The sequence below is a fragment of the Winogradskyella sp. genome (assembly GCF_028289625.1).
Taxonomy (GTDB): Bacteria; Bacteroidota; Bacteroidia; order Flavobacteriales; family Flavobacteriaceae; genus Winogradskyella.
In genome coordinates this window covers 1-105,687 of sequence record NZ_JANQOM010000045.1, presented here as the reverse complement: position 1 = coordinate 105,687, position 105,687 = coordinate 1, and the positions used below count along the sequence as shown (strand labels likewise).

At 35.0% G+C, this 105,687-nt stretch carries 92 protein-coding genes; 42 read left to right on the top strand and 50 right to left on the bottom strand.

What is annotated here, in order from left to right; all coding sequences use genetic code 11:
• The 9 genes from Q0992_RS09860 to Q0992_RS09820 form a co-directional block, all read left to right on the top strand.
• The coding region (locus Q0992_RS09860) for a beta-L-arabinofuranosidase domain-containing protein (protein WP_299523209.1) at nt 1-1,602 on the top strand (1,602 nt) is incomplete at its 5' end.
• 3 nt (nt 1,603-1,605) lie between these two features.
• Entirely contained in the window at nt 1,606-3,261 is a 1,656-nt protein-coding gene (locus Q0992_RS09855) for an alpha-amylase family glycosyl hydrolase (RefSeq protein WP_299523206.1), read from the top strand.
• 79 nt (nt 3,262-3,340) lie between these two features.
• Complete coding sequence (locus Q0992_RS09850) at nt 3,341-5,275, top strand: alpha-amylase family glycosyl hydrolase (RefSeq protein ID WP_299523203.1); 1,935 nt, start codon at nt 3,341-3,343, stop codon at nt 5,273-5,275.
• A 29-nt stretch (nt 5,276-5,304) separates the two neighbouring features.
• Complete coding sequence (locus Q0992_RS09845) at nt 5,305-6,096, top strand: LytTR family DNA-binding domain-containing protein (protein ID WP_299523200.1); 792 nt, start codon at nt 5,305-5,307, stop codon at nt 6,094-6,096.
• Nucleotides 6,097-6,114: 18 nt separating this feature from the next.
• Nucleotides 6,115-7,794: a glycoside hydrolase family 43 protein gene (locus tag Q0992_RS09840; protein WP_299523197.1), complete on the top strand. Its 1,680-nt coding sequence runs from the start codon at nt 6,115-6,117 to the stop codon at nt 7,792-7,794.
• Between the two features lie 34 nt (nt 7,795-7,828).
• Complete coding sequence (locus Q0992_RS09835; protein WP_299523194.1) at nt 7,829-9,205, top strand: sulfatase-like hydrolase/transferase; 1,377 nt, start codon at nt 7,829-7,831, stop codon at nt 9,203-9,205.
• Between the two features lie 7 nt (nt 9,206-9,212).
• Nucleotides 9,213-11,414, top strand: coding sequence for a GH92 family glycosyl hydrolase (locus Q0992_RS09830; protein WP_299523191.1), 2,202 nt, complete (start codon nt 9,213-9,215; stop codon nt 11,412-11,414).
• Between the two features lie 16 nt (nt 11,415-11,430).
• The gene (locus Q0992_RS09825; RefSeq protein WP_299523188.1) at nt 11,431-13,056 is read left to right on the top strand and encodes a sulfatase; all 1,626 of its coding nucleotides are present in this window, start codon (nt 11,431-11,433) and stop codon (nt 13,054-13,056) included.
• Between the two features lie 70 nt (nt 13,057-13,126).
• Nucleotides 13,127-14,086 (top strand): IS1595 family transposase, encoded by a 960-nt coding sequence (locus tag Q0992_RS09820; RefSeq protein ID WP_299523185.1) that lies wholly within the window; start codon nt 13,127-13,129, stop codon nt 14,084-14,086.
• A 319-nt stretch (nt 14,087-14,405) separates the two neighbouring features.
• Here the strand turns inward: Q0992_RS09820 and Q0992_RS09815 are convergent, their stop codons facing one another.
• The gene (locus tag Q0992_RS09815; RefSeq protein ID WP_299523182.1) at nt 14,406-14,885 is read right to left on the bottom strand and encodes a hypothetical protein; all 480 of its coding nucleotides are present in this window, start codon (nt 14,883-14,885) and stop codon (nt 14,406-14,408) included.
• Between the two features lie 160 nt (nt 14,886-15,045).
• Here Q0992_RS09815 and trxB point away from each other — a divergent pair, with 160 nt between their 5' ends.
• Nucleotides 15,046-16,029: a thioredoxin-disulfide reductase gene (gene trxB / locus Q0992_RS09810; protein WP_299523179.1), complete on the top strand. Its 984-nt coding sequence runs from the start codon at nt 15,046-15,048 to the stop codon at nt 16,027-16,029.
• A 61-nt stretch (nt 16,030-16,090) separates the two neighbouring features.
• On the opposite strand, the gene Q0992_RS09805 is transcribed toward trxB, so the two are convergent.
• The 7 genes from Q0992_RS09805 to Q0992_RS09775 form a co-directional block, all read right to left on the bottom strand.
• Nucleotides 16,091-16,921: a DUF2807 domain-containing protein gene (locus Q0992_RS09805; protein WP_299523176.1), complete on the bottom strand. Its 831-nt coding sequence runs from the start codon at nt 16,919-16,921 to the stop codon at nt 16,091-16,093.
• Between the two features lie 171 nt (nt 16,922-17,092).
• Nucleotides 17,093-17,950 carry a hypothetical protein gene (locus Q0992_RS09800; RefSeq protein WP_299523173.1) on the bottom strand — a complete coding sequence of 286 codons (858 nt, stop codon included), beginning with the start codon at nt 17,948-17,950 and terminating at the stop codon, nt 17,093-17,095.
• A gap of 22 nt (nt 17,951-17,972) precedes the next feature.
• The gene (locus tag Q0992_RS09795; protein WP_299523170.1) at nt 17,973-18,695 is read right to left on the bottom strand and encodes a head GIN domain-containing protein; all 723 of its coding nucleotides are present in this window, start codon (nt 18,693-18,695) and stop codon (nt 17,973-17,975) included.
• A 26-nt stretch (nt 18,696-18,721) separates the two neighbouring features.
• Nucleotides 18,722-19,522 (bottom strand): DUF3471 domain-containing protein, encoded by an 801-nt coding sequence (locus Q0992_RS09790; protein ID WP_299523168.1) that lies wholly within the window; start codon nt 19,520-19,522, stop codon nt 18,722-18,724.
• Between the two features lie 83 nt (nt 19,523-19,605).
• A complete protein-coding gene (locus Q0992_RS09785) occupies nt 19,606-21,390 on the bottom strand; it encodes a PspC domain-containing protein (protein ID WP_299523165.1) in 1,785 nt (594 codons plus the stop codon).
• Entirely contained in the window at nt 21,387-21,728 is a 342-nt protein-coding gene (locus tag Q0992_RS09780) for a PadR family transcriptional regulator (protein WP_299523162.1), read from the bottom strand. The genes Q0992_RS09785 and Q0992_RS09780 overlap by 4 nt, the downstream gene beginning before the upstream one ends.
• A gap of 182 nt (nt 21,729-21,910) precedes the next feature.
• The gene (locus Q0992_RS09775; protein ID WP_299523159.1) at nt 21,911-22,357 is read right to left on the bottom strand and encodes a DUF4870 domain-containing protein; all 447 of its coding nucleotides are present in this window, start codon (nt 22,355-22,357) and stop codon (nt 21,911-21,913) included.
• A gap of 146 nt (nt 22,358-22,503) precedes the next feature.
• Between Q0992_RS09775 and Q0992_RS09770 the strand changes: the two genes are divergently transcribed.
• The 3 genes from Q0992_RS09770 to Q0992_RS09760 all read left to right on the top strand — a co-directional run bounded on the left by Q0992_RS09770 (nt 22,504) and on the right by Q0992_RS09760 (nt 24,346).
• Nucleotides 22,504-22,959, top strand: a complete 456-nt coding sequence (locus Q0992_RS09770; protein ID WP_299523156.1) for a DUF4442 domain-containing protein — start codon at nt 22,504-22,506, stop codon at nt 22,957-22,959.
• Between the two features lie 145 nt (nt 22,960-23,104).
• On the top strand, nt 23,105-23,932 hold the full coding sequence (locus tag Q0992_RS09765; RefSeq protein WP_299523153.1) for a TIGR00266 family protein: 828 nt from the start codon (nt 23,105-23,107) through the stop codon (nt 23,930-23,932).
• Between the two features lie 216 nt (nt 23,933-24,148).
• Nucleotides 24,149-24,346, top strand: coding sequence for a hypothetical protein (locus tag Q0992_RS09760; RefSeq protein ID WP_299523150.1), 198 nt, complete (start codon nt 24,149-24,151; stop codon nt 24,344-24,346).
• 27 nt (nt 24,347-24,373) lie between these two features.
• Here Q0992_RS09760 and Q0992_RS09755 read toward each other — a convergent pair whose 3' ends face one another.
• Nucleotides 24,374-25,312 carry a LysR substrate-binding domain-containing protein gene (locus tag Q0992_RS09755; RefSeq protein WP_299523147.1) on the bottom strand — a complete coding sequence of 313 codons (939 nt, stop codon included), beginning with the start codon at nt 25,310-25,312 and terminating at the stop codon, nt 24,374-24,376.
• 156 nt (nt 25,313-25,468) lie between these two features.
• Entirely contained in the window at nt 25,469-26,815 is a 1,347-nt protein-coding gene (locus tag Q0992_RS09750) for a hypothetical protein (protein ID WP_299523144.1), read from the bottom strand.
• 136 nt (nt 26,816-26,951) lie between these two features.
• On the opposite strand from Q0992_RS09750, the gene Q0992_RS09745 reads away from it, so the two are divergent.
• Genes Q0992_RS09745 through Q0992_RS09735 form a run of 3 tightly spaced genes read left to right on the top strand, consistent with a single transcriptional unit; the run spans nt 26,952 to nt 30,747 of the window.
• Nucleotides 26,952-27,464, top strand: coding sequence for an RNA polymerase sigma factor (locus Q0992_RS09745; protein WP_299523141.1), 513 nt, complete (start codon nt 26,952-26,954; stop codon nt 27,462-27,464).
• A gap of 56 nt (nt 27,465-27,520) precedes the next feature.
• Entirely contained in the window at nt 27,521-28,447 is a 927-nt protein-coding gene (locus Q0992_RS09740) for a FecR family protein (RefSeq protein WP_299523138.1), read from the top strand.
• Nucleotides 28,444-30,747 carry a TonB-dependent receptor gene (locus Q0992_RS09735; RefSeq protein ID WP_299523136.1) on the top strand — a complete coding sequence of 768 codons (2,304 nt, stop codon included), beginning with the start codon at nt 28,444-28,446 and terminating at the stop codon, nt 30,745-30,747. Before Q0992_RS09740 ends, Q0992_RS09735 begins: the two co-directional genes overlap by 4 nt.
• Nucleotides 30,748-30,814: 67 nt before the next feature.
• Here the strand turns inward: Q0992_RS09735 and Q0992_RS09730 are convergent, their stop codons facing one another.
• Complete coding sequence (locus Q0992_RS09730) at nt 30,815-31,231, bottom strand: DUF2141 domain-containing protein (protein WP_299523133.1); 417 nt, start codon at nt 31,229-31,231, stop codon at nt 30,815-30,817.
• Nucleotides 31,232-31,470: 239 nt separating this feature from the next.
• Between Q0992_RS09730 and Q0992_RS09725 the strand changes: the two genes are divergently transcribed.
• Entirely contained in the window at nt 31,471-33,126 is a 1,656-nt protein-coding gene (locus Q0992_RS09725; RefSeq protein ID WP_299523130.1) for a hypothetical protein, read from the top strand.
• Nucleotides 33,127-33,206: 80 nt separating this feature from the next.
• Here Q0992_RS09725 and Q0992_RS09720 read toward each other — a convergent pair whose 3' ends face one another.
• Genes Q0992_RS09720 through Q0992_RS09695 form a run of 6 tightly spaced genes read right to left on the bottom strand, consistent with a single transcriptional unit; the run spans nt 33,207 to nt 39,442 of the window.
• Nucleotides 33,207-34,484 (bottom strand): DUF58 domain-containing protein, encoded by a 1,278-nt coding sequence (locus Q0992_RS09720; protein WP_299523215.1) that lies wholly within the window; start codon nt 34,482-34,484, stop codon nt 33,207-33,209.
• Nucleotides 34,485-34,537: 53 nt separating this feature from the next.
• Nucleotides 34,538-35,599 (bottom strand): MoxR family ATPase, encoded by a 1,062-nt coding sequence (locus Q0992_RS09715; RefSeq protein WP_299523127.1) that lies wholly within the window; start codon nt 35,597-35,599, stop codon nt 34,538-34,540.
• Nucleotides 35,599-36,804: a DUF4350 domain-containing protein gene (locus Q0992_RS09710; protein WP_299523124.1), complete on the bottom strand. Its 1,206-nt coding sequence runs from the start codon at nt 36,802-36,804 to the stop codon at nt 35,599-35,601. The genes Q0992_RS09715 and Q0992_RS09710 overlap by 1 nt, the downstream gene beginning before the upstream one ends.
• A complete protein-coding gene (locus tag Q0992_RS09705) occupies nt 36,797-37,525 on the bottom strand; it encodes a hypothetical protein (RefSeq protein ID WP_299523121.1) in 729 nt (242 codons plus the stop codon). The genes Q0992_RS09710 and Q0992_RS09705 overlap by 8 nt, the downstream gene beginning before the upstream one ends.
• Nucleotides 37,518-38,438: a hypothetical protein gene (locus tag Q0992_RS09700; protein WP_299523120.1), complete on the bottom strand. Its 921-nt coding sequence runs from the start codon at nt 38,436-38,438 to the stop codon at nt 37,518-37,520. The genes Q0992_RS09705 and Q0992_RS09700 overlap by 8 nt, the downstream gene beginning before the upstream one ends.
• The gene (locus Q0992_RS09695; protein WP_299523118.1) at nt 38,435-39,442 is read right to left on the bottom strand and encodes a stage II sporulation protein M; all 1,008 of its coding nucleotides are present in this window, start codon (nt 39,440-39,442) and stop codon (nt 38,435-38,437) included. The genes Q0992_RS09700 and Q0992_RS09695 overlap by 4 nt, the downstream gene beginning before the upstream one ends.
• A gap of 34 nt (nt 39,443-39,476) precedes the next feature.
• Here Q0992_RS09695 and Q0992_RS09690 point away from each other — a divergent pair, with 34 nt between their 5' ends.
• Complete coding sequence (locus tag Q0992_RS09690; RefSeq protein WP_299523116.1) at nt 39,477-40,202, top strand: RDD family protein; 726 nt, start codon at nt 39,477-39,479, stop codon at nt 40,200-40,202.
• 250 nt (nt 40,203-40,452) lie between these two features.
• Nucleotides 40,453-41,064 carry a trimeric intracellular cation channel family protein gene (locus tag Q0992_RS09685; RefSeq protein ID WP_299523212.1) on the top strand — a complete coding sequence of 204 codons (612 nt, stop codon included), beginning with the start codon at nt 40,453-40,455 and terminating at the stop codon, nt 41,062-41,064.
• A gap of 1 nt (nt 41,065) precedes the next feature.
• On the opposite strand, the gene Q0992_RS09680 is transcribed toward Q0992_RS09685, so the two are convergent.
• From Q0992_RS09680 to Q0992_RS09660, 5 genes are all read right to left on the bottom strand, one after another.
• Nucleotides 41,066-41,485 (bottom strand): hypothetical protein, encoded by a 420-nt coding sequence (locus tag Q0992_RS09680; protein ID WP_299523114.1) that lies wholly within the window; start codon nt 41,483-41,485, stop codon nt 41,066-41,068.
• A 27-nt stretch (nt 41,486-41,512) separates the two neighbouring features.
• Nucleotides 41,513-43,657 carry a M3 family metallopeptidase gene (locus Q0992_RS09675; RefSeq protein ID WP_299523111.1) on the bottom strand — a complete coding sequence of 715 codons (2,145 nt, stop codon included), beginning with the start codon at nt 43,655-43,657 and terminating at the stop codon, nt 41,513-41,515.
• A gap of 62 nt (nt 43,658-43,719) precedes the next feature.
• Nucleotides 43,720-44,421 (bottom strand): peptidylprolyl isomerase, encoded by a 702-nt coding sequence (locus tag Q0992_RS09670; RefSeq protein WP_299523108.1) that lies wholly within the window; start codon nt 44,419-44,421, stop codon nt 43,720-43,722.
• Between the two features lie 64 nt (nt 44,422-44,485).
• Nucleotides 44,486-46,207, bottom strand: a complete 1,722-nt coding sequence (locus tag Q0992_RS09665) for a 3-coathanger stack domain-containing protein (protein ID WP_299523105.1) — start codon at nt 46,205-46,207, stop codon at nt 44,486-44,488.
• Nucleotides 46,208-46,214: 7 nt separating this feature from the next.
• Nucleotides 46,215-47,219, bottom strand: coding sequence for a hypothetical protein (locus tag Q0992_RS09660; protein ID WP_299523102.1), 1,005 nt, complete (start codon nt 47,217-47,219; stop codon nt 46,215-46,217).
• Between the two features lie 209 nt (nt 47,220-47,428).
• Between Q0992_RS09660 and Q0992_RS09655 the strand changes: the two genes are divergently transcribed.
• Both Q0992_RS09655 and Q0992_RS09650 read left to right on the top strand, forming a co-directional pair.
• A complete protein-coding gene (locus tag Q0992_RS09655) occupies nt 47,429-48,070 on the top strand; it encodes a CoA pyrophosphatase (protein WP_299523099.1) in 642 nt (213 codons plus the stop codon).
• A gap of 48 nt (nt 48,071-48,118) precedes the next feature.
• Nucleotides 48,119-48,928, top strand: a complete 810-nt coding sequence (locus Q0992_RS09650; RefSeq protein WP_299523096.1) for a 1-acyl-sn-glycerol-3-phosphate acyltransferase — start codon at nt 48,119-48,121, stop codon at nt 48,926-48,928.
• On the opposite strand, the gene Q0992_RS09645 is transcribed toward Q0992_RS09650, so the two are convergent.
• Nucleotides 48,925-49,557: a hypothetical protein gene (locus tag Q0992_RS09645; RefSeq protein ID WP_299523093.1), complete on the bottom strand. Its 633-nt coding sequence runs from the start codon at nt 49,555-49,557 to the stop codon at nt 48,925-48,927. The genes Q0992_RS09650 and Q0992_RS09645 overlap by 4 nt on opposite strands.
• Nucleotides 49,558-49,561: 4 nt before the next feature.
• Nucleotides 49,562-50,056 (bottom strand): RNA polymerase sigma factor, encoded by a 495-nt coding sequence (locus tag Q0992_RS09640; protein WP_299523090.1) that lies wholly within the window; start codon nt 50,054-50,056, stop codon nt 49,562-49,564.
• 126 nt (nt 50,057-50,182) lie between these two features.
• Here Q0992_RS09640 and Q0992_RS09635 point away from each other — a divergent pair, with 126 nt between their 5' ends.
• Entirely contained in the window at nt 50,183-51,454 is a 1,272-nt protein-coding gene (locus Q0992_RS09635; RefSeq protein WP_299523087.1) for an NAD(P)/FAD-dependent oxidoreductase, read from the top strand.
• A 3-nt stretch (nt 51,455-51,457) separates the two neighbouring features.
• On the opposite strand, the gene Q0992_RS09630 is transcribed toward Q0992_RS09635, so the two are convergent.
• Entirely contained in the window at nt 51,458-52,132 is a 675-nt protein-coding gene (locus tag Q0992_RS09630; RefSeq protein WP_299523085.1) for a lysoplasmalogenase, read from the bottom strand.
• 137 nt (nt 52,133-52,269) lie between these two features.
• Here Q0992_RS09630 and Q0992_RS09625 point away from each other — a divergent pair, with 137 nt between their 5' ends.
• Both Q0992_RS09625 and Q0992_RS09620 read left to right on the top strand, forming a co-directional pair.
• Entirely contained in the window at nt 52,270-54,420 is a 2,151-nt protein-coding gene (locus Q0992_RS09625) for a TonB-dependent receptor (protein WP_299523081.1), read from the top strand.
• A 91-nt stretch (nt 54,421-54,511) separates the two neighbouring features.
• Nucleotides 54,512-55,237, top strand: a complete 726-nt coding sequence (locus Q0992_RS09620) for an energy transducer TonB (protein WP_299523078.1) — start codon at nt 54,512-54,514, stop codon at nt 55,235-55,237.
• Between the two features lie 51 nt (nt 55,238-55,288).
• Here Q0992_RS09620 and Q0992_RS09615 read toward each other — a convergent pair whose 3' ends face one another.
• On the bottom strand, nt 55,289-55,834 hold the full coding sequence (locus tag Q0992_RS09615; protein ID WP_299523076.1) for a GNAT family N-acetyltransferase: 546 nt from the start codon (nt 55,832-55,834) through the stop codon (nt 55,289-55,291).
• Nucleotides 55,831-56,385 carry a thioredoxin family protein gene (locus Q0992_RS09610; protein ID WP_299523073.1) on the bottom strand — a complete coding sequence of 185 codons (555 nt, stop codon included), beginning with the start codon at nt 56,383-56,385 and terminating at the stop codon, nt 55,831-55,833. The genes Q0992_RS09615 and Q0992_RS09610 overlap by 4 nt, the downstream gene beginning before the upstream one ends.
• Nucleotides 56,386-56,416: 31 nt before the next feature.
• Here Q0992_RS09610 and Q0992_RS09605 point away from each other — a divergent pair, with 31 nt between their 5' ends.
• Nucleotides 56,417-56,752 carry a tRNA-binding protein gene (locus Q0992_RS09605; RefSeq protein ID WP_299523070.1) on the top strand — a complete coding sequence of 112 codons (336 nt, stop codon included), beginning with the start codon at nt 56,417-56,419 and terminating at the stop codon, nt 56,750-56,752.
• 107 nt (nt 56,753-56,859) lie between these two features.
• On the opposite strand, the gene Q0992_RS09600 is transcribed toward Q0992_RS09605, so the two are convergent.
• From Q0992_RS09600 to Q0992_RS09590, 3 genes are all read right to left on the bottom strand, one after another.
• Nucleotides 56,860-59,370, bottom strand: coding sequence for a M14 family zinc carboxypeptidase (locus Q0992_RS09600; RefSeq protein WP_299523066.1), 2,511 nt, complete (start codon nt 59,368-59,370; stop codon nt 56,860-56,862).
• A gap of 87 nt (nt 59,371-59,457) precedes the next feature.
• Nucleotides 59,458-59,847, bottom strand: a complete 390-nt coding sequence (locus Q0992_RS09595) for a PUR family DNA/RNA-binding protein (protein ID WP_299523063.1) — start codon at nt 59,845-59,847, stop codon at nt 59,458-59,460.
• A 60-nt stretch (nt 59,848-59,907) separates the two neighbouring features.
• Nucleotides 59,908-61,665, bottom strand: coding sequence for an ABC transporter ATP-binding protein (locus Q0992_RS09590; RefSeq protein ID WP_299523060.1), 1,758 nt, complete (start codon nt 61,663-61,665; stop codon nt 59,908-59,910).
• Between the two features lie 133 nt (nt 61,666-61,798).
• Between Q0992_RS09590 and Q0992_RS09585 the strand changes: the two genes are divergently transcribed.
• From Q0992_RS09585 to yajC, 4 genes are all read left to right on the top strand, one after another.
• The gene (locus Q0992_RS09585) at nt 61,799-62,902 is read left to right on the top strand and encodes a Glu/Leu/Phe/Val dehydrogenase dimerization domain-containing protein (RefSeq protein WP_299523057.1); all 1,104 of its coding nucleotides are present in this window, start codon (nt 61,799-61,801) and stop codon (nt 62,900-62,902) included.
• A gap of 124 nt (nt 62,903-63,026) precedes the next feature.
• A complete protein-coding gene (nusB, locus tag Q0992_RS09580) occupies nt 63,027-63,938 on the top strand; it encodes a transcription antitermination factor NusB (RefSeq protein WP_299523053.1) in 912 nt (303 codons plus the stop codon).
• 124 nt (nt 63,939-64,062) lie between these two features.
• A complete protein-coding gene (locus Q0992_RS09575; RefSeq protein ID WP_299523050.1) occupies nt 64,063-64,578 on the top strand; it encodes a DUF1573 domain-containing protein in 516 nt (171 codons plus the stop codon).
• A 27-nt stretch (nt 64,579-64,605) separates the two neighbouring features.
• Nucleotides 64,606-64,899, top strand: coding sequence for a preprotein translocase subunit YajC (gene yajC / locus Q0992_RS09570; protein WP_299523047.1), 294 nt, complete (start codon nt 64,606-64,608; stop codon nt 64,897-64,899).
• 59 nt (nt 64,900-64,958) lie between these two features.
• Here yajC and Q0992_RS09565 read toward each other — a convergent pair whose 3' ends face one another.
• The 5 genes from Q0992_RS09565 to Q0992_RS09545 form a co-directional block, all read right to left on the bottom strand.
• A complete protein-coding gene (locus Q0992_RS09565; protein ID WP_299523044.1) occupies nt 64,959-65,558 on the bottom strand; it encodes a DUF1801 domain-containing protein in 600 nt (199 codons plus the stop codon).
• 97 nt (nt 65,559-65,655) lie between these two features.
• Nucleotides 65,656-66,198 carry an SRPBCC family protein gene (locus Q0992_RS09560; protein ID WP_299523042.1) on the bottom strand — a complete coding sequence of 181 codons (543 nt, stop codon included), beginning with the start codon at nt 66,196-66,198 and terminating at the stop codon, nt 65,656-65,658.
• 125 nt (nt 66,199-66,323) lie between these two features.
• Nucleotides 66,324-67,556 (bottom strand): peptidase T, encoded by a 1,233-nt coding sequence (gene pepT, locus Q0992_RS09555; protein ID WP_299523039.1) that lies wholly within the window; start codon nt 67,554-67,556, stop codon nt 66,324-66,326.
• 204 nt (nt 67,557-67,760) lie between these two features.
• Nucleotides 67,761-68,717 carry an ROK family protein gene (locus Q0992_RS09550; protein ID WP_299523036.1) on the bottom strand — a complete coding sequence of 319 codons (957 nt, stop codon included), beginning with the start codon at nt 68,715-68,717 and terminating at the stop codon, nt 67,761-67,763.
• Between the two features lie 11 nt (nt 68,718-68,728).
• Nucleotides 68,729-68,938, bottom strand: coding sequence for a hypothetical protein (locus Q0992_RS09545; protein WP_299523033.1), 210 nt, complete (start codon nt 68,936-68,938; stop codon nt 68,729-68,731).
• A 116-nt stretch (nt 68,939-69,054) separates the two neighbouring features.
• Here Q0992_RS09545 and Q0992_RS09540 point away from each other — a divergent pair, with 116 nt between their 5' ends.
• From Q0992_RS09540 to Q0992_RS09525, 4 genes are read left to right on the top strand one after another with little or no spacing between them, the layout of a single operon-like run.
• The gene (locus Q0992_RS09540; RefSeq protein WP_299523030.1) at nt 69,055-71,394 is read left to right on the top strand and encodes a TolC family protein; all 2,340 of its coding nucleotides are present in this window, start codon (nt 69,055-69,057) and stop codon (nt 71,392-71,394) included.
• Nucleotides 71,395-71,414: 20 nt separating this feature from the next.
• Complete coding sequence (locus Q0992_RS09535) at nt 71,415-72,503, top strand: efflux RND transporter periplasmic adaptor subunit (RefSeq protein WP_299523027.1); 1,089 nt, start codon at nt 71,415-71,417, stop codon at nt 72,501-72,503.
• 6 nt (nt 72,504-72,509) lie between these two features.
• Nucleotides 72,510-75,623, top strand: a complete 3,114-nt coding sequence (locus Q0992_RS09530; RefSeq protein WP_299523024.1) for an efflux RND transporter permease subunit — start codon at nt 72,510-72,512, stop codon at nt 75,621-75,623.
• A gap of 9 nt (nt 75,624-75,632) precedes the next feature.
• The gene (locus tag Q0992_RS09525; protein WP_299523021.1) at nt 75,633-76,304 is read left to right on the top strand and encodes an ion channel; all 672 of its coding nucleotides are present in this window, start codon (nt 75,633-75,635) and stop codon (nt 76,302-76,304) included.
• A gap of 37 nt (nt 76,305-76,341) precedes the next feature.
• On the opposite strand, the gene Q0992_RS09520 is transcribed toward Q0992_RS09525, so the two are convergent.
• Nucleotides 76,342-77,172, bottom strand: a complete 831-nt coding sequence (locus tag Q0992_RS09520; protein ID WP_299523018.1) for a universal stress protein — start codon at nt 77,170-77,172, stop codon at nt 76,342-76,344.
• 148 nt (nt 77,173-77,320) lie between these two features.
• Here Q0992_RS09520 and Q0992_RS09515 point away from each other — a divergent pair, with 148 nt between their 5' ends.
• Complete coding sequence (locus Q0992_RS09515) at nt 77,321-78,361, top strand: quinone-dependent dihydroorotate dehydrogenase (protein ID WP_299523015.1); 1,041 nt, start codon at nt 77,321-77,323, stop codon at nt 78,359-78,361.
• Between the two features lie 51 nt (nt 78,362-78,412).
• Here the strand turns inward: Q0992_RS09515 and Q0992_RS09510 are convergent, their stop codons facing one another.
• Nucleotides 78,413-79,345 (bottom strand): spondin domain-containing protein, encoded by a 933-nt coding sequence (locus tag Q0992_RS09510; protein WP_299523012.1) that lies wholly within the window; start codon nt 79,343-79,345, stop codon nt 78,413-78,415.
• A gap of 86 nt (nt 79,346-79,431) precedes the next feature.
• On the opposite strand from Q0992_RS09510, the gene Q0992_RS09505 reads away from it, so the two are divergent.
• Nucleotides 79,432-80,049, top strand: a complete 618-nt coding sequence (locus Q0992_RS09505; RefSeq protein ID WP_299523010.1) for a LysE family translocator — start codon at nt 79,432-79,434, stop codon at nt 80,047-80,049.
• A gap of 70 nt (nt 80,050-80,119) precedes the next feature.
• Nucleotides 80,120-80,983, top strand: a complete 864-nt coding sequence (locus Q0992_RS09500) for a hydroxymethylglutaryl-CoA lyase (protein ID WP_299523007.1) — start codon at nt 80,120-80,122, stop codon at nt 80,981-80,983.
• Nucleotides 80,984-81,036: 53 nt separating this feature from the next.
• On the opposite strand, the gene Q0992_RS09495 is transcribed toward Q0992_RS09500, so the two are convergent.
• Nucleotides 81,037-81,666, bottom strand: a complete 630-nt coding sequence (locus Q0992_RS09495; protein WP_299523004.1) for an HmuY family protein — start codon at nt 81,664-81,666, stop codon at nt 81,037-81,039.
• Nucleotides 81,667-81,685: 19 nt separating this feature from the next.
• Nucleotides 81,686-83,863, bottom strand: a complete 2,178-nt coding sequence (locus tag Q0992_RS09490; RefSeq protein WP_299523002.1) for a TonB-dependent receptor — start codon at nt 83,861-83,863, stop codon at nt 81,686-81,688.
• Between the two features lie 92 nt (nt 83,864-83,955).
• Here Q0992_RS09490 and Q0992_RS09485 point away from each other — a divergent pair, with 92 nt between their 5' ends.
• The 5 genes from Q0992_RS09485 (at nt 83,956) to guaB (ending at nt 90,661) form a co-directional block, all read left to right on the top strand.
• Nucleotides 83,956-84,867 (top strand): DUF6607 family protein, encoded by a 912-nt coding sequence (locus Q0992_RS09485; RefSeq protein ID WP_299522999.1) that lies wholly within the window; start codon nt 83,956-83,958, stop codon nt 84,865-84,867.
• On the top strand, nt 84,867-86,366 hold the full coding sequence (locus tag Q0992_RS09480; RefSeq protein ID WP_299522996.1) for an ankyrin repeat domain-containing protein: 1,500 nt from the start codon (nt 84,867-84,869) through the stop codon (nt 86,364-86,366). Before Q0992_RS09485 ends, Q0992_RS09480 begins: the two co-directional genes overlap by 1 nt.
• Nucleotide 86,367: 1 nt before the next feature.
• Complete coding sequence (locus tag Q0992_RS09475; protein ID WP_299522993.1) at nt 86,368-86,859, top strand: DUF2271 domain-containing protein; 492 nt, start codon at nt 86,368-86,370, stop codon at nt 86,857-86,859.
• A gap of 13 nt (nt 86,860-86,872) precedes the next feature.
• A complete protein-coding gene (locus Q0992_RS09470; protein WP_299522990.1) occupies nt 86,873-89,071 on the top strand; it encodes a PepSY domain-containing protein in 2,199 nt (732 codons plus the stop codon).
• A 120-nt stretch (nt 89,072-89,191) separates the two neighbouring features.
• Complete coding sequence (gene guaB / locus Q0992_RS09465; RefSeq protein ID WP_299522987.1) at nt 89,192-90,661, top strand: IMP dehydrogenase; 1,470 nt, start codon at nt 89,192-89,194, stop codon at nt 90,659-90,661.
• 66 nt (nt 90,662-90,727) lie between these two features.
• On the opposite strand, the gene Q0992_RS09460 is transcribed toward guaB, so the two are convergent.
• From Q0992_RS09460 to Q0992_RS09410, 11 genes are all read right to left on the bottom strand, one after another.
• Nucleotides 90,728-91,303 carry a YceI family protein gene (locus Q0992_RS09460; protein WP_299522984.1) on the bottom strand — a complete coding sequence of 192 codons (576 nt, stop codon included), beginning with the start codon at nt 91,301-91,303 and terminating at the stop codon, nt 90,728-90,730.
• A gap of 26 nt (nt 91,304-91,329) precedes the next feature.
• Complete coding sequence (locus Q0992_RS09455) at nt 91,330-91,683, bottom strand: nuclear transport factor 2 family protein (protein WP_299522981.1); 354 nt, start codon at nt 91,681-91,683, stop codon at nt 91,330-91,332.
• Nucleotides 91,684-91,782: 99 nt separating this feature from the next.
• The gene (locus Q0992_RS09450; RefSeq protein WP_299522978.1) at nt 91,783-92,364 is read right to left on the bottom strand and encodes a Crp/Fnr family transcriptional regulator; all 582 of its coding nucleotides are present in this window, start codon (nt 92,362-92,364) and stop codon (nt 91,783-91,785) included.
• Nucleotides 92,365-92,567: 203 nt separating this feature from the next.
• The gene (locus Q0992_RS09445) at nt 92,568-93,281 is read right to left on the bottom strand and encodes a hypothetical protein (RefSeq protein ID WP_299522975.1); all 714 of its coding nucleotides are present in this window, start codon (nt 93,279-93,281) and stop codon (nt 92,568-92,570) included.
• 186 nt (nt 93,282-93,467) lie between these two features.
• Complete coding sequence (locus Q0992_RS09440) at nt 93,468-95,612, bottom strand: S46 family peptidase (protein WP_299522972.1); 2,145 nt, start codon at nt 95,610-95,612, stop codon at nt 93,468-93,470.
• Between the two features lie 52 nt (nt 95,613-95,664).
• Nucleotides 95,665-98,508 (bottom strand): prolyl oligopeptidase family serine peptidase, encoded by a 2,844-nt coding sequence (locus tag Q0992_RS09435; RefSeq protein ID WP_299522969.1) that lies wholly within the window; start codon nt 98,506-98,508, stop codon nt 95,665-95,667.
• Between the two features lie 45 nt (nt 98,509-98,553).
• Nucleotides 98,554-100,812 carry a CocE/NonD family hydrolase gene (locus tag Q0992_RS09430; protein ID WP_299522966.1) on the bottom strand — a complete coding sequence of 753 codons (2,259 nt, stop codon included), beginning with the start codon at nt 100,810-100,812 and terminating at the stop codon, nt 98,554-98,556.
• 49 nt (nt 100,813-100,861) lie between these two features.
• Nucleotides 100,862-102,082: a GTP-binding protein gene (locus Q0992_RS09425; protein ID WP_299522963.1), complete on the bottom strand. Its 1,221-nt coding sequence runs from the start codon at nt 102,080-102,082 to the stop codon at nt 100,862-100,864.
• 236 nt (nt 102,083-102,318) lie between these two features.
• The gene (locus tag Q0992_RS09420; protein WP_299522960.1) at nt 102,319-103,524 is read right to left on the bottom strand and encodes a GTP-binding protein; all 1,206 of its coding nucleotides are present in this window, start codon (nt 103,522-103,524) and stop codon (nt 102,319-102,321) included.
• 98 nt (nt 103,525-103,622) lie between these two features.
• A complete protein-coding gene (locus tag Q0992_RS09415; RefSeq protein ID WP_299522956.1) occupies nt 103,623-104,432 on the bottom strand; it encodes a hypothetical protein in 810 nt (269 codons plus the stop codon).
• A 150-nt stretch (nt 104,433-104,582) separates the two neighbouring features.
• Nucleotides 104,583-105,071 (bottom strand): YdeI/OmpD-associated family protein, encoded by a 489-nt coding sequence (locus Q0992_RS09410; protein ID WP_299522953.1) that lies wholly within the window; start codon nt 105,069-105,071, stop codon nt 104,583-104,585.
• Nucleotides 105,072-105,157: 86 nt separating this feature from the next.
• Here Q0992_RS09410 and Q0992_RS09405 point away from each other — a divergent pair.
• A partial coding sequence (locus Q0992_RS09405) for a radical SAM protein (protein ID WP_299522950.1) occupies nt 105,158-105,687 on the top strand: 530 nt, incomplete at its 3' end.

The following is a 105,687-nucleotide window of genomic DNA, read 5'->3' as shown; positions in this document are numbered from 1 at the left end:
AATAAAGAAGCTATTGCACAATCGCACGACATTATAAAAAATCTGTTGGCTTCACAGGATGATGATGGTTACATTGGCATATACAAACCTAATTTGCGCTATCAACATGAGGGGTCAAATGGAGAGCTCTGGGCACAAACGACGGCCTTTAGGACCATGCTAGCCTATTATGAATTCACTAAAGATAAAACGGTTCTAGAAGCCGTTGAAAAGGGCATGAAAGTCACCATGAATAGCTATGGTGAAAGTTCAAAAAATCCTTTCTATTTAAAAAATGCTTTTGGCGGTGTAACGCATGGTTTAATGTTGACTGATGTTTGTGAAACTTTGCATCGCATTACAAAAAACCAAACCTATCAAGATTATGCAACCTATTTATATAAAGCGTTTTCAACGTATTCCATAAACCGTTCGTTTAACGATTTGCGCTATCCGTATTTAAAAGAAAAGGATTCTTTATTTGAAGGTCATGGCGTGCATACCTATGAGCATATCCGTACAATGGTAAATGCGTATTACAATACAGGATATCCGGAATTGAAAGAAGCATATGATAATATGTTGGCAAAATTGGAGCCTTGCATTTTACCGAGTGGGGCAGGTCATGGTAACGAATGGATTTTAAAAATGAAAGCCCACCCAACCAATACGAGCAGTGAATACTGTACCATGCTCGAATTACGCAACTCATATGGAAGCTTAATACAAAAAACAGGCGATATAGAATTTGCCGATGCAGCAGAAAAATTAACCTATAATGCCATGATGGGTTTTAGAAATAAACAAGGTACTGCTATTACTTACGGTAAAGCAGACAATTGTTTTGTGTTAGATGGGCATCACCATGAAAATGGAGAAGCCAAGGCAGATCCACGTTATAAATATTCACCAACACATTCTGAACCCGCAGTCTGTTGTGTGCCAAATTATACGAGAAACTTCACCTATTTTCTTGAACAAATGTGGATGAAAAAAGATGATGGCATAGCTGTCACCATGTTTGGACCATCGGAATTGACAACAGATGTTGACGGCGCAGACATCTCAATAGAACAAATCACTAACTACCCAATGTCTGATGAAGTAGTATTTAGATTAAAAATGAAAGAGCCGAAGACATTTAATCTCTACATCCGAAAGCCAAATTGGTCTGATGCGCTAATAAGCGAAATGGATTTAGGTGATTTGAAAGATGGATTTTACAATATTTCTAAGGAATGGAAAAATGGTGACGAATTTACCATCACATTTAAAAATGACATTAAACAATACAAGGCTTTAAATGATGAATCCTATTTGCAGCGAGGTCCAGTGGTTTATGCCTTTGATATTTCACATATGGAGAAGGTTATAAAGACCTATCCCAAAGAAAATTATAATGATTATTACTGTTTCCCTACCAGTGAAGATTTTAAAGATTTAAAACTTACAACCGATTCAAAATTTAACTTAGAGGCGGCTTCAAATACAGGTTCTTTTTACGAGTCCCGGTGGGATTTAGAAGGGAGTTTATATAATTCTACTAATAATAAAAATCAAAACGTGACTCTAATTCCCATGGGAAAAACAGTACTAAGACGCGTTACATTTCCAAAAGAATAAACCATGAGGCATTTCACGACACTTTTACTTTTAATTATAGTTTTTGCATTAAGTTCTTGCAAAGAAGTACAAACAGGGCAAACAAACGTGGCAACTGAACATCATGCGCCTATAAATTGGAATAACGAAGTCATTTACCATGTGATGCAACGCAGCTTTTATGATAGTAATGGCGATAGGCATGGCGATTTAAATGGGTTTGTTAAAAAGTTAGACTACTTAAAAGAACTTGGAGTTACTACAATTTTGTTTACGCCATTGTACGAATCTGATTTTTATCACAATTACTTTCCGACCAATTACAAAAACATAGATGCGGAATACGGTACCAAAACCGATTATATCAATTTTGTAAAAGCCGTACATAAAAAAGGGTTGAAATTTTTGATGGATATGGAAACCCAATATGCGCAAAGTGGCAATATCTGGTTTGATGATTCATATAAAAACCCTGAATCCCAATATTCGGATTTTATCTACTATTCAGATAGTTTAAATCAATATCCAGAGCAAATTTTTATGCCTTCTAAATCACCGTTACATGATTTTACAGCTTGGCCTGGTGACAAGCATCATATTGTATTTCTCGATTTAAATAATGAAAACGTAAAACAATGGATGACAGATTTCTATTTGTATTGGGTAGACCCAAACAAGGACGGTAATTTTGATGATGGCGTGGATGGTTTCAGAATAGACCACATCATGGATGATTTAGATTATAAAGGACTTTTCACCAATATGTACCAAGATTTTTGGAAACCGATTTTTAATCAATGTAAATCTGTAAATGCTAATATTTTTGTTTTGGGCGAACAATCCAATTGGAACGAATATGGAGAAAAAATGGTCAATGCCAGTGGTGCGGATGCCGCATTTAGTTTTCCACTTCGTTTTGCTATTGCTGGTGAAGAAGGTACGCATGACATGTACATAGACCCAACATCAAACGGTGTGAAAATGGATCCAAATCGTATTCATAAAGTCGTTAGAGAAAGTATGTCAAAATTTACGGATAGTACATTTACAATTAATTTTTTGGAAAACCATGATACGGCACGTTGGGCCTCGGTGGTCAATAATAATGAAGGCCAAAAACGAGTGGCCGCCGCATTGAATATTTTATTGCCAGGCGTACCATCTATTTATTATGGACAAGAACTTGGATTAACAGGGCAAACAAGTGAATGGGGAAGTGATGCCAATCATATTCCGGTCCGAGAAGCATTTCCATGGAATGCCGATCAAACTTATTCCGGCAATGCACTTTGGTATAAAGATACAGGCGAATGGTGGTACCAGTCGTTTTGGAATACCGAGGCAATCACCATGCTAAATTTAGAAACCCAAAAGAAAGATAAGCATTCGCTTTGGCATCATTATAAAAGCCTGATTTCAATCCGAACAAAAAACAAGACCTTTCAGCAAGGCACTTATGAACCACTTTTTACAAATCAGGCTAATATTATAGCTTTTAAGCGAGAATTAAATAACCAAATTAGCTGTGTCATTATTAACACTTCTGAAGATTCGATAAAACTTACTAATGAAGATAAGTACCAATTGGGTGAGGCTATTTATAATCAAAATGCCGATATTAATTCTGATGAAATTGTTTTAAATGGTTATGGGATGCTAATTACTAATAGTGTTTTATAAATTGTTTAGGTTGTTGTTTGTATAAAATAGCTTGAAGATTAAATAATGCATTATAAATTACAGCATAAACAATCTCAAAATGAAACCGCACGTATTTGTATTTTTTTTGCTACTAATAATTACATCTTGTAAAGATGAAGAAGCAAAACCAGAACTCTCATTAACAACAAATGACAAAACTGAATTTTCTAATCCGCCAGAATGGTCAAAAAATGTCATTTGGTACGAAATTGCAGTTGAGCGATTTCGGAATGGCGACACCACAAATGATCCTACTGCTGAAGATATTCGTGGTACGTTTCCTGGGGAGATTCCTGAATCTTGGGCAGTTACACCATGGACACAAGACTGGTATAAAGAAGATCCCTTTTTTTCAGAATTAGATGGGCGAAAAGATTTCTACGGAAACCCAACACATAAGTTTGTAGATAAGGTGCAAATGCGTCGCTATGGAGGCGATTTACAAGGTGTGCTTGATAAAGTTGATTATATAGATTCACTAGGAGTCACGGCCATTTATTTTAGACCTTTAAATGATTCACCATCACTTCATAAATACGATGCACGAAACTGGAGACACATTGATGTCAATTTTGGTCCCAGTCCAGATGGTGATAAAAAAATCATGGCTTCTGAAATTCCAGATGACCCAAGTACTTGGAAAATGACTTCGGCAGACGAACTCTTTATAAAAGTTATTAAAGCATTTCATGATAGAGGTATTAAAGTGATTTTAGATTACTCGTGGAATCATACTGGAAACACATTTTGGGCATGGAACGATGTATTAAAAAATCAGGAAAACTCTAAATTCAAAGACTGGTATTGGGTTGAACATTTTGACGATCCCAAAACAGAAGAAAATGAGTTTAAATATCACGGATGGGTTGGCGTACATACACTTCCAGAAATTAGAGAAACGCAGAAGCAAGATGCTTCGGTAAGTCTTACGTCTTTTGAAGGTAATGTTTATGATGCATCTGCTAAACAGCATATTTTTAATGTCGCTAGTCGTTGGTTAGATCCCAATCAAGATGGCGATGTGTCCGATGGTGTTGATGGTTATCGTTTAGATGTAGCTGCCGAGACACCACTTGGGTTTTGGAGGGATTTTAGAAAACATGTTCGCGGTATTAATCCCGAAGCGTATTTATTAGGTGAAATTTGGTGGGAGCAGTGGCCAGATAAACTGTTAGATCCAGAACCTTTTCTGAAAGGTGATATCTTCGATGCAGTAATGAATTACAGATGGTATAGAGCAACACGTCATTATCTTAATGAATCACCAAATAAAATTTCTGTAAATCAATATATAGACAGTCTAAATTTCTTTAGGGGCAATTTAAGGGAAGGCAATAATTACGCAATGATGAACTATACAGGTGGTTTTGATACACCAAGAGTTTTAACCTCATTATTCAATAAAAACAAGTACAAGTATTACTGTAAGGTTCACGAAAACCCTAATTATAAGATCCATAAACCTGATGCGAGTACCTATAAAACCTTGAAGTTGCTATTGGTGCAACAATACACTTACATTGGTTCTCCACATATATATGCAGGAGACGAAATGGGTATGTGGGGAGCTGATGACCCATCTTGTCGTAAACCTCTGATTTGGCCAGATTATGCTTTTGAAGACGAAGTGACTCACCCAATGGGGAAAGATAGGCCAACTGATAAGGTCATATTTAACAATGACGTTTTTAAATACCATCAAAAACTCATTAACATTAGAAAGAATAACCCTGTTTTAGTTCATGGTAAAATCGATTTTTTGACTGTAAGTGATTCTAAAAATGTTTTGGCATATTCAAGGTTCGATGAAAAGGACGAAGTTATCACGATTGTAAATTCATCTGATAAAGCTGTTGATGTAAATGTCGAAACTAAGTTCTTAAGTGAATACAATAATACTTTGCATCCAACAGAAACAGAAATAGTTAAAACCGATAATAAATTGAGTTTGAATATTAAACCCAAAAGTGCAGTGGTACTGACGTCTAATTAATATAAGGCATAAATTGTTTACATTTAATAATGAATTTTGGTCTTTTATCAAATAAAGTACTTCGAATACATATCGCCTATTGGATTGTCTTTATATTATTTTTCACAATAGTTTGGGGCACATACGATCATAATTATTATAGAAATTTCATGGTGCAATTATGGAGTCTTCCTGCAAGATTAGTATTGGTATATGGCACAATATGTTTCTTACTTCCTAAATTCTTTTTAAAAAAAAGATATATCAAGTTCATTGTGTTGTTTGGTTTGCTTCTTTTTTTATCTGCGGTACTACAACGCATTGTAATGTTATTTATAGTTGAAGGCCGCCATTTACCATATCGAAGTCAACATTATTTCAAAGTAACGGAATTCATGAATACCTTACTTGATGTTAACTTGGCGCTCATCCTTCCATTAGCTTATACATTGTATAAGTTTTGGAATAACTCACAGAAAAAGGCCCAGCAGCTTGAAGAAGAGAATCAAAAACTTATTAAGGATAGTAATGAAGCCTTCATCTATTTAAAAAAGGGGAAAGCATTGCAAAAAGTATTTTTAAAGGATGTTATCTTTATAGAAAGTCTTAAAAACTACGTCAGAGTAAAAACTGTCGATAAAGATATTACAAGTTATAGCAGTATTTCTGCAATGGAAGAACTTTTGCCAGAAGAAAAATTTTTAAGAGTTCACAGGTCTTTTATTGTGTCAATAGTACACATAACGTCATTTTCGCCAACACAAATTAATTTAGAAAGTGTTGTGATACCTATCGGCAGAAAATATAAAGAGAGCGTAAAAATTAAGCTAGGATATTATTAAAGATTAAGAAGTATAAAAATGAAAAAAACACTATTACTTTTTGTAGTTCTACAATTAAATGTTTTTAGTCAAAACACCGAACAAGAGACATTCATAAATCCAATAATTCCAGGAGGTTATCCCGACCCATCAATTTGTAAGGTTGGAGACACCTTTTATATTGTTAATTCTACGTTTGAGTATTTCCCGGGCTTACCTATCCATAAGAGTAAAGACCTAATTAATTGGGAGCTTATTGGTTATGGATTGCATAGAAAGAATCAATGTGACGCGCAGGTAAATCTTATGGATGTTAATTCTGACGGAGGTATTCATGCGCCTACAATAAGATATAATAAAGGTACATTTTATATTATTACAACAAACGTTTATTATCATGAAGATACTAACACAACAGATTTTGTAAATTTTATTATCACCGCTAAAAGCCCTGAAGGCCCTTGGTCAGAACCTCACGTTTTGGAAGGTGCACCAGGAATAGATCCCGATATTTTCTTTGATGATGATGGAAAAGTATGGTATGTTGGGACACATACTCCTGAAAATCCAAATTATGATGGAGAAGGCGAAATCTGGTTGCAAGAAATAGATATTAATAATTGGAAGCTAATAGGTGAACGTCATTATTTGTGGAGAGGCGCATGTGGTGGAGTATGGGTTGAAGGACCTCATATGTATAAGCGTGATAATCGGTATTATTTAATGGTTGCTGAAGGAGGTACTAGTTTTAATCATGCAGTTATGATTGCTGTTAGCGATAAAATTACAGGACCTTATATTTCCAATGCGCGTAATCCAATACTATCGACCAGACAACTTTCTTATGACAACTGGGTGCACAGTACAGGTCATGCGGACTTAATTGAGCTTGATGATGGGAGATGGTATATAGTTGCATTAGGTATTCGGGGAGATCAAGACAGAGGTTCTAATATGGGGCGCGAAACACATTTGCTTCCTGTGCAATGGGAAAGAGAACCATTCTGGTGGAAAGAGGTTAAATACGAATGGCCAGTTGTAGCTCCTAAAACAGGTAGAGTAGAACGGAAAACGGCAGTGCCATTTGAAGGCACATTTCAAAAAAGGAACTTATCATTTAGTGATAATTTTGACGATTCAGAGTTGAATCTTGAGTGGAACTTTAGGCGAGTTCCCTTAGATAACGTGTTTTCCCTTGAAGAACGAAAAGGCTTTTTGAGGTTATTCTCTAAACCGAATGTCATAAAAGAGCGCGGAAGAGCCAGTTTAATGGGCTTTAGACAAACTGAAAGTGATTTTGAGTATAATGCTAAAATGAGTTTTAATCCAAAGACTAATAATTCTGAAGCGGGAATTAGTTTGATTCAAAAAGATGATAACTATTTTACTCTCACTGTTATTAAAGAAGATAAAGTCAATTATATTCAGTTGAAATTAGCAGAACCTCAGAAATACCCTGAGATTATAGCTAAGGAAACCCTTCCGGATTTTAAGGGAGACATTACATTTAAAGTTACTTCTGAGCCTCAAGGCTATTCATTTTATTTCGCTATGAATGGTTCAGAATTTAAGCTGCTTGAGAAAACGAAGGCCAATCATATTCTAAGTAAAAAATATACAGGTGCATATTTAGGGTTTTACGCGTCAAGCAACGGATCAAAAACTAAAGACTATGCAGATTTTGATTGGGTAAACTATAAGGCATTTGAAAGACACTAATGAAAGATTTAAAAAACCCATAAAAGCAATAGTTATGAAAAAAATAATACTATTTGTCTTTTTGACATTTGTTTTAGCTTCTTGTAAAAATGAAAGCGAAAAAGGGTCAAAAGAGAAACCAGGTTTAGAAACAGAAAATATTTCATCTGAAAACCCCAATATCATTCTATTGGTAGGTGATGACCAAGGTTATCCCTATTTCGGATTTATGGGTGCCGATTACGTGCAAACTCCAAATATGGATAAACTGGCAGAAAGCGGAACGCTATTTACTAATGGCTACGTACCACAAAACCACTGTAGACCATCATTACAAACGTTGATGACGGGAACCTTACCAATCAATTATGAACAAGATGTAGAAGAACTCATAAAAGAAAAACAAATACCTGAAGATTCTATAGTTGGATTCAAGCACCATGCTATGCGGCATTTCACCACACTTCCGCGAATACTTGCTAAAAAAGGCTACAAAAGTTTTCAAGGTGGCAAATGGTGGGAATTCAACTATCAAAATGGAGGTTTTGATGCTGGTATGACCAAAGGCTGGAAAAAAGGTGATAAGAAAAACGACGATTGGTTTTTACAGTTTATGGGTGGCGATGGACGTCAGCTCGCTCGTGCTACAATGCAACCCGTTTACGATTTTGTAGAAGCGAATCCAAATAACCCATTGTTTATTTGGTTTGCACCAGAATTGCCACATTATCCGTTTGATGCGCCAGACAAATATTATAACATTTATAAGGACAAAGATATGACCGAATCGGCGAAACGTTACTATGCTAACTGCACTTGGTTTGATGATGGCGTTGGCGAACTGGTACGTTACCTAAAAGAAAAAAATATGTTTGATAATACCATGTTTGTTTATGTCAACGATAACGGCTGGGAACAAGCACCAAATCAAGAGTTTCGTCACGATTCTTTGCGTTGGCATAATGGTGGGGATAAAGGTAAATTATCGGTTTATGACCAATCCTTTAGAACACCAATCATATTTTCTTGGAAAGATAAAGTAGATGCCAATCAAACATCGAAAGCGTTGATGCATAGTGCTGATATTCCAGCTACTATTCTCGATTATCTTAACATCGAAATTCCTGAAGACTACTTCGGGAAATCCTATAAAACTTTAATAGAAGACCCATCCAAGACCGATAGAGCTATTATTATTGGTAAAGCCACGCAAATGCGTTCTGAAGACGATATGATGGGTATGAAAATCGAAGCCTACTGGGCACGAACTAATGATTGGTTTTTTAAGTGGAATTTGACTTTAGATACCATAGCCCTTTTTGATATGAAAACTGATGCTAATAACGACCATAATTTAGCTGAAGATAATCCAGATCTTATTGAAGATTTCAAAACTAAAATAGAAGCTTGGAAACAAGAAAGAACTAAATAAAAGTCTTATGAGATTTAGATTATTCGCTATTCTTTTATTGCTACTTTCTTCTTGCAAGAAAGAACAATCCAATCAAGAGAATACAATTACAGAACCAACCAGTAACAGAGAGTTTGTCAATCCCTTTATCGGTACGGACGGAACTGGACATACATTTCCCGGACCATCTATGCCTTTTGGTATGGTACAACCAGGACCTGACAATAAAGATTACGGATGGAGCCATACCAGCGGTTATCAGTACAAGGATACGTTGTTACTAGGATTTTCGCAAACCCGTTTTAGTGGTACAGGAATAAATGAAATGGGTGATGTGCTTCTTTTACCCTATTCAAAAGCAAAGAAAAACCTCAAAAACACCTATTTTAAAAATACTGAAAAAGCAGAAGTAGGTTATTACGCATTAACCAAAAAAGATGATGTAAAAGTTGAGTTAACCTGTTCGGAACGTGTGGCGATTCATAAATATACATTCCCATCAAAAGAAGCTAATGTATTTATAAATCTTCAGCATGGCTTACGCTTCGTTTTTGATGAGAACAGTCAAAAAGGATTGGTTTTAGATAGTGATGTTGTTATTGAAAATGACAGTACGATTTCGGGCTATGCATCCACGGAAAACTGGGTGAAACGAAAATATTTTTATACCATTCAGTTTAGCGAACCATTTTCAAAAATTGAAGAGTTGCCCAAAGCTAAAAATGATAAAGCACCAAAATACGACGCCCTTTTTATGTTAAAAGAGGATAGGGTTTTAAAAGTAAAAATCGCCTTATCGTCCGTTTCAGTTGATGGCTCCAAACTCAATTTACAAACCGAAATCCCGCACTGGGATTTTGACAAGGTCAAAACTGAAAATCAAAATGCATGGGACGATTATCTCAACCGAATCAGTATTACAGCATCAAAAAAGCAAAAAGAAATCTTTTATACCTCATTATACCATTTGTTTTTGCAGCCGTCTAACATAGCTGATGTCGACGGGAAGTATCGTGGAGCAGATGACCAAATCGCAACAGCACCCAACAACGAATATTACTCAACCTTGTCTATTTGGGATGTGTATCGCGCTGCTTTTCCTTTATTACAAATTTTAGCACCAGAAAAAATTGATGGCATGATTAACACCATGTTGTTGCATCATGCTGCTGCTGGTTTTTTACCTATTTGGACGGCTTGGGGCCAAGATAATTACTGTATGATTGGCAATCATGCCATCCCAATGATATTATCAGCTTACAACAATGGATTTAGAGGTTTTGATGTCCATGACGCATTGCAGGCTATGGTAGAAACCTCCACGGAAAGTCATATAAATTCTGATTGGAAATTGTATAATAAATATGGATATTATCCATTTGATAAGCTCGATAATGAATCCGTTTCACGAACACTAGAAAGTGGTTTTGACGATTATGCAGTGGCACAGATGGCAAAAAAACTGGGGGATTCATCAGTATATTCTACCTTTAGTAAACGCGCCAATTATTATAAGAATCTGTTTGACCCAGAAACAAAACTCTTCAGAGGAAAAGATACCAAGGGTGATTTTAGAACACCGTTTGATCCATTGACAGCGACATCACCACTTAACAATCCAGGTGATTACACAGAAGCTAACGCTTGGCAATACTTTTGGACATCAGCCCAATACGATGTTGATGGGATGATAGAACTGCTTGGCGGAACAACCGAATTTACAAACCACCTTAATACTTTTTTTACAACTGAAGCGCTCAACCCAAATAAGTTTTTGGGGCAAGAAGCTATGATTGGGCAATATGCGCATGGTAACGAACCCAGTCATCATATTTTGTATTTATATGCGTTTTCGGATACACCTAAAAGGGGACAAGATTATATAAAACGTGTGATTAATGAATTTCACAATAACACACCAGATGGCATGATTGGAAATGACGATTGTGGACAAATGAGCGCTTGGTATATTTTATCAACTTTAGGGTTTTATCCTGTAAATGCCTCGAATGGAGAATTTATTTTGGGTGCGCCACAAGTTTCGGAAGCTACAATTCATTTAACTAACGGAAATAAATTCAACATAAATGCCGAAAATTTTTCAGAAGAAAACAGCTTTACGGACGCTTTCTATTTAAACAAAACTAAAATTAAAGATTCAAAAATCACCTATCATCAAATTACAAATGGTGGCGAATTAAAATTTAAAATGACGAATAATGGCGAATAATATGAACACGATTATAATGAAAAAATACCTCTTTTTAATTGTAACAGTTTCTGTTCTAAGCTGCAAGTCAGATAAACAGGAAGAGAAAACCAACGCACCAGAACAAAAGCCTAATATTGTTTTCATTATTACAGATGATCATGCCTACCAAGCCTTAAGTGCCTATGACGATAAGTTGATTAAGACACCACATATAGACCGCTTGGCAAAGGAAGGTATGCTGTTTCAAAAAGCATTTGTTACCAATTCCATTTGTTCGCCAAGTAGGGCAGTAGCATTAACGGGAAAATTTAGCCACCTTAATTCCGTAAGAGATAATCTCGATGTGTTTGATACGACGCAGGTCACCTTTCCTAAGTTGCTTCAGAAAGAAGGTTATGAAACTGCTATTTATGGCAAATGGCATTTAAAGTCTGAACCTAAAGGTTTTGATTATTGGGAGGTTTTACCAGACCAAGGACATTATTACCATCCAGAATTATTGACTCCAAAAGGAGAGATCAAAACCAAGGGTTATGTTACCGATGTCATTACCGATAAGGCTATTTTCTATCTCGATTCGCTTCGAGATTCATTCAAGCCTTTTATGTTGATGTATAATCACAAGGCACCACATAGACAATGGTGGCCATCGATGCACGATTTGGAAGATTTCAAATACAAGAAAATTCCAGTTCCAGAAACACTTTTTGATGAGTACAAGACCAAAAGCAAGGCTTCTAAAGAGGCCGAAATGCGTATTGCGGATCATATGGCCTTAAGCGCAGATAATAAAATTGCGCCTGAAATTTTAGAAAAATTGAATTATGATGAGTTTTTAGATTGGTACAAAGGCGCATATACCGAACGTTTTAATCGACTTAACGACGATGAAAAAGTGCAGTGGCAAAAAGTATACGGACCAATAAATGATGAATTTTTGAAAAACTCGCCTAAAGGACAAGCATTGACACTTTGGAAGTACCAGCGCTATATGGAGGACTATTTAGGTGTCATAAAAAGCGTGGATAGAAATATTGGTCGATTGTTAGATTATTTAGATGAAAATAATCTAACCGAAAATACTATGGTCATTTATACCTCAGATCAAGGTTTTTTCTTAGGCGAACACGGATGGTTCGATAAACGTTTTATGTACGAAGAGTCGTTTAGGACACCATTGTTGATTAGATACCCAAATGTTATAAAAGCTGGAAGTATTAATTCTGACTTAGTACAAAATATAGATTTTGCGTCAACCGTTTTAGATGTGGCAGGCGCAGACATCCCAGTCGATATGCAAGGATTAAGTCTTAAACCCTTATTTAAAGGCGACAACTCCAATTGGAGAGATGCCTTGTACTACCATTATTTTGAATATCCAGGAATTCATATGGTTAAACGTCATTATGGAGTTCGCACCGACCGATACAAACTTATTCGTTTTTATTACGATACAGAGGCATGGGAGCTTTATGATTTAAAGGAAGATCCACAAGAGCTTAATAATGTTTATGGCAGTGCTGATTATAAAGACATTAAGGCCGAAATGCATAAACGTTTAGAAGTATTAAGAGAGCAATACCAAGATGCTTCTGATAGTTTAAACCAACAATGGATAGAAAGTGATATTAAACGTTTAAAATCGCTTGGTTGGAATTAATTTTTTACGCACCTATCCCTATAAAGGATAATAAATTTACCTAAATTGTAGTAAACATAAGGAAAAACGAATGACTTTAACAGAAATAAATAAAAAATATAACACACAAGCAAAATGCTTGAAATTACTGGAAAAGTTGCGTTGGGGCAAAACCGTAAAATGCACTTATTGTCAATCCACGAACAATAAACGCCAAAAAAGCGACCCATTGCGCCATACCTGTAAAAATTGTAAACGGTCGTTTTCCGTGTTTGTTGATACTATTTTTGAAGATACACGCTTACCGTTGCCTAAATGGTTCACTATAATAGGTTTGATGCTAAACAGCAAATCTGGTATTGCATCAGCCGAGCTAAAGAGAAACGTAGGCGGTAGTTATAAGTCCTCTTATTATGCAGCTATGCGAGTTAGGATAGGGATGTTGCAGAAAGACACGAAGCTCAACGGCATTATCGAGATGGACGAAAGCTATTTCGGGGGCAAAGCAAGGAAACGGCGAAAATCAAAGTCTCATGACAATATTAACGACCTTTCGACCGCAACCAACAAAAGAGGACGTGGAACTAATAAGGTTTCTGTAGCTGGAATGGTTCAACGAAAAGGAAAGGTAAAGACGAAAGTCATTGAAAAGCTGACCAAGCGCAACCTATTGTATATGCTAAAGACCTATGCAAAGAAAGAAAACGCTATCTTGGTGACGGACGGATTCCGTTCATACAAAGAACTGGAAACCTACATTGAAAGGCTTGAAATAAACCACAAGAAAAAGTTTAGCCGTGGCATGGTTCACGTAAATACCATCGAGGGGTTTTGGTCTTATGTAAAGAACGGTATTAAAGGTAATTTTAAGTCTATCAGCAAGAAATACCTACCGTTTTATTTGGTAGAATACGAATGGAAGTTTAACCACAGGAATTTTAAGGGCAACCAGTTTGAAAAGTTTCTGAAAAACGCCCTGACGCATGAAAAGGAACTGGAATATTGGAAAGCACAGAGCAGTAAGGAAGTAAAAGAGATAGTATATGGATAGATAAAACTTTTGGAACGAAAAGAGAGAGCAAAAGCCCTCTCTTAATCCCATATCAAGTGTTAAGGGATTTGTTTACGATTACAAGAGCGGTTGCTAATATTGTAATTCCTGTGAAAATAGCTACAATATTACCTTGTGTACTTGTCGCTCTCGTGTAAAGACAAAAATTGCCTTTACAAAGATTTGAAGTAATCATTTGATAAAATTAAGCGTTTCAAGAGTTTTATTATCCGTAAAAAGAATATTTAAAAGAAAGCAAGAATGAAAATAAATATTAACCCTAAAAAAACTTATCCGTTATAGGGATAGGTGCGATTTTTTATTCTATCCTAACATAGTTTTCTGAATAGACTCTATTGCCATCTTCATCGATTTCTATTTGTTCAAATCGATTTGGCTCTAATTCAAATTGAAATGTGAATTCCTGTTGTTCTTCTATAACGTCGTTCATAAATGCGGATCCAAATTCTAAGGTCTCTGTGAGTATGCCATCTTCATAGGTATAGGATCCATAACCAAAAAACTCGATGGAATCTGTTTTTAGAAGCTTGCACCACATTACCTTGGTGTCTGTATACATCTTTACCTGTCTAGAAATAGCGCTATTAGAAAATGAGTCTACTACGACATTGTCTTTATAATTATAAAATCCTTTTAGTTCCCAGGCACCTTTTAAACCATTTTTTACTGTAGCTTCTTCTACTTCAGTTTCGTCAGTAATTGTAGCACTTGCTTCTGCATCTTTACAAGATGATAATGTTAAAAGAGCTAGGCCGAAAATAAGAATATATGCTTTCATGATTGAGTGGTGTTAGCTATTAAACACTTAAAAATTAATAAATTATATTGAGATATTAAAGCAATTTAGATATTTTATAACGCCATAGTCAGTGTTAATAACTTCTATGTAAGGATTTATACAAAAAACCTACTTTTGTTGAGGAATAAATAAGAAGCATATGTCTGATACGATTGAAAAAATAAAATGTTTGATAATAGGTTCGGGACCTGCTGGTTATACTGCAGCTATTTATGCTGCTAGAGCAAATATGGCTCCTGTTTTATACCAAGGTGAGCAGCCAGGAGGTCAGTTAACCACGACTAATGATGTTGAGAATTTTCCGGGTTATCCCGATGGGATTACAGGACCAGAAATGATGATTCAATTGCAAAAGCAAGCTGAGCGTTTTGGTACTGATGTGCGCCATGGTTGGGTGACTAAAGTTGATTTTTCTGGTGATATTCATAAGGTATGGGTTAATGATGAAATAGAAATACATGCATCTACTGTAATTATCTCTACTGGTGCCTCAGCTAAGTATTTGGGCTTACCGTCCGAACAAAAATATTTACAACTAGGGGGTGGAGTTTCTGCCTGTGCGGTTTGTGACGGATTCTTTTACAGAAATCAGGAGGTAGTGATTGTTGGCGCAGGGGATTCTGCTTGTGAAGAGGCACATTATCTATCTAAGCTTTGTGAAAAAGTGACTATGTTGGTGAGACGCGATGAGATGCGTGCTTCAAAAATTATGCAAAGTCGTGTTAAGAATACCGAGAATATCGAAATTTTGTTTAATACTGAAACGGAAGAGGTTTTAGGAGATGGACAGGTTGTTACAGGAGTTAAAGCCAAGAATAATATCACAGGAGATATTTTTGAAATTCCAGCGACGGGATTTTTTGTAGCCATTGGTCATAAACCTAATACTGATATTTTTAAAGATTATTTAGATTTGGATGAGACTGGCTATATTATTAATGCCGAACCAGGAACCAGTAAAACTAATGTGGAAGGTGTATTTGTAAGTGGAGATGCAGCAGACCATGTCTATAGACAAGCTGTTACAGCAGCTGGAACAGGTTGTATGGCTGCTTTAGATGCTGAGCGCTACCTAGCAGCAAAAGAAGCTGATTTTGAAGTGTCTACTTCAACCTATAATTAATACCATTTATACAAAGACAAAAGCCGAAGTGTATCGCTTCGGCTTTTTTATTGTTTCTTTTTTATCGCTTTTTCTTTTGAAGCTTTGCGGTATCTTCAAACCTTGTAATTGTAATAGCAGGATCGCCAAAAAGATATATTTCACTGTTTCCTGAAGCTGCAATTGTAATTTGTTCTATTGCTTCTATAGTAAGGTCACTATTACCTTCTAAAGTAGCATCAATAGTTTGAACATCGAATTTAGGACCATTAAAATATGTTGAGTTGTCTAGTCTAATTAAAGCATTTGTCGCGGAACCTTCAATGACAGCATCAGATCTTTGGTATAGATCGAAGTTAGCAACTTTACTATTAATAAGTGCATCTAATTTACTGTTATCGCTTAATTCAATCTTGGTAGAATCTGCCGTGAGGTTTAATCGTGTTTTTGATTTTCCAGAGCTCTTGTAAACAAAGTTTTTAGATTTTATGTTTAAATAAGCTCTAGAGTTACCAGAAGTGGTTAACGTAGCGTCACCAAGTTCCATAGATGTTAATGATCTAATTTCTCCATCACCGCGAGTTTCTATATGTTGTAAAGCGTCTCCATAGTTTACGGTAATATTAAGTCGTTTCTTTGATGTGATACGCACCGTTTCTACAAAAGTGAGTACACCATCAACAACATCAAATTGTATAACATCATGTAAGTTGTCATCAGTCTCTATATTAACAGAAGGTTTGCTGTTATAGACAATTTCAATAGAAAAGTCTCCATCAACGACAATGGTATTAAAATCGTCAATATAGGTCTGTCGAATAGTTACATTTCTATCACCTTTTATTTTTTCTTGCGCTATAATGGTTGATGAAGTCACCACCATTACGACCAGAATAAGCAATACGTTTTTCATTTGTATATCTTTATTGTACTATAAAGTAGGACACAAATCAATGCTAATGTCACTTTAAAGGCTTCAAACAAAGATATACAAAAACCGCCCCAAACTCTATAAAGAATTTAAGGCGGTTATTAATTGACTGGTTTTTAATTACTTAAAGCTCAATTATTGTGGTTAATATGATTATTCAATAACGCTTTTTAATGCGTTTTCTATTCTTGGGGCGTGGCTTGACCCCATAGTAACAAAAATTTTTTGACCAATATTAACTTGTTCGGCAATGATGTCTATCATATGTTTATCTCTTGCTAAATTAGAGTCATTCCATATATCGTGTAGGTAGCCAGGATAGCCATAGCCAGATTTAAATGTTTTCCAGTTTAAATTAGGAAAATCAATTTTCCATATGCTATCGATTTCTTGCCATGTTGTAATTGATCCTTCTAATGCTTCATACTTAGTTCGTTCGTCTATTAAAGCTTGGAGATTATCTTCATTTTTTTCGTTATCAGGCAATTGGAAAAAGGGCCTTAACGAATAAAACATTGCCAGTTTCTTAGGTGAGTACTTATTAATCAGCATTTTAATTTCATCTTCTCGTGATGGTTCCCAAGTATATAAATCTACATTGTCTGTTTTTGCTAACATAGAAGTTAACCCGCTTTCTCCATATTTTTCGATTGGGTCATGAATCCATTTAAAGAAAAAGCCTAACCGACCTTCAACTAGTGCAATGGTTGGTTTATGTTGTTTCCAATACAACCTTATAGAATCAAATTGGCTGTGATTGGGATTGTTTGTGTGCTCTACGCCAACGATGATTACTTTTCCACCAGACTTTGCATCTAACGTGTAGATGTATGGCCTTCTATGTTCATTAACTACTTTCATGTAGGTTGCCATATCCATTATAGAAGTGGTTAACTCTACTTGCTTTTTAGTTTTATAGTAAGATGGAGATCTCCAGATTACATTGAAATAAAAAAGTATAAAGACAGTAAGAATGAAAAGCAAAAGGAATTGAAATACCTTTTTGAGCATTGTCTCTTTTCTTAAGCCTTACCTAGTTGCCTCTAACACTTCCAGAAGAGCTATCAGACTTATCTACTTTTTCTGGGTTTCCCGAATATCTAATATCTGCACCGCTGGTTGCCCTTGCGGTCAATTCTTTTGAAGTATTAACTGAAATATCTGCACCACTGGAGGCTTTAACCTTAGAGGTCACAGCTTTTAGGTTTGATGCTTCAATATCACTACCACTCGTAGCTTCTGCTATTAACATCGTTGTTGTACCACTGAGTTTTATATCACTTCCACTTGTAGAATGGCAATTTAACGTTTCTGTTTTAACATCTAACTTTATATCGGCTCCACTTGTACAATTAAGTTCTAATTCATCGACTTCAATCGTATTGGTAGAAAAGACATCGCTACCACTTGTAGCTTTTATTGCAGCTATATCCGAAATATTTAGTTTAATTTTTCTAGAAGCCGCTCTTCTAATATTTTCTTTGGTGTAAATATTTAATACACCATTTTCTACTTCGGTCATAATTAACTCGTGCAAGTTTTCATCTGCTTCAACGGTTAATGCTACCTCATTACTTTGGGTAATGTAAAGGTCTAAACCTTGGCTAACTTTAATAGATTCAAAGTCGCTTGAAATAGGTCTGTCTTGTACGACTACATTTCTGTCACCATCAATACCTGGTCCAAAGGAAATGTTACAGGATAGCATTAAGATACTTAAAATGCTGGTGACTACAATTCTAACTAGTGTGCTCATTTTTTTAGGTTTTAAGATTGATTTTATTATTTGATTTTTGTGGCTTCTTCCACTATTTTATCATTTTCTCTAACTATAATTTTTTCGATGTCTCCTTTTTCATTTTTCACGAATTCAAAGGTCAAGGGTGCTTTGGGATGTTTAAAGATGTTTTCGGAAATTGCTACGATGGTTGCTGACATTTGTCCAGCATTTATACTAAGGCTCTTTCCATCTATCGTAATTTTAACATCACCAGTGTTTGGGGCTTTGTAATTCCCTGAATAGGACTCTAAAAGCGTGTTCGATATTGTAACTGCCTTTAAGTCTTTTTCAATCTCTTTTGAAGCATGATTATAACTTATCACGCGTTTTAGCTTCCATTCACCATCATCTAACAGCCATAAATGCGAAAACAAAGCGTAATTATCACTCTTATCAAAGGTCATATGCTTATCAGGGGAAAAGAAATGCTTCCCATTTTGTAATGCTCCATAGAGTTTACCATTGTTGTACATTGGAAACACCTCCAAGCTTTCTTCAACAAGAAATCTGTAAATCTTTTCTTTGTTTCCCGATTTGCAAATACCATTGTTCATAATATCAACAAATTCTTGTTTCGAGTTTGTAATACCACCTTTATCGTGATAGAATTCTAAATCATCGAACATTAATTCAGCACTCCGTTCAATTTCACACTTATTAAAGCCTATTTTAAATAGGATACTATCTTTTGACTTTAATGCTTTAAATAATTTAGAGCTTTTGTCCACCTGCGCCGAAACAGTACCGGATAACATAAGTAATCCGATACTGCCTAGCAAAAGTGATTTGATTGATTGGTTCATTTTTTTGATTGATTACCCTACAAATATCTGTTGGTTTTTGATTGATTTATAGTAATTATTACCGAACTGTTGAATTGTTACCTTCAATTGTCATCATCATTCACTTCGAGATCTACGCCATCCTCATTTATCTTAAGACGTACTTCTGGCTTTTCGTCATTAGACGACGATTCTGTCGTTGAGGTTTCATCTGTCTCCACTTTTTTTTCCTCTTCACAATCGAGACATTCAACAGCATCTTTTGTTACTTGGTAATAGTTGCCATATTTCATGTTGTTAAGTAAATTATTACCATACCTTAAGTAGCTGTATCTCCAAGATCTAGTGAACTTCTTGTCTAAGTATATAATTGTGCCTTCAGGCACATAAAGGGTTACCCTAACTTCTTGTTCACTAAACTTATTTTCAATATCCGTTTGAAGAAACTTATCTAGTCGCAACGTGTTATCGGTTAATTGATAACTGTAATTAATGTTTTCAGCACGTTGTTTTGCTCTATCGTAATTTCTCCCAGCTGCTTCTTTATCTATAGATATTGAAGCAATAGAGTCTGTTGTTGATCTTACTACAAATCTAACGTTTGTCGAAACCAGACTTCGTCCATTGTCGTCTTCTATGATTCTGAGATAACCGTTGCTATTATAACGATAACTATTATAATTGTCTAATCCAACACTAGTTAAGGTCAGCGTATCACTAGCTACTACATTTAATTCACTCTTGTCAGACACCTTAGCTTCAAATGCATGTTCTGTAGCTTGTCTTACGCCAATTACCACTATGCCTATAATAGCCATTAACCAAAGTCCTAGTAAAGTGAATTTAGCGACGTTTCCTATTGACTTCAGGTTGTTCACAAGGATTTTCAAACCTAGATAGAACACAAAGAAGAATGGAATTCCTACGGCAAAAAATACAAGCATCGAAATTAACCAAAACGGAATATTAGCGGCATTAGTCACATATAGGATATCTAATCCAGGAAAATCTATAAAATCAGTAATACCAACTGTAAATAGTGCTACGATTAAGGATATCAATGTGCTAATTCCGACAATAATTAGTATAACACCAATAAACTTAGCCGCTACTTTTAGAAAGAACATTAAAATGTTACCTATCGTATCGAAAAAGGTTTGAGAGCTTGATTTTATACGGTTGCCTTGTTTTTGAAAATCTACACTTTTTACCTTTTCGGATATATTATCTGAAACATTATCAAACCCTTCCTTTATTTTCTCACCTTGTTTTTTAAAATCGACATTTCTTACAGTTTCTGAGACTGAATCAATGCCGTCTTTAATTTTTTTTTCAATGTTACTGATGTTCACAGGATCACCAGTCATGGTAAGCTTTTCGGCCGTGGTCCTTGCTTCTGGGACTAATGCCCAGAAGATAAGGTATATGAAAATAAATGTGCCTCCAGATCCGATGGCTAACAATAACCAGATCAATCGCATCCATAGAGCGTCTATACCAAAATAATGGCTTAAACCAGCAGAAACACCACCTATGTACGAGTTGTCCGTATCCCTGAATAGCTTTTTTGTAGGTCTAGAACTGTAAGATGTTTTAGGTCTCGGCTCATCTTCAAAGATTTCATCATCGACTAGGTAATCCTCTGGTTGTCCCATAATGGCAATAACTTCATCGACAAGTTTTATGCCCACTACTTGTTTTTCGTTTTGTATGCGTTCTGAAAATAGCTCAGCGATACGTGCTTCAATATCAGCTATAATTTCCGAACGGCCCTGAGAGTCTGTAAATGAACGTTTTATAGCCTCAAGATAGCGTGATAATTTAAGATATGCATCTTCGTCTATATGGAAGAATATACCTGCTAAATTTATATTGACTGTTCTATTCATTTTTTTGTTGTTTTTGTACTTGTTACTAGATTAACGGCATTTTGTAATTCACTCCAAGTCGTGTTTAATTCTTTCAGAAACAATTTCCCTGTTTCGGTAAGACCGTAATATTTTCTTGGCGGTCCAGATGTGGATTCTTCCCAGCGATAACTGAGTAATCCTGCATTTTTTAATCTTGTTAATAGTGGATATATGGTTCCTTCTACAACAAGCATTTTAGCGTCTTTTAATGTGTCTAGAATCTCTGCAACATAAGCATCTTCATCTCTTAAGATGGATAAGATGCAATACTCCAGAACACCCTTGCGCATTTGTGCTTTTGTGTTTTCTATTTTCATGTGTTTCTTTTATTTTAATTTAAGGTCACATGCAGTTAGCGCATTGACATTAATAAGATTAATCAATGATTTTTTTAGCGCTCTTGTCATAGTAATAGTGTCTTAAATTCGATTAAACTGTTCATTCTTTGATTGACTTTATGGACCCAAGCTGTAAGCATAGGTGCCTTGATTGATGAATATTATTTTAAAAAATTAATGGTTAAAGGGTATTTATAAACTTCTCCGTCTCTTGCAGACAAACTCGCTTTTACGATAAGCGCCAACTCTATGATAAAGGCTAAAATCGCTAAGGCTCCCAAACCACCTCCTATATATAATAGAGGTGAAGGCTCACCAACATTGATATGAAAATTGTGAAACCCATGGAAGTCGATTACATCCAATCCTCTAAACAATTTAAAGATGAAAAACGGGACGCTAATCGTTCCTATGATTATGGCATATAGTAAAATGCTAATTTGAAAGTTAATGGCTTGTTTACCGTGATGGTCCACAAATTCGGATTTCTCCTTATTAGCAGCCCACAGTACAATAGGTCCAATGAAATTTCCAAAGGGAATTATAAACCTCGAGAAGGTCGAAAGATGTATAAACGTTGCTAGATTTTTATGATGATTGTCTATCATTTTTAAAAGTATATAATAGTTTCTTATACAAATATATGTCTTTTAACAGGTATTATGTTACGCATAGTACTAAAAATTAACATTTTTTTAACATTAGTTGAGTTAGAATATTTGGATTATTTTAGTGGAAAATCAAACTGAATTTTATGACCATATCACCATCAAAACTCAATACCTATCTTATGTTTAAGCTTCCTTCAGCCTATTTTACAGGAGTGCGGACCAAACATATTGATGATACCACATGTGTGGTCACAGTAAAGCACCGTTGGATAAATCAAAATCCATTTAAATCCATGTTTTGGGCAGTGCAAGGTATGGCAGCAGAGTTGACTACAGGCGCTTTGGTGATGAAAAAGATAAGAGAGAGCGGTAGAAAAGTGTCCATGCTGGTGGCCAATAATAATGCTACCTTTACAAAAAAGGCTACCGGAAGAATTACGTTTAAGTGTGAGGAAGGCCATAAGATAGATGATGCTATATCTAAAGCCATTGAAACAGGTGAAGGACAAACGGTTTGGCTAAGCGCCAATGGAGTAAATAAAGATGGAGCAGAAGTGTCCTCTTTTAATTTTGAATGGACAATTAAAGTTAAGAGTTAGAAGTGTGAAGTTAGGAGTTTGAGGTCACAACTTTTTTGTCATTGCGAGGAATGAGGAACGAACGACGCGGCAATCCCAACTTTTTTGTAACAAAAACCTATAGAATTCAACTTATTAACAAATCAACTTAAAACGAAAAAATATTATGGAAAAATTACCAGACTTTACCGATAGAAATGCCCATGAAATCGATTATCGAATTTATGGTGAGGAAATGCAATATGTGGAAATCGAACTAGATCCACAGGAAGCCGTCATTGCAGAATCGGGAAGCTTTATGATGATGGACGATGGTATAAAAATGGATACCATCTTTGGGGATGGTTCACAAAAGGATAAAGGGTTTTTGGGTAAGATTTTAGGAGCTGGAAAGCGTATCTTAACAGGAGAAAGTTTATTTATGACGGCTTTTTACAATGATTTAACAGGAAAACGCAATGTGTCCTTTGCATCTCCATATCCAGGAAAAATAATACCCATAGATTTAAACGAATTTAGAGGAAAATTTATTTGCCAGAAGGATGCATTCTTATGTGCAGCCAAAGGAGTCAGTGTTGGGATAGAATTTTCTAAAAAATTAGGACGAGGTTTATTTGGTGGTGAAGGCTTTATCATGCAAAAATTAGAAGGTGATGGTATGGCCTTTGTACATGCTGGTGGTACTATGGCAGAGAAAACTTTACAACCAGGAGAGACCCTTAGAGTGGATACGGGATGTATAGTCGGTTTTACCCAAGATGTGGATTATGATATTGAATTTGTAGGCGGTATTAAGAATTCTATTTTTGGTGGAGAAGGTCTGTTTTTCGCTAAACTAAGAGGACCAGGAAAAGTTTATATACAATCCTTACCATTTAGCCGATTGGCCAACAGGATTATCGCCTCTGCTCCAAGAACAGGAGGCAAGGATAGAGGAGAAGGAAGCATCTTAGGAGGTCTAGGAGACTTGTTGGATGGTGACAATCGATTTTAATTAAGGTTAAGAAAATCAGCACTTTATACTGTAAGAATTCTCTTTTAAATTTTATTATGTTAGTCGATTCATTTCAACTTTTAACATAATATGCTGTTAAACTTTATACGAAGATTTCAGTCGAAAACGTTTTTTTTCTATCTTAGAAAAAGAATTGAAACAGTAGCCTATAGAGAAAATTACCTTTTTTGTTGAACCTAAAACTTAGAATTACCTATGGCGAGAGCAATGTTTGAGTACACGAAGACTGTACTTAAAAAGGTGAGTTTTGATGCGACATTATTCTGTAAAGAAGTGGAAAAAGCGGTAAAACGATTACTGCCTCACGAACTGGAAGAATTGAGAATTTTTATTCTGTCCCTAATCAATCAAAACCCAGAATTAAATAAAAGTTTAATTTACTTACAAGCATAGAGAAAAGCGACTTATGAGTCGCTTTTTTTATTTAGGTAAAGGACTAATAATCTCAACATCGCTAAACGCAATCGCCCCTCGTATAACTCCTGAAATCACATTATGCATCGCATCTATAATCTGCATCTTTAGTTCACTTTTGTGATAAATAATACTGACTTCTCTTGCTGGTGATGGCTCAGTAAAGTGTCTTAAATTCGGATTTAATTTTTCCTTTATGTCTAAAGTATGTAAATAAGGAAGCAGTGTCATGCCCAACCCTTCATTGGAGAGTTTTATAAGGGTCTCAATACTTCCGCTTTCTAGCTGAAAGTTGTCGTCTATTTGGTCTTTAAACGTTTTACATAAATTAATAACTCCCTCTCTAAAACAATGACCATCCTCCAGAAGAAGCATGTCTTCAATTTCCAAATCAGATATTTCTATGTTTTTTTTGTCCCTTAATCTATGGCTATTAGGCACATAAGCTACAAAAGGTTCGTAATATAACACCCGCTCTTTTATATTATCATTTTCTAGAGGTGTAGCTGCAATAGCGGCATCCAAATGGCCATCATTAATGCGTGTTAAGATTTCTTCAGTGGTAAGCTCTTCTATTTTTAACTTCACCTTTGGATACTTTTTAATAAAGTTTTTTAGAAACATTGGCAGTAGTGTTGGCATTATAGTTGGAATAATGCCTAGCCTAAACTCGCCACCAATAAAGCCTTTCTGTTGGTCTACAATATCTTGGATACGTTCGGCTTCGTTAACGATGTTTCGTGCCTGAAACACAATTTTTCGTCCAACATCGGTTAATTCGATAGGCTTTTTACCTCTATCAAAAATGACAACATCAAGCTCGTCTTCTAATTTTTGAATTTGTGTACTTAGGGTTGGTTGCGTTACAAAGCACTTTTCTGCCGCTTTGGTGAAGTTTTTATGTTCTGCAATAGCGAGTGCATATTTAAGTTGGGTGATAGTCATTTTAATTGATTTAGGCTATAAAATTACAAAAACCATTAGTATTGCCTATAACTGAATAAATAAAAAAAGCCTTCAAGAATTATCTTGAAGGCTGACTAATCAACTTACTTACTTAAATATGTAGTCAAATAACCCTAACCATACATGATTAAATTTTTAGTCGCAGTCTTTTTCTAGAGCTATAAACTCGTTATTAGATTCTAATAGTATAAATTCCTCACCGCACTGAACAACCGTCCAATCAAGATTAGAAATCGCATCTAGTGGCTCTGCCAAGGCAAAGGACATAAATAATTCACCAGAAGGATTACTAACTATTTCCCACGTTCCTGATATTGTTGTATCATCTTCTAATTCAACAGTAAGTGTTCCATTCGAATTAAAGGTCATATCAAGTTCTGAACCTTGAGATAATAGGCTACTATAAGCATACCACTCACATTCCACTAGATTACTCACAATATCATTTTCGTCACAATCTTGAGCGCCATTATTGTCACAGTCTTCAACAACGTCATTTTGAGTAAATCCTTCGCAGATAGCGTAGCAGATATTTGGAAAAACAACTATTTCAGTACCGGTAGCTGTTGATATTTCAATACAAACAGGGTCGAATTCTTCATCATCACATTCGTCACATTCTTCATAAGGGTCGTCGTCATCGTAATCATCATAACAGTCTTCTAAGAGGTCTTCAAAATCATCTTCATCTTCTATAGTTTCTATGCCATCTTCGGTTGTGACATCAAAAGGATACACAAAGTTGAAATCATAAACATCATAAATTGCATTACCCAAATCCTCTAAAGAATCGACAGTAACAATTGTATCTCCATCAATAACAATATCTAGTGGGAAATTAAATTCAAAACAAAATAGGTCTCCAGGATAATAGTCATTTTCACAGTCTTCTATAAAATCATCTTCATCAAACCCATCGCAGGCTGCATAGCAATCGTTTGGATAAGTAATAACAAAGACTTCTCCATTAGGGTCTGTAATTTCCACACAAACTGGGTCATACACTTCATAACACGCACATTCTTCAAAATCATCAAAGTCGCAATCGTCTAATAGGTCAATAAAATCGTCTTCGTCGTCTATAGTAACTATAACAATGGCATCTGTATCTTCGTTATAGACTTCTACATCAAATGGAAAGGCTATACCGTTTACAAATAGTTCTTGGTTAGAATTGAGGATTACATTCACCAAATCATTTAAACTTTCTACAGTAACTGTAGTTCCGTTGTTGTAGGATAAGGTCAATGGATATACAAAATCGAAACAAAAATCGAACACAACATTACCAGCTGGGTTACTTTGTGACGTAAAATTTCCATTTGGATCAACTTGCTGACTTAATTGATTTAGAGAGGTAACAATTGATTGACTTTCCTCAGTAACTTGTTGGTCTTGTACAACAGGCTCATTATTGGTACAGGATGTCAGTGCCAATAAAGCGAATGTAAAACTTAAAAATCCTAATTTAATCTTTTTCATTTTGGTTAAAAATTTGAATAGTTAAAATTAATTTATTGAGGTTAATCGCTAATAAGACAACACAGAAAAAAAAAACCCTACTTTTTTCTCAAAATATTTTTTTCATAGTTTTGAAACATTAACCTCAAAACACTCAATGTCTCGCGATAATCGTAATATTTGCCACTCAAAAACTTTTGAATATATCTACAAAACCTATGCGAAGGACATAAGACGGTTTCTTTTTTTTAAAACACAAGATATAGACAGGGCAGAAGATTTAATGCAGGATGTTTTTATAAAGCTCTGGGATAATTGTGAAAAAGTGGATTACGATAAAGTTAAGAGCTATATATTTAGTATTGCCAACAATATGTTTTTGAACGTTATAAAGCATGAAAAAGTAGTCAAAGATTATAATAAACTCAATAAGAAAGGAGATACTAATGAATCGCCAGAGTTTATTATGTTAGAGAAAGAGTTTATGGAGAAATTAGAAACGACAATTGCTAATTTGCCAGAGAAACAACGTGAGGTTTTTTTAATGAACAGAATAGAAAAGAAAAAATATAAACAGATTGCAGAACAGCTTAGTATTAGTGTTAAGGCCGTAGAAAAACGAATGCATCAAGCGCTTTTAACGATGCGAAAAGAAATAGGTAATATATAACTTGATTTTTTTAGTAGGGTTTTTTAATAGTCAGTTGTCTTAATTTGTAGAAACGAATGAAAAAAGGAAATTCACATAATAATTCAGAGACGTTTTTAGCCAAATGGTTAGATGGTGAACTTACAGATAAAGCGTTAGAAAATCTTGTAAGCAAGGAGGATTATGCGGCTTATTTAAAGCTAAGAAGCGGCTTGCGTGTTAACGAACAACTCAACGCTTCCGTTGATGGGTCTTTTGCAGAAATTCAAAAGCGAATTATCAATAAAACCAATAAGGTAAGACCGCTATACCTTAATTGGGCTATTGGCATTGCCGCTTCGATCATAGTACTTTTTGGCGTATTCACATTTTTGAATAATAATGAAGTTATTGTAGAAACTGGTTATGGCGAAAGTAGAACAATTGTACTCTTAGACGGTTCAGAAGTCATCTTAAATGCCAAATCAGTAATCAGTTATGATGAGAATAATTGGGAAAACGACCGTAAGCTGTTTTTAGAGGGGGAAGCTTATTTCAAAGTAGCAAAAGGCAAAACATTTATTGTTGAAACCGATTTTGGTTCAGTATCTGTTTTGGGCACACAATTTAATGTTAATGCTACAGAGGATTTTTTTGACGTCATATGCTATGAAGGAAAAGTAGGTGTTAAAACCTTAGAATCCGATCGCATTCTTTTGGCTAATGATGCCGTTAGATATGTTGGCGGAAAATCTATTGAAGTAGCCCAAGGCTCTGATAAAATACCAACTTGGATTCATGGGGAAAGCACATTTAAAAGCGTACCGTTGCGCTATGTTATTAAAGCCCTAGAAAACCAATATCAGGTAAGTTTTGATGCCAGCGCTATCAATGATTCCGAAATTTTTACGGGTAGTTTTCCAAACGATAGTTTAAATATAGCCTTGAAAACGGTCTTTCAGACACTCAACATTACCTATAATGAAAAAGAAAAACGTAACATTAAACTGAGGTATAAAGAATGAGGTTAATATATATCTTGGCCTTAATGTTACTTCCTACACTAGCCTTTTCTCAAGAAGAAGAGGCTTTTTATATTGAATTTAATGATATTAGTTTACAGGATGCCATTGCCGAAATTGAGGACATTTATGATGTTCTTTTTTCATTTAAGGACGATTATATAAAGGGTAAGAGGGTTTCGCTTTCTCGTGAAAAGCGAACATTATCCGAAGTTTTAAGCGAGCTTCAAGCCTTAACAAACCTTTATTATCAACTTGTTGAAAAACGATACATCATTGTAAGTGTATTTGGACGAACTAATATAGCCACAGAAACATTAGACAAAGTTGTGGTTAAAAGTTATATCGCAAAAGGTATTGAAAAAAATAGTGATGGTAGTTATAAACTTTATCCTTCACGATTAGGGATTTTACCAGGACTAATTGAACCCGATGTATTGGAAAGTATCCAACTTTTGCCTGGAGTATTAAGTCCTAATGAGACTGCTACTGGTTTTTTTGTTAGAGGTGGTTATGCCGATCAGAATAGGGTGTTGTGGGATGGCATTAATATTTATCATAAAGGCCATCTCTTCGGAATGATATCTCCCTTAAACCCTAATGTAGCTTCAGAAATAAGCTTTATAAATAAAGGCACACATGCGCGCTATGGCGAACGCTTATCGAGTGTTATAGATATCAATTCCAAAACGACAATATCTAATGACATACGAGCGGAACTAGGTGTTAATGGAGTTAATGCTGATGCTGTTTTAGAATTACCGATTGTGGATGATAAGTTGAGTCTTCAAGCCTCATTACGACATAGCTACACCAATGTTCTTGAAACCTTTACCTTTGATCAGTTGGCGGATAAAGTTTTTGAAAGCACAAAAATTAGTCAAAATGAAAATGGCGACAACGATTTCTCGTTTTTTGATTATAACGTGAAGCTAAATTATACACCTAATGCCTCCAACAGTATTTACCTTAGCATTATAAATATTGATAATCGGCTAGATTACAACTCAAATGAATCTGAAACGAATAGGGATTTTAATGATATACTAACCATCAGAAATACGGGTTATGGTGTGGGTTGGAACGTCATTTGGAATGATAAATTAAGGCAATCCACAAAAGCCTTTTTCTCGGATTATGCGTTTAATTACAACTTCATCACTTCCGAAAATGACACACAAGTTTCAGACTTTGAAAAAAGAAACACCATATTCGATTCGGGTATTTCTACCGAATTAAATTATAAAGCTTCAGAGCAATTTAACTATGATTTAGGGTATCAATATACACTCAAGGATGTGGCTTATGCTTTTATTAATACTACAGATCTGAGTTTTATCCTCGACGCTGAGCAGCAAATTGTACAAACACACAGTGCCTATGCTAATATCGATTACAAAAACCCAAAATTGTTTGACCTTTCTCTTGGCTTGAGAAGTACTTATTTTCAAGAATTAGATGCCGTTCGTTTTGAACCACGATTATTAATTTTTAAGGAAGTCAACGAACGATTGAAGCTTCAGGCTAGCGGTGAGATAAAAAATCAGATTATTAATGAAATCGATGAAACCGTGTTTAGTGATTTATCTCTAGAAAATAGAGTCTGGCGTTTGGCAAATGGGAATAACTCTCCTATTATAAACAGTAAACACGCCTCCTTAGGATTTATATATGCTGTTGGTGGTATTAGCTTTGATGCGGATGTCTACTACAAGCGGTTAGAAAATGTTTCTGCATTATCTCTTGGTTTTTTAAATCCAGAGAGCATTGGTTTTAATATTGGTGATCAAAATATTTTTGGTGCTGATGTATTTCTAAAAAAACAGTTTGATGGCTTTAACTCTTGGATTAGTTATTCCTACAACCGAGCTAGAAGCCAATTTAATAACCTTAATAATGGCAATTCGTTTAAGTCTAAATCTAATATTACACATGCGGTTTCCACGGCATTAAGTTATAAGTTGAATGGTTTTCAGGTAGCATTAGGTTGGAAATGGCAAACAGGAAGGCCTTTTACCATAGCTGAAGAAGGAAACGATGGTATCGAGTTTAACGATGGAGTTAATACAGGTCAATTGCCCGTTTACCATCGTTTGGATTTGTCTTCTACTTATAGTTTCAAGATGTCTAAACAGAATAAATTGCGAGGTAAGGTTGGCATTTCCGTCCGGAATCTTTACAATAGAAATAATTTGATATCTCGTGAGTACAGAGGAAATAATAGTTTGGATGATCCAGTTGAACTGATAGAGCGTTTTTCTATCGGGATTACTCCAAACTTTATGTTTAGATTGTATTGGTAGCCTAAAAAAAGCCTCCAAGAACCAGTTGTCATTGAAGGCTTTATTTTTTGATTGATGTTGTGTTATATTAGAATCGAATATTTAAATCCAAATCTTTGTTTTCTACTTTAAATTTGGCATCATCGTATTGTGGTGGTCCCATAGCCATGACGTTGTTTGATGTTCCAAAAGACTCCAATGGCATCCCATTATCTTGGAAGTCCATACGCTTATTATCGTTGGCATCGTGCAGGGCTAGAATGGCATATTCCCCAGGCAATACATTCTCAAATTTTACAGTTACCTTTCCGTCTTTAATTTTTGTTTCAGCATCCTTAATTCCGTTACCTTTCATAAAGGTTTCAGACGTGTGAAGCGACATTAATACTTTGCCTTCGTCACTGGTAACGTTGTCTATAGTTACTGTAATGGTAATGCCTTCATCTTGAGAGAAACCTAATAAAGTGCTTAAAGCTAAAGCGAAAGTTAAAACTAAATTTTTCATTTTAATAGTGTTTTAATGGTTATTGTTTTTTGATTTATCCGTCGAAACTTCTAGTAAAGTCGGATTGATGATTCAAATATCCAACAAACTTCTAACATAGAATAATTGAGTTTACCGAAATGTATTTTTAGCGGGACGAGTTGTGATTTTAGCCATTAGCCATGATATGACATTTGTTATATTTATTGACAATCAATTTCTCTAAATTTATAATAAAATTGGCTTAAAGGCTAACAGTTGTGAGCAAAAAAAGATTCAACGACCATATAAATGAGATTCAAACTTTCTCTAAGGTATCTGTAAACTGTATTGTTTATGGCTTTAATAAAGTAATCTTGATTTTAATACTATCACCACTATTGTCTTTTTCGCAAAGCACAGATTTTACGCCGGAGCAGGAAGCCTTGGCACAAGAGGTAGTGAATAAGATTAAAACTACTCCAGATGAAGCTATTGATTTTGGGCAATTCATTAAAGATCTAAATGCGGCTCTTGATGAAGCTCCCTATCATCCCGACTTATTATATCAACTTTTTAGAGTATATGCAAAGGGTATAAAAGATTTTAATTTTGTTTCAAATTATTGTGAACGCTTAGACCAAACATATTTACAAAACTATCAAAGACTTTTAGTAGAATTTTGTACTACTTGTTACTTTGCTGAGCAAAACTTTGACTTACTTTACAGCGTTATCCCCATTATAAAAGATAAAAAAAATAAAGATTTGTACTATGCACTTTATTATATGGAAACGGAAAATTATTACAAGGGTGAAGAGTACGCCTTGACTGCATTAAAGAATGATTATAAACTTCAATCCTCAGCAATTTTAAAAGCTTATCTTTTCGAGCTTTACATAAAGTACTTAGCTTCAAAACAAAATCGTAATCGTATATATGAATTGATGCTTGCCTATAAAGATCAATTGGAATCTTTTAACTTGGACATAGATACCCACTTTGTCTTGATTGAAACGGCAATTATAAATGACAATTACAAAATAGCAGAGGATTTAATCCGTTATTGTGGCTCAAGTTCTTTTCAAAATTTTAGATACATGTCTATCCCAAAGGCACTCCTCTATAGTCTTAAGGGCGATCAGGATATGGCTACAAGATTTTTAGAAACGGCTCTAAATTTGGATGATTCAGTTTTTGAATCTGTTTTAAATGAGACCGACGGATTTAATGTATTCTCATCTTATTTAAAAACTGTTAATAATTTGAGTGATTATGACACTAAAGTGCATTTGGTGACCCAAATGTTGGATTTCTTTAAAGGAAAATCATTGTTCACCCTACAGACCAAGCTTTATCAAAGCGTACTTTTGGCATCAAAGGATGCAGTACAAGCACAGGCTATTCTAGATTCTTGTAAAGAAGTTATCCATTCTCAATCTTACAAGAGTTTTAAGACGCTTATTCAAATGGAAAATGAACTGTATAAAGAAGATCCAGACTATAGATTAGTCGATCGGAAAATTGAAAATCTAAAACCAGCTCTAGACGAAAGAGCGTTTATTGAATTAAGACTAAATTATAGATCTGATGTTAACATCATAAAAAAATCATTATATTTTAATGCAGAGGAAATGGCTGATGGTTTAGATCAATTTATAAAATTTATAGATGATGAAACACAAAGACGTGATTTGATGCTTCTAAAAATTGAAACTATCGCTTTATTTGATATTGAAAGTGCTAATGCAGAATTAGACAAACTAGGTCTCGAAGAATCTGAAAAAGCACTTTTTTTTGAGGGTATTAATGATACAATGGATATTGATAATAGTAAAACAACAACAACCAAATCCGTAAAAGGTATCAATGGATTTAATGGGCTAAAAGCAACACTTATAGATATTATTATGACTATAAAAGTCTCAATAAAATAACCGATTAAATTTTGGAGATATCATAGAATTTTGGCTTGACGGTTCGTAGATCTTTTATATAAGTTATTCTTCACTAATGACTACAACAAACCTCTTGCCTTAATTTCCAGATACTTATTAATCGTATTGATAGTTAAGTTCTGTGGTATTGTCAAAATAGTCTGTATACCATGTTTTTGAAGTTCGTTTACAATCATTTTTTTCTCGTACATAAATTTCTCTGCGATGGTTTTCTGAAAGATTTCAAAGGTATTGTGTGCTTCAACATTGGTCAACTTTTCTAACTCCGTATTTTCAAAGAATATAACAACCAATAGATGATTTTTTGCTATGGCTTGAAGATAGGGTAGTTGTCTATGTAGCGCATCAAGGGTTTCAAAATTAGTATAGAGCAGCAGTAGACTACGTTGCGTTATCGTCCTTTTAACATCAATATATAATCTCGAAAAATCAGATTCTGAGAAATCAGTATTGATGTTATACAACGTTTCTAGAATTTTATTCATTTGCGTAGGTCTGCGTTCTGCAGCTACTCGATTTTCAACTTTTCTCGAAAATGTAAACATTCCTGCCTTATCTTGTTTTTTTAATGCTACATTACTGATAACTAAAGCCGCATTAATCGCATAGTCTAATAGGCTTAGTCCTTCAAAAGGCATTTTCATAGCTCTGCCTTTATCAATAACACTGTAAATAGGTTGTGAACGTTCATCTTGATACTGGTTAACCATTAATTGATTGCGTTTTGCTGTAGCCTTCCAGTTGATGTTTCTTATGTCATCACCTGGCACGTAATCTTTAATCTGCTCAAACTCCATGGTATGGCCAATGCGACGTATCTTCTTTAATCCATATTCAAACAACTTATTAGAGAAAGCAATAAGCATGTACTTGCGTAATTGCAAAAACGAAGGATAATTAGGTACCATGGCATTTTTAGCAAACTGAAAGCGTCTGGTCACCAATCCAACAGGTGAGTTAACATAAACATTAAGATGGCCAAAATAGTATTCACCTCGTTCTAGAGGTCTTAGGGTGTAGGTAATTCTTTTTTCTTGGTGTTTATTGAGTTGTGTTTTAATCTCAAAATCGCGTTTTTGATATTGAAACGGTAGCTCATCAATGAGTAATAGTTCAGTTTTGAAGTTATAGTTATTTGTGAGCGTAAGTTCAATGGGATTATTATCGCCGTTACTTAGTTTTTCTGGCAGAATTCGAGAAGCGGAAATTCCTTTTTGCTTGAAAAGTAAAATAAGATCGACGACTACCAGTCCTACAGCAACAAAAAACAGAGCGGTAACGATACTCAGTAAACCTAGATAGATGTAAGACAAGATGAATAGTGCCACAAATACTATGGCTAATATGAAAAACCGAAAGGTTAGATAGGTATGTTTAAAAAGGCGCTTCACTATCTCGGAATCTCAATAGTTTCTAGAATTTGATCTACAACTTTATCGACCGTAAAAGCTTCCATTTCACGCTCGGGTGTTAACACCAAACGATGCTTTAATACGGCTTTAGAGCATCGTTTTATGTCATCTGGAGTCACAAAATCCCTTCCTTTTATTGCAGCATTGGCCTTAGAGGCATTTAAAATAGCAATGGATGCCCTAGGTGATGCACCTAGGTATAAGTTGGCGTTGTTCCGTGTATTGGTTACAATAGAGGCAATATAGTTTAAGAGATTATCTTCAACGATAATCTGCTTTATGAGCGCTTGATATTTTTTAATGGCCTTAGAAGATAATACAGTAGAGATCGTATCAAAATCCATTACATCTAGTCGCTTATGATTTTCCATTAGAATTTGTACTTCATCTTCTGGCGAAGGATAGTCAACCTCTATTTTAAACAAAAAGCGGTCTAGCTGCGCTTCTGGCAATCGGTACGTACCTTCTTGTTCAATTGGATTTTGTGTTGCAAAAACCAAAAAGGGAAGCGACATATCGTAACGTTTGCCGTCCATGGTAATTTGACGTTCGGCCATAACTTCGAACAAAGCTGCTTGAGTTTTAGCTGGTGCTCTGTTGATTTCGTCAATAAGCACTATGTTAGAGAAGATAGGCCCTTTTTTATATTCAAACTCATTGGTTTTAACATTAAAAATAGATGTTCCCAAAATATCACTTGGCATTAAATCTGGCGTAAATTGAATACGACTAAAATCAATGTCCATAGTTTTAGCTAATAGCTTTGCTGTAACTGTTTTTGCAACACCAGGCACACCCTCAATAAGCGAATGACCATTAGTGAGAATAGAAATAATTAAAAGTTCAATCATTTCATTTTGCCCCACGATAAATTTGGCAATTTCTTGCTTAATCTGATCCACACTATCTTGTAAAGGTTTTAAATCTATACGATTTTTAAAATCCTCAGAAGATTCTTCTGGGGTTTGTTGTGTGTTGTTTGAATCATTTGGGATATTCTCATCTAAGTTTTCAGATGATGGTGTATTTTGATCTTCCATTATAATCTATGTTTTGTAAAATATTCTATTTTTTTGTTAAGTTCTATAAGCTCTTGTTCGGAATGGTATTTTTTGGACTTTAAAAAAACCAAGTAGTCCACCAATGCTTTTGTATCTTCTTTGGTGTTAGTGGACTTTATGCTCAATTTTTCTATGAAACTTTGATCTAGCTGATTGGTGTCTAGATAATAATTTCTCCGTACGAATTCTAAAAAGTATTCAATCTTCTTTTGAATAATATTAGTAAAATCACCATGCTGATAATAGAGTTCACCAATGGTTTTAGTAAAATCTACGGTAGCATTTTCAAGTTTTTTGATAACAGGAATAATACGCTGTGTTCGTTTTCCTCTAAAAACCACAAACAAAATAAGACCAAACATACTGATATAAAAAGCCCACTTTAAGGCCGTATTTTGTAGAATAAACCGCAGTGGACTCGTAATAACTTTTCGGCCACTTTTATAATTATTATCCCAAATAATTTGTTGTTTGGGAAGATAAGATAAAACAGTAGCAGTATAGTCTTCTTTGTCATTTATGAGATGATAATTGGTAAAAGCAAAAGGATTAGTGTGCAATATGAATTGCCCACCATGTTCACCCACATCAACCTTTATGAAATTTGCTTGTGTTTCATCAATGTCATCGTCGTTTTTCGTTGTGATTGTCCCTAGAACAGTAGTTTTTAGGGTATCAATAGAACTGAAGTGACTGTTTTCAATCACATCTTTAAACTGACGGTTATTCTTTTGAAGGCTAGGACTTGTAAATTTATGCTCAGAAGTTTTTTTGTATAGATTCCCATAACGACGTTCAACAGCAATATTAAGTGAATCGAGTGCGTTACCATAAAAGTAATTCCCGCTCATAAAGATGGTATTACCTTTTTCGACGAAGTCCATTAAAGTTTTTGATTCTTCCCCATCAAAACTAAGATAGTTGTTAATAAAGATGAGCGTCTTTGTTGTTGACGTATCTACACGTTTTAGATATTCATAAATAGATCGTTCAGATGTTAATATATCTTCATTGGTAAAAGTTTCGAGTTCATTAAACAAAATGTAGCAACCTAAAGGAATTTTGTCCGCCGCCGAGTAAGAGTCTCGCCAATTGATTGCTTTGGGTTTGGTAACTTCTGCAATCATCATAAAAACAATAACAGCGCCAATGATGTAAAGTGCTATTTTAGAACGCTTATCCACGCAGAGTTGATTTTATAAGTTGGTCAAAATCGTTTTTATTTCTATTGAAATTGTGTTCGTCAATCGGAAATTCCCCGTACCAAACGTAATCGTAGATATAAGATATACGCTTAAACAGAGCTTTCAATTTTGAATCTTTTATTTCATGTAGGTAGTCTGTATTAGTTTTGTCGTAATGCCATTCTATGGTCTTTTTATTTGCCAAAACCTTTAAGGATTTGAGGTACATGTAACGCGTAGCCAAACGGTAATTATTGTCTTTTAGGGCTTGCTTAATGAGTTTGTCAAAATCTACTTGTTCAATATTCTCTTCCACATAACTGAAGCCTTCAATAGCTTTGTCTTCGGTTTTAAATACAGTACTCACAGGGTTTTGCAATAAGAACTTTATCAATAAGTAAAGCACAATAATGCCCAATAGCCCATAAACGATATACTCCATAGTTTGGTAATCCATAAAGTCAATATCAAAACCAAAAACTTCGCTTAACCAAGTAAAAAAAGATCTTAGAATACGCTGCATGAGATTGATACCGCCAGTATCGTTTATGGAATAATTAAAATCGTCACCAGAATAATTATCTTTAAAGTTTTCTTTAAAATAGGTCACCTCAAGTTCGGAAGAATCTTGCTTTACAATAGTGTCTTGGGCGCTAATTGTAAAGGAATAAACCAATATCAATACAAGAGTACTTATATGTTTAAAGTTCAGTTTAGTCATTAACACCGATTTGATCTATTTTCTTTTGAAGAAAAACGTTATGCCTTAATTCATAAAGATTGTAATATAAAATACCATAAGATAGTTGTGATAAGGCTTGTGTATAAATAAAAGCCAATAAAAATGCAGCAAAACCAAATGTAAAGACTAAAGTCGCAAAGGTACTTGTTGCAATATTGATATTGCTACTGGCGGAAAAATAAGCATAAATACCAATGATAAATCCTGGTACAGATATAATTAAAACCGTTATCATCAGATTTAGTATTCCAATAACCAAACCAAAAAGAATAACACGCCAAAAATTTGAAAAGGTGAAATCGAATCCTTCAGAAATGGCTTCTCCAAATCCTTTTTTGTCTGAAAAAATGGACATAAACGTTAAACCAAAAATAGCAGTCATTGAAAAGCTCAATCCATATTGAATAATCATTCCTAAAAATGGAATGAAAGCTACTATCATAGAGATAACTATATATACAACATATAAAAGACCACCAATGAGTATAAAAATGATAATGGTCCCAATTTTATTTAAGATACTATTCCAGATGTTTTTGGAAACAATTTTCCCTTTATTATTCACATATTCAGCTATGTAAGCGCTTGAAAAGCTATAATTAATTAAGGATGTTACAAATACAATTAACAAGAGTATGACGATACCTGCAATGAAATAGCTGTCTGACGCGACATTGTTACCCATACCAAATCTAAAATCTTTACTTGCCAAGCCCATAAAACCTGTCACTAGTAAATAAGAACAGATTAGGGTCAAAATTATACTCACGGCATTGTATCTTAAGTACAAATTGGTATAAGACTTAAAATTATATTTTAGAAATAAAAAGTAAGTGTTGATAATATCACCAAACGTACTTCGGGTTCTTAGTTCAATATATTTTTCGTTCACGTTAGTTTGGGTTTGGGTAATGCTTCAGGAGCTACTTCTTTAAGCTTAATAGTTGAAGCTTTGTGTAATAATATAGGATAAACAATATAATAATAGACAATTATGAAAAGCGAAATAAAAATAATACCATAAGCTAATAACCAAGGCATTTGTTCACCATAACGGGTTATAAAACCTTCAATAAAACCAGCGATAATAAAAAATGGAATAGTACTCACCACAATTTTAAGGCCGTCTTTAGCACCCTTCATAAAGGAGATTCGTCTAGAATAAGTTTTTGGAAATAAAATGCTATTGCCCATAACCAGACCTGCACAACCAGCAATAACGATGACTGAAATTTCTATAGTGCCATGCAACCATATGGTTGATGTGTTTTCTATTAGGCCATATTTGTAAAAGAAGGTTATAAATGAACCTAACATAACACCATTTCTAAAAAGTACCCAAATGGTGCCAATACTAAAAAAGACGCCTAGGGCGAAAGCAATAATAGCTACCCTAATATTGTTTATTGTGATGCCTAGGAACGTACCAATATTACTTCCACTTTTATAAACCGCCATAGGCTCTCCATTTTCTATATTTTCGATAGTCATATTTACATATTGGTCAGTCAATATTAGCCTTGCAAAATCATCATCATTCAATGTTGAGACGACTCCTATAAGTACAGCAGCCATAAATATTAAAAAAGAATACAGTAATGTTTTATGGTATTGGTAAAAAAACAAGGGGAATTCATCGCGCCAAAATGAAATGATTTTGTTTTTCGACTCTTTTTTGGTGATATAAATCTTTTGATGTGCTTGTGAGGCTAACGAATTTAAATACAACAAAGTCTTACTTTCTGGATAGTAAGTTTGGGCATATGATAAATCATTGGTAAGTTGAATATAGTAAGAAGCTAAATCATCAGGATTTATTTTGGCATTATTGTTTAATGCATTTTCAAAACCAATCCATTTTTCCTTATTTTGCTTCACGAAAGACGCTTCGCGCATAAACCATTCTAATTTAAAACGAATATACATTGCAATGGGCAAATTAGCAATTAACACAGCACAAAATGTCAACTTGGACTATAAGCTAATAGGTTTAGGCGAACGTATGGTCGCTTTCTTAATTGATGGTGTGATTTTAGTGACTTACATGACCATAATGGAGAACCTTGTTGCGATTTCAGAGATTTTTGATGCTGATGCTTGGACCCAACGCGGTTTCTTGGGCTTATTTTACTTACCCGCATTCTTCTATTCCGTTATATGCCACATAGTTTTTGGTGGGCAAACTGTGGGAAAGATGATCATGAAGATTAAAGTAGTACGAGTTGATGGTGCACCAACGGAATGGTACAACCTTTTTGTGCGTTGGATGTTACGAATTATAGATATATGGTTGTTTTTTTCATCCATAGGCATATTGAGTATTTTACTGTCGGATAAAAAACAACGTGTTGGTGATGCGGCGGCTGGAACCGTAGTGATTAGCGTTAAGAAAAAACACAAAATTTCTAGCACTATTCTTGAAGAAATCAATGATGATTATCAACCCGTGTTTAGTAACGTCACACAATTGACGGACAAAGATGTAAGAATCATTAAAGAAGCCTTTACGATTTCTAGAAAGAACAATGATTTTAAAACGTTGACGATTCTAAAAGCTAAAATTTGTGAAACGCTTGGTATTGAATCAAAGTTATATGATGTTCAGTTTATAGATACCATTTTAAAAGATTATAATTACTACACGCAGAACATGTAAGCAGGGAACCAAGTTTTCAGAATGGAAACTTGTGTAAGTCGCTTATCCCGAACTTGTTTCGGGATCTCAGAGAGAAAAGCTTGTGTATTCAAAATTGTGAATATCGTTCATCCCGAACTTATTTCGGGATTACGCAGAGCAAAGTTTAATCAGACACAGGTAAGTGTTACCAGTGTTTCAATGAAATTAGAAATAGATCCCTGCCAAGGTTTATCTTCAATGAAGTCTAAGGGCAGGAATGACAGGAAAAATGTTTTTTCAAACTTTAGACATATTGGGTACCATCGCATTTGCCATCTCAGGTGTGCTAGTCGCCATGAATAAACGCATGGATCCTTTTGGTGTATTGATTATCGCATTTGTAACAGCTGTTGGTGGAGGTTCATTACGCGATATTTTGGTTGGTGTGACTCCAGTATCCTGGATGCAAAATATGACTTATGGTTATGTTATAGTTGGCTCTACAATATTTGCTATTGTATTTAGAAATCAGTTAAAGCATTTAAGACGTTCCTTATTCTTATTTGATACTATTGGTATTGGCTTATATACTGTTGTAGGTATCGAAACAGGCTTGGTGGCAGGTCTTCACCCTTTTATTTGCATAGCGCTTGGTACGATGACGGCCTGCTTTGGTGGTGTTATTCGCGATATCCTTTGCAATGATATTCCCGTAATATTCAGAAAAGAGATATATGCTACGGCTTGTATTATCGGCGGATTGACGTATTTTGGATTAAGAGAATTCCTTAAAGATCAAAATTATCTTTTTATCATTGCCGGTTTGGTAGTTATTGTTATTAGATTGCTGGCTGTAAAGTTTAAGATTAGCTTGCCAAGTATCTATAAAAAAGAAGACTAAACTATTCAAGATTGATGCTTGCTAAAACACCTACTACACTAGTCCTTAACGTATAATCAAATGAAGAGATTAAAGGGTCGATGGACCCAACTATGGCTTCAATCTCTTTATAAGTCGTTGCTAATGATTTATAATAGTCCAATAGGAGAGTGGTATCAATCCCATGGAAGTTACTCCATTCTATAATATCCTCACATTCATCATAGGTTTCTAAGGCATAGAGCACTAAAAACCAATCAAAAACAGGATTGTGCTTTGAAAAGTCGCCAAACTCATCATCGATGAGTATATCCCAAGACTTTGCTCCAATAGATAAGCTGGTAAAGAATATAGCTTTTCTTATGTGGTTAAAGCCTTGGGATATTTTTATCTTGTATTTTTTGAATTGAGTTTTAAGTTGTTCTACTTCGGGATATTCCATTAGATGTATATCGTATAGTAGCTTTTTTTAGCTCTGTGGCACAGGAAACCCTCTATCTCGCATTAAAGCTTCAATTTTGGCATCACGACCTCTAAACAGCCTGTAAGCTTCTGCAGGATCCAACGCATTACGAGGTGCAAATAAATACTTTACCAATTTATCAGCCATATCCTTGTCATAGAATCCTCCAGGTGCTTCCTTAAATGCTTCTGAAGCATCACTGGTTAATACATCTGCCCACATATAGCCATAGTAAGCAGTAGCATATCCTTCTCCAGAAAATACATGTCCGAAATGAGGTGTGCGATGACGCATAGGCAGTTCTTTAGGCATACCCAATTCGTCTAAAGTTTCGCGTTCAAATTTGTCGATATCTATATCAGTAGGATCTGCCAAGTGTAATTTCATATCGATTAGCGCTGAAGCCAAGTATTCAGTAGTACCAAAACCTTGATTGAATGTTGAAGCTTTTTTGATTTTTTCAACTAATTCTGCTGGAATGGGTTCTCCTGTTTCATAGTGCACCAAAAATTGGTTGATCACTTTATCAGTAGATAACCATCGTTCTAATAATTGCGATTGAAACTCAGTGTAATCCCTAACACCTCCTTGTAATGTTGGATATTTTACATCTGCCGCAAAGAAATGAAGGGCGTGCCCAAACTCATGAAAGAATGTAGTGGCATCATCCCAAGATACTAAAACGGCTTCACCCGGAGCAGGCTTTACAAAGTTGGAATTATTAGACGCTAAAACATTGGTTTCGCCTTCAAACGTAGTGTAATATCTGTAAGTTGTAGCCCAAGCACCAGAACGTTTACCTTCACGAGCATAAGGGTCTAAGTACCAAAGCCCAACATGTTTGCCAGAATCTTTATCGGTAACTTCCCAGACATTAACATCTTCATGAAAAACAGGAACTGATCCTTCTTCAACTGGCGTGAATTTATAATTGAACAATTCACCAGCAACAAAAAACATAGCATCAGTAAGTTTGTCTAATTGGAGGTATTGTTTCACTTCATCGCTATCTAGGTCGTACTTTTTCTGACGTACTTTTTCGGCATAATAACGATAATCCCAAGGTTCTATGGTAATGTTATCTCCAAGTTCATTGGCTACAGTTTGCATATCGGCAACTTCCTCTTTGACTCTTGCCGTAGAGGCTGGCCAAACTTTAAGCATAAGTTCCATGGCATTATCTGGATGCTTTGCCATTCGGTCTTGTAATCTCCATTCGGCATAATTGTCGTAGCCCAATAAGCCAACGCGTTCTTTGCGAAGTTTTAGAATTTCGGCAATAATAGCGTTGTTGTCATACTCGTCACCATTGTCTCCTCGTGAATAATAGTTTTCCCAAACTTGCTTGCGAAGCCAACGTTCGGTTGAGTAAGTTAAAAACGGATCCATGGAAGAACGTGTATTGGTTATGGCATATTTGCCATCTTGCCCTTTATCTGAAGCAATTTTAGCAGCAGATTTTATATAACCTTCCGATAAACCTCCGAGCTGGTCTTTGGTTAAATAGGAAACATAGTTTTCTTCATCATGCAAAACATTGTTAGAAAACTTTGTGTAAAGTGTTGACAATTCTTTGTTAATCTCTGCATAACGTTTTTTCTTTTCGGCATCAAGATTAGCACCGCTTATTTCGAATCGTTTATAAATTAAATCGACAACACGTTGCTCTTGAGCTTCTAAAGGATTTTTTTGAGAAGCATCATATACTGCTTTGATACGTTGAAACAGATTTTCATTTTGCGAAATTTTAGATCGGAATTCCGACAATTTTGGAGCCAACTCTGCCTGTACTTCCCTAAACTCAGGCGAAGACATATTGCTGCTGAGAATACCGTAATAGGTAAACACACGATTTAGTGCTTTTCCGGCGCTTTCCATGGCTACTATGGTATTTTCAAAAGTGGGATTCTCTTCATTATTGGCAATAGCATCAACCTCTTTTAATTGCAGCTCCATACCTTTTTCTACAGCTTCTTTTACATCAGCTACATTCATTTTATCAAACGCAGGTACACCTTGGTGAGGTCCTTCCCATTCTTGCAATAAGATATTATCCGTCATTAACTTATCATCGGTTTTTGGTTCTTCTTTACAGCTGGAACATAGAATAACACTGCATAGAACTGCAGCTTTAATGGATTTAGAGATCATTGTAGTTAGTTTTTGGAAATTACAAACTACAAGGTATTAAAAATTGAAAAGGGAAGTCTTAATTATTTTATAATTTCTACTTTCCGTATATACACATTGTGTAGTGGCCAATCTCCTTCATCGGTGTCTACGGCATTGATTTTATCAACCACGTCCATACCGCGAATCACCTCACCAAACACCGTGTAATCCTCATCTAAATAATCGGCTCCACCAATACGGTTAATGATAAAGAACTGAAAAGGTGATGCCAGTTTATAGGCATTTTCAATTTCGCTGCTCGGCATAGACACTGCTCCGCGTTTATGGGTATAGCCACGTTTGGTATCTGGCGGTAAAAGGTATTTTCCGATTTTTCTACGTCGCTTGGCAATATTATAATCATCACTACTACCCCCTTGAATCACAAAGTTTTTAACCACTCTGTAAAATTGAGTCCCGTCGAAGTACTTTCGTTTAGTCAAATAGATAAAATTGGCGCGATGGAATTTGGTCTTATCATAAAGTTGAATGTCGATAATACCAAAATCTGTGGTGATTCTTACTTTATTTTCCTTATGCTCTTTTTCATATTCCAAGAAATACTCCATGGCATTGTTGTCTGTCAATAAAGGATACTCCGATTCAGTCTCCGTTTTAGGAACCTCCTTAACCTTTTTTACAATGGTATCTTTAGGAACTATAGAATTTGTTTGTTTAGGAGTTGGTTTGTCCTCACAACTATAAAACATAAAAAGCCAACAAAAAGCACAAATTAATCTCATAAGCCAAAAATAAAAAAAGCCAATTAGTAAAACTAATCGGCTTTTTTTATCTAAACGTTGTCGTTTACTTTATGACTAGATTTTTGGTGATAACGGAATTATCTTCTAATACAATTCTTATAATATAAAAGCCTTTTTCAAAAGAACTGACATCAATCGTATGTTTGCTCGAGTTTAAGTTATTATTATTAATAACTGTTCTTCCATGAATATCATAGAGTTCAAATGATTGAATATTCATCTGATTATGAGATAAACGAACCTTGTCCTTAGCCGGGTTCGGGAAAATAACGATTTGATTATCTGATATTTTATCATTATTGAATATAGAATTTTTGGCAACTGGTTGCGTATTTAAGCAACCATCTATATAAGCTCTAAATGTTGACCCTGCTCTGGCATGGAATCCTCTTTGAAGTTTCACAAAATTACCAGCATCGTACTCGGCATTTGCGGCATTTTCAATTACATTAAGTGCAACAATCCAATTGGAAGCCTCTTGGATGTCATTAGTTCCATTAGAGACTGTTTGAGTTATAGTTAAATTGTCTGGACAATTGTTATTAATTTGATTCTGAACTTGTTGGGGGAGCTTCTTTGCAATAACATTTGTGCCTAAATCTATTTGATTATTTACGTAGTTTGAATTAGTTCCAAACAAGTTAGGGTTATTGATTACTCCTAAAAAATTATTATTATTTGGCACATATATTTTACCATCAATGCCTCTTACCATTGTAGGTAAGTCGGTTTCAGGGTTATCAGATAGTGGTAATGGCAATGATAAACCAATAGATACAGGATTGATATTTGTATTTTGTAGGTCAAATTGAAAAATCTCATAACTGAAGCCGCCTCCAACTAATAAATATAGATAATTGCCATTCCCAGAAAATTCAGATGCATAACCTGGCATTGCAAAATTGGGATTGTCAACAGTAAAGAATGAAGGACTTAATTGACCACTTGAGTTATTGAAGTTTAGGATTGTAAATAGATTTGATTGATTACCTCCATTCGCTCTGTTACAGTAATAGCTTATTTTATCGTTATTAGGAGAGATACTCATTCCTGATGCCCCACGAATATTCAAATTATAGTCTAAAGAGGGATTACCTTCGTCATAAATAATTGGATTTGATGATATTCCATTACTATCAATTTTTAATACAAAAAAAACATCAAAAGGATTCAAAATAAGCCAGTATGATTCACCATCAGAATGCTTAGCAACTACTATATTACTTTTTCTTTGCATTTCACCCTTTATATCAAAGGAACCATCAGGATTGAATGATGTATATGGTAAAATATTTAAGTTTGTATTTAGTGAGTTCGTATCTACATTTCCAAGACCATTGTTTAAACTCATATCAACAATTGAGTAAAAATAATCTAAGTTAAATGTACCATCAGAACCAATAGTAAAAATATAATATTTATCACTATCTCCTGGGAAAGGAACAACAGAAACAGTATAAAACCCATTAAGAGAGTTATTGCCCCCAGACATTTTGTTATGATTTTTATTCCAAACAGAACTTCCATCCGTATAAAATAAAAGGTTACCATTTTCGTCACTAACAGTTGCAGTGGACGAAAAGGCATCTTCCGTTTTACCATCTGTAAGCACAGAAACTGTACCATTATTAAAATTTAATCCACCACCATTTTGGCTACTAATTACATTATCGCCAAAATACCAATTCGCATTCTCTAATTGTGCATTACTTAGCAGTGGAAATATTAATACTAGGGTGACTATTTTATGAATATTTATTTTCATAACATCATTACTTTTTTGCTGCTAGTTCTATTTCCAGAGCTTTAATCCGCTTTTCTTGCTCAATAGTATAGAGTGTTAATTCTTCTACTTTTTGTAACAAAATGGTAGTCATTTCTTTAAGCTGTAAACCATCTTCTTTAATTTCATCTGCAGAAGGCACTTCAGGTAAGTGATGGTTCTCTTTGGTAAAGGCTTCTACTTCTTCTAAGGTTGGCATTACGTAATCTTCTTTCAAAGAAGAAATACCTGTGTAGTACTTTTGGAACACATAATCGGGAGCAACATTGGCGATGACCTCTACTTCTTCGCAAAGTATTTTACCATTAACGGTCAATAGTTCTGATGGGTTGACGGTTCCAATACCGACATTTCCTTGTGATTTAAGTATCATTATTTCTGCCGAATCAGTTCCAGCCTTTCTAAAGCGAAAATCTTCGTTGTCACTATACAGATTCCATCTAGCGTCGTTATTAGAAAAATAAGTGAGGTTGGTCTGACTAGGTGCATTACTTGTTACCCTTAAATAGTTATTGTTAATAACGTCCGGTTTTAATAGAGTTATACCGTCGACCTGTAGTTTAGCATTAGGGTTTCGTACCCCTATGCCAACATTTCCAGAATTGGTTATGGTCATTATTCTGTAGTCTTCAATCTCGGTATTAGTAAAATTTTCAATACCGCTATTAGTATTTGTTTTAGCATAAAACCCTATGTTAGAGCCATTCTCAAAACGAATTAAGTTAAAATCATTAAAACTTGATGAGCTTGAATTACTCCAAGTATTATTGGTACTATTCCAAAAGATGTTGTTTCCTATTAAACCTCTTGTCCAATCGTTATCAGCATCACTAGTGCTTTGTAAGAGTATTCTTGGATTATTACCTACTCCAAGAATTCGACCATCTGCCTTAATAGCGTTAGTGTCAAAATTTGGATTACTGTCAACTATAAATTGCGCATAAGATGTATATGCAGAAAGTAGTATTAAACTAGCTAGAAATAAATTTTTCATAATATTTAGATTTAATTGTTAATAATTCAAAATTTAATAGGCACACGAAACCTATAACCATTGCAATCTTTAAGAGAGAGCTGCAATCTTGCAGTCAACAAGAATTAAATCTAAATGATATGCTTAAAAGTAAGAAAAAGAATATAAAAGGTAAAACGTATTTTTGTTAATTAAACAAGGATTAACGATCTTATAACATTACATGATACATGCTTTTTAAAACGTTCTTAGAATCCGTCATAAACATAAAACATCTCGAACTTTTTGGTGAAACATCCCATGCTAAAATGTCGCCACCATACCGATTACAATTGGCCGAACGTATGCGAGAACGCGCTAAAAAAGCTAAAGTAGCTGGTGTATTGGCGTTATTTTATCCGAATTTAAATAACGAAACCTATTTGATTTTAATCCTCAGAAAAACCTACAAAGGCGTACACTCTGCACAAGTTGGATTTCCAGGTGGAAAGTATGAGGAGTCCGACAAAGATGTCATGGTTACTGCATTAAGAGAAACAGAGGAAGAAGTAGGCGTACCAGAAAAAGCGTTAAATGTTATTAAAGCTTTGTCTCCGTTATATATCCCACCGAGTAATTTTTTGGTACACCCTTATTTTGCAGTTTCCGAAACCACACCCCATTTTATAAAGCAAGACGAAGAGGTAGAAGATATTATTGAAGTACCGGTTCTAGATTTTTTAGATGACACTAATATTATAACGACCAGAGTGCCGACCTCATTTAATGTTGAGGTAGATGTACCAGCTTTTAAACTAAACGGTCATATAGTTTGGGGAGCCACTGCGATGATGCTAGGGGAAATAAAAGACTTGTTAAAACAAGTGCTATAGCACGGCATATTTGTTACATTTGTTACTGATTAATATCAAAAATTAATAATGGGTTTATTTAAAACCAATCCTTTTGGGCACATTCTTTGGGTTAAAAAATGGCTGATTAGAATCTTGGGGCTTTTAACGCACCAACGATTTCGAGGCTTTAATGAGTTGCAAATAGAAGGTTCCGAAATCATTAAAAATCTACCTGATACCAATGTATTGTTTATCTCAAACCATCAGACCTATTTTGCCGATGTTATTGCTATGTTTCATGTGTTTAATGCCAGTTTGAATGGACGTTTGGACAGTATTAAAAATGTGGGTTATTTATGGAATCCTAAGCTGAATATGTACTATGTGGCGGCCAAGGAAACCATGAAATCAGGACTCATACCAAAGATATTTGCTTATACGGGTTCTATCAGTATAGAACGTACTTGGAGATCTAAAGGACAAGATGTAAATCGTCAGGTAAAAATGAGCGATATCAGCAATATCAAAAAAGCACTGGATGATGGTTGGGTGGTAACTTTTCCGCAAGGAACTACAACGCCTTTTAAACCCATAAGAAAAGGAACAGCGCATATCATAAAACAGTATAAACCTTTAGTAGTACCTATCGTTATTGATGGTTTTAGACGTTCGTTTGACAAAAAAGGATTGCGCATAAAAAAGAAAAATATCTATCAATCTTTTGAGATTAAAGAACCTTTGGAAATTGACTATGAAAATGAAACCATAGATGAAATTGTTGAAAAGATTGAATATGCCATTGAGCAGCATCCTTCATTTTTAAAGGTAGTTCCCCAGGAAGAGTTAGAGGAAAAGGAACGTCTTAATAGAGAGCTTAGGGATTGGGCGAATAATTAGACCTCTAGCTTTTTTAATTCCTTATAGTTTCTATTTAAGCGCTTGAGCAAAATTCCATAGATTACTCTATAAAACAACAACAGAATTAATATAATGATACCAGCTATAACTATGGAAACAATATAGAAAATTAGCATTTGTGTTGTGCTAGCTTCAACTATTTGTTGATGAAATTCAGGATTGTCCTGATACTCAAAATAAAGAGATAGAGGAATGGAAAGGAAAAACAATGATAAGTTAAAAATCACATAGTACTTTATGACCTTTCGTGTTCTCAAAATACTTTCCATTAATTTTTTGGCACTATCGGTCGAAGAAATACCTCTATAAGATCTAAAGAGTAAATAGATAAACGTTAAAATTATCACATAACTTAAAATGGTAAGACCAATGAATAACGGGTTTTCATAGCTTATGTCTAACTTTTCCCTAAAGGTTGGAGATAAAACATATGGTAAGACCGATGCCAAAAGCCAAAACACCAATTCTCCAATACTGATGTAAAAAAGTGTTTTTACAATTGAAGATGACTTTTTATGCAACATTGGGTATATGTCCGAATCGCTATAACTCTTAAATTCAATTCTACCTTTTTGCCAATCCTTTTTTAATAATTCTAATTCATCCATAAGTCTACGGATTTAATATTGTTTTTAATTTCTTTTTTACACGGTTCATCTTTACACGTGCATTGACTTCGGTTATACCCAATGTCTCGCTAATCTCTCTATAATCCTTATCCTCTAAGTACAAGAAGACTAACGCTTTTTCAATATCGTTTAATTGATGTACCGCTTTGTACAATAATTTTAATTGCCGCTCTTCGGTATCATCATATTCTTCGGCTTTTATCTTAAATTGTACATTGTCAAATTCTTGCGTGCTTATTCTACGTTTCGACTTTCGATATAACGTGATGGCCGTATTTAAGCCCACACGATACATCCATGTACTAAATTTAGATTCGCCTCTAAACTTTGGGTATGCTCTCCAAAGTTGAATGGTAATTTCCTGAAACAAATCGTTGTGTGCATCAGCATTATTGGTATATAAACGACATACCTTATGAATAATGTTTTGATGCTTTTGCAACTGCTCAACAAAACTATGTTCGAGTTCTTTATTCAATTGATGAAATGGTTAGTTGCCTATTAGTAGTAGTACTTCTTTTATTGTTACACAATTCACTAAAAAGTATAGTTTTCCTATAGTTATGTCGTATCTTTACATCAGCAAATTCAACCTATAAACTTTATGAATATTCCTGAGTCTAACCTACCAAGGGTTGTTGTTATTGGAGGCGGTTTTGCGGGCATAAATTTAGTAAAAACATTAGCCAATAGAAATGTTCAGGTTGTATTAATTGATAAGCACAATTATCACACGTTTCAACCGCTTTTATACCAAGTGTCTAGCTCTGGATTAGAACCAGATTCTATAGCCTATCCCTTGCGGAAAATCATAAAAAAACATAAGACTTCTTTTTTCCGATTAGCCGAGGTGAAACAGATTGTACCAGAGCGGAATGAGGTTGAAACCAGTATCGGTAATGTATCTTATGATTATCTGGTTATTGCTACAGGAACAAGGACAAATTTTTTTGGCAATAAAACGATTGAGTCTCATAGTATGCCAATGAAAACAGTCCCACAAGCACTGAATATTAGAAGCTTAATTTTACAAAATTTTGAAAAAGCCACCATTGCAAATTCTGAAAAAGAACGCGAAGCGTTTCTAAACTTTGTTATAGTTGGTGGCGGCCCAACAGGAGTTGAATTGGCTGGGGCTATTGCTGAACTTAAAAATCATATTTTACCAAGGGATTATCACGATTTAAATCCAAGTGATATGAATATCCATTTGCTCGAAGGTGCTGATAGGGTTTTGCCACCAATGAGCAAGCATGCCTCCAAAAAAGCGGAACGATTTCTTAAAGAACTTGGTGTAAGAGTGCACTGCAATACCTTTGTTGAGAACTATGATGGTTTAAATGTAACCACCAATTCTGATTTAGAAATGCAATCCCAAACCTTAATTTGGGCAGCTGGTGTTACAGGATCACCAGTAAATGGATTAAAAGCTGACACCTTAGTTGAAAGAGCAAATCGATATCGCGTTAATCGTTATAATCAAGTGGAGGGCTATGATAATGTTTTTGCCATTGGTGATATTGCTTTAATGACTACGAAAGCGTATCCTAAAGGTCATCCTCAGGTAGCTCAACCTGCAATTCAGCAAGGAAAGTTATTGGGCCAAAACATATTGAGATTGGTTCGTAATAAGCCTTTAAAATCCTTCACTTATTACGACAAAGGCTCAATGGCAACCATAGGGAGAAATAAAGCCGTGGTGGACTTAAAACGGTATAAATTTGGCGGTTTTTTTGCATGGTTTGTCTGGATGTTTGTTCACCTCATGTCTCTTGTAGGTTTTAGAAACAGAGTTGTCGTACTGTTCAATTGGACATATAACTACATCAATTTTGATAAAGCTGCAAGATTGATTATTAGACCCTTTAAAAAATAATACCTATAGGGTTTTAATTTTTAAAATTCCGAGAACGATTAAAAATTGTGCTAGGGCATAAGTCAGCATTATACTTATGTTAGAAAATGGAACAGGTTGATAAAACTTATTAAGAGCCAAAATACTATCGGAAACCATAAAACAAATAGCACCTACAAAAACTAAATTATAGCTCAAACCATTAACGCCATCTTTTCTTAAAAAAGCTGTAGTGGCCATACTAAGAATTACAATCATATATAAAATTACGGGTACAAGCATTTCACCTAACCCATCTTTAAGCAAATAAAACAAACCAAAAGCATATATCAGTAGAAGTACCAGAAAACCTAAAGCCGATTTCTTTTGGTTTCTGTGTTTTAAGAATACCAGAATATACATAAGATGTGCTATCAAAAAAGCGACCAAACCTATTGCAAAAAAATGTTGCGATTGCTCAACAAACATCAATAGGATATCACCTAATAAAGAAAATACCAAAGCAATTATAGTAATCAGCCTCAGGTATTTATCTAATGCGCCAGAAGTATTTACAAATAGAAAAAGTAAACTAATAACAATAGCAGGTTTAGCGATGTAATGTACATGTTGCAAGGTTTCTGTACTCCCTGTAATGAGCTCAAAAAGTACAATAATAAAGTATAGGATAGTAAATTGTCTTTCGGTTTTGGTCAACATTGAAAATAGGTTTTAATGGACGAAATTCAATTCGTCATAGAATTATTACAGTTCGGTAAAATACAATTTCTATTGCTTCAAAAATAGAAGAAGTTTGTACAACAATCAGAATACGAACAATTATTACCAATCAAAAAATGAAATCACTCATCAAAATCTTAATCTTTATAGTTTCCACAATCTTATATGGTCAGACTACTATTTCAGGTAAGGTCACAGATAACAAAAACCAACCTATTGAAGGAGCTAATGTGTATTTAAATGGTACTTATGATGGTGCCACAACAGATATAGCGGGTGAGTTTTTGTTTACTACTGAAGAAAAAGGCACACAAGCTTTGGTTATATCATTTTTATCTTTTGAAACCGAGACTATCTTTGATGATGTCAGTAAACTATCTAATCTACAAATAAAGCTTCGTGAAGATGTAGAGTCCCTTGATGCAGTAGTTTTAAGTGCAGGGACTTTTGAGGCTAGTGATAATAGTAAGGTGTCTGTTTTAAAACCACTCGATGTAGTTACTACAGCTAGCGCATTGGGCGATTTTGTTGGAGCATTACAAACGCTTCCTGGTACCTCTACTAATGTTGAGGACGGACGTTTATTTGTTCGTGGTGGAGGTGCTGAGGAAACACAATTTTTTATTGATGGTATTAGAGTGTTCACTCCTTATACACCAACTCCTAATAATATTCCTGCTCGGTCTCGGTATTCACCATTTTTATTTGACGGCATTACCTTTTCCACAGGAGGCTATTCATCAGAGTTTGGACAGGCCTTATCAAGTGTAGTACTTTTAAATACTATAGATGAACCTGTTCAAGAAAAAACAGAAATAAACTTGATGACTGTTGGCGGCCAATTAGGGAATACTCAAAAATGGGAAAAGTCCTCTTTAAGTTTCAACGCGTCATATATTAATCTTGGCCCCTATTTTAATCTATTCAATAATAGAAATAATTGGGATAGACCGCTTCAAGCAGCACAAGGGGAATCGGTCTACAGGCAGCGACTGGATAACGGGATGTTAAAGTTCTATGCGGCATTCGATATTACCGACATAGCTGTCAACCAAGAAGATATTAATTTTGAAGATGGGATAGATTTTAGTTTAAACAATAGAAACTTTTATCTTAATACGTCATACAAAGGTATGTTAGGAGATAGTTGGTCCCTGAATACAGGCTTGAGTTATACCTATGCAAAGAATGATATTGGAATTATGACAAGTGATATTGTAGGTAAAGAAAATTCTGCTCACATGAAACTCAAGTTAAAGAAACGTTTTAGCAGTCGCTATAAATTAAGTTTTGGTGCAGAACAATTTTTAACAGATTTTGAAGAGAATTTTAGAGAAAGTACAACTGACGAAACTTATGGATTTAAAAATAACATTACTGCGGGATTCGTGGAGGCAGATGTAATATTCTCAAAAGATTTAGCTTTAAAAGTGGGAGTAAGGGCGGATTATAGTTCTATATTTGATGACACAAATATTGCACCTAGAGCGGCTTTAGCCTATAAGACCTCAAAAAATGGTCAGATTTCTCTAGCCTATGGGAACTTTTTTCAAAATCCAAATAGTTCAATTTTAAAGTTTGAACAAGACCTAAGAGCTGAAAAGACATCTCATTATATATTAAACTACAATTATGTTAACGAGGGAAAGTTTTTTAGAGCCGAGGCTTACAGAAAGGTTTACAACTATCTTGTAAAGTTTGATACTGAGTTTACTTCATTTGATAGTAACTATAATTCTGATGGTGATGGATTTGCTCAAGGAGTGGATTTGTTCTGGAGGGATAATTCCTCTGTAAAAAACTTAGATTATTGGATAAGTTATTCGTATTTAGACACAGAGCGCAACTATCTCAACTTTGAAACTTCCGCACAACCAAACTTTGCCACCAATCATAATTTTTCTATTGTCGGAAAATATTGGATTGAGAGCCTTAAAAGTCAGTTGGGTTTTGACTATATCTTTTCCTCTGGTAGACCTTACGATAATCCTAATACAGATGCGTTTTTGGCCGAACGGGCAAAACCTCTTAATAGCATAAGCTTAAATTGGGCTTATTTAATTGACCAACAAAAAATCTTGTATTTTTCTATTAATAATGTTTTAGGGTTCAGAAATATAAATGGATATCAGTACGCAAATACACCAGACATTAATGGGCAGTTCGATAGAATAGCCTTAAGACCAGCGGCTGATCAGTTCTTTTTTGTAGGCTTCTTTTGGACCATAAGTGAAGACGGAAAAGATAACCAATTGGATAATCTATAAGCGTTGAAATATTGACATTGGGGCAAACATGACTTTTGTCATAAGTTTTATGGGATTTGATGGGTAACTTTAGGGTATAAAATTAAACGTCATGGAACTCAAGAAGAACCCAAGAGCCAATGTAGGTCGAAACAGCAGTTTATATTTTGCTGTTGGCTTAAACGTAATGTTACTCCTTACATATTTAGGATTAGAACATAAGACTTACGAATCAGAAGCGACTAAGATAGATATCTTAATGTTGACAGAACAACTTGAAGAGGAAATTCCAATAACGACTATTAATATCCCACCACCACCACCGCCTAAGCAAGTGGTAACACAAGCTATTACTATAGTTGAAGATGTTGAAGAGGTTGAGGAAACTTTTATAGAAAGTACGGAAATAGGACAGGATGATATTATTGAAGAACGTGTGGTTTCCGTAGAAGAAGTGGAAGTTGAAGAGGTAGAAGAAGACATAGAAGTACCTTTTGCAGTGATAGAGCAAGTGCCTAAATTCCCAGGATGTACAGGTAGTAATGATGAGTTAAGAGCTTGTTTCCAACGAAAAATGAACGAACATCTACAAAAGCATTTTAGATACCCGCAATCAGCTGCTGAACTAAATATTCAAGGACGTGTCTTTGTCTTTTTCAAGATTGATAAATTTGGTAATGTCAATGGCATTAAGAGTAGAGGGCCAGATAAATTATTAGAGACTGAAGCTGAACGTATTATAAGCTTATTACCTAAAATGCAACCAGGTAAGCAACGTAACAAACCAGTGGGCGTACCATACAGTATACCTATTAACTTTAAGTTGCAAGGACAATAAACTAAACATAACATTTGGTTTAGATAATTTTTTGATTGATGACAAAACCCCTTATAAAAAGGGGTTTTGTTGTTTGTAAAGATTTTTTTTTAAAGTATACCAATTACATAAATCATCGTCGTATTCAAAAGTTCCCGAAGGTTCCATCCCTACTTTTTTTAGAATCGTATTTGAGGCTATATGGTTAACATGTGCTGCTGCACAAATCTCTTCTAGATTCAAATCCCTAAAACCATAGTTAAGTGATGCTATTGCAGCTTCAGTGGCATAGCCATTTCCCCAAAATGTTTCTTTAAGTCTGTAACCTAAATCATAATAATCAAATTCTTTGCGTAATTCGCGCTCAAATTTTAAACCAGACCACCCAACAAATTCTCCAGTATCTTTTTTAATCATGGCCAAACGGCCCACTCCATAGTCTTTGTATTGCTGCAATACGCCTTTAATTTTTGACTTGGATTGTTCAATAGAAGTCACAGGATTATTGCCTAAAAAGATATGAACCTTAGGATTAGAGTCCATCTCAAAAAAATCTTGAGCATCGTTTTTGGTAATAGGTCTTAAGAAAAGACGTTTGGTTTCTAGTTTTATGTTCATTTCCACTTAATATTACAACCCATACTTGGCTTTTGATTAGGTTTAATAGCTGTTTTATTAACCAAGGCATCCATAGCCGCTCTTAAATCCTTTCCTGTTATGGGAATACCATTACCAGGTCTAGAATCATCGAGTTGACCTGCATAAACCAATTTTAAATCCTTATCGAATAAAAAGAAATCTGGCGTACAGGCCGCATCATAAGCTTTGGCCACATCTTGCGTTTCATCATATAAGTAGGGAAAAGGGTAATGGTTAGCCTCAGCATGTGTTTTCATTTTATCTGGGCCGTCTTGCGGATAATTCACCACATCATTACTTGAAATGGCAATACTGTGAATGCCTTTCGTTTTATAATCGTTAGCTAATTGCACTAATTGCTCATTGACATGAATAACAAAAGGACAGTGGTTACAGATAAACATCACTAATGTTCCTGTATTCCCTTTTAAGTCATTGAGCGATTTTATTTGGTCATCTTTGGTATCGATTAAGCTAAAATCTGGAGCTTTGGTGCCTAAAGGCAACATATTAGATGGTGTTAAGGCCATTATTTCAATAAGTTTTGTATAATTTTAAAGCATGGATAATATAATAACATTTGAAGACTTTACAAAGGTAGATTTGCGTGTAGGAACTATTCTCGAAGTAAACGATTTTCCTAATGCAAGAAACCCAGCCTATCAGCTAACCATTGACTTTGGGGATTTAGGTATAAAAAAATCCTCGGCGCAAATCACAACACAATACACTAAGGAAGACCTTATTAAAAAACAGATTATTGCTGTGGTTAACTTTCCTAAAAAACAGATTGCCAATTTTATGAGCGAGTGTTTGGTGATGGGTGTCGTAAAAGAGAATGATGTGTTTTTACTGCATCCTGAAACAAAGGTTAAAAATGGGTCTCAAGTGTCTTAGGAATAGTATTGAGATCACTTCTCGATACTATTCTATTTTACAAAACCACTCGAAGCGACAGTAATAATAATCATTTTCACTAATCACTAATCACTAATCACTAATCACTACATCTCATCTCTAAAGAAAATAGCATTCATCAATAATTTGTTGGTACCGTACCAAAATGCTCTAAAGTTGGTGTTATCCGTAAAAGCAAAAATATTTCCGCGTCCTAGACCTCCAATTTTTAAAGGTATGGATAGACTAAGGCTGTCTAGATTTTCCTCTGAAATGTAACCGCTAAGTAATGGGTTTTTACTGTATTGAATTGGATTGTCATAACTATTTTTATTTGGTTTGATGAAAAGTGTTGTATTTCTAAACATCGCCAATTTATCATTCTTATAACCAAAATTTATAGGGTGTGAGCGGTCTAATTTAGTTTCGAAAATAGCACCGCCAATCACTTGAGCTCCTCTAAAATTGCCACGCTGTTCGTAACTAATATTTTTGGCCTCAATGGTATTTCTTTTCTTAAAGTCAATCTTCATCAACTCTTTTGAGTTTAACCAACGCAAGGCATTTCTGTAGGCGATTAAGGTACCACCATCCTGAATCCAGCTTTTTAAATTTTTGGTATTACCTTCATTTAAACCAGAAAAAGAATTGACCATAATGATGGTGTTATATCTGCTTAAGTCTGCACGACCAAAACTTCTAGTATCAAGTTTAGTAGCTATTATATCGAAACGAGTATCTAGCAAATGCCATATCTCACCTGCATCATAAGAGGTCATACCATCACCAACTAAAAGCGCAATTTTAGGCAGTTCTAGGGTTCTAAAGTTATTACTTCCTAAATCGATGCCGTCATTTAAACCTGTAGAAACGGCATCTATAGTGACATAACTATCTTGGGCAAGCTCGTTTAAAAGCGTATAAATTTTAGAAGACGATAAGTTTTGATTCTTAGCAGGAATCATAATAGTACCATAATCATAAGACTTACCGTTCGCCTTAAAGTCCTTCATACTTACTTTAGCTCTCAATCCTTTTTTAAGGATTTCATTCAAAAGTTTTGGGGCATAATATTCATTCCATGCAAATAAGTAGGCGTACTCACTTTTCTTGGTAACTCCTCCTTTTCTATGTTCTAGATTTGTAACCTCAGCTCCTGCATTAGCAGTTGTAGTTTCAGTATAATCAAGGTTAAATGCTAAAGGGAAGGTCCATGCTGAAATATCATAAAATAAACTGTCTTGAAACGTGGTACGTCTTTCAAACATAGCATTAATTAATCGTGTATTTTTCTGATTTTTTGGAACGATATAACTGTAGCCTTTTTTATAGTTTTTCCCATTAGCTGAAAAGTCTGATTTAATATCATGAAACCTGATTTTATGCCGTTTTAATATTTCGGCTAAATGATATGTTTTTGCTGCATCTTTCGCATCACCAAAGACAATAGCTTTATTACCTTCTTTTGAAGCTTCACTACGAGCGGTTTTATAGAAATTATATTGGTATTCTAATATTTCTTTTCGCATGCTATTGGCAGCTTCAAGAGTAGATAATGTTGCCGTAAACTGATTTTTTATGGTAAACGGAAATGTTAACAAACCGTTGTTACTTTCTTGAATATGACCTCGCGAACTTGCTTGTTCAAAGAGAATGCCAATACCTCCATTGATATCTGGAAACGTTGAGCCTTTGCCATAATAGAAATCATCAAAACTTTCTTCGGTATAATATAAAGATCCTATTTTATCTAAAGCCTTTGCATGATACGCTGCGATTTCTTTTGTCAATTCCTGATTCATTTTAGGAGTCAAAGGGTGGGTACGTGATGGAATACCAGGTTGAAAAAAGAAACTCGAATTGGTGCCCATCTCATGATGGTCTGTTGATATATTTGGAAGCCAATTGTGAAAGGTTTCAATGCGCGCTCTAGATTCTGGTAGCTGTCCTGGCAACCAATCTCTGTTTAAGTCGAACCAATAGTGGTTGGTACGTCCACCTGGCCACACTTCCCTGTATTCTCTGTCATTAGGGTCTGGATTTAAATTTATGTTCTTATTGGTGTTAGCCCAATAAGCAAAGCGCTGTAAGCCATCGGGATTCATGCACGGATCGAGTAGAACGACTGTGTTATTTAGAAAGTTGTCAATTTTAGGGCCTTGTGCAGCAGCGAGATAATAAGCGTAAACTACAGCTGCATTTGCTGCACTAGACTCGTTACCATGTACGGAGTATCCGTTGTAGATTACAATAGGTCTGTTCTCAATATTGGCAGTATTACGCTCTGTGGCTTCAATATGTGCTCTTTGAATAGCATTTATATTCTGAAGGTTAGATTGTGATGTAATTGTCAGTATCAAAAGAGGTCTATCTTCAAAAGTTTTACCTATTTCTTTAATATTTATCCTGTTTGACGCATCCGCTATAGCATACATGTATTGTACGAGCTTATCATGCGTAATGTGCCATTTGCCAACTTCATGACCTATCACACTTTCAGGTTTAGGTATGTTTGGGTTATATTTTACATCTTGTGGCAGGTAATACGATAAATCGGTTTCGGATTGAGAAAAAAGGATAGTTGATGATAAAACAAAAAATAGAGCGATACGATGCATATACTTTTAAAGTTGGTTAAACGCTAAAATTAAAAAAACCGTCACGAAGCGTAACGGTTTTTTATTATTATTTAACAGAAATTGGTGTTAGATATCGTCGAAACTAATATCGGTAAAACTATCTGTACTTTGCGTATCCTCTGGTGTTTTAGCCTCTTGGGCTACAAAGTCGTCATCGCGTTTAAAGTCTTTTTGATGACGCTCGCTAATAACTTCTTCACCTTTTTCCCTTATGATATAATCTGTCATTTCAGATAAAATTTCCCTAAATTCAGAAAAGTCTTCTTTGTAAAGGTAAATCTTGTGCTTTTTGTAATGGAAAGATCCGTCATCATTGGTGAATTTTTTACTCTCCGTAATGGTAAGGTAGTAATCTCCAGCTTTTGTAGCTCTAACATCAAAGAAATAAGTTCGTCTTCCAGCACGCAATACTTTTGAATATATTTCTTCTTTATCCATCATTTCATAATCACTCATAAATCAATCTTTTTTAATTTCAACTCAAAAATCTAAAAAAAAAGTTAACTAACAAATAAATTATTGGATTTCTTTTTCGGAGAGCTGTTTTGTATAAAGATCCTTATAATAACCTTCAACATTTATAAGGCCTTCGTGATTTCCTCTCTGAATTATTTTGCCGTCCTCTAAGACAATAATTTGGTCGGCATTTTTGGCTGAGGATACACGATGGCTAACTATGATTGTGGTTTTATCTTTAGTGAGTTTAACGAGGTTTTTAAGGATTTTTTCTTCGGTTTCGGTATCTACTGCCGATAGGCAATCATCGAATAACAAGATGTCAGGTGTTTTTATTATGGCTCTGGCTATAGAAACACGTTGCTTTTGTCCTCCGGATAAGGTGATACCGCGTTCTCCTAAAATAGTGTCATAACCTTGTTTAAAACCAATAATATTTTTATGAACTCTAGCATTTTTTGCGGCTTCATATACTTCTTCATCGCTTGCATCTTCTTTACCAAACTTTATATTGTTTTTTATGGTATCTGAAAACAGGAAAGCATCTTGAGGGACATAGCCAATACTTTTTCTAAGACTGATAAGGTTTAAGTCAGATATAATTTTACCATCTACCAAAACACGACCATTGTTAATATCGTAGAGCCTGCCTATTAAATCTAATATCGTGGATTTACCCGAGCCTGTTTTACCTAAAATTGCCAATGTTTCTCCAGATTTTAGAGAAAAACTGATATTTTTCAAGGCTTCAATATTTGTATCTGGATAGACAAAAGATACATTTTTAAATTCTATATCGCCTTTGATTGGTGTTAATTCGGCCGCTTTATTTTGAATTTCGGGTTCAGTCTTTAAAAACTCATTAATACGTTCTTGTGAAGCTTCAGCTTGCTGAACTAAGGAGGTCACCCAACCTACAGTAGCTACAGGCCAAGTAAGCATGTTAACATATATAATAAATTCGGCAATAGTCCCGATATTCTCGATTTCCCCATTAATATATTGCATTCCACCAATATAAATAACGATAAGGTTACTCATCCCAATTAACAATATCATTAGTGGGAAAAATAGTGCTTGTACCTTGGTTAGGTTAATTTGCTTTTGCCTATTTTCTATAGAAAGTCCCTCAAATTCAGTATTAGTTTTTGGTTCTATACCATAAGATTTAATGACCGAAATGCCACTAAAGGTTTCTTGTGCATAAGTAGAAAGTGTTGATAATGACTGCTGAACAATTGTGCTCCGTTTATTTATAAGCCTACTTAAGTTGTAAATAGCAATTGAAAGTATAGGCAGTGGTATAAGTGTATAAAGTGTGAGTTTTGGTGCAGTAGTTATCATATATATAATAGCTACGGTAAACAATGTTACAGTATTAATACTATACATTAAGGCAGGTCCAGCATACATTCTTACTTTACCTACATCTTCACTTATACGGTTCATAAGGTCTCCCGTTCTGTTCGACTTGTAGAAATTCAGGGAAAGTATTTGATAATGCTGATAAATTTCATTTTTCAAGTCGAATTCGATATATCTTGAAACATTGATGATGGTCTGACGCATTAAAAACGTAAACAAACCTGCAATAACAGCAGCTCCAATAATGTATGCTACATCAGTAATTAATTGTGTTTTAAAAACGTCATAAGATATTTTACCATCCAATCGATCAGAAATAACATTTATGGCGTCACCAACAAATCGCGGAGTAAACAACACAAATATCTTTGCTATTATCGTGATGATTATGCCGATAATTAATCGGTATCTGTATTTATAAAAGTATTTATTAAGATGTTTTAGTGCTTTCATAATGCATTTGGTCAGTCAAAAGTATTACGATAATCTTATTTCAGCGTTAATATTTTGCTAATCCTCCAATTATAATTTATTTTTGCTCGCTGTTTTAAGATAATCTTCAGACAGCCTTAAACCTAAATCAATAATGACTTCAGAAATAATAAGTTCAAAAGAACTTTCAAAAGCAGACCCAGTATTTGGTCAAAACTCATTTGACGACCATGAGCAAATTGTTTTTTGCCACGACAAAGATACTGGTTTAAAAGCTATTATTGGAATCCATAGTACAGTTTTGGGACCAGCGCTTGGAGGTACAAGAATGTGGGACTATAAAAATGAATGGGAAGCGTTGAATGATGTATTACGCTTATCTCGCGGGATGACCTTCAAATCTGCCATTACAGGTTTAAACCTAGGTGGTGGAAAAGCGGTAATTATGGGAGATGCCAAAACTGAAAAAACACCTGAATTAATGAGACGTTTTGGTGAGTTTGTCCATTCTTTAAGTGGCAAATATATTACTGCTGAAGATGTTGGTATGGAAACTGAAGATATGGATACCGTTAGGGAAGTTACGCCCTATGTCACTGGTATTTCACAAAACAAAGGTGGTGCAGGTAATCCATCCCCAATTACAGCCTATGGTGTTTTTATGGGAATGAAAGCAGCAGCTAAGTTTAAATTTGGGTCGGATGTTTTAGAAGACAAAAATGTACTAGTACAAGGTATAGGCAATGTCGGTGAGGCTTTAGTAGAACATTTAAGCAATGAAGGTGCCAATGTTACAATTTCTGACATTAATCAAGAACGATTAGAAGAAGTAAGTTCAAAGTATGGAGTAAAAATCTATAATGGTGATGAGATTTTCAGCAAGCCTATGGATATCTATGCACCATGCGCTTTGGGCGCTACCATTAATGATGACACTATTTACAAACTACAAGCTAAGATTATTGCTGGTGCAGCTAACAACCAGTTGGCAGATGAGAACAAACATGGTAGATTACTGCAAGAAAGAGGCATTGTGTATGCACCAGATTTTTTAATTAATGCAGGTGGCATTATCAATGTCTATGCAGAACTAGAGAATTATGATAGGCAGGAGATAATGCGCAAAACAGAGAATATATATAACACTACTTTAGAGATATTGGATAATGCCAAAGCCAATGATTTAACCACTCATGAAGCAGCCTTTGGCATAGCTCAAGAGCGCATCGAAACGCGCAAAAGAGAAAATTCCAAATAATTTTTTTCAGAATTAAATAATAGTATTTTTGCAAGGTGAATCAGAGCTGATTCGCCTTTTTTAATAACCTAGATAACGCAGTTCTTTCTATATGCTCAATAGAAGACATATCAGAATAAAAGTCATGCAATCTTTGTATGCCTTTAAAGGTCATGAGAGTGACGATTTGGTTAAAGACGAAAAGTTTTTATTGCATAGTTTGGACGGTATGCTAGATTTATACCTTTCTATTATTGCTTTGCTTACCGAATTGCATAAAAAAAGCAAGGACTATAATGAGAAGCTACAGAAAAAGCTATTAAGTGCTGATTCGGATAGAAACCCCAATACAAAGTTCCAGGATAATTTGTTGTTGAATTTTATTAGCAATAACAAAATGCTGCAAGATGTTATAGCCAAGCGTAAGCTAAACTTTTGGCATCTCGATTTTGAATATGTAGATATACTTTTTAAAGAGACTAGGAAAAGTAAGCTATACGAGGATTATTTAGAAGATGCTGATGCTGGTTTTGAACATGATAAGCAATTTATCATAAGCATTTATACCGAAATTATCGCACCAAATGATAAGTTATTCGATTATTTTGAAGATAAAAAGTTGACATGGGTTGACGATTTCCCTGTAGTAAATACAGTTCTTTTAAAGATATTGAGAAAGGTAAAACTTACCTCGCCTGAGACCAAATTATTACCAGATTTATATAAGGACGAAGACGATAAGGAATTTGCTAAGGATTTATTCAAAAAAACCGTTTTGAATAATTCAAAGTTTAATGAAGAAATTTCAAAGAAGACTACGAATTGGGATACAGAACGGTTAGCGAGTTTAGATGGGTTGCTTTTGAAAATGGCACTGTGCGAATTTCAGAAATTTCCTTCCATACCTCACAAGGTCACCATTAACGAGTATTTAGAAATTGCAAAAGAATATTCTACACCCAAAAGCAGCTTGTTTATCAATGGGATTTTAGATAAAATTGTTAAGGAATATCAATCCCAAAAGTTATATCCTAAAGCGGGAAGGGGACTTATGTAACAAATTTGTAGTATAATTCTTTCGTAAACCTGTTAACAGCAGCCTAAAAATTTTAATTGCTGGGAATAATTACTACCTTTGCCAACTGAAAAAACTAGAGTATATTAATTAAAAAATATAAGTAATGAAAAAGGTAATCTTAGGACTTAGTACTTTATGTATGGTAGCTTTCACATCTTGTAAAGATGATGCAGCAAGTAAAGTTAATTCAGAAAAGGTGGCTGTTGCTGCTGAGAGAGATGCTAATGCTGGTAACTTCCCAGTAATGGAAATGGATAAAATGGAGCACGATTTCGGTACTATTGTAAATGGTACTCCTGTTGAAACTATTTTTAAATATACCAATACAGGTAATTCTATGTTAGTAGTGAGTAATATTAAAAGTTCATGTGGTTGCACGGTACCATCAAACTACACTAAAGAAGTAGCGCCTGGAGAAACCGGTCAGTTTACTGTTAAGTTTAACGGTAAGGGTAATGGTAAAGTGTCTAAGTCTTTAACAATGACTACCAATACTGAAAAAGGTGCGGAAGTGGTGAAGATTACGGCTATGGTTGAGAAAGACCCTAATGCACCTCAAAAACCTGCAGGTAAGGCTACAATTAACCCATTGTCCACTAGTGGAGGTACACAAGGGTAGTTATAACATAACAATTAAAATAATTTAATGGAAGGATTAGGATCATTTTTACCGTTCATCGCTATTTTTGCTGTGATGTATTTCTTTATGATAGCACCACAGATGAAACGCCAAAAGCAAGAAAAAAAATTTGCTAGTGAGCTAAAACGCGGTGATCGTGTGATCACTAAAAGTGGAATGCACGGTAAAGTTGTAGAATTGAACGATAAGGACCATAGCTGTGTTATTGAGACATCAGCTGGCAAGATAAAGTTTGAGCGTTCTGCAATTTCAATGGAAATGAGTAAAAAATTAAACGCACCTGTTGTAAAAGCAAAGTAGCGTTCTTTCTGAAACGAATAATTATTTAAAAGCCACTCAAAAAGAGTGGCTTTTTTAATTTAACAGTTTTTGTATTTGTCGTTTAAACCAACACCATCTAAAATCATGGGTGTTATTTTTTCTATTCGAGATTGTTTGGTAGCCTCTCGTTTGGCTTGGTCGATGTATTCGCAATATTCACGCTGTTTTCCTGGCGTTAATGTCTCAAAACCTGATTTAAGTTCTACATTCGTATTTAAAACAACCTCTAATTCTGATGGTACAACTACTGGTTTAGACTGACGTTGAGGTTTTATTTCTTTACCTGCTTTCTGGTTAGTGATGGCTTCTTTTACGTAGGCCAAAACCAAATCTTTATTAATATCTGCTTTAGTTTTAAATCGCATTTGGCGTAATGCTTTGGTTTTGCCTTCTTGAGCATTAATTAAAAGATTATGCTTGTCTTTTAAAAATACACCTTGATGAAACCAAAGACAACAATGATGTTTAAATGCTCCCAGACCCACTATATTTTTTCCATCAAGGCAATAGGTTGGTGCACTCCATTTTAAAGTTTCTTCCAGTTCGGTTGAATTGATGATATCACGCAAAAAGGTAAGTTCTTCTGCATAATGTGAATTAGTTTCTATATATTCTTCTACCGAGTATACTTTTTTCATAATTTCTGATTTTATGAGAGAGAAAAGATTTTAACGCTTAAGATTAAATAGTCATCTTTTTCAATGGCAAGAATCAAGTATATTCGCTAATAGAGGATTAGTTTTCAGTAGCGAAATAATTTTTTGCATTATTCTCAATGGTTTTCTTTAGGCTTGCGAGATTTGTTTCTTCCTGTGCTTTGATAGAATTTCCTGCCAAGGCCATAATCGATCTCGATACCATGCCATTTCCCATGGCAGTGGTGCTAGACATTATTTTTGTTTTTCCACCTACAGATTCCATAGCAAGTTTATAATCCATATTCATAAAGTCCGATGTAAAAGACATTGTTATAGATTCATTTGGGACAATGTTCTTAATGGTTTCCCTAATTGTCATCTCTTGCCCTTCAGTAATAAAATAAACATCAGATACAGCGCCAACGGTACCAGGTGTTCCACTCACATGCTCAATTCGCTGAAATCCGTCCAACCAATCCGACATTTTTTCCTCATCCTGACTCACGGCCCAAGATTCTTCTAGCGGTTTATCGACCGTTATTTCGCATTCATAGGTGACTTCTGACTTGATTAATCCTAAAAGGAAAAATCCGATAATTAACAGGGCAATAATTACCAGTATGTACTTTAAATATTTCATGATTTGATAGTTAGTTATAGTTTGATTTACACCTTTCTAAACTTTAAATAATGAGCAATTGAGTTGTTTAGATATAACCTAAAGATAATGAATTACAATTGATTTGTGCTAAGAGACTTGTTACTCTATTTGTATTTACTAGCGGTTAACTCAGCAATCTTACAAATCACTTCAACTGCTTTTTGCATGCTTTCCACTGGTACATATTCATAACGTCCATGAAAGTTGTGCCCTCCTGCAAAAATATTCGGACAAGGCAAACCCATATAAGACAGTTGAGAACCATCTGTTCCTCCTCTAATAGGTTTTATAAGTGGTTTTATACCCAATGATTTCATAGCTTCTTCAGCAATATCGACAATATGTATTACAGGTTCAACTTTTTCTCGCATGTTGAAATATTGATTCTTAATCTCTAATTCAAAGATGTCGGCTTTGTGCTTTTGGTTCAAGTCCTTTATAATGTTTTCCATTAAAGCTTTACGAGCTTCAAATTTGTCTTTATCATGATCTCTTACAATATATTGTAAGGTTGTTTCTTCAACTTTACCGTCAATGCTGTACAAGTGAAAAAAACCTTCATAACCTTCGGTATGCTCTGGTGTTTCTTGTCTTGGTAAGGTATTAATAAACTCGGCAGCATAATACATGGAATTCACCATCTTACCCTTGGCATAGCCAGGATGAACAATTTTTCCTTTCACTTTTATTGTAGCACCAGCCGCATTAAAGTTTTCATATTCCAACTCACCAATTTGACTGCCGTCCATGGTGTAGGCCCATTCCGCTCCGAACTTTTCTACATCGAACTTGTGGGCACCACGACCGATTTCTTCGTCTGGTGTAAAGCCTACTTTAATGATGCCATGTTTAATTTCTGGATGATTAATTAGGTATTCCATAGCCGTCACTATTTCAGTAATTCCGGCTTTATCATCGGCACCTAAAAGTGTTGTACCGTCTGTAGTAATCAACGTTTGTCCTTTGTAGAGTAACAAATCCTCAAAATAATTTGGAGATAAGATGATATTTTCTTCGGTGTTCAAAAGAATGTTTTTTCCGTCGTAATTCTGAATAATTTGTGGATTAACATTAGCTCCTGTAAAATCTGGTGATGTATCGAAATGCGATATGAATCCTATAGTTGGCACATCATGGTCTACATTACTTGGTAGTGTTGCCATAATATAGGCATTCTCATCAATAGTAACGTTACTCATGCCAATGGCTTTAAGCTCCTTTACGAGCTTATTGGCCAAATCCCATTGCTTAGCGGTACTTGGAGTTGTATCAGAATTTGGATCGGACTCCGTATCAATGGTAACATAGCTTATAAAGCGGTCAATTATGTGCTGCATATTGAATGTTTTTATCAAAAAGTACTAACTATATAATATGAAACAATTTACAATATTTCATTGGAGAATGATACTAATATTGTCATTGCTTTTTGGAAATGTCAATAGTTTTTTTGGTAGAAAACTTAAGATTATTGAAAAACAACTGTAGCAGTAAGCAAATCTTAATAAATTTTGAATTTTCATAGAATTGATCAGTTGTAGTCATTTAACTTTCTGCCAAATTAATGATGCTGCACCCAAAATGGCTGCATTTTTACCATGCATTCCAGAAGAAAGCAACTTTACTTTTCCTTTATAAATATCTAAAAGATGAGCGTCCATGTAACTTTTTGTTGTATCGAGAATCCATTTACCGCTACTAGTTAAACCACCTAATAGAAAAATAGCTTCTGGTTGTGTGAAAGTTACAAAATTCGCTAGGGCATGACCCAATATTTTACTGGTATACTCAAAAGCTTTGATAGCTATTAGATCGCCTTCTTCTGCAGCTTGTGTTATATCTTCCCCGTGTAAATCGTTATAAGCAATACCTCTAAATCTACTTGGTTCCATATACTTACTGAGCATGTACATAATAGTACGCTTCAATCCTGTTGCTGAAACATAAGCTTCTAAACCGCCATCTACACCAAGTCCTGTATATCTGCCATCACCAAAAGTAAGGTCAAAGTGGCCTAATTCTCCGGCAAAACCGTCGTAACCTTCTACTAGTTGTCCATTTACTACGATTCCTGAACCCAAACCTGTGCCAAGTGTAATCACTATAAAGTCTTTCATACCCTTGGCATTTCCAAAAAGCATTTCACCTAATGCAGCGGCACTTGCATCATTCATTAATTGGATAGGTACATCAATATGTGATTTTAATTGATCAACAAAAGGTACACTACCTTTCCAAGGGAGATTGGCTGCATTCTCTATAGTTCCTTTTTTGCTCGAAGCATTGGGAGCACCTATGCCAATTCCAATCAAATTAGAACGATTAGGAATTTTGGATTTGAGTTGATGTATGGTTTGAGCCATTTTAATTAAATATCCATCTAATTCTGGATATTCCTTGGTTCTGTAAAATGTACTTTCTAAAGTGTTGCCACTTTTATCAACAAGTCCAATCTTGGTTTTTGTTCCGCCGATATCTATTCCAACTACTAAATCCATTCTGTAAACTGCTAAATTAAAAAGGTCATATCAAAGGCACTAAAATTATTGATACTAAATAAGAACAAAATAAGTAAAGAGATATCAACTTTCAAATAATTGATAAACTTATAATTGCCTAAGCCCATATCCTCAACACTTATTTTCTGCAAAGCATTCCCATTGGTAGCATAATTAGTAAAGTGGTCAATAATATATTGTATGTTTAAAGTTTTTATCAAAAATAAGAACTATTGGTAGGAAACATTAAACAGAAATCAAATACTTTTCAATTTATTGGTTTCTAAAGAAATAAACTTTACTTTTATTGAAAGCTAGCAACCAAATAAATTAACCAATGCGCTATTTTTACAGTGTTTTACTAACTCTCTTTTTATTTTTATTTTCTTTTAGCCAGACCAAAACTTATAAAATAGGATATCTATTAGATAAAACATCTCCTGAGATTGAAGGATTATTACAAGGACTTTCTAATGAGATTTCGGCAGTAGTTGGTGAGGATGCTGTGCTTCAATTTCCCGAAAACAATCAATTTGTTAATGACTTTAATTTAGATAGAGCACTATCTAATTATAACTTATTGTTGAATAACGATACCGATATTATAATTGCCTTTGGCATTGTTAATAATACAGTCATTTCTAAACGTGAGAGTTATCCAAAGCCAACCATTGTTTTTGGAGCACTAAGTGAAGAATTGGTAACAGACATCAAGGTCGATAGAGATATAAAAAACTTTATGTCAATTACCACATCGCAATCCTATGCTGAGGATCTGAAATTATTAAAGAAACTAGCAAATCCTAAGCGTGTCGGTGTCGCCGTAGAAAAGCACTTCTTGGATAATTTGCCCATTGAATCAGCTTTTGATAAGATTAGCACGGATTTGGATATGGGTTTTCGGCTTATTCCTTTTGAAAGTTTAAATGACATTACTTCTAATTTAGATAATATCGATGCACTATACTTGGCGGGTGGGTTTTACCTCACCGACGAGCAAATGCAAGATTTAGCTCAAGTTTTAATCGATAAAAAATTACCATCCTTTACTGCAAACCCGGTTAGGGACGTTACTAATGGTATTTTGGCTAGTAATCATGATCAATCCGAACTCGATCAGTTTTTTAGAAGGATAGCACTAACTGTTGAATCCGTCATCTTAAACGATGAATTCTCTGGCGTTAGTACTAAGCTCGAAACTAATAGTAATCTTAGCGTTAATTTTAATACTGCGGAGAAAATCGGACTACCTTTAAAGTATAGTTTAATCGCCACAACTACTTTTGTCGGAAATCCTGATGAAACGGTAGCAGATAAGAAGTACACTTTGGTAAGTGTTATGCAAGAGACCATTACGGAGAATTTGGATTTACAGGTTTTACAACGCGATATCACATTGGCAGAAAAAGACGTTCAAGTTGCTAATAGTGATTACTTACCTAATGTTACCGCAAATGCAACGGGATCTTATATAGATCCAGATTTAGCTGAAGTTAGTAATGGGCAAAATCCTGAGCTAAGTACATCTGGTAATATTGCACTTCAACAAACTGTATTTTCCGAATCGGTTAATGCAAATATTAGCATTCAAAAGTCTTTGCGCGAAGCACAAAAAGAAAATTATAATAGTGAGGCATTAAATACGGTATTTAATGTTGCTACCGCTTATTTCACAGCATTGATTTTAAAAGCCAATCTTGCTATTCAAAGCAAGAATTTGGAGTTGACTAGATATAACTTAAGAATAGCTACTGAAAATTATGAAGCAGGACAAGCTGGTAAATCTGACGTATTACGTTTTAAATCAGAATTGGCGCAGAATACTCAACAAATGGTTGAGGCGGTTAATCAATTAGAACAAGGTTTTTATGCCTTGAATCAATTATTGAATAACCCTATTGATACCAAGATTGATGTTGAAGAGGCAGAGTTACAAAAAGGTATTTTCAGTAATTATAATTACGAACAGTTGGGGCAGTTTCTAGACGACCCAACATTAAAAGCACCATTTGTAAAATTCTTAATTCAAGAAGCTATCAATAATGCCCCAGAGCTAAAAGCTTTAAACTATAATATTGAAGCTACTGAGCGCAGTGAGCGTTTATTTGGTGTCGGACGTTTTTTGCCAACTGTAGCCTTACAAGGGCAGTACAATTATGAGTTTTCGCGATCTGGTATAGGAACGGATTTTCCAATGGGTTTTCCCGCAATCCCTGAAGGTTATTATACGGTTGGTCTTAACGTTTCGATTCCAATATTTAATCAAAACAAACAAAACCTTAATCAGCAGATTGCTGCGGTACAAAAGGAGCAGTTAGAGGTTACAAAAGATAATATCACCTTAAATATTGAAAAAAATATCAATGATTCAGTTTTAGAATTGATAAATCAAATATCTAATATCCAATTGTCTGAAGTATTTGAGCAGACTGCTGAGGAAGCTTTAGACTTAACACAAACGTCTTATGCCAATGGTGCGGTAAACATTGTACAGCTTTTAGATGCTCAAAACAATTATCTTCAGGCGCAACTCGCTAAAGCCAATGCCACTTACAACTATCTACTCAGTGCCATGCAACTAGAACGCTCTTTAGGATTGTTCTTTTTGCTACAGGATGAAAGTGAGCGTGAAGCCTTCATACAGCGTTTTTTAGAATTTACTCAAAATAATGATTAACACTTTAAACACTTATAATAATGCTATTTAATAGAATCTTTAAAATCCATATCCTAGTTTTAGTTATACTTCTATCTAGTTGTGGTGAGAAAGAAGTTAAAGAAGACGTTGTTTTACGACCTGTAAAATATACTGAGGTTGGGTATTTGGGTGGTGAAAAAGCCAGACAATTCAGCGGAACAGCCAAAACTGAGAAAATCATAAACCTTAGCTTTCGTAGTAGTGGTATTATAACAAAGTTTGATATGAAGTTGGGCCAAGACGTAAAAAAAGGCCAGCTTTTGGGTACTTTAGATAATGTTGCAGCTCGCTTAAATTATGAGGCTTCTATCGAATCTAAAAATAGTGCAGAATCTCAAATGAATACGGCAAAACTTTCATTAAATCGTATGCGGACACTCTATGAAAAAGGGAGTGCTTCTTTAAGTGATTACGAAGCTGCTAAAAATTCTTATCGAACAGCCGTTGCGAGCTTTGAATCGTCCAAACGAAGTGTGGCCATTCAACAAGACCAAATTCGATTTGGTTATTTATATGCACCAGAAGATGGCGTTATTGCTTCTGTTGCCGCTGAAGTTGATGAAAATGTGTCTCCTGGTCAAATAGTAGGTGTATTAAATGCAGGTACAGCCATTGAAATAAGTCTGGGGCTTCCAGAATCTGTAATTAATGCTGTAAAAAAGGGGATGAAAGTTAAGGTATCTTTCACTGCAATTGAAGGAGAAACTTTTAATGCTGTAATCACAGAGGTGGCACCAGCCTTAGATGCAAATACCTCTACCTATCCAATCACTGTTACGGTAACTGATTCCGATGAACGTATTAAAAGTGGTATGGCTGCTGATGTGTTATTCGAATTTGTGGATGAGGATTTAGCAAGAAAAATGCTAGTGATTCCAGCTAATGCAGTTGGTGAAGATGCAGACGGTAGATTTGTGTTCTTAGTAGAAGGCGATAAAGATAAAGCAACCGTAAAAAAACAAATTATAACCATAGGTAACCTTACAGCTGATGGATTTGAAGTGAAGTCTGGACTCAATGCAGGTCAAAAAATTGCAACAGCTGGCTTACAGACGTTATTAGATGGGCAAGAAGTAAAATTAAACTAAGCGTAGATGAATTTAACTGCATTTTCCATCAACAGAAACCGTATTACGTTTACGGTTCTTGCCACAATTATGATAATGGGTATGGTATTCTATCAATCTTTATCTAGAGATAGTATGCCTCCATATACAGTAAGAGTAGCTACCGTTGTGTCTCAATTTCCTGGTTCAAGTCCCGAGCGTGTTGAGCAGTTAGTAACCGATAAAGTTGAAAAAGTTGTTCAAGAATTACCAGAATTAAAAGAAGTAAGCAGTACATCGCGATCAGGATTGTCTGTAGTTTCAGTAGAACTAAAGGATGAGGTGAAACCAGAGGATTTACAATCAGTATGGGACCGTCTGAGGCGAAAATTATCTCAAATCCAAGGCTTACCTTCTGGTGTTCAACCTAATTTAAATGATGACGGTATTGGTGAGGTGTTTGGTATCGCAGTGGGCTTAGTCATCGACGGATTTTCTTATGCCGAAGCCAAGGATTATGTTGATGATATTAAGGACGATTTAATCAAATTGGATTTGGCTGCTAAAGTTGAAGTTGGTGGTGTACAGGATGAACGTGTTTTCATAGAGTTTGATAATTCACGCCTTAAAGAATATGGGTTGTCAGCTTCAAAATTACAAGGGATTATTGGTTCAACTAACATTTTAAGCTCAGGAGGTCAGGTCAATTTGGGTGACGAACGTATTATTTTAGAGCCTTCAGGTAATTTTAATTCTATCGAGGATATTAAACAAACATTGATTCCTGTTGGTGATGGTACGCAGTTAGTCTATTTAGGTGACATTACCAATGTAAAACAAGGTTATATAGATCCGCCGAGTCAGCTTGTAACGGTGAATGGACAGGAGGCTATATCCATGCATGTGAGTTTAAAGGAAGGTGCAAATATTATTCAGTTAGGAAGTGATATCAACGGAGTTGTGGGTAAGTGGGAAAAGATTTTACCGGTTGGTTTAGAGCTTAAGCGCTTATCATCTTTAGATACCTATATAGATAATAAGATTAGTGATTTTATCGTCAACTTAATCCAGTCCATTACTATAGTCCTCATTGTGATGCTTATATTCTTAGGGTTACGAACTGGAGGTATAATTGCTAGTTTAATACCAATGGTTACTATCATGACACTTATGCTTATGGGTGTTATTGATATGGGCTTAAACCAAGTAACGCTAGCAGCCTTGATTATGGCTTTGGGAATGATGGTTGATAATGCCATTGTGGTAGCAGAGACCATAATGGTGAAAATGGAAAACGGTATTGAAGCCAAGAAGGCCGCTATAGATGCTTGTAGCGAACTGTTTACGCCTTTGTTAATATCAACTTTAACAACTTCCGCAGCTTTCTTAGCTTTTTACATGGCAGAATCAACCATGGGAGATATTGTAGGGCCAATATTCGTAGTTATTTCGATGGCGTTACTATCGTCATGGATTATTGCACTAACAGTAATTACATTATTATGCTTTTTGTTCTTGAAGATTACACCGAAATCTGAAAAGAAAGAAACCATAATTGATAAAACCATCAATAAATTAAAGCTGTATTATAAAAATCTTATTTTAGTCGCACTTTCTTACAAGCGCTTGGTGCTTTTTGGAATTATAGGAGCCTTCTTTTTATCCATGTTTGGGTTTGGTTATATTCCTTTTGTATTCTTTCCAGATAGTGACCGTAATATGATTACGGTAGATATCAATTTACCACAAGGAACACGTATTGAAGCCACAAAGGAGGTCATTCATAAGATTGAAGATTATATAACTCAAGAGCTTTTGGTTAATGATACTAGACCAAATGGTATTACGGATTGGTCTGCTTACGTTGGTGAAGGGCCTTCTTCTTATGATTTGGGCTATACTACTGACGAACCTGATGCGAGTTATGCCCATATTCTGGTGAATACTTCGGATTTTATCTATAACAATGACATGGTAGAGAAACTCGATGATTATTGTTTTAATAATTTTCCCAATGCGGATATTAAGGTAGGCTTATTAGGTTCTGGCGGCGGAGGTGTTCCCATTGAAATTAAGATATCTGGTGATAATCCTGATATTTTAGCTCAGCTTTCAGAACAGACAAAACAAAAACTAAAAACCGTATCAGGTACTAAAAATATTAAGGACGATTGGGGACCGAAGACTAAAAAATTTGTAGTCAATATCGATCAGAATAAAGCACAATTAGCTGGTGTAACCAGTTCTGATGTAGCGACTTCGCTTCAAACGGTTTTAGATGGCTTCCAAACTGGTGAATATCGAGAGAATGACAAGTCTATTCCTATATTGATGCGTAGTGACAAAAGTCAACAACAAACCCTTGCTTCAATAGAAACTTTGAATATTTACGCACAGAACTCGGGTAAAAGTGTACCCCTGCTTCAAGTTGCTTCTATAGAGCCACAATGGCAATATGCAAAAATTAAACGATTAGATATAGATAGAACGATTAACGTAAGTTCAGAATTAAATGCTTCCGGTAACGCTTCAGCAATTATGAATGTAATAACGCCTTATATGGAAGAGGTATCACAGGATTGGCCTGAGGGCTATACCTACAAGTTTGGTGGAGATGCCGAAAATACAGCAGAAAATATGGGTGCTGTAATAGGCTATCTGCCTTTATCTGGATTTATTATCATTTTGTTGCTTATCATTCAATTTAACTCAGTACGAAAAACAGTTATGGTGGCCTCAACAATTCCACTTGGAATTATTGGTGTAGTGATTGGATTGCTCATATTTCAAGAGCCTTTTGGGTTTATGCCATTCTTGGGTGTGATTTCTTTGGCTGGTATTGTCATTAATAATGCCATTGTATTAATCGATCGCATTCAGATAGAGGAAACAGAGTTAAAAAGACCTATAGAAGATGCCATTATAGCAGCCTGCCTTCAACGATTTAGACCGATTCTTTTGGCAACCTTTACGACGGTTTTGGGTCTTATTCCTTTATATTTAAGCGGAGGGGAAATGTGGGAAGGTATGGCAGTGAGCATCATGATAGGACTGCTTTTCGGTACAGTAATTACGCTTTTATTTATTCCATCATTCTATAGTATTTTGTTCAAAGTGAATTATAAAGGTTATGAATTTAATGAGTCTATTTTGGAAGATTAAATCTTCAAAATGATTAAAGAGCTCTATACATACCGTTTTGAAATTTTTCTGATCACACAATTAGTCATATTGTTTGGGTCACTGTTTTTTCCACCAGAGTTTTATGATCATATTCTTCTACCAGTTTTCTATCTTATTAGTATAGCGGGCGGTATTTTAATGATTTCTAAGAAGAAAAAGTTAATGTGGCTTTTTGTTGTATTATTTGCTATTTCTGCCTTAGTCTTTGGTTTTGAAATGCTTGCAAGAAGACAAAACACAGAAAACTTACTAATTAGGCTTTCTATTTATTTCATCTTTTATATCACTGTCGCTTGGAATATTATTAAACAAGTCTGGCAAGCAGAGCGTGTCACCAAGAATGTCATTATGGGTCTAATGTGTGGTTATATATCATTAGGATTTTTGGGATTTTTTCTGTTTATGTCAATAGAGCTAACAAATCCTGGAGCATTCTCCGGAATTTTGATGGAAACCAATGATATAGTTTTAAAATCAGACGCAATTTTATATTATGCTTATATCACTTTGCTTACCATAGGTTATGGGGAAATTGTTCCAACAATTCCGATAGCACAAAAGGCTGCAATATTGGTTGGTCTTATGGGCCAGTTTTATCTAGTAATTATTACAGCAGTAGTGGTTGAGAAGTATATTAAGCATTCTTCATCAAAAGATTAAAGACCTTAGAAGAATAACTCTAAGGCCTTTAAGCTATCTATAATTTAAAGGTCACCACAGGAAGTTTTGAGTGGTTGACTAAATCTTCAGAAATACTGCCTCCAAAGAAATGGCTTAGACCTGTTCTACCATGTGTGATGATAGACACAGCGTCTGCATCTTCTCGTCGCGAATAATTGAGTACACCATCCTCAACAGTATGGTCTGCCGTATAAGCGATGTGTAAATCCCCTTCGTCAAGCCTAGAAAGTTTTAAAAAGTCTGAGACATTCTCATTGATTTCATCTGTGCTTAAAAAACTCAAATTAGGAAGGTTAACATGTAATAACGTCACTTTTTCAGCCAGTTCATTTAATAACTCTAACGCATTTTTAACAGCAGAAATACTATCTTCACTAAAATCACAACTAAGGACAACATTCTTGAAATTAACGGATTCTGGTTTTGACTTTACCACCAAAACAGGAGTATCACTATAGCGCACTACTTTTTCAGTATTAGAACCTGTGAAAATACCATCATGATCGCTATGTCCTCTAGAACCCATCACGATAAGGTCTGCTTTTTCGTGACTAGCAACTTCAGCGACTTCTTTTAAAACTTTATGATGTTTTATAAGAGGAGTTACTGTAATGTCTTCTAGGTAAGGCTTGTCCAAGAATTTTTCAAATTCTTTATTGGTAACCATAAGCATAAATGCCGTTTCTTCGTTTCTATCAGAGCTAGAGGCTGAGAAGATAGATTCTGAAAGCTCTAGCATGTGCATTACAATAAGCTCAGCATTATGCTGTTTTGCTAGTGCAGCTCCAGTTTCTAAGGCATATTCGGAATGTTTTGAAAAATCGACAGGAATTATGATTTTTTTCATGATTGTTATTATTAGTTATAAGCTCAAATGTAATAATTTGTAGCGTCAAAAAGAATGACAATTGACAGTTTATGTTGAAATAATTAGTATCTGTATGAGGCTCACATAATTATTTAGATTCTTATTTTTGCATAGCAATTTAGCAGATATGTATAAAGCATTATTACGACCCATTCTTTTTTGTTTCGACCCGGAAAAAGTTCATCACTTCACCTTTTCATTAATTAGAATAATATCTAAGATTCCAGGGTTTAAGTACCTCTTTAGGAATCTATATCTTATTGAAGACAAAACACTCGAACGCGAGTTATTTGGACTGAAGTTTAAAAATCCGGTTGGTTTGGCAGCAGGTTTTGATAAGGATGCCAAGCTCTATAATGAGCTTTCAAATTTTGGTTTCGGTTTTATTGAAATAGGAACCTTAACACCAAAGCCACAATCTGGAAACCCCAAAAAGCGATTATTTCGATTAAAAGAAGATGCTGCCATTATTAACCGAATGGGATTTAATAATGGTGGAGTAGAAGTAGCTGTTGAACGACTTAAACGCCCTTCGACTACGCTCAGGACAAGTGGAGTTTTGATTGGTGGAAATATTGGGAAAAACAAAGTAACGTCCAATGAAGATGCCGTAGAAGATTATAAAACCTGTTTTAATGCACTTTTTGATTATGTGGATTATTTTGTGGTTAATGTGAGTTCACCTAACACTCCAAACCTTAGAGCGTTACAAGATAAAGAGCCGCTAACCCAGTTGTTAAAGGCATTACAAGTTTTAAATTTTCAGAAGCCAAAATCAAAACCGATTTTATTAAAAATAGCTCCGGATTTAACGGACGAACAACTCTTGGATATCATCGATATTGTTACTGTGACAAAAATTGATGGTATTATTGCCACAAATACTACGATTTCTAGGGAAGGACTTAAGAGTAATAATAAATCTGAAACGGGAGGCCTAAGCGGTAAACCATTGACTAAAAGATCTACGGAAATAATTCGCTTTTTAGCCAAGGAAAGTAAAAAAGCATTCCCTATCATTGGTGTGGGTGGCATCAATTCTGCTGAGGATGCTTTAGAGAAGTTAGATGCTGGAGCCGACTTAGTGCAATTATATACAGGCTTTATCTACGAAGGCCCTAAGCTTATTAAAGAGATTAACAAAGCGATATTAAAAAAGGCACAGTAATTACTGTACCTTTTAGAAAGCTTCAATAGCGGTTTTTATTGAATTTTTGCCTCAGTTTATTATTAATCTTTTACTTTCAACTGTTCCAGAGTTGTTGGTTAATCTTATAATATAGATACCTTGTTTTAAATCGGTAAGATCAACGACTTTTTGGTCATTGGTATTGTTGGTAAACTTTATTTGCTTCACTTTTTTACCCAAAACATCATACATGGAAATTTCGCTTAAAGCAGTTGCGTTAGAAATGGTGACTTTACCAGTTGTATTAGGATTAGGGTATAATTCTATAGTATTTTGATTATCAAAATCGTCAATGCTTAATGATGAGCTCTTTAAAGTAATGGTCAGTATTCCTATCTTTTCAGAATTAAAAGGATAACCTGAAGCACCAGCAATATTGGTAATCACTCCTTGAGGTACAGTAGCAGCATTATTAGTGGAATAGCCAAAACCGTCTTCAGTGCCTGCATCATAAGGAAATAAGTCTACCGTAAATGTATCTTTCCAATTATTATTAGTCGTATCCCAAAGGTTTAAACCATTTATTGCAATCATCCAGTCAGGACTCGGTGCAATCATAGACACTAAGGTTAATAAAGGAAAATCTTGTGACACTGTGATATCACTTAAAGTGGCCGTACTAATGGCAGCAAAAGGTGCAAATTCTTGTTGGAGCCATTGCCCAGCATTTCCTGCATTAATGGCAGCTTGTACTTCTAAATTAAAATCGGTATTGACTCCTCTTTCTGCCACTTCTTCAATGCCTAGTGTTGCCATACTACCGACCTCCCAGAACGTAATATTACTATTATGATTGGCACCCACTAAATCAGACCAATGTGCACTACTAGGCAAGGTCCCATGGTCAGTTGAATTCCAAGTACTTGTGAAGCTAATGTCATAAGTTGCCGTAGATTGTGCAAATAGGCTACATACAGCTAACGTTAAAAGTGAGAAAGTAAATGAGAGCGTAGTTTTTGTCATAAACCTTTTTAGTGTTATTTATTTTCAGTCGAAGGTAAGATAGCTTGCTTACAATGAATGGTGTATTTTAGCACAAATATTTAAGTTTGAATTACGACATCCTTATCTCATTCACCCTAGCAACATCTGCTTTGGCCATTTCTCCAGGACCAGATAATATCTATGTTTTAGTGCAAAGTATTACTAATGGAAAGGCCTATGGATTAGCTACAGTTTGTGGATTAATCACAGGATGTATTATCCATACAACCTTATTGGCGTTTGGTGTTTCTGCGATTATCAAAGCCAATGACAATATCTTTTTCACCATAAAACTGTTGGGTGCTATTTATCTTTTATACTTGGCTTATAAGGTTTATAAGTCCAATACAGAACTCGATTTTAATTCGGATGTTGCACCAAAAAAGAGTTTAAAGGCGCTTTTTGTTCAGGGTTTTTTTATGAATGTCCTTAATCCAAAAGTGACTATTTTCTTTTTGGCGTTTTTTCCTGGGTTTTTGTTTTCCCAAACCATCAATACGGTTTGGCAGTTTTATATTTTGGGAGGGATTTTTATGCTGGTCTCATTCTTTATTTTTTCAGCTATAGCATTATTGGCAGCCAAAATCAAAGAATTTTCATTAGAGCATCAAAATTCAGGTATTGTATTTAAGTGGCTTCAAATCATTGTCTTTATAGGCATTGCTATTTTCATACTTATTTAATTTTTAAAATTCAAATTTCGATTATCGACTAAAGTTTGAAAACGTTTTCGTTAGCCTTATATTTACGGCAATGAACGACGCAGTGAAACTTATAGAATGTCCTCGTGATGCTATGCAAGGCATAAAGGATTTCATTCCTACTGAAACTAAGTCACAGTACATTCAGTCATTGCTTCGCGTTGGTTTCGACACCATAGATTTTGGCAGTTTTGTATCACCAAAAGCCATTCCTCAAATGGTGGACACTGCAGAGGTTTTAGCACAATTGGATTTAAGTACTACCCAAAGCAAACTTCTAGCTATTATAGCCAATGTACGTGGTGCTAATGATGCCTCCAAGCACACTGAAATAGACTATTTGGGCTTTCCGTTTTCGATTTCCGAAAACTTTCAAATGCGTAATACCCATAAAACCATTGCACAATCCGTAGTGACACTTACTGAAATATTAGAGATTGCAAATAAAACCAATAAAGAAGTGGTGGTTTATATCTCTATGGGTTTTGGAAATCCTTATGGTGATCCTTGGAATGTGGATATAGTAGGGGAGTGGACAGAAAAATTAGCAAATATGGGAGTGAATATTCTCTCCCTAAGTGATACGATAGGAAGCTCTAACCCAGAGAATATAGATTATCTATTTTCTAACCTTATTCCTAAATATCCTAATATTGAATTTGGGGCACATTTACACACTACACCAACGAGTTGGTTTGAAAAAGTTGATGCAGCCTATAAAGCAGGTTGTAGACGTTTCGATGGCGCCATTCAAGGCTTTGGTGGTTGCCCAATGGCGAAGGATGAACTCACAGGTAATATGCCAACCGAAAAAATGTTGTCTTACTTCACACAAAAAAAAGCTCACAGCTTAAATGCCATGAGCTTTGAAAGTGCTTATAATGAGGCGACTAAAGTCTTTACAAAATATCATTAAAAAAGCCCTTGTCATAATCACAAAGGCTTGTAAATAGTCCTAATTTCTTTTGTCTATTCAAATGATGTTTCACCCGCGTTTGGTTGATAGGTGTAGTTAAATGTATAATAACGAGCAGCATCAACAAAACCATCTGGATTGGCTGGTGCATCTTGATAGTAACTTAAAATTTCTACTTTAGCATAGCGTCCATCTCTAGTTCTAAAGACTAAAATTCGCCCAGCTAAAGGTGAAACGACATTAGTCATAAAGTTATAGTTATACCACCCATTGTCACTCCCTGAAGGAATTGCAAGTGCTGCTTCTGAATCTTGTACTAATAGATTGGTGTTTACCTCTGTAACATTTGCAAATGTGCTTTCTGCAATGTAGGCGGCTGCATTACCATTTCTTACCGGCTCATCAGTCGTGCCTTGGGATACTCCACCATTAACGATGATTGTAGTACCTCTAAAGGCAATATCCCAATCCGTTTCACTATCGGTTTGCATACCAGTTGAAAAGTCGAACTTGGCAAATGGTCCTGCTGGTGGTTCACCAAAATTACTTGTCGTTGGTGCAAATAGATTAGATACTTGATCTGATTCCACTGCTTGTAATTGTGGTCCGTTATCATCATCGCTACAAGATGATAGTGTCAGTAAGACTAAGGTTAAAAAAGGTAAAAATTTTAAGGTTTTCATGTGTGTATTTATTTTGAGTTTAAAAATTAATGTTCAAGGTTGCATACGCTAGGCGTCCTGGAATATTTGGTGTCTGTGTATCGGTTAGATTAAAAATATTGTCCAAACCGACGCCAAGTGTGTAGTTTTTATAAAAGGTTTTGTTTATTGCAAAATCAATGATGGTTTGTGCATCTATAAATTCATCAAAATCATCGAGATAAGTATTATTGTTAGTGTCACCAATACCAAATTTGCTTCTATAAGTGGCTCTTAGGTTGGTGTTTAAATTCCATTTAGGGATTTCGTAAAATATCTTAAAATTTGCTGTATGGCGCGATCGATTAAAGAGTCCAAAGTAGTCGTCTTCATCAAGTTCAAAAGTAGATAAGGTCTCAGGGTCTCTAGCAAAAACACGACCCTCTCTAAAATCTTCTTGCGCTTCTTTATCAAAAGCGTAGAGTAGTTGGTAACCACCAGAAAGGGTTAAATTATCATTAACTTTCCATCGACCATCAAACTCCAGTCCTTGTGTATAAACTTCAGCTCTGTTGATGTAGCTAAATACATTCTGCCCATTTTCTCTTCCGACCAGTTGCGGTCGATCTGTAACCGTTCCAATACCTTCAGACTGTAAAATGAGAACATCTATAAGATTTGTGATATTATTTCTGAAGGCATTGACATTGAACTTTAGATCATTATTGAATTTTATATCAAAACCGAGATTAAAATTAACAGAACTTTCAGGTCTTAAGTCACCATTAAAACGCTCGCCGATGGCAATAATTTCTTGTTGTTGTTCTTGAAAACTAAATTCTTCACCATTTGGCATCGTGGTAAAGCGTAATAAATCTTGTTCAAATAATTCTTGTAATTGTCTGCCCACTTCATTATAACCAATTACAGTATAACCCACAGTAGAATTAGTAAAGTCTAAATAAAGTTGTCTAAAGTCTGGCGCTTTAAATCCATAACCAACAGATCCTTTAACCGAAATCTTATCATTGATTTCATAGCGTAAGGCAGCTTTAGGACTAAATTGTGATTCGTACTCATTATGGGCATCAAACCGAGCACCAACGATGGCATTTAATTCATCTGTAATATCAGTATCATATTGTACATAGACATAAGGGGAATTAAACTCAGGCGTTGTAGAAAATAAGGTTCTAAATAAGCGTTCATTGGTGAGTCCTAGACCAAAAATAAACTCACTGTTTTCATTTGGTTTATAAGTGGTACGTAGCTCTGGTCTTAAAAAGCGCTGTCTAAAATCGGTTTGAATGGTTTCATCCGAAATGTCACTGCCAAAAAATTCTTCAGTTTGGTATTCACTTCCATAAAGCTCTAAGTAGCTTTTCCATTTACCATCGAATTCATGTTCAGCTCTTATGTTAATATTCCATTCATTGATGGAGCTTTCACCAGATAGTTCTTCGGAAAGGACAACATCATCCTGTATTTGATAATAGTAACGGCCAGAAATGAGTAAATCGGTTTTTTCACTTATCTTATAATTGATATTACTGCTAAAGGTGTAGTTGACAAAAGGATCTACCGTATTGGTTATGGTACTCTCGTTTAAATCATAGCCTTCGCTACTATTCCTATTGATAAAGGTCGTAATTCCGAATTTATCTTTTTTATAATTGATATTCGTTCCTGTGTCAAAGGAATTGAATGTTCCAACTCTATTATTTAGCATGCCAGAGAACCCACTTTTTGGGGTTTCTGTGATAATATTTATAACACCTCCTAAAGCTTCATTGCCATACAAGCTAGAAGAAGCTCCTTTGATAACTTCAATTTGTTTGATGTTGCCGACACTCAGCCTATTTAAATCAAAAGTCCCAGCTGAGCGACCAACTAGAGGAACACCATCAATAAGGATAAGGATATACTGCGAATCTAAACCTTGTAACTGAATCCCTTCACCACCACCAAAATCGGGCACTGTAATTAATCCCGTTTGTTCTTCTAGTATGTCTGAAAGTCTAATGGAGTTGATGGATTGTATTTCTTTTTTGGAGATAATTTGAGCCGGAAGCGGTAATGAAGATAATTGTCTCAAAGTCCTTGTTGCTGTGATTAAAACTTCATCTAGCTTTTCGATTTTGGATGAGTCCTTTGAGATTTCTTTAGTCTCTTGTCCTTGTGAATAACTTATAAAAAAAATTAGAAAATAAAAGCAGATTTTATTTTTATTTAGACTCATTCTTATTTAAATTTGTCGCAAATATAAAAGTTATTTTAAATCAATCTAAATAAGAATAGAAAATTTTATCAAAAAAAACAAAACCTTTAAAAATGAAAAAAGTAGCACTATTAACAAGCTTAATTTTTGTAATGTCATTAACTGTTAATGCCCAAAAAAAGAAAAAACAAGATAGAGAAGCCATTAAGGAAATGTGTGGTTGTTTTGAAGTCACTTTTAATTTTGCGGAAACCTTTCACTATAGTCAGGATTCGTTGTATAAACCATCAAAGACCAAAACTGATAGAGGTTTAGAATGGGGACAATTAGTGGTAGACGAAAATGATAAAGTCTCTATTCAACACATACTTCAAGTAGGAAGACCAGATGAGCCAATGATTGTAAAACACTGGAGACAAGACTGGTTGTTCGAAAACACAGAGTTTTATATGTACAATGGCGATAACGAATGGTTGTTTGAAGAAAAAGACAAGAGTGACGTTAAGGGACAATGGACACAAAAAGTATTTCAAGTCGATGATAGTCCACGTTATGAAGGATCTGGAACTTGGGTTCATATAAACGGTAAAAGCTACTGGGAAAATACAACTACCGCACCATTACCTAGACGTGAGTACACGAAGCGCAGCGACTACAATATTACTATGAGAGGGAATAGACACGAGATTACAGATTATGGTTGGGTACACGATCAGGATAATGACAAGGTCATTCGCGAAGCTGGAAAAGAAGACGTGATTCTTGCAAAAGAAAAAGGCTATAACACTTATAAAAAAGTAGATGACAGCCGTTGTCAGGCAGCCCAAGATTGGTGGAAAACAAATTATGATAAATGGGTAATGGTAAGAGCTAAATGGGATGATGTATATAGTCGTAATAAGGACTTAAATCTTGAAGCTAAAGTCGATAACAAAGTATTGCATAAACATCTTTTTGATGAAGAAATGATAGCAAAAGAAGATATAGAAAAGGTTATCGAATCTTTCGTAAAAAGTAGTATCTAATGAAAAGGAGAAATCTAATATTAAGTATTGTCATTATACTTTTTGTTTCACCTTTTTTTGCTCAGGAATCGAATGTTTTCCTAGACAGGGATTATTGGAAATCTAACCCTTCCATTGCTGATATCGACAAAAAAATAGTGGAAGGGCACGACATTTCTGAATTAAATCGAAATGCGTTTGACGCTATTACTTATGCCCTTATTGAAAAAGTAGATAATGAAACGGTCAAGTATTTGTTATCTAAAGAAGGCAATGGAGTTAATAAGCTAACGCACGATGGAAGAACCTATATCTTCTGGGCCGCTTACAAGGATAATCTTGAGATGATGCAATATCTTGTAAAGCATGGAGCTAAGACCGACATTATTGATAGTCATGGATATTCACTATTGAATTTTGCAGCAGTCACAGGCCAGACCAATACCAAACTGTATGATTTTATATTTGATCATGGTGCTGATGCATCAAAAGAGTCAAATCATGATGGTGCCAATGCCTTATTATTAGTTGCTCCGTTTTTAGAGGATTTTTGGTTAAATAATTATTTTACTTCTAAAGGCATTGATATAAAAAGCACTGATAATAATGGCAACGGCATCTTTAACTACGCTGCTAAAGGTGGTAATGTTCAGTTTTTAAATCTGTTGATTGAAAAGGGTTTGCCATACAAAAATCTTAATTCTAAAGGCGGCAATGCTGTTATATTCGCTAGTCAAGGTTTGCGAGGGCGTAAAAACACTTTGGAGACTTATCAATTTTTAGAAAGTAAGGGCATTGCTATTAATGTTGTCGGTAGTGGAGGAAAAAACCCATTGCATAATATCGCTTATGATAGTGAGGATTTAGACCTATTTAAGTTCTTTATAGAAAATGGTGTTGACATTAATCTGCAAGATGAGAATGGACATTCACCATTTATCAATGCCGCTAGCCGAAATTCTTTAGACGTCGTAACATTTTTATTGCAATATGTTAAAGACATTAATATGGTTAACACCGATGGACGTTCTGCTTTGGCTATGGCTGTGAGCAGAAATGATATTGAGGTTGTAAATTTCTTGTTGAAAAAAGGTGCTAATGTAAGCACTATTGACAAAGAAGGAAATTCTTTAGTTTATGAGTTGCTAAACAATTACCGAAGTAATGATACAGCTACTTTTGATGCTAAATTAAAACTGTTAACTGAAGCAGGTTTAGAGATGTCTAAAGTACAAGGACAAGGAAAAACACTTTATCATTTAGCCATTGAAAAAAACAATATCGATTTGTTGAAGCGTGTTCATGAATTCAAAATTGATGTCAACACTAAAAATAATGATGGCTTAACACCCTTGCATTTGGCAGCTATGAAAGCTAAAAATCAAGATATGTTAAAGTATCTCATTTCCATTGGTGCCGATAAATCCGTTAAAACTGATTTTGAAGAATCGGTATATGATTTGGCCAGTGAGAATGAACTACTTCAAAAAAATAATGTCAATATCAATTTCTTAAAATAGCATGCAGGATTTTAAAGTAATAAAAAAAGCACCTTTACTCGTCTTAGCCATTATATTATTTGGGTTTACTCTGAAACAACCATCCTCGACTTATAAATGTATGATTCAGTTGACGAATTACACAGGTGAAGGTGCTTATATCGTGATTTCGTTGTTAAATCCGGAAGGAGAGTACGAAAAGACACTATATGTGCTTGGCGATGATGACGAATGGTATTTTGATATTACGGAGTGGTGGAAATTTCACGGTAAAGTACGTACAGATATTGATGCTATAACTGGCGCAACTATCAGTGGTGGTGAACGCGCTATTAGTGTTATTGAAATTGAAGATGAAAAGATTGACAGTGGCTACAAAATTAGATTTGAAACTGCTGTTGAAGATCAGGAATACTATGCAGATGATGTGGAGTTTGAGTTAACTTCAGAGTCTGTAAAGAGTAAGGTGGAAGGCAAGGGATTTATCCGATATATTCGGTTAATGCCGCAATAATCAAAGTTTGAATATGACGATTTCGATATGGAGATACAGTCATTTAATATTGGCTGTATCTTCTGCTATATTCATTTTTATTGCAACGGTCACAGGTATTATCTTGGCATTCGAACCTATTTCAAATCAGGTGCAACCTTATGCTGTGGATAATGCTAAGAATTTATCCTTGTCTAAAACACTAGGAACTTTGCAGAATACATATGATGAAATCCTTACCCTAAATATTGATAAGAATGATTTTGTAATGGCGTCAGTGATTACAAAAGATGGAAAGAGCGAGACGTTTTACATCAATCCCCTTACAGCAGAAAAATTAGGTAATCTCATCAAAAAGAAACCTATTTTTGAATTTGCCACTAATCTACATCGCTCATTATTCTTAAAATCTACAGGGCGCTTTCTAGTCGGCTTCTTTTCTTTTCTTCTATTTCTTATTGCGATTACTGGTATAAAATTGATTTTGAAGCGTCAAGGAGGATTTAAACGGTTCTTTTCCAAAGTCGTTAAGGAAAATTTTGAGCAATACTACCATGTTGTTTTAGGTAGATATACTTTGATTCCAATAATCATCATTACGTTGACTGGTGTTTTTTTGTCACTTGAAAAGTTCGATTTGTTGCCATCTGATAAGTTGGTACATGTTGAAAATGAAAACAATTCGACACTAAGTAGAATCGGAATTGAAGATTTCGAAATATTTAAATCCACTACGCTTGGTCAATTAAAGACTTTGGAGTTTCCTTTTTCTAATGATGAAGAGGATTATTTCATTTTAGAACTAAAGAATGAGGAATTATACGTTAATCAGTACAATGGAACCATCATCAGTAAAGCAGAAATTCCATTGGTGACCTTAGCTTCAAATTGGAGTTTAGTATTGCATACAGGTCAAGGGACTATCATTTGGGCTGTTATTCTGCTATTGAGTTGTTTTGCCATTTTGTTTTTTATGTATTCTGGTTTTGCCATGGCACTAAAGCGCAAAAAAGATAACACAAAGATTAAAAATACATATTCTAAGGATGAAGCAGAGTATATTATATTGGTAGGTTCCGAAACAGGCCATACAAATCGTTTTGCTAAACAGTTTTTTGATGCACTAATCAATGATAAGAAAATCGTTTATCTAGACCAACTTAATAATTATTCAACCTATCCAAAGGCAAAACATTTGGTTGTGTTTACGGCGACTTATGGTGAAGGTGAGGCACCATCAAATGCTAGAAACTTCGAAAAAATATTTGAAACCGTTAAGCAAAAACAGCAAATAGCTTATGCTGTTATCGGTTTTGGGTCTCTGATGTATCCAGACTTTTGTAAATATGCTATAGTGGTTGATGCACTGCTTCAAAAACATCTTAATTATATACCAATCTTGCCACTTTTCAAGATTAATAACCAGTCTATTGAAGCTTTTAAATCTTGGATACAACAATGGAATGATAGTACAGGTCAAGACTTAAAGATTGTATTTAGTCAACCACAAGTCAATAGAAAGAAGCTGAAGGATTTAGAAATTATCCATAATTCAGGATGCAACATTGACGATACATTTTTATTACAATTAAAACCTCTAAAAAAACAAAAATTTCAATCTGGAGATTTATTGGCCTTTTATCCTGAAGAAGACCATGTTGAACGACAATATTCTATCGGTAGAGTGGATGGTACCATTCTACTCAGCATTAAAAAGCACGAATTAGGGATTTGCTCTAAACAACTAAGCATCCTAACACAAAATGATATGGCTAAAGCAAAAATTAAAAGGAATTTGGATTTCCATTTTCCATCATACGCTAAGGAAGTCATCATGATAGCCAACGGGACAGGAATAGCCCCATTTTTAGGGATGATCAATGAGAATACTATTGACATAAAAACACATTTATTTTGGGGCGGACGCACACAAGAATCGTTTCAGTTGTATTCAGAATTTGTTGAAAAAGCATTTAAGAAAAACTATTTAGAAAGCTTTCATATCGCATATTCACAAGAGCAAGATGAAAAGGTTTATGTACAAGATGTGATAAAGGAAAAAGAAGATTTGATATGCAAGGTTTTGAATAACGAAGGGGTCATTATGATTTGTGGTTCCATAGCTATGCAGAATCGCGTTTTGGAAGTTTTAGATAGGATAACAAAATCAAAATTAAAGCAACCTTTAAGTGCGTTTGAAAATAACGAGCAGATAAAGATGGATTGTTATTGATAACTAAGTCAATAATGTATTCCCACATATATCAAAGGATCTACGATTAAGGTAAAAGCAAATCCTAATTAAATGAAATAAAATGCGTAAATTTGCACGCAATTATATCTGAATTGCATCATGACAGCACACGAAAATAAAATCCTAGGTGAAGGTCTTACCTACGATGACGTCCTATTAGTTCCGGCATTTTCTGAAATACTTCCGCGCGAAGTTAATATTCAAACAAAATTTACACGAAACATTACGATAAACATTCCTGTGATTTCTGCAGCAATGGATACGGTTACAGAAAGCCGAATGGCCATTGCTATGGCACAAGAAGGTGGTATAGGGGTACTTCACAAAAACATGACTATTGAAGATCAAGCCCAAAAAGTAAGACGTGTAAAACGTGCCGAAAGTGGTATGATCATAGATCCGGTGACTTTGCCTTTAGATGCCATTGTTGCTGATGCTAAAAATGCCATGCGCGACCATAGCATTGGTGGGATTCCTATTGTTGATGAAAATGGCATACTAAAAGGGATTGTTACCAATCGTGATTTACGTTTTGAGCATAATAACAACAGACCTATTGTTGAGGTAATGACTGGCGAAAACTTAGTGACGGCACCTGTTGGAACATCCTTAAAAGATGCAGAGGCTATTTTACAAGCCAATAAAATCGAAAAGCTATTGATTGTTGAAGGCGATAAATTAGCAGGTTTAATTACGTTTAGGGATATCACTAAAGTCACACAAAAACCAATTGCCAACAAAGACCAATATGGTAGACTAAGGGTAGCTGCTGCTATAGGTGTTACAGGAGATGCAGTTGATAGAGCAGAAGCACTAGTTAACGCTGGAGTAGATGCAGTAGTAATAGATACCGCACATGGTCATACTAAGGGTGTGGTTGGTATTCTTAAATCGATAAAAGATAAATTTCCAAATCTAGAAGTTATAGTCGGTAATATAGCAACTGGTGAAGCTGCTAGATATTTGGTAGAAGCGGGTGCTGATGCCGTTAAAGTAGGTATCGGACCTGGTTCCATATGCACAACCCGAGTAGTTGCTGGCGTTGGCTTCCCTCAATTTTCAGCCGTGCTCGAAGTAGCTGCGGCAATTAAAGGTTCTGGTGTACCTGTTATTGCTGATGGTGGTATTCGCTATACGGGTGACATTCCTAAGGCTATTGCTGCTGGTGCGGATACGGTGATGTTAGGGTCCCTTTTAGCAGGAACTAAAGAGAGTCCAGGGGAAACCATAATTTATGAAGGGAGAAAGTTTAAATCTTATCGAGGAATGGGTTCTGTAGAAGCCATGACACAAGGTAGTAAGGATCGCTATTTCCAAGACGTAGAGGACGACATTAAAAAATTAGTGCCTGAAGGTATTGTAGGTCGCGTGCCATATAAAGGTGAGTTGTTTGAAAGTATTCACCAATTTGTTGGTGGACTAAGGGCTGGTATGGGTTACTGTGGTGCAAAGGATATTGTTACTTTACAGGAAACAGGACGCTTTGTGAAAATTACAGCGAGCGGTATTCATGAGAGTCATCCGCATGATGTTACAATCACCAAGGAAGCGCCTAATTATTCAAGGTAAGAAGTAAATCCATAAAAAAACTGCATTGTAATCAATGCAGTTTTTTATAAGCCATAGCGCTACCTTTTAGAATTCCAAATCGACCACAATATCGAATTCGTCATAGATGACTTTGTCTTTTAGATTATCAAAAAAGCTGGCTGAGCCATATCTTACATCGAATTTTGTTCTATCAATTTTCAATGAGCCTGTAGCCTTATTACCATAAATGGATAAATCAAATTCGATGGTTTCAGTCTTGCCTTTAATGGTGATGTCCCCTGTAATTTCATAAGCATTTTTTCCACTTGCTTTTACATTGGTGAAAACCAATTTTGCTTCAGGATGATTTGTGGTTCCAAAAAAGTCATCCGATTTTAAATGGCCTTCAAGTTGTGTTTTATAGTCTCCTTTTAAGTCAGTAACGCTAATGGTCGTCATATCGATGACAAAGTTACCTCCTGTAAGCTTATCGTTGTTAAAACTTAAGGTTCCAGATTTAATGGAAATCTGTCCTGTATGTGAGCCTGTTACTTTATAGCCTTTCCAGGTTACTGTACTTTTGTCTGCACTTACTTTTTTATTAGTTTTTTCTAAGGTTGTAAATGAGAAGGTCATAAAGGCAATGAAAATGACTGCTGTTATTCTTTTTATTGTTTTCATAATTTTTGGTGATTTAATTTTGTTATTCAAGATCTGTAGTAGAATTTTTCTTTGATGATTTTTCCATTTTTCCATTCTTGTAGAGCCACTTGGGTATAATTGCGTTCTCCCCAATCTTTGTGTGTATAGTCAAAATGCCACTCGACCATCGTGGTATTTTCCCCAACCGTAACATTCAAAGGCTGTGCACCTCTAAACTCTGTAATAGAGGCAAAGAATTCTTCTTCGCGTTGGCGGTTTGCTACTTTACCTTTTACAATGGGGTTATCGTTTTCCTGCATTACAACGTCTTCATGATAAAACTGATCGAAAGCTTCTAAAGCCTTGCCTTCTAAAATCATGCTATTAATGGTACTGATGTTGTCTAATAATGTATTCATCTTTTGTGTATTTAATGTTATGGTACAAAGGTCTCTAACATTAAATCCTTAAAAAATGAACTAGAATATGAAATGAAGTTAAACTAGATTAATATTTTGCTAGTCGTGGATGAGTTTGCTCTTTATTTTGCTTAGAAATTCCTTGGTAATGCCAAGATAAGACGCAATCATATATTGTGGTACGCGCTGATCGATTTCAGGATATTTAGATCTAAATACTTTATAACGCTCCTTAGCATCAAGACTAAAATTTCTTATAATCCGTTTTTGAGAGGCAACAAAAGCGCGTTCAATGATTTTTCTAAACAGACGTTCTATTTGTGGAATTTGGGTGTAGAGCTCTTCTAAGTGTTCGTAGGTAAATTGAACTAACGTTGTGGGTTCTAGGCATTGTACGTTAAAATCGGCTGGGGTTTGGGTAATGAAGCTGCCCAAATCTGAGGTCCACCAATCTTCAATAGAAAACATGACGATATGCTCTTGGCCCTCTTCATCCATATAGAAGGTTTTGGTACAACCAGAAATAATAAAATTAGCACTTTTACAGACATCTCCTTGCTGAACGATGTACTGATTTTTAAGATAGGTACGTTCATTAACTTTAGAATTGAGTAACTCCAACTCGTCTTTGTTAAGCTTTATATAGTTGCTGATATAGTTTAGAAATCTGTCGTTGAGCATTTATGAGTTCTTTGTTACCTGAAACACTGTTGGAATGTTTTTTAAGTAGGCGAAGGACAATTACTTACAATGGTTTTTTGAGTTGTCTAAGCCTCAATTTGATTTAGTAAATCGCACACAATAGTTACCATGGTTGGTTTTACCCAAAAGAAAATAAATTTTCTACAACTGTATATCAAATGTTATTCGGTAATTACTCTGTATTATAAATGCTTAAGGTAGATGACCTCAAAGTTTCTTACCGCAAAATAATCATCTAAGCCATAGTCGGTATTAATGATAATACCACCCAAAAGTGTAACGCGATCTACATGAAACTCATCCTTACATGTTTTAATGTGATCATGGACTTTTTTATCTATAATTTTATAAGTGGCTTCGGTGATAGCCTTTTGAGGATTATCACTATTTAGAATATCATCTCGGTAGGGTAATAAACTTTCTTCAAGTTTCATTTGTTGATAGTCATCATCATTTAATACAGGTTTATACTTACTATCCTCAAATCGATTTAAGGCTAGCATAAGTGCACCGCACGAATTCCCAGTTTCTTCTTGACGTGGTCTGTACATTTTACCCAATTCACCATCAAGTGTAACACCAATATGAGGGCCATAAAAAATGAAGGCACTACCACCATCTGGAATATGGTGGGCAAATGCCGTCATACCTGTTTGTCCAGCGAAAGGAAGCCCTCCTAATCCTCCCATAATAAATGGGCCAAATAATACATTAAAGAATGTTGTTGAAGGGACATTTATATCATCTGAACATACGGATGTCGCCATCAACACTTTGGAAATGTCTATCTTATACTCGAGTTGCATTTTTCCTAGATAATGAATAGAGGTGTCTTTAGCATCCATAGCACCTGGGAATTCTGCTTTCACAAGGTCGTCAAATTTTCTTTGTAACATAACTAGATTGGTATTAAAAGATTGATTTTATTAACTTTTAAAAATACAATATTAATTTTAAAGATGATTTACTTGAATTTTACTTTTTATGGTAATTAAATGAGGTCTTACCAAATCCCTAAAAATAAAATACGTTGTTATGAAATTTTAGTTTCATAACAACGTATTTAATATTAAAAATTAAGGTTATTCTGCTACAATCGTTAATTCGTCCACAATGTTTCTGGCATCGGAATAGTTGTCTATTAACCAAAGGACATATCGAATGTCCACGTTAATGGTACGTTGTAAATCCTTATCAAATATCACATCTCCTGCCATGGCTTCAATATTGCCGTCAAAAGCCAAGCCTATTAGTTCTCCTTTTCCATTGAGAACCGGTGACCCTGAGTTTCCTCCAGTAATGTCATTATCCGTTAAGAAATTTACTGAAAGTTGTCCCTTTTCATTGGCGTAACGTCCATAATCTTTCTTTTCAAAAAACTCAAGCATATCTTTAGGCAAATCAAACTCATGATCATTTGGCTTGTATTTATTAATCACGCCTTTAAAGGTGGTGTAGTTATTAATTGCAGCATCGTTTCTTGCGTCTTTAGGTAAAGCTCTTACTTTACCGTACGATAATCGAAGCGTGGAATTTGCATCAGGATACTCTATTCTACTTATTTCAGATGCGCGCAATCCTTTGACTAGTAACCTGAATGATCTTTGGTAATCATTTAAAGGTTGCTGAAGTGCTTCGGGTTCTTCCCTGTATTTTGTCAATAATGCTGATGATAACTTATAAAGTGGATCATTTGCCAATAAATCAGCGTCAGGGTAGTCTAAAAATGCTGCTACACGTTCTTTCGATGAGAACATACTAAGATTAAACATAGCTTCAACATACGCATTAATATCTTCCTTGGATGCGATTTCGTTAATTAACTCAGGTAATTCATAATTAGATTTAGAACTATATAATTTTAGTTGTTCTGCCAAAATCTCCTTTTCCAAGGGCAAATGATAGTCTGTGTAAGCATTATTAATGAATGCAGATAATCGAGGACCTAACTCTTTGCGTTTTGCTTCGTTCGATGAAACATAGTTTTCTAGGCCGCTTCCAATTCTGTAAGGAAGTACAGCGAACATACTTGAACGTAATAAAGCCAATAAATAATTGTCGTGTTGTGCTTTTTCATTTGTGAGGCTGTAATAGTTATTAATGGTGCTTATTACGTCGCCATAAGTGGCTTTGTTCTTCGATTTGTTGGCCCACTTATTAAATTTCTCCTCTATTTTACGTTTGGTAGCTGCAGTGCCGTGTTTGGTTAAGGCATCTATCATACCTTGTCGGTTTTTCCAATAATTGGCAATTCCTGCATATTGTGATGCATACATTAGATTTACGGATTCATCTTCATCCATATATTTTTTCATAACATCCATACTAAGCTTGGAGCCTTCAACCCAAGCAGGATAAGCATACTTAACATTTTGCTCTATGCCTTCCGCAGGCATCCAACGATTTGTACGTCCCGGATAACCCAAAATCATGGCAAAGTCATTCTCTTTTACACCATTGATGTTAACTGGTAAATGATATTTTGCTTTTAGTGGAACATTGCTAGGGGAATATTGAGCAGGTTGACCATTAGCGTCTCCATATACTCTGAATAAAGAGAAATCTCCTGTATGACGTGGCCACTCCCAATTGTCAGTATCTCCTCCATATTTTCCAATACTTTCCGGTGGTGTGCCCACCAATCTTACATCCGTATAATCCTCATATACGAAATAATAGTATTCGTTGCCTTGATAAAAAGACCTTACTGAGACCGTATATTTTCCACCGCCATTATTTTCTCCTTGAATTTTAGCAATCTCTTTATTAATAGCCGCTTCACGTTCTTTCTCTGTCATTGCATCATTAACCTTAGACAGAATTCGTTCACTAACGTCATCCATTCTCACAAAAAATCTTACGGATAAACTTTGTGGCTTTAGTTCTTGATCTAAGGATTGTGCCCAAAAACCATTTTTTAAATGGTTTTGCTCAGCAGTTGATAATTCGGCTATCACATTATAACCACAGTGATGATTTGTAAGTACCAAACCATTACTAGATATGATACTTGCAGTACAACCACCACCAAACTGCACGATGGCGTCTTTTAAACTTTGATTATTAATACTATAGATTTCTTCAGGGGTTAACTGAAGTCCCATCTTTTGCATATCGCGATGGTTAAGACGTTCAATATGCATTAAAAACCACATGCCTTCGTTAGCAAAGAGCGATGTAGGTAAAGTAAATAGGAGGGCAATTAGAAGATAGTTTAGTCTTTTCATTTTATGTTTCATTCTGTTATGAGTTGTTTAATATTAATTAATTATCTATAGTTTATGGTTGTATCTGTTTCCATTTAGGTAGTGATCTTTTGTCCTTTTCTTTTGACTTTTCCCTAGGTGTATATGGTAATTCTTCAATCATCCAATCTTTTGCTGTTGCACCTTTTAGATAATGGTCAAAGTATTCTTTTAGTCTTTTTTGAACATCGAGTCGATTATTTTCTTGTCTCATACCATGACCTTCATCCAAATATGAGAGAAAAACAACTGGTTTTTGAAGATAACGCAAAATACTGTAGAAGCCAAATGAATGTTCCCATTGTACGACTTTATCCGCTGTGCCATGGAAAAGTAAGAGTGGCGTATTCATTGTAGCAGCATTAAATACAGGTGATTCTGAAATATACATTTCAGTATTAGATGTAGGGTCTGTACCAAGCCTTCCTTGGCCTGTCATGTAATAATCTTGTTCGTTACTACCATCTCGCACAATATCTATATTAAATCCTTGAACCAAGTTACTAACTCCAGCGCCAGCGGCTATAGCTGCAAATTTATTATTTTGCGTTGACATATACATACCACAATGACCACCAAAACTAAAGCCTTCATAACCTATTTTTTGTTCGTCAACATATCCTAAGGCGATAACTTTTTCTATAGCGGCATCAATACTTTCATGCATGTCAGAATGTGGTGTGCCAACATTAAAATGGATGTCAGGTCTTAAAAACAGATAACCTTCGGATACATATAACATTTCAGGAACAGTTGCACCATTTAAATAAGGTATCGCATAGTTATATCTACCATTAGAAAGCTTTTCGTATGAATACACAATCATAGGTAATTTTTCTCCTTTTTTGTAGTCCTCGGGAATGCTTAATATACCTTGAAGCGGTACTCCATCATCGTTAGTATAATCTATGAGTATCCTTTTTCCCCATTTAAAATGTTCTTGTTGCGGGTTAGTATTCGTTATTTTTTTTGGTCTTGAAAAATCTGATTGTGTTAAATAAGCTTCAGGAAAGTTTTGGTAATCTCCTTTTTTAAAAACAATAACATCAGTATTCTTACTTTTTGTTATGGTGTATCTTCGGTAAGGATCAGCGTAAGCATTAGGACCATAAATGAGTTTTTTTAATTTTCCATTTTGCAAATTATAGTAGCCTGCATACTTAGTTTGCGTATTAAAAGCATATAGGAAATTTGGTTTTGAAAAATCTATATATCTATCCTCAATTTCTGGTTCGTATGCAAAACTATAGTCTTCAAATCGAAAGCGTATGGAATCCTTGGAAGTTAGTTCTGATGTAAGATTTTGAGCTTTTTCATTCTTATCTAAAGGCAATAACCATAAATCTAGCTTATGATTTACAATAACAGCATTTTGATTTTTAACCCACCCTACAAAGCCATAATTTGGGCTATAACCGAATTTGTCATATTCCTTATCTATAAAAGAAATTTCATTTGATATATTTTCTTTCGTACCCTTTTCAAAATCATAGGACCAGTAGTTGGCTCCATCCCATAGGATCGCGTTATCACCATCTGGTGAGATTTCTATACCTGTACTATATCTGGAACGATATTCTTTTTCAATTAACTTTTTGTCACCAGTTTTAAGATTAATTCGATATAAATCGTTTTTATATATATCCCAATCCGAAATATACTCCCTATTATCTGTGCCAATGGCCCACTGGTCTGTACCTTCACTACGAATAAGTTTTTGAATTTCTTCACCTGTTAATTGTGCAAGAGTATTTGTATTTCTGAAGAAGATAGCCTCGTAAACCTCATTTTGTTTGTCATCATATTCCATTATGCGTTCAGACAAGAGCTTTTTGTCTTTCCAATGCCATACCTGAACGGTAGATGCTTCTTGGTCATCCTTTTTACTTTTGTTTTTCTCGTCTTCTTTAGCTGGATATGTTTTGAGTTTTAGGAATAGACGTTCATTATCTTTACTCCAACCAATTGCACCAGATTTTGTTGCTGGGCCCATAAGTTCGGGTAATTCTTTAATACCTTTTACTGCGTATTTATCTGACTTAACAGAGTTTGAATCCAAAGCACTAAACACATTAATTTCCATATTGATATAGTCTACTTCATCATCAAGTAATTGATACTTGTAGGCAGCTAACTTAGTATTGTCATGATTCCAAGATAAATTAGAATACACCTTATTACTCGTTTCAACAGCTTTGGTGGTCATTAGTTTTGGATTGTATAAATAAATACCATTACCACGATTGTCTTTTGAGTTTATAGTATAGGCAATGTAATCTGATTTTTTATTGATTACATATTCTCCAATGTTGCCTATATAGTGTTCCCGTCTATGATTTAAATCATATATTAAGAGGCTTTTTTTATCTGAAGTAATGAAATAATTTTTCCCATCAAGAAATTGATACTTTGCACTCGACTTATATTTTACCGTAAAACCAGACTTGAGGTGTTTTAGTTCTATGAAGGTTTCCTCTTCTTTATCCTTTTTGGATTTATCTTTTTTAGGTTTTGGTATTATTTGATAAGCTACCCAATCTGATGCGCTTGAAAATGCAGGTCTTCTACCGTCTGGAATTTTATATTTAATGCCATCCTTAGAATTACAGATGTAAAGTATGTCGGTTTGATTATTATCATCAAAATAGTTTTCCAACTTTTGTTCCGTAATGGTATCTTTTTCAGACTCAGGTTTATCGAACAAGCTGTATAGCTTAGTGTACCATTCTCCATTGTCAGATAAGGTAATCGAATGGGTACGCCATTGTCTAACATCGTTGAATGAAAGCGGTTCTTTTTTTGATTGGGCTATTGTTTGAAAGTTGCCCAGAACACAGTAAAGTAAAAAAAGTATTGTTTGAAATAAATGTCTAGACATGTTAGCCTGTATATTTAATTTGAGATGAATATTAGTCATTTTTTATTATTCTTTCAATATAGGTATTTTAATAAAACTATCCCCATACCATTTGACGATTAATGGCTCATTGGCATCCGCTATGGTTTCATCACTAACATCCTTACCAGTCCCATAGTTAATTTGCCAATTAGGGTTTTTATTTATACCTAAAGCTACTACCAATCGACTACCTTTATCCACTTGCTTAGATGTTATATAGGATGTACTAATATTTATGGTCTCCTTTTTTTCGGGTTGAAGCAGTTGACGTTGGGTCCTATCCATGGCATAACTTGCTCTTTGCAAGGTACTAAAGCCACTGGCTGAAAACAAGCTAAAGTACTTTCCATTTGGCATAAGTTCATAAATCTTTATAACTATGTCAACATCCTGTTTATTAATCGATGCTTTAATGGAATTTATAAATGAGCCACTTATAATGGTAGGCTTCTCAAAAGGTTCAGAAACATAGCTTACCGAATTTGGGATATCAGAAGTAATGGAATCCTTTAGCACTTCGAATTTAAAATTCACGGTATCACTACGGTCTTTAAAATCTACTTTTTGCTCAATATAACCTGCGGACTTATTTGGACTTAAAGTGTAATTCGCACCCAATTTTGTAGTGCTAAAATACAAGGTTAAGGTGTCATTGCTCATTTCTGATAAAGAATTGCTATGGTACCAAGTGTTTGTTCCCATAACTTGAAAATTCACCTTATCTTTAAGAAATGACGGTTGTGGTGTACCTTTTAAAATATGGTCAAACCATTCTACAGAACGATTTCTAAAATTAAATGAGGTCGCTACTGAATCTGCCTTGTAGCCATACACTTCTTTCTCTGGATAAAGTTGCGCACCGCCATGGGAATAAGGGCCAATAATCAAATAATGCTCAGCATCTGGATTATGCTTATGATGTTGTTTGTAGTAGTATAAGGCACCCATTTGGTCATCATCAAAATAACCAGTAGTGGTCAAAACTGGAATATCAATTCTTGAAAAATCTGCTTTATAAGGTACCATATCTTGCCAAAATGAATCGTAAGATGGATGGTCTAACCAGCGTTGAAAAACTGTATTTGGCCGTCCTTCGATACTATCTAGAGAGCGAAATGAAGCCCCGTTCTCATACCATTTTTTATAAATACTGTTCCATTTAATGACATTTGAAAAGTCTTTATAGTCGGTTGTTCTGTTAGAGGTTACATAATTTATCCAGCGAAGCATGTAACTCATAAATACATTACCGTTCATTGGGTAATCAATTCCAGGTCCCACAGCTACCTGAGGCATAATGGTCTTTAGTGCAGGGTGAAGTTGCTTAGTAGCTGCCCATTGTCCAAAACCTAAGTAACTGCCACCAACCATGCCCACTTCTCCATTGCTCCAATTCTGCTTACTTATCCAGTCTATGATATCGTGAGCGTCTTTCCCATCATATTCAAAAGGTGAAATTTCTTTGCCTTCAATTGATTTTCCTCTGGTATTAGCAACAACACAGTTGTAATTTTTATTTGCATAAAACTTTGCTCTCCCAATATCACGTATGGAATCAGCATAAATATTAAAAATAAAGACTGTTGGTCGTTTCTCTTCTCTGTTCTTTTTCCGTACAATATGGGCCCGTAATTTACTGCTATCTCGTACCTTAATATTGGCTGTTTCAATAGTGTAAGTTTTTTGACTGTACGTTTCAATCACACTTTTTAACGTTGGAACAGTTTCCTTAAAAACGTTATAAACATTGAACATTCTAATAAGTTGAATCGCTTCTTTCATCTGAATGGTATCACTGGCCTTCCGTTGTTCTAAAATGGTCTCGAAGGACTTTTTAAAACCATCAACAGAAACCATAGCATTACTCTCAATAATTTCTTGCGATGGTACATTAATTGAAGTAAATGTTTGGGTAAATTGGGATTCTAAAAGTGTTTTAAAGGTAGTATTATCATCTATATTATTTTGAACTTTAGCATAGACCTCATAAGGGACAAATACACCATATTTATAATCTTCATTAAAAGGTAGTCTTAGCGAATCTAGGTAAATAAGGGCATTCTCATATTGCTTAGCCGCTAAAGCTAGATTCATTTTTGTATTCATTGATACTTCTGTCCAAGATATCGTCAATGATTCTTGTAGTTGCTCAGCTAGTTTTGGTAAGGATTTAGCTAATATGGTACTATCATTGTAATTTTTTTTAGGAAAATAAAAGTTTTGGGAAAATGAAATAAGCGTTGAAGCTAAAAGCAATGAGCTTATCGATATTCTTATTTTCATATCTTATTCATTTTCAATCACTTATTTAAAACGTTTGTTAGTTAACTAATCACAAAGCATAAGCTCTATCCACAGGCCATTGGTCTTTATAACCCTCCATCCATCGTTGTGTGGCTAATTCTTCGTCCGAAGATAAACAATTGTCTAATTGTGCTCTTATAAGCGATTCGTTGATGTCTAAACCTATAAAAACAATTTCATTTTTTCGGTCACCAAAGGTAATGTCCCAATCGCTTTCAATCAAATCCTTATTTTCTACGAATGCTAGTTGTTGAATGCGATGTTCAAAGGGCATACTGCTCCACCATACACCAGCGCTTTCTGCATTTAAAGAACCACCGGCTTGTCCCCAAACTAAAGCCTGATCAGGTCGCGATGCCAACCAAAATAAGCCTTTGCTTCTGATGATATTATCAGGAAATTGATTTTGAATATAATTTAAAAATCGTTCTGGATCAAAAGGTTTTTTTGTACGATATACAAAAGAAGAAATCCCATATTCTTCAGTTTCAGGTGTGTGTTCGTCTTTACTAAGTTCTTCTATCCATCCTGCACTTTGCTCGGCTTCTTCAAAATCGAATAAACCAGTATTTAAAATTTCTTTAGGGTTTACTCTACTGTAACTCGACTCAATAATATGTGCTGAAGGATTTAATTTTTGGATAGTCGCTTTCAATATGGTGAGGTGATCTTCAGAGACCAAATCAGTTTTATTAAGAATAATAACATTGGCAAACTCTATTTGGTCCGTCAATAAGTTAACAATGGTACGGTAATCTCCTTCAATATCGGTAAGCTCTCTATCCATTAGAGTTTCTGGACTGCCAAAATCCTTAAAAAAGTTAAATGCGTCCACTACAGTTACCATAGTATCGACATAACTGAAGCGTGATAAATCAATGTCATTTTCATCATCTACAAAAGAAAAGGTTTGGGCAACAGGGATTGGCTCACTGATACCAGTACTTTCTATAAGTAGATAGTCAAATCGATTTTCTTTAGCCAATCGTTCTACTTCTATCATTAAGTCTTCTCGAAGTGTACAGCAAATACAACCATTACTCATTTCGACCAACTTCTCTTCGGTACGAGAGAGTATGTTTTCACTTTTTACCAATTCAGCATCAACGTTGACTTCACTCATATCATTAACAATAACGGCAACTTTGAGACCTTGTTTATTATGTAAAATATGATTAAGTAATGTCGTTTTTCCAGCTCCGAGAAAGCCACTTAATACTGTTACTGGAAGTTTGTTTAAAGTTGTCATGATTATAAGAGTTGTGTCAAAAAAATTAGGGGAATAAAATTAATAATAAATATTTAAATGCAACTTAGTTGCAATAATGTTTGTGAAAATTATGTTTTAATTTCTAGAGTTTTAATGAGCCTTTGCTCGAGAGATGTGACTAAAGATTGAGATTTATCAATAGTTGTCAGGATGAGCCGTTATGAATAAAATAACTTTTTGTGTCTGTAAATTAACAGTTTTATTTATTACAAAATTTAATTTGTTATTTTCACGAGGTTTTTAGGCCAAGGGTCTTCAAATTCATAACCATTAGCCCAGTGCGCTATTTCTTCATCTGTTAGAAAGCAAGATTTTAGTGCATCCGTAAATCGATCCACTTGTGCTTTATCTCCAATTACGGTAAGATCGCAGTGACGATCACCAAAACGTCCTGATTCTTTTGCCAATAGTTCTTTTAGCAGTTTTATCTCCGTTTCTGAGAGACCGTGATGCTCATCTTCAACGATCCCAGAACGCCAAGTTCCGACTAATTCCAGATTGATGCCTCCGGCAGCCTGATTCCAAAGTAGTGAATGTTTGTCTCTGCTAGCAAGCCAAAAAAATCCTTTACTACGATAAATTCTTTTGTCGAGGTATTGATGGCAGATGTCCCATAAACGTTGTGGGTGAAATGGGCGATCATCCTTTATGACTCGTGTTGCAAGATCATAAGGTCGATCGGCTTTTTCCTCAGCTTCCAAGACTGGTTTTAATTCCTCAACTAATTGTGCCACTTTAAAATAATCATATTCATCGAGCTCAAATAAAGATTCAATTCCTAGATTGCCAAATAACACAGAATGTATGGATGTATATGGGTTTATATCCTGAATATGTGATGCAATTTGTAACATTTTAGCTTCTTCAACACGATCTGCTTTGGTTAGTATAAGATGACTGCAAAACAAAATTTGCTCTACTAATAAATTTACAGTATCTCTTTTATTCTGAGTTAAGTTATGCTGCATTCTAGGAATTAGACTTTCCCCATAATTAAAGTCGTGAGTCAACATTAAACTATCGACTAAAGCGAATACTCCATTTAGTTTAACTTGTGTTTGTTCTTTAAAATATTCTATAAGCGGCATAGGATGGCAGCTTCCTGAAGTTTCAATAATAATCAATTCTGGATTTTGACTTGATATTAATTTTTGAATGGCCCGATCAAGTAGTTCAATTCCTTTTTTACTGCTTAAAACGTAAGAGTGAATGGACTCTAAGATACTTTTGTCTTCCTCAATAAAATCGATATTACCAAGTAGCTCACCATCAACATCAAGTTCGCTCATATCATTAACAATAGCACAAACATGTATGCTTTTCTTTTTTGATTGATATAAAAGATTTCTAAAAAGTGTGGTTTTACCTGATCCAAGAAATCCATTTAGGATAATAACAGGAACCCTTTTAAATGTGCTCATTGATTAATGTTAACAATTTTATTCAGTTTAAAAATGATGCTTTTAACAAAAAGGTGTAGCGTACGCTACACCTTTTTGTCATTGTTATATTCTTTTTATTATTCAGCCTTCAACGTTACTTTGCGCTCAACCGTATTAAAAGGACCTGGGATGTTGTTGCCTTCTGCATCTACTAACTGTAAATTAATGGTTACTTCTCCCATTGGCAAACCAGTCACCACATGAGGTAACCATTGCGAAATAGTAAATTCTTCGCCATTGATGGTCGCTATAACTTTGTTACCGGTTTCTGACAATTCTGTGTTCAATACAAAGAAGTCTAGCAACAAGTTGTCGGTATCTTTCCCAACATAGGTGCCTTTTGGTCGGCTATAAATCAATGTTGGTGCATCCATGTCTAGACCTAAACTGTCTTGGGCATTTTCGCCAACTTCCAATTTTCTCACTACCATAGAATTGTCGTTTTTTACGGACTCATGATACGAACGGCTTAGAAAAGCTACTAAGTGGTGTACACCTTCTGGAATTTCCTTTTTAATATTAGGCTCATAGTGCGCTGAATACGGTTGATTATTTAAAATAAAGTGGATATGCTGCCCTTTGCCAGAATTCGCCAATTTTTGAGCATTAGGGCTATCGGTTTGGTCGCCAAGGACATAATTTTCTAGGGTAAAATTAAAATCTACTTCACCAGCTTCAGCCATAGTCATGGTTTCAGGAGTGTCTAGCATAAGTTTGGCATCTGTATAGGCTGGTGAATCCGTAAGTGGTGCGATTGCAATTTTAGATGTTTCTTTGCTTTCAGTTTGCTCTGTGGTGTCGACTTCCTCTGTTTCTTTTTTATCGTTTTTACAGGCTGTTGCAAAAATAATGCTGAAGGCTAATAAGGTAAGTTTTAGATGTTTCATGATATGTTTTTTAGTTTTTGGTTTATGACCTTAGGTTAAGCCTAAAAAAGTCGAGAAGAATCTTTACCGATTTTAGAATCAAAATTCTTCTTGCTTAAGCTCGATTATTGAGTAAAGTTAAGCAGATAATTGCGCAACTGCAAAAAGAAATCAATGCTTCTTTAACCAAAGTTTTTGATCGGTAATGCCGCGTTTTAAATTTTCAGTCAAAATTAAAGCTTTATCCACGCGCATTTGAGAGGATTTATAACGTGATATGGCATAGATGATACTGCGTTGCTTGCCTGGTGTGAGATTTTCAAAAATGGTGTAAGCTTCATAATCGCTTAGTAGAACAGCTTCCAATTCTTCGGATATGTCCACACCATATTTCGAGTTATCTTCAAACACCTGCAACTCAAAATAATCGTTCATAAAAACACCTAATACTTTTTGCTTTGCTTTGCTAAAATAGATGCGATATAGACCCGATTTTTCGTATTTTAAGGCCGCATAAAATTCAATACTTTGGTTTTCAAAAGTGGCGATAACCTTAACGCGCTTATGATTTCCTTTTATGAAATTTGCAATGGGGGTTTCTGGCAGAATAATACTCTGCTTATCGGCAAGGGTAACTTCAAACGAAGAGCTTTTTAGCATTTAACTGTTTATTAAATCGTTACATGACAAAAATCATATTTTTTACAATGCCTTACAATTAAATTTGATATAAGACAATCATAAATATGTGTCAAAAGTTAGTAAATAAATACAATGTGGCAGGTCCACGCTATACCAGTTACCCAACGGTTCCGTATTGGAATGCGGATTCATTTTCGTTATACGAATGGAAAGAAGTGCTTAAAAAGTCCTTTGACGAATCTAACAAAGAAGAGGGTATAAGCCTGTACGTGCACCTGCCATTTTGTGAAAGTCTTTGCACATTTTGTGGTTGCCATAAACGTATCACCAAGCGTCATGAAGTTGAGTTGCCCTATATTAGTGCGGTTTTAAAAGAATGGAGTTTGTACCGAAAATTATTAGGAGTAAAGCCCAAAATAAAGGAACTGCATCTTGGAGGTGGCACACCGACTTTTTTTTCACCCGAAAATTTAAAGTTCTTCATTTCCGAATTGCTTAAAGTTTCTGAGATAGCAAAGGATTACGAATTTAGTTTTGAAGGCCATCCTAACAACACTACTGCAGAACATTTACAAGTATTGTATGATTTAGGGTTTAGGCGTGTGAGCTTTGGTGTTCAGGATTATAATCTTAT

What these genes read in the sequence shown, in the direction of transcription:
- Q0992_RS09855 (WP_299523206.1), top strand. Translation starts at nt 1,606, where the DNA reads ATGAGGCATTTCACGACACTTTTACTTTTAATTATAGTTTTTGCATTA.
- Q0992_RS09850 (WP_299523203.1), top strand. Translation starts at nt 3,341, where the DNA reads ATGAAACCGCACGTATTTGTATTTTTTTTGCTACTAATAATTACATCT.
- Q0992_RS09845 (WP_299523200.1), top strand. Translation starts at nt 5,305, where the DNA reads ATGAATTTTGGTCTTTTATCAAATAAAGTACTTCGAATACATATCGCC.
- Q0992_RS09840 (WP_299523197.1), top strand. Translation starts at nt 6,115, where the DNA reads ATGAAAAAAACACTATTACTTTTTGTAGTTCTACAATTAAATGTTTTT.
- Q0992_RS09835 (WP_299523194.1), top strand. Translation starts at nt 7,829, where the DNA reads ATGAAAAAAATAATACTATTTGTCTTTTTGACATTTGTTTTAGCTTCT.
- Q0992_RS09830 (WP_299523191.1), top strand. Translation starts at nt 9,213, where the DNA reads ATGAGATTTAGATTATTCGCTATTCTTTTATTGCTACTTTCTTCTTGC.
- Q0992_RS09825 (WP_299523188.1), top strand. Translation starts at nt 11,431, where the DNA reads ATGAAAAAATACCTCTTTTTAATTGTAACAGTTTCTGTTCTAAGCTGC.
- Q0992_RS09820 (WP_299523185.1), top strand. Translation starts at nt 13,127, where the DNA reads ATGACTTTAACAGAAATAAATAAAAAATATAACACACAAGCAAAATGC.
- Q0992_RS09815 (WP_299523182.1), bottom strand. Translation starts at nt 14,885, where the DNA reads ATGAAAGCATATATTCTTATTTTCGGCCTAGCTCTTTTAACATTATCA.
- trxB (WP_299523179.1), top strand. Translation starts at nt 15,046, where the DNA reads ATGTCTGATACGATTGAAAAAATAAAATGTTTGATAATAGGTTCGGGA.
- Q0992_RS09805 (WP_299523176.1), bottom strand. Translation starts at nt 16,921, where the DNA reads ATGAAAAACGTATTGCTTATTCTGGTCGTAATGGTGGTGACTTCATCA.
- Q0992_RS09800 (WP_299523173.1), bottom strand. Translation starts at nt 17,950, where the DNA reads ATGCTCAAAAAGGTATTTCAATTCCTTTTGCTTTTCATTCTTACTGTC.
- Q0992_RS09795 (WP_299523170.1), bottom strand. Translation starts at nt 18,695, where the DNA reads ATGAGCACACTAGTTAGAATTGTAGTCACCAGCATTTTAAGTATCTTA.
- Q0992_RS09790 (WP_299523168.1), bottom strand. Translation starts at nt 19,522, where the DNA reads ATGAACCAATCAATCAAATCACTTTTGCTAGGCAGTATCGGATTACTT.
- Q0992_RS09785 (WP_299523165.1), bottom strand. Translation starts at nt 21,390, where the DNA reads ATGAATAGAACAGTCAATATAAATTTAGCAGGTATATTCTTCCATATA.
- Q0992_RS09780 (WP_299523162.1), bottom strand. Translation starts at nt 21,728, where the DNA reads ATGAAAATAGAAAACACAAAAGCACAAATGCGCAAGGGTGTTCTGGAG.
- Q0992_RS09775 (WP_299523159.1), bottom strand. Translation starts at nt 22,357, where the DNA reads ATGATAGACAATCATCATAAAAATCTAGCAACGTTTATACATCTTTCG.
- Q0992_RS09770 (WP_299523156.1), top strand. Translation starts at nt 22,504, where the DNA reads ATGACCATATCACCATCAAAACTCAATACCTATCTTATGTTTAAGCTT.
- Q0992_RS09765 (WP_299523153.1), top strand. Translation starts at nt 23,105, where the DNA reads ATGGAAAAATTACCAGACTTTACCGATAGAAATGCCCATGAAATCGAT.
- Q0992_RS09760 (WP_299523150.1), top strand. Translation starts at nt 24,149, where the DNA reads ATGGCGAGAGCAATGTTTGAGTACACGAAGACTGTACTTAAAAAGGTG.
- Q0992_RS09755 (WP_299523147.1), bottom strand. Translation starts at nt 25,312, where the DNA reads ATGACTATCACCCAACTTAAATATGCACTCGCTATTGCAGAACATAAA.
- Q0992_RS09750 (WP_299523144.1), bottom strand. Translation starts at nt 26,815, where the DNA reads ATGAAAAAGATTAAATTAGGATTTTTAAGTTTTACATTCGCTTTATTG.
- Q0992_RS09745 (WP_299523141.1), top strand. Translation starts at nt 26,952, where the DNA reads ATGTCTCGCGATAATCGTAATATTTGCCACTCAAAAACTTTTGAATAT.
- Q0992_RS09740 (WP_299523138.1), top strand. Translation starts at nt 27,521, where the DNA reads ATGAAAAAAGGAAATTCACATAATAATTCAGAGACGTTTTTAGCCAAA.
- Q0992_RS09735 (WP_299523136.1), top strand. Translation starts at nt 28,444, where the DNA reads ATGAGGTTAATATATATCTTGGCCTTAATGTTACTTCCTACACTAGCC.
- Q0992_RS09730 (WP_299523133.1), bottom strand. Translation starts at nt 31,231, where the DNA reads ATGAAAAATTTAGTTTTAACTTTCGCTTTAGCTTTAAGCACTTTATTA.
- Q0992_RS09715 (WP_299523127.1), bottom strand. Translation starts at nt 35,599, where the DNA reads ATGGAAGATCAAAATACACCATCATCTGAAAACTTAGATGAGAATATC.
- Q0992_RS09705 (WP_299523121.1), bottom strand. Translation starts at nt 37,525, where the DNA reads ATGACTAAACTGAACTTTAAACATATAAGTACTCTTGTATTGATATTG.
- Q0992_RS09695 (WP_299523118.1), bottom strand. Translation starts at nt 39,442, where the DNA reads ATGCGCGAAGCGTCTTTCGTGAAGCAAAATAAGGAAAAATGGATTGGT.
- Q0992_RS09690 (WP_299523116.1), top strand. Translation starts at nt 39,477, where the DNA reads ATGGGCAAATTAGCAATTAACACAGCACAAAATGTCAACTTGGACTAT.
- Q0992_RS09685 (WP_299523212.1), top strand. Translation starts at nt 40,453, where the DNA reads ATGTTTTTTCAAACTTTAGACATATTGGGTACCATCGCATTTGCCATC.
- Q0992_RS09680 (WP_299523114.1), bottom strand. Translation starts at nt 41,485, where the DNA reads ATGGAATATCCCGAAGTAGAACAACTTAAAACTCAATTCAAAAAATAC.
- Q0992_RS09675 (WP_299523111.1), bottom strand. Translation starts at nt 43,657, where the DNA reads ATGATCTCTAAATCCATTAAAGCTGCAGTTCTATGCAGTGTTATTCTA.
- Q0992_RS09670 (WP_299523108.1), bottom strand. Translation starts at nt 44,421, where the DNA reads ATGAGATTAATTTGTGCTTTTTGTTGGCTTTTTATGTTTTATAGTTGT.
- Q0992_RS09665 (WP_299523105.1), bottom strand. Translation starts at nt 46,207, where the DNA reads ATGAAAATAAATATTCATAAAATAGTCACCCTAGTATTAATATTTCCA.
- Q0992_RS09660 (WP_299523102.1), bottom strand. Translation starts at nt 47,219, where the DNA reads ATGAAAAATTTATTTCTAGCTAGTTTAATACTACTTTCTGCATATACA.
- Q0992_RS09655 (WP_299523099.1), top strand. Translation starts at nt 47,429, where the DNA reads ATGCTTTTTAAAACGTTCTTAGAATCCGTCATAAACATAAAACATCTC.
- Q0992_RS09650 (WP_299523096.1), top strand. Translation starts at nt 48,119, where the DNA reads ATGGGTTTATTTAAAACCAATCCTTTTGGGCACATTCTTTGGGTTAAA.
- Q0992_RS09645 (WP_299523093.1), bottom strand. Translation starts at nt 49,557, where the DNA reads ATGGATGAATTAGAATTATTAAAAAAGGATTGGCAAAAAGGTAGAATT.
- Q0992_RS09635 (WP_299523087.1), top strand. Translation starts at nt 50,183, where the DNA reads ATGAATATTCCTGAGTCTAACCTACCAAGGGTTGTTGTTATTGGAGGC.
- Q0992_RS09630 (WP_299523085.1), bottom strand. Translation starts at nt 52,132, where the DNA reads ATGTTGACCAAAACCGAAAGACAATTTACTATCCTATACTTTATTATT.
- Q0992_RS09625 (WP_299523081.1), top strand. Translation starts at nt 52,270, where the DNA reads ATGAAATCACTCATCAAAATCTTAATCTTTATAGTTTCCACAATCTTA.
- Q0992_RS09620 (WP_299523078.1), top strand. Translation starts at nt 54,512, where the DNA reads ATGGAACTCAAGAAGAACCCAAGAGCCAATGTAGGTCGAAACAGCAGT.
- Q0992_RS09615 (WP_299523076.1), bottom strand. Translation starts at nt 55,834, where the DNA reads ATGAACATAAAACTAGAAACCAAACGTCTTTTCTTAAGACCTATTACC.
- Q0992_RS09610 (WP_299523073.1), bottom strand. Translation starts at nt 56,385, where the DNA reads ATGGCCTTAACACCATCTAATATGTTGCCTTTAGGCACCAAAGCTCCA.
- Q0992_RS09605 (WP_299523070.1), top strand. Translation starts at nt 56,417, where the DNA reads ATGGATAATATAATAACATTTGAAGACTTTACAAAGGTAGATTTGCGT.
- Q0992_RS09600 (WP_299523066.1), bottom strand. Translation starts at nt 59,370, where the DNA reads ATGCATCGTATCGCTCTATTTTTTGTTTTATCATCAACTATCCTTTTT.
- Q0992_RS09595 (WP_299523063.1), bottom strand. Translation starts at nt 59,847, where the DNA reads ATGAGTGATTATGAAATGATGGATAAAGAAGAAATATATTCAAAAGTA.
- Q0992_RS09590 (WP_299523060.1), bottom strand. Translation starts at nt 61,665, where the DNA reads ATGAAAGCACTAAAACATCTTAATAAATACTTTTATAAATACAGATAC.
- Q0992_RS09585 (WP_299523057.1), top strand. Translation starts at nt 61,799, where the DNA reads ATGACTTCAGAAATAATAAGTTCAAAAGAACTTTCAAAAGCAGACCCA.
- nusB (WP_299523053.1), top strand. Translation starts at nt 63,027, where the DNA reads ATGCAATCTTTGTATGCCTTTAAAGGTCATGAGAGTGACGATTTGGTT.
- Q0992_RS09575 (WP_299523050.1), top strand. Translation starts at nt 64,063, where the DNA reads ATGAAAAAGGTAATCTTAGGACTTAGTACTTTATGTATGGTAGCTTTC.
- yajC (WP_299523047.1), top strand. Translation starts at nt 64,606, where the DNA reads ATGGAAGGATTAGGATCATTTTTACCGTTCATCGCTATTTTTGCTGTG.
- Q0992_RS09565 (WP_299523044.1), bottom strand. Translation starts at nt 65,558, where the DNA reads ATGAAAAAAGTATACTCGGTAGAAGAATATATAGAAACTAATTCACAT.
- Q0992_RS09560 (WP_299523042.1), bottom strand. Translation starts at nt 66,198, where the DNA reads ATGAAATATTTAAAGTACATACTGGTAATTATTGCCCTGTTAATTATC.
- pepT (WP_299523039.1), bottom strand. Translation starts at nt 67,556, where the DNA reads ATGCAGCACATAATTGACCGCTTTATAAGCTATGTTACCATTGATACG.
- Q0992_RS09550 (WP_299523036.1), bottom strand. Translation starts at nt 68,717, where the DNA reads ATGGATTTAGTAGTTGGAATAGATATCGGCGGAACAAAAACCAAGATT.
- Q0992_RS09540 (WP_299523030.1), top strand. Translation starts at nt 69,055, where the DNA reads ATGCGCTATTTTTACAGTGTTTTACTAACTCTCTTTTTATTTTTATTT.
- Q0992_RS09535 (WP_299523027.1), top strand. Translation starts at nt 71,415, where the DNA reads ATGCTATTTAATAGAATCTTTAAAATCCATATCCTAGTTTTAGTTATA.
- Q0992_RS09530 (WP_299523024.1), top strand. Translation starts at nt 72,510, where the DNA reads ATGAATTTAACTGCATTTTCCATCAACAGAAACCGTATTACGTTTACG.
- Q0992_RS09525 (WP_299523021.1), top strand. Translation starts at nt 75,633, where the DNA reads ATGATTAAAGAGCTCTATACATACCGTTTTGAAATTTTTCTGATCACA.
- Q0992_RS09520 (WP_299523018.1), bottom strand. Translation starts at nt 77,172, where the DNA reads ATGAAAAAAATCATAATTCCTGTCGATTTTTCAAAACATTCCGAATAT.
- Q0992_RS09515 (WP_299523015.1), top strand. Translation starts at nt 77,321, where the DNA reads ATGTATAAAGCATTATTACGACCCATTCTTTTTTGTTTCGACCCGGAA.
- Q0992_RS09510 (WP_299523012.1), bottom strand. Translation starts at nt 79,345, where the DNA reads ATGACAAAAACTACGCTCTCATTTACTTTCTCACTTTTAACGTTAGCT.
- Q0992_RS09500 (WP_299523007.1), top strand. Translation starts at nt 80,120, where the DNA reads ATGAACGACGCAGTGAAACTTATAGAATGTCCTCGTGATGCTATGCAA.
- Q0992_RS09495 (WP_299523004.1), bottom strand. Translation starts at nt 81,666, where the DNA reads ATGAAAACCTTAAAATTTTTACCTTTTTTAACCTTAGTCTTACTGACA.
- Q0992_RS09490 (WP_299523002.1), bottom strand. Translation starts at nt 83,863, where the DNA reads ATGAGTCTAAATAAAAATAAAATCTGCTTTTATTTTCTAATTTTTTTT.
- Q0992_RS09485 (WP_299522999.1), top strand. Translation starts at nt 83,956, where the DNA reads ATGAAAAAAGTAGCACTATTAACAAGCTTAATTTTTGTAATGTCATTA.
- Q0992_RS09480 (WP_299522996.1), top strand. Translation starts at nt 84,867, where the DNA reads ATGAAAAGGAGAAATCTAATATTAAGTATTGTCATTATACTTTTTGTT.
- Q0992_RS09475 (WP_299522993.1), top strand. Translation starts at nt 86,368, where the DNA reads ATGCAGGATTTTAAAGTAATAAAAAAAGCACCTTTACTCGTCTTAGCC.
- Q0992_RS09470 (WP_299522990.1), top strand. Translation starts at nt 86,873, where the DNA reads ATGACGATTTCGATATGGAGATACAGTCATTTAATATTGGCTGTATCT.
- guaB (WP_299522987.1), top strand. Translation starts at nt 89,192, where the DNA reads ATGACAGCACACGAAAATAAAATCCTAGGTGAAGGTCTTACCTACGAT.
- Q0992_RS09460 (WP_299522984.1), bottom strand. Translation starts at nt 91,303, where the DNA reads ATGAAAACAATAAAAAGAATAACAGCAGTCATTTTCATTGCCTTTATG.
- Q0992_RS09455 (WP_299522981.1), bottom strand. Translation starts at nt 91,683, where the DNA reads ATGAATACATTATTAGACAACATCAGTACCATTAATAGCATGATTTTA.
- Q0992_RS09450 (WP_299522978.1), bottom strand. Translation starts at nt 92,364, where the DNA reads ATGCTCAACGACAGATTTCTAAACTATATCAGCAACTATATAAAGCTT.
- Q0992_RS09445 (WP_299522975.1), bottom strand. Translation starts at nt 93,281, where the DNA reads ATGTTACAAAGAAAATTTGACGACCTTGTGAAAGCAGAATTCCCAGGT.
- Q0992_RS09440 (WP_299522972.1), bottom strand. Translation starts at nt 95,612, where the DNA reads ATGAAAAGACTAAACTATCTTCTAATTGCCCTCCTATTTACTTTACCT.
- Q0992_RS09435 (WP_299522969.1), bottom strand. Translation starts at nt 98,508, where the DNA reads ATGTCTAGACATTTATTTCAAACAATACTTTTTTTACTTTACTGTGTT.
- Q0992_RS09430 (WP_299522966.1), bottom strand. Translation starts at nt 100,812, where the DNA reads ATGAAAATAAGAATATCGATAAGCTCATTGCTTTTAGCTTCAACGCTT.
- Q0992_RS09425 (WP_299522963.1), bottom strand. Translation starts at nt 102,082, where the DNA reads ATGACAACTTTAAACAAACTTCCAGTAACAGTATTAAGTGGCTTTCTC.
- Q0992_RS09420 (WP_299522960.1), bottom strand. Translation starts at nt 103,524, where the DNA reads ATGAGCACATTTAAAAGGGTTCCTGTTATTATCCTAAATGGATTTCTT.
- Q0992_RS09415 (WP_299522956.1), bottom strand. Translation starts at nt 104,432, where the DNA reads ATGAAACATCTAAAACTTACCTTATTAGCCTTCAGCATTATTTTTGCA.
- Q0992_RS09410 (WP_299522953.1), bottom strand. Translation starts at nt 105,071, where the DNA reads ATGCTAAAAAGCTCTTCGTTTGAAGTTACCCTTGCCGATAAGCAGAGT.